This window comes from Flavobacterium undicola, from assembly GCF_009909155.2.
Taxonomy (GTDB): domain Bacteria; phylum Bacteroidota; class Bacteroidia; order Flavobacteriales; family Flavobacteriaceae; genus Flavobacterium; species Flavobacterium undicola.
Genome location: NZ_JAAAPM020000006.1, coordinates 57,672 through 159,277, shown reverse-complemented (window position 1 = coordinate 159,277; position 101,606 = coordinate 57,672). Strand labels below are relative to the sequence as shown.

Below are 101,606 nucleotides of genomic sequence, written 5' to 3'. Positions count from 1 at the left end.
AGCTTTGCAAGCTTCATCATTTGGCAATTCTTTTATAAAGTTTAGTATGCTTTGTCCTTCAAATACTTCCATAACGACTGTTTTTAAAGACATAAAAATACAGAAACTAAATGACTAACTCAATAAATTTATTTCGATAATAGTCTATTTCATCACTGCTATATAATTCAGCAGTTATAATTTGTAATTCATCTTCGTTACATTGTAATTCTTTAAATATAGTTTCAAAATCTACTGCTTGAGTATTGTTTGATGATTTTCTTAAATTAAAATTATTAAGTTGTGTAGAAAGCAATTCTAATAACTTATGTCTTTTTTTATTTATATTCATCTTTCTGTTTTTTTGGTGTTTCGTCCTCTTTAGGTAAACTGTTCGCCAACTTGTATATAGGTCTGACAAAATCAGACTTATTACCCTTAAATTGGGTGGCTTTGTCTGATAAATGCCAGTGCTTTTTTTCAAATATATAAATAAATCTTACAAACCCAGCTATGGCTTTATTGTTTTTGTATAATTTCTCTTAAGGTTTCGAGCTGGATTTCCAGTTTCTGGATATAGTCGTTTTTTTTAGCCAGTTCTTTTTTTAGGGCTTTTTCCTGTATGGTTTCAAAACGGTACAGCAGGTATTCGCCCAGTTGCGCCAAAAAAATATGTTTAAGTACCAGGCTTAGTTTCCACAAAACGGCAAACTGTAGTGTGTCTTTCTTAAAATAAGCCCTTAATCCTTTAGGGGCTATGCCCATTGCTTTGGCAATTTCGCTTTTGGTCTGGGTTATGAATTATTTGTCTCAAAATTCGTTGGAATAAATACTTTATTGTCATCGTTGGGTGAAATTTGTTCTTGATTATAACTATTCGTTTGTCCTTAGCTTCCGCAGTCGAGCGTCAAATGTTTGAAGAATACGTAAAAAGAAAATCTGTTTGAGCGTAGCGAGTTATTTTCTTTTAGTATTCGAAAACTAATTTGACCGATGAGGAAGCGCAAGACTTGATTTTTTTGTTTCTTTTTTGATCAAGCAAAAAAGAAAATTGTAAATCTAATTTTTCACTTTTGATAAAAACCTCATTGGTAGTGATCCCGCTTTTGGGCGGGATTGTATCGAGAACAAGAAAAATTTTATTAAAAACGGTTCTCGATACATTTTTTGTTCCGTTTCACTACACAAAAAACACTACCATTGACGTTTTTGTCTAAAAAATTGATTTTCAATTATTTAGACAAAACAATATATAAAAATAATACGTCATTTTATATTGCATTTTTTTGTAAAAAAATTATACCTCGAACTGACGTTTTTGATAATTTCATTCTACTGCTTATTAAAAACAAAAAATGCTTCTCAATCGAGAAGCATTTTTTGTTTAATTTGTTTAGCTATAATAGGTTTTTCAAAATAATTCATTGTTTTTTTTATCATTCCTGTAAAAATAATCCATGTATTAGCACAAATTATCCATATTCAGATTTCGTTTAGATTCTATTTTTGTATAGATACGTTTTAAGTAGTATCTATTAATCAAAAATAAACCAACCCAACCCAATTATGAATGTATTACAACCCGCAGATTATATTGTTTTTCTGATTTACTTTGTTATTGTTACGGCCTACGGAATGTACATTTACAGAAGTAAGAAAAATGCAGTTACCAGTTCTAACGATTATTTTTTGGCTGAAGGTTCGCTAACCTGGTGGGCTATTGGAGCGTCATTGATTGCTTCTAATATTTCGGCAGAGCATTTTATAGGTATGAGTGGTTCGGGCTTTGCACTTGGTCTGGCTATTTCTTCTTACGAATGGATGTCGGCAGCGACATTAATTATCGTTGCTGTGTTTATTTTGCCGGTATATCTTAAAAACAAAATATTTACGATGCCACAATTTTTGGCAAAACGATATAATGATACTGTAAGTGCAATTATGGCTGTGATTTGGCTTTTGATTTATGTGTTTGTAAATCTTACTTCTATTATCTATTTAGGCGCTTTGGCCATTTCATCGATTGCTCCGGTTAGCTTTGAATTTTGCGTTATCGGATTGAGTTTGTTCTCTGTTATAGTTACTTTAGGAGGAATGAAAGTAATTGGTTATACCGATATGTTTCAGGTAATCGTATTGATATTGGGAGGTTTGGTTACCACTTATTTGGCACTAACCTTACTTTCAGAGCAGTTTGGATTTGGAAAAGATATTTTTAAAGGATTATCAATTATAGCCGACAAAGCACCCGGTCATTTACAAATGATATTTGATAAATCGAATCCGCATTATAAAGAATTACCCGGAATGTCTGTAATCATAGGAGGGATGCTAATCAATAATCTGGCTTATTGGGGTTGCAATCAGTACATCGTTCAAAGAGCTTTGGGTGCCGATTTAAAAACCGCCCGAAAAGGAATTTTGTTTGCAGCCTTTTTAAAATTATTAGTTCCGGTTATTGCCGTTTTGCCGGGTATTGCCATGTATGTAATGCATGAAAACGGAATGTTTCAAAAAGAAATGGTTGATGCTGCAGGAGTTTTAAAACCAGATCATGCGTATCCAACATTGATGAATTTATTGCCTGCCGGTTTAAAAGGAATTGCTTTAGCTGCTTTAACGGCTGCAATTGTGGCTTCTTTAGCAGGAAAAGCCAACAGTATTTCGACGATTTTTTCATTAGATATTTATAGAAAATATTTTAATAAAAATGCCTCTGAAAGAAAATTGGTGCGTGTAGGAAGATTGACTGTCGTAGTGGCTATGATTATCGGTGCTATTGTTGCCCCTTCGTTAAAAACCTTAGATCAGGCCTATCAGTTCATTCAGGAATATGTAGGTTTCTTTTCACCAGGAGTACTTGCAATATTTATGTTGGGAATGTTTTGGAAGAAGACTACCGCTTCAGCCGGACTTGCCGGTGCATTGCTGACAGTGCCTATTGCTACGGTATTAAAGTTCCTGCCTGTATGGACAAACGGGGCTTTCCCTGATTTCCCGTTTTTAGACAGAATGACGATTGCTTTCTTTTTGATAGTATTTATAATGGTAGGAGTTAGCCTTTTAAAACCTGAACCAGTCGTGTTACATGAAAAACACAAGATAGAAGTGGATACATCCATGTTTAAAGTGTCTTCAGGGTTTATTGTTGGGTCATTTATTATCTGCAGTGTATTAGTAGCATTATATACTGTCTTTTGGTAATTTTTAAGTTTTAAAAAAAAGATAAAAAGAAAAGATTGCTTAGATTATAGTTTAGTTTTTTAATTGAAAAAGGGTTTCACTTTAAACAGTGAAATCCTTTTTTTTTGGTTTTTATTCGAAATTATTTATTCTGAATCTGCGGCGGGTATTCGAGTGTGAGTTTATATTGATGGGCTCTTTTTTCCATGATTTCATTGTTGTTTTATATTGTTTTCTATAAAATTAAAACATACTGATGAATTAATAAAGTTAAATCGGCTGAATTAGGGATTATGTCTATTAAAACGTTACTAGAATCGATTGGGTGTAATTAGTTTTTCGTCAGTTCTAGCCAATGACTTTTTATTAAATGTGAAATTATGGTCTACTAATTTTCTTTTTTGCTTGATCAAAAAAGAAACAAAAAAATCAAGTCTTGCGCTTCCTCGTCGGTCAAATTAGTTTTCGAATACTAAAAGAAAATAACTCGCTACGCTCAAACAGATTTTCTTTTTACGTATTCTTCAAACATTTGACACTCGACTGTGGAAGCTAAGGACAGTGGAGTTAGTAAAATTGAAGTTTACTTTTACAAATATGCTTTTTTGAAAAATGAAACCCTTGTTCACTTTTAATTTTCACGAGTTCGAAAAAATAGAAAAAACAGAAAATAGTATTATCTTTAAACAGGATTTTACCAATTATTTAAAGCCAATTTTTAAAATTTTATAGAATTATGATTTCGATTACAGCTATTATAAAAAGCAAAAAAGAAACTATTGAAGTAGTTAAGGAGATGGTTCACAATCTGGTTACCAACACCAGAAAAGAAGCTGCCTGTATTCGTTATGACTTACATTACTCCGAAAATGTTTTTATAATTTGGGAAGAATGGAAAGATCAGGCAGGGCTTGATATACACAATAGTCAACAGTACTTAATCGATTTTATAGCCGAAAGCGAAACCTTATTGGCTTCTCCTATTCAGGTTTATAAAACGACTCAGGTTTTGTAATTCATAAGTTCATTGTTTAGTCCTAGTTTTTATATTTTTTACGATATTCACGAGGCGAAATTTCCATTTCTTTACTAAATGATTTTGAAAAATGATAAGGGTCATAATAACCCAGATAGTAGGCAATTTCATTTATTTTCATGTTACTAAATTGCAATAATGAACAAGATTTTTGAATTTTTAATTTGTTTAAATATTCAATTGGTGTAAAGGATGTTTTTTCTAAAAACAAATTACGAAAATAAGAATCGGAATAACCTACATGTTTTGCGATTTGACTTAGAGTTAATTTGTTAGTCAGGTTATCTCTCATGAAAATAATACTCATAGGAATTGTATCTAAATCCGATGTGTTAATTGATTTTGTTCTTATAAATTGATCAATGTATTTTATGCTGGATAAAAAATGTTTTAAGCAAATGCTAGAATATTCTAAGTTATCGGCATAGAATCCCATTTCTAAATTTTGGTACATTTCCTCAAACAAATCTAAGCGATTTGATATTCTCATATCATTTAAACTTATAATTTTCTCAGTAGGAGGCGAATATACCGAAGATTTAGTACCTCTAAAATGAATCCAATAAATACTCCAGGGGTCTGAAATTTCAGACTCATAAGAATGAGGCTTGTTTGCAGGAATGATTAAAATTTGATTTTCTGTAAGCTTAAATTGTTCGTTTTCTATTGTTATCGTTCCTTTCCCTTTTTCGCAATAAATTAAAATATCTTCTAGTGCTCCTTTTGAACGTTTACGAAAATGATTCTTCGCATTTGGATAATAACCAATATGGGTAATATAAAGTGATTTAGTTAGTTCATTATTTGTTTGGAAATTCCGAATACTATAGGGTAATACAATTGCTCTTTCTCCTTTAAAACCATCAGCAATATGTTCCATTTGTCTAAAATTTAAATTTGTAATAAATAAGTTAAAAAATACAGGTTTTAAAAGTTTGACTATATATCTGTAGTAATTCTTTTAATCTGTTTTTTGTTTTAAATTCTGTTTTTTAAAATTATTTGTCTTCAAAATTAGTTATTTATGGGTAAATTAAGTTAAAAAAAACACTATAAAAATTTTTATTAAAAATAATGCAGTACTGTGTTTTAATTTAGGGCAAACGATTACATTAGATATAATAGTTGTTTTATACATCTTTTTATTTGTTTTTTGCATTTTTTGACTACTGTTATACCTCTAAATTTGTCTTAATAATATAAATTTTAAAATCATGAGTAAAAATAATTCTTCTTATTTGCTTTTCATCGCTTTAGTTTCTGCTTTGGGTGGATTGTTATTTGGGTATGACTGGGTAGTTATTGGAGGTGCTAAGCCTTTTTATGAAGTTTTTTTCAATATAACTGATGCTCCTTCAATGCAGGGCTGGGTAATGGGAAGTGCTATTTTAGGTTGTTTATTAGGAGTGATGGTTTCAGGAAGTATGTCTGATAAATATGGGAGAAAACCATTGATGATTGTGGCTTCGATTTTATTCACATTAGCAGCTGTTGGGACGGGATGTGTGAATAGCATAAATATGTTTATTGTTTGGAGAGTAATAGGAGGAATTGGTATCGGGATTGCATCTAACCTTTCTCCAATGTATATAGCCGAAATAGCACCAAGTGAATCAAGAGGGAAGTTTGTATCCATTAATCAATTAACAATCGTTTTTGGTATTCTGGCTGCACAAATCGTAAATATGTTTATCGCAAAGCCTATCGTTGATGGCAGTATTTTGTTAGATTCATGGAATGTACAATGGGGTTGGAGATACATGTTTTGGGCAGGAGCGATACCTTCTGTGTCTTTCTTTGCCTTAATATTAATTATTCCGGAAAGTCCGAGATGGCTGGCTAGTCAATACAAATACGAAAAAGCGCAAGCTATTTTTACCAAAATTGGTGGTGTTCAATTTGCTTTAAACCAAATCGAACAATTGAAATCTACAGTTAGTGCTACAAAAGAAGCAGTTAGTTATAAAATGCTGTTTGAGGGAAAAATGCCTAAGATTCTTTTACTAGGAATTGTCATAGCAGCTTTTCAACAATGGTGTGGAATTAACGTTGTTTTTAATTATGCCCAGGAAATATTTTCAGCAGCGGGTTATGGTGTCTCTGATATTTTATTTAACATCGTTATTACAGGTTTGACGAACCTTATATTTACTTATGTAGGTATGCTTCTGGTTGATAAATTAGGAAGAAGAGCCTTGATGCTTTTTGGTTCTATAGGATTGGCATGTATTTATGCTCTTTTAGGTGTCTGTTATTATTTTGCTGTGACAGGTGCTTCAGTTTTAATTCTTGTAATTCTTGCCATCGCTTGTTATGCCATGACACTTGCTCCGGTAACCTGGGTAGTTTTATCTGAGATATTTCCAGTAAAAATTAGAGCTATGGCAATGGCTATAAGTACCTTTTCATTATGGACTGCCTGTTTTGTACTTACCTATACATTCCCCTTATTAAATAATAGTTTAGGAGCTTACGGAACATTTTGGCTTTACGGAATAATTTGTTTGTTGGGTTATCTTTTTTTACGAGTTTTTTTAACAGAAACAAAAGGGAAATCATTAGAACAAATTGAAATAGAATTAACAAATGAGAAATCATTGGAACAAATAGAAATAGAATTAACAAAATAAATAATTGCATAATAATAAGATGGAAAAATTAACTTCAATTCGACCAAATAAAATAGAAGAAAGCGAATTACTTTCAAATTCTCAGCCTGTCACTATAGAAATACAAGACGAAGAAATTACTGCTTATCTGATTCAGTCCACTGTTCATGAGGATGGTGTTGTTCGTTCATGGGCAGAGGATATTATGCTGCCTACTTATGAAATTGGCGAAGAAGAAAAAAATCCAATTTTTCTGGAGAAAAGAGTTTATCAAGGAAGTTCAGGTGCTGTTTATCCCTATCCGGTAGTTGAAAAAATATCGGATGTAAAGAAGGATAAGTTATACCATGCCTTATTTGTAGAAAACAAATACATTAAAATAATGATTTTACCGGAGCTTGGAGGTCGTATCCACATGGCTTATGATAAGGTAAAGCAACGTCATTTTGTATATTACAATCAGGTGATTAAGCCTGCTTTAGTGGGGCTTACCGGACCCTGGATTTCAGGAGGAATTGAGTTCAACTGGCCACAGCATCATCGTCCAAGCACTTTTTTACCTACGGATTATAGTATTGAAGAGAACGCTGACGGAAGTAAAACCGTTTGGTGTAATGAAGTGGAAAGAATGTTTAGAACCAAAGGAATGCAGGGATTCACATTGCATCCTGATAAGGCTTACATAGAAATAAAAGTCAAAATTTATAACAGAACTGCTTTTCCTCAAACTTTTCTTTGGTGGGCAAATCCTGCCGTTGTGGTTAATGATGAATATAAATCTGTTTTTCCACCAGATGTAAATTTTGTATTTGACCATGGAAAACGCGATGTGTCAAATTTTCCAATAGCAACCGGAGAATATTACAAACAGGATTACTCAGCAGGTGTGGATATTTCGAAGTATAAAAATATACCTGTACCTACATCTTATATGGCTGTTCATTCTAAATATAATTTTGTTGGAGGTTATGAAGATGGTGTACAGGCAGGTTTGTTACACGTTGCCAATCATCATGTATCACCGGGTAAAAAACAATGGACGTGGGGTAACGGAGATTTTGGACTTGCCTGGGACAGAAATCTGACTGATAAAGATGGACCTTATATTGAATTAATGACAGGGGTTTTTACTGACAATCAACCTGATTTTTCGTGGCTGCAGGCTTATGAAGAAAAGTCCTGGGTTCAATATTTCATGCCTTATGCCGAAGTGGGTTATGTAAAAAATGCTACTAAAGACGCCATAATCAATATTGAAGTAGATGGAAATAAAGCAGATTTAATTTTGTTTACAACCAGTCTTTTTACCAATTTAAAATTAGAATTAAAAGATGTTCAGGAAAATGTATTGCATCAGGAAGTAATTACTATTTCTCCATATAATCCATATAAAAAGAGTGTATTAATTGGTGATACTTTATCAGAAAATTTAATTTTTACCATCTATACCGAAGAAGGTAAAGTTCTTGTTGAATATCAAGAGGAAAAACCGGAAATTAAACCTGCACCAGATCCGGCAAAAGCTGCTCTGGATCCTAAAGAAATAGCATCGATTGAGCAATTATTTTTAACAGGTTTGCATCTTGAACAATACCGTCATGCTACCTATAATCCGTTAGATTATTACGAAGAAGCATTAAGCAGAGATCCTAAGGACGTACGTTGTAATAATGCTGTTGGTTTATTAATGCTAAGACGTGGACAATTTAAAAAGGCAGAGGGCTATTTTAGAACTGCTGTAGAAGTACTAACAGAACGCAGTCCAAATCCTTATGATGGAGAACCACATTACAATTTAGGATTCTGTTTAAAAATTCAGGGAAAATTAGATGAGGCTTATATCGCTCTTTTTAAATCTACCTGGAATGCTGCCTGGCAAGATGCCGCATTTTTTGCTTTGGCACAAATAGACTGTATCAGAGGAGAATGGAAAGAAGCCTTAGAACGTATTGATTCTTGTTTGATACGCAATTGGCACAATCACAAAGCACGTCAATTAAAAACGTCCATATTAAGAAAATTAGGAAAAACGGAAGAAGCTCTTGTTTTAGCTGAAGAATCAATCAAGATTGATCGTTTCAATATGGGATGCCGTTTTGAGAAGTACCTGCTGACAAGCAACGAAACGGAACTTGATGAAATGAATAGGATCATGCGTAAATGGTCGCATGGGTATATCGAATATGCGCTTGATTTTGCAGGAGCAGGATTATATGATGAAGCCATTCAGTTTTTACAGGAATGTACTCAGGAAGTTGATGCTGTTTATCCAATGGTTTTTTACACAATAGGTTATTTTGAATCTATGAAAGGAAATAAAAACGAGGCTGTTAAATGGTATAAAAAAGCTTCGGTATTGTCCCCAGAAAAATGTTTTCCTAATCGAATTGAAGAAGTTAATATTCTACAAGACGCCATTTTATTGAATCCTGATGATGCAAAAGCTCCTTTTTATTTAGGGAATTTTTGGTATGCATTTCGTCAATATGACAATGCAATACAATGTTGGGAAAGTTCAGTAGAAATTGATAATCAATTCCCAACCGTTTTAAGAAACCTGGCTCTTGCTTATTATAATAAATTAGAAAATAAAGTTCGTGCCCAAGAAGTATTAGAGCAAGCATTTGAACTCGATACAACTGATTCCAGAATATTTATGGAATTAGACCAATTGTATAAAAAAGTAGGCAAATCTCCTTTGGAAAGATTAGCATTTTTTGAGCAACATAATGGTCTGGTAGAAGAAAGAGATGATTTATGTATTGAGCGTATAGGTTTGTATTGTCAGATTGGTAAATATCAAATAGCAAAAGAGCGTATTGCTACAAGAAAATTTCATCCTTGGGAAGGTGGCGAAGGTAAGGTGACAGGCTTATATACTTTGTGCAGAGTTGAATTAGCTAAAATAGCAATAACAGAAAAACGTTTTTCAGAGGCCATTCAATTGCTTAAAGAAACAGAAGTGTATCCTCATAATTTAGGTGAAGGAAAATTAAAAAATGCCGAAGAAAATGAAGTGTATTATTACAAAGGGTTAGCTTACAAAGGACTGGGTGATAATGAAAATGCTACAGCAAATTTTATGCAGGCTACACTTGGATCACCGGAACCTGTTCAGGCGTTTTTCTATAATGATCAACAGCCGGATAAGATATTTTATCAGGGATTAGCTTGGCGTGAACTTGGAGATGAAGATAAGGCTCGCAGTCGTTTTAATAAGTTAGTCGCTCATGGCGAAAAGTATTTATTTGAAAAATGTCGTATCGATTATTTTGCCGTATCGCTTCCGGATCTTGCTATTTGGGAAGATGATTTAAACATTCGTAACCAAGTACATTGCAATTATGTAATGGCTTTAGGGCATAGCGGTTTAGGGAATGAAGAACTTTCAGAAAGCTTCTATCAAAAAGTTAAGCAATTAGACATAAACAAATACACATTTAGAAAATAATTCGAACAAACCAGTGAATTACTGCTGGGGCAATTTAAATTTTAATTATCAAAATATTCAAAATGAAAAATATTTTATTGTTAGTCTTTATGTCATTTTTGCTTTGTTCATGGAGTGCCATAGACAAAAAAGTGATAGATATTTCCGGTCAATGGACAGTACAATTAGACAGTACTGATATTGGATTGCAACGCGGTTGGCAAAATATGATTTTTAAACAAATTGTAAATCTACCGGGAACTACTGATGATGCTGGACTTGGAATTCCGAACAAACTGAAACCAGGTCTCTCGAAACCTCAATTAAGCCATTTAACTCGAAAAAACAGTTATATAGGAGCAGCATGGTATACTCGTGAAATAGCAATTCCTAACAATTGGAAAGGAAAGGAATTGATATTGAAATTGGAACGTGTGCTTTGGAAAACGAATGTTTGGGTGGATGGAAAAGAGGTTAAATCAGGACAAAATAGTTTGGTTTCTCCTCATTATTTTGACTTGTCTAATTATTTAATTCCGGGGAAAAAACAAAGAATTACAGTACGTGTTGACAATAGAAGGCAGTTTGATATCAGCTTAGACAATATGGCGCATGCTTATACCAATGAGACTCAAATTATTTGGAATGGGATTATTGGCAAAATGAATATTGAAGCTGTAGATTCTATTCATATTTCTAATGTACAAGTAAATCCAGATATTGATTTAGATAAAATTAAAGTAGCTGTTACTTTAAATAATGGTTCGAAAAGCACTCAAAAAGGAGTATTAAATATTGTTGCTATAAATAAAAAAAGTAAAAAATCTATAACGGCTCTTAAACAAACAGTTCAAATAACAACTGGACAATCTGTTGTAAATTTTGACTATAATATGGGCAAGGATGTAAAGCTTTGGAGTGAATTTTCTCCAGAGTTGTATGAATTAAAAGTCCAATTGAAAGCAATTAAATCCAAATCGGAAAAAGTAGTTGATTTTGGAATGCGAAAGTTTTCGAAAAATGGAACTGTTTTAACAATAAATAATAAAGCTGTTTTTTTAAGAGGAACCTTAGAGTGTAATATTTTCCCGCTTACCGGACATCCTCCAATGGACAAACAAGGATGGCAAAAAGTATTTAAAACGGCTAAGGAATGGGGTTTGAACCACCTTCGTTTTCATTCCTGGTGTCCTCCGGAAGCTGCTTTTGAAGTGGCAGACGAAATGGGTTTTTACTTGCAGGCAGAACTTCCGGTTTGGGTTTTAAATATTGGAAAAGATAAAAAAGTGACTGATTTTTTATATGCTGAAGCCCAACACATGATTGATGAGTACGGCAATCACCCTTCTTTTTGTATGTGGTCCATGGGTAATGAATTACAAGGAGATATGGCGCTTTTAACTGAAATGGTTAAAAACATTAAAGCCTTAGATTCAAGGCATTTGTACACCAGTACTTCTTTTACTTTTGAAAAAGGACACGGTACTTTAGCTGAACCGCAAGATGATTTTTTTATTACACAATGGACCAACAAAGGCTGGGTGCGTGGGCAAGGGGTTTTTAACAGTGAGTTTCCAACGTTCAATAAAGATTACAAGGTTGCTCTGCAAGATGTTACTATACCTTTAATTACGCATGAAATAGGGCAGTATGCAGTTTACCCTAAAATTGATGAGATTTCTAAATACACAGGAGTTTTGGAACCATTAAATTTCATGGCGGTAAAAGAAGATTTAGAACGCAAAGGATTAATCAATAAAGCTGCTGATTATACCAAAGCTTCCGGAAAGCTGGCTGCCATACTTTATAAAGAAGAAATCGAAAGAGCATTGAAAACAGCCGGAATCAGCGGATTTCAGTTATTGGACTTACATGATTTTCCGGGTCAGGGAACGGCGTTGGTAGGATTGTTAGATGCTTTTTGGGATAGTAAAAATTTAATTTCGGCAGAAGAATTCAGACAGTTTTCTTCTCCGGTTGTTCCCTTGCTGCGCTTTTCAAAAGCAACATATACCAACAGTGAATCTTTTACAGCCAGCCTCGATGTAAGCAATTTTTCGGGTGATGCCTTAAATGATAAAGTGATAGAATGGAGTATTATGGATAATAATGTATTGATAGCATCCGGATCGGCAACAAGAACTATTATTTCAGGCTATAATCATGAGTTGTTTACTATTAGTGAGAGCTTTCAAAAAATTAAAAAGGCAACTAAGCTTACTTTCAAAGTAAGTATAAAAGATACCGATTATAAAAATCAATGGAATGTTTGGGTTTATCCTGAGCAGCAAAGCATCAATTATGGAGGTGTAGTTTATACAAGAAGTCTGGAAGAAGCTTACAAATCATTAAAGGAAGGACGTAAAGTATTATTAAATCCTGATTGGAAGAAAATAAAAGGAATAGAAGGGAAGTTTGTACCTGTTTTTTGGAGTCCTGTTCATTTTCCAAAACAAGCAGGAACTATGGGAGTACTTTGTAATCCGACACATAAAGTTTTTACCGATTTCCCTACGGATATGAATACGGATTGGCAATGGTGGGATTTGAATGTTAACTCTACAACTCTTATTGTTGACAGCATCTATGGTGGTAGTCCTTTAGTCGAAATGGTAGATAATTTTGCAAATAATCGAAAACTGGCATCGCTTTTTGAAGGAAGTATAGGTTCGGGAAAACTGGTGATAGCTTCTTTTGATTTATCAAAAGATATAGAAAAACGTCCGGTTGCTAAACAAATGTTGATTTCGATCCTTAATTATATGAATAGTGATTTGTTTAAACCTACAACTATAACAAATCCTGATTCTTTGAAATTGATTTTATCTGAAGAAAAAGATAAAACTACTGAAACACCAACCAGTATTTATTAGAAAAACACAATCGTATATAGAATAAAATCCAAGCCATAAATTTAGTTCAGTAGCAAGTCGTTACTAGCAATCATTACGCTATTACTACCGTTAATCTATCACAAGATTAGTCAGCTGGTATATAAGCGCAGGGTACTTATTTACTAATCTTAAAATAAAAATTTCAAAATGAAAAAAGCATTTCGTTTCATTCTGTTATCAATTTGTATGTTCTTTTTGGCTTCTTTTTACAAAGCTGATAAAGAAACAGTACGAAAAACAATTTCTTTAAATGGGAATTGGAATTTTTCTGTTGATTACTTGTCATTAGGAGAATCGAATCATTGGGAGACAATTGGATTGCCTAAAAATACATCCAGAATTGTTAGCGTGCCTCATGTTTGGAATGTAGAAAAAGGATTAGAAAAATATTGGGAAAACTGTTGGTATGAGCGTGAATTTGAAGTTTCTGAAAGCGATTTACAAAAAACAGTCCGTATTCAGTTTGATGCCGTTTATCATGATGCTGTTATTTATATCAATGGCAAAAAAGCGGGTGAGCATATTGGTTCTGGTTACAATCGTTTTTTTGTAAACATTTCGCCTTTTGTTAAAAAAGGAAAAAATACGCTTAGAGTTCGTGTAAATAATGATTTCTCACGCAATAATATTCCGTTTTTAAAGAGTTACGATTGGGCTAATGATGGAGGGATTTATAGAAATGTGTCTTTGGTCATTACGGAACCTCAGGCTGTAAAAAATATAAAAGTAGTTGGAACACCCAATGGTAGCAAAGGGACAGCTGATATTAACGTTAGTTTTATTGATAACAGTAAAATAGATTTTTCGAAGCTGAAATTAATGGCTAGAATAACCGAGGAAAATCAAACTACAAATAAAGTTGTTTTCAATTCTGAGCTTAAGGGTAAATTAGAAAAGGATGATTTTAAAACGTCATTAAACTTTGATAAAATCAATCCTTGGCATTTTGATGCACCCAATTTGTACAAACTAACTTTACAGTTATTTGTTGATGGAGATTTAAAAGATGAATACACGACAGTATTTGGTTTCAGAAGTATTAAAGTTGAGAAAAACCGATATGTTTTAAACGGAGAACCTATTCGTTTGATGGGAGTAGAATGGATGCCGGGTTCTAATATGGAGCGTGGAATGGCTGAAACAACTGCTGATTTTGAAAGAAACCTCAAGTTGATGAAGAATGCCAACTGTATTTTTACCCGTTTTCATTGGCAGCAAGATGAAGCTGTTTTTGATTGGTGTGATAGAAACGGAATTTTGGTTCAGGAAGAAATACCGTTTTGGGGTGGTGCCACAATGATTAATGATACCTTACTCGCATTAGGAAAAAAACATTTAGATGAAATGACTGAGAATCATTACAACCACCCTTCTATAATAAGTTGGGGAATAGGTAATGAATTAGAAAGCCATAATCCTGAGAATGTAAATAAGCTAAAAACACTCTATAATGAAGCAAAAACAATAGACGCTTCAAGGCTGGTTAATTTTGTTTCCAATAAATTACACAAGGGAAAACCAATTCAAAAAGACTATGTTCCTGATGCTTCGGGTGAATTTGATATGTTGATGTTTAACGAATATTACAGCACTTGGTTTGGTAAAAGTCTGGATGTGATAGGAAGTGAATTAGATCGTATTTCGGCTGAATATAATAACAAACCCATGACTATTTCAGAGTGGGGATTGTGCGAACCTGCTCACAAAGGAGGAGATTCACGTCGAATAAAAGAAATGGCGGAACAATTAAAAATCTACGGCTCAAAAGACTATGTTGCTGGTGCTATTTATTTTTGTCTCAATGATTACCGCACTCACATGGGCGAAGATTTTACCTATGCTTATCCTTTAAGAGTACATGGTGTTTGTGATATTTTTTCAAATCCAAAACCTTCTTATTACGCCTTAAAAAAAGAAAGTTCTCCTGTAATTATTAAGTCAGTTGAGGTAAAAAATGGGACTGCAACTATTACGCTATCAGGGAAAACTACAATCCCAAGTTATACTTTAAGGAATTATGTAATTGTTTGTGGAAACCAAAAAATCATTATAGACAAATTAGAACCAGCTCAGGAAAAAACTTTCAAAATTAAGTCTGCTGCAAATCATTTTTCAATTCTTAGACCTACCGGATTTGAAGTGATTAATTATCAATTTTAGATAAAACATTAAATAAATCATACTGGAACTCTGAAGTTTTAATATGAAATACAACTATAACTATTACTCACTTTATTTTAACTAAAACCAATTAATTATGAAAAAACTAAAATTATTATTATTACCAATTTTATTTTCCGCCTTTGTAGGTTGTGAAAATAATGATCCGGCTTTTCCGGCCTCAAAAAATCCGGATATTGTAGTTGCATCAAATGAAATATACGGAGGGCCAAATAGAAAATTTGAAATAAAAGCTTCGCTAACTGATGATATAGGGCTAAAAACGATTGAAATTAGAATTCCAGAATTAGATTTGATTAAGACGATTACATTCACTAAAGATCCATTAGTTACAGAATTTGATCTTAATTATAAATTTTTAGTACCAAGCGATAAAGCTATAACCGAAAAGTTTCAAATAGAATTGATACTTACAGATGTTTCTGAAAATGTAGTTACAAAAAATATTAGTCTAAGACTTGATGGTGATTTTGTAGCTCCAAAATTAACCAACATAAAACCTGTAAATAATAGCGTGGTTTTTAAAACAAGCAATACTAAGGTTCCGGTTAGTTTTCATGCAGAAGATTATACGGGTATTGATAATATTGTTGTTAGTTGTCCTGAATTAGGAATTAACGATGTTGTTGCAGTAGGTGGTTTAAAATCATACGACTATAATAAAACATTCTCGATTCCTTCAGTTCTTAAATCTTATGATATATCAATAACGGTTAAAGATAATTTCTTGTCTCCAAATCAGGAAACAACAAAAGTTAGTTTTACGGTTGCCGATGGATTAACCTCTATGTTTTTAGCTGATGTACCAGTAGGTTCAAGTTTAACTAATGATGCTTTTGGGGTTCCAATGCTGTTTCATAAGAAAGTTGGAAATGTATTTACTTTTAAATATTATGCCGATTCTAATAATAAGAAAATCTTTTTCCTTGGTCAGGATGTTTCTTTTGAACCACATACATTTGGACTATCTTCAACAGGTTCATTACAAAATAGCACCACTTCTAATCCTATCATTTTGCCTACAAAAGGTTATTATGAAATTACAGTTAATCCAATTGATTTAGTTTATACGGTAACACCTTATACACCAACTTCAACTCCTATTAATTTGAGTACAACACCTATAACTATATGCGGTAATGGTATTGTAAATGGCGGTTGGGATCCTAATTCTACTGCACTTGCTGTTTCTGCTGATCCGTCAAATCCATATCGATTGACAAGAGAGATTACATTAAATGGAACAACTGTGGCTATGACTATTACCGGTAATGGCTGGTATCCTTTCTGGAGGTTAGACAATTTTGCTGTAGCACCTTATTTAGGCGGAGGTAATGCTAACTATAGCGGTGTGGCTGCAGGTACTTATATTTTCACACTGGATACAGAATTAGAGCGAACTACATTGGTAAAAAAATAATTAAAAAATAGATTAAGATGAAATTAAAAACGATATGGTTTTTCACAATGCTTTTGTTTAGTGTTATGTCTATTGGACAAAACACAATTAAAGGTACTGTGTCTGACTCAAAGAAAGAACCTCTTATAGGCGTAAATGTTATTGTAAAAGGCACAAAGATTGGAACAGTCTCAGATGGTAATGGTAATTATTCTATTAATGTATCTAATAAGCAATCAGAAATTGAATTTTCTTATTTAGGCTTTACTACTAAATTAGTTAAAGTAGGGGAAAATACGACGATTAATGTGGTACTTGAAAGTTCTGATAACAAATTAGATGAGATTGTGGTTGTAGGTTTTGCCGCTATCAAGAAAAGTGATTTAACCAGTTCTATAGCTACCGTCAAAGGTAAGGAGTTAAAGACGATGACTGTAGGTAATGCATCTGAGTCTTTACAAGGAAAAGCAGCAGGTATACAGGTCGTGAATAGTGGAGGACCAGGTTCAGTACCTAAAGTTTTTATTCGAGGAATATCAACTATTAATTTAAGTACTGATCCACTTTATGTTGTTGATGGTATACCAATGGGAACCAATATTAACTTTCTAAATACAAATGAAATAGAAAGTATGGAAATCCTTAAAGACGCATCAGCAAGTGCAATTTATGGTAGTAGGGCTTCTAATGGTGTTGTTTTAATTACAACTAAAAGAGGTAAATCGGGAGCAATTAAATTTAATCTGGATACAAGTTATGGAGTTCAATTGATGAAAAATCCATACAATATGGCAAATGCCGAAGAGTATGCCACTATATTTAACACTGCAGCCATTCAATCGGGATTTCCGGCTGAGTTTGGAGATCCTGCTAGTTACAGAGGAAAATCAACTGACTGGTGGAATGCAGGGATTAAAGAAAGAGCGGCAGTTAGCAATGTAAGCTTTGGATTGCAGGGAGGAACAGACACTCACACTTTTGCTGTAAGTCTAAATTTTTATAAACAGGATTCTTTTTATGAAAAAGGAGGATGGGAAAAATTTACTTCACGTATCTCATCTGATTATAAATTTTCTAAAAAAGTATCAGCAGGATTTTCATTGAATCCAAGATATGAATCATGGGGAAATCCTGGAAATTGGGCTGATTTTGACAGAATCGATCCTATTACACCTATTTACAAACCAGCAGATCAATTGACAGGAACGGAGAATGAATATAGCATTTATGCCAGATCGCCTACTTATGTTTGGAATCCTATTGCAGCTGTAAAACGATTCAATTCAGAGAACAAACAATACTCGCTTGCTTCCAATGGATATATTCAATTAAGCCCTGTAAAAGGTTTGATTATACGTTCACAAGGTTCTTATGAGATAAATTCAACTATTTCAGATAATTTTAATCCTGATTTTATAATTGACGTAGCCCATGAAAGTTTATTGATTAATAACATTTCCCGTAGTACCAATTTGACACGTTCATGGAGTTTACAAAATACTGCAACTTATAGCAATACTTTTGCCGATAAGCATAATGTAAGCCTTATGATTGGTAATACAGCTGAGGAGTATAATGGAGCAAATTTAAGCGGAACAAGATCAAAACTACCGAATAACAGTGAAGAATTGCAAGAGTTAAATGCAGGTACTTTAAATCCTCAAACTTCAGGTACTTCATATACTAATTCAATTGTGTCTTATTTAAGTCGTTTGACTTATAATTTTGATAGCAAATATTACTTAACAGCAACTTACAGACGTGATGGTTCTTCTAAATTTTTAGCTAATAATAAATGGGCTTCTTTCCCTTCTGCTTCTTTTGCATGGAAAGCTTCTAACGAGAGTTTCATGTCTAAATATTCAGATGTTTTGAGTGATCTTAAATTCAGAATAGGTTGGGGTAAAGTTGGGAATCAAAATTTACCGGCAAGTGTTTATTTGTCCAAGTTGGGACAAAATTTTTTCACTTTTGGAGATGTAGTGGTGAATACAACTTATCCAAGTGCTGTTCCTAATAAAGACATTAAATGGGAAACGGTTGAGGATTTAAATGCAGGTATTGATTTTGGTTTTTTCCAAAACAAACTTTCAGGTACTGTAGAGTTTTACACTAAAACAACTGAGAATATGTTGTTTCAAAAATCATATCCTAATTATAGCGGTTATCCTAATGATGCCCGAATCTGGTCTAATGTAGGTTCTATGAGGGCACAAGGTTTAGAATTTAGTTTGTCTTATAAAAACAAAGTAGGAGATTTTAATTATGGTGCTAATTTGAATTTTACAAAATCTAATGTAAAAATGACCAAGTTAAGTGTTGATAATGAGCAGTTATTTGGAAATGGAGAAAAAACCTTGACAGTTGAAAACGATGAACCGGGTTTTTTCTATGGCTATAAAGCGGATGGTTTGTTTCAAAATAATGTGGAGTTAAATGCTCATACAAATAATAATGGCGATTTATTGCAACCTTATGCAAAAGCAGGTGATGTACGTTTTGTTGATGTAAATGGAGATGGAGTTCTGAATGCTGACGATAGAACTAAAATTGGTTCTCCTTGGGCAAAATATACTGTAGGTTTGAATTTAAATGCTTCTTATAAAAATTTTGATTTCATAGCCAACATCTATTCTAGTATTGGTAATGATATCGTAAATCAGAATAAAGATGAACTTTATAATGCTTTATCCCGAACAAATAAAATTAGTGGTTTGTCAGATCAAGCATGGCATGGCGAGGGAACTTCTAATTCAGTTCCTCGTTTGTCACAAACTGATAACAATCAAAATTTCTCGAAATTTTCATCCTACTATGTTGAAGATGGATCGTTTGCCCGTTTAAAGAATATTCAACTTGGATATACAATTGAAAACAAATTAGGGTTTGATAAAATTAGATGTTCAGTTTCAGGTCAAAACTTGTTGACTATAACAAAATATTCAGGAGTAGAACCTGAGGTTGGTGGAGACGTACTTGGTTTTGGATTTGGAGGATGGAATTATCCGGTTCAAAAAACGGTTTTATTTGGAATAAATGTAGCATTTTAATTAAAAAAATCATGAAAAAAATATTTTTATCAATCATAACCTTATGTATTATTTCAAGCTCTTGTAGTAATGATTTTATAGTACATGATGAGAGAGGAACACAAACTCTCGACAATTATTTTTCAACCTCTGAAGAATGCCAGACTTTTGTAAATGATTTATATAAGCGCGCATTTTTACACTACGACTGGTATCAACTGATTCCTGGTAGACTGGCAAATGAAACCGCTACAGATGATGCCTGGATGGGGAATACCGGACAAGATGCTTCAGGTTTTATTCCGGCAGCTCAATATTTAATGACTCCAAATAGAATGGGGTATCTGTCAGACTTGTTTAAGACCCGTTATGAAAATATTGGAGCATGTAATGTTGCCATAGAAGGGATTCAGAAAGCGCCAATAAGTGAAGCTCAAAAAAATCAATATTTAGGAGAATCATTGTTTCTGCGTGCTTATAATTACTATGATTTAGTAAATAATTTTGGAGGAGTTCCTTTAGTCTTAAATCCTTTGGGAACGGGTGATTTGAAATTAGAAAGAGCGACTAAGGAAGCCGTTTATGCAAGTATCGAAGCCGATCTTTTGAAAGCTGCCGATTTATTAAAACCATCTTATTCAGGAGCAGATAAAGGTAGAGTAACGAAATGGGCAAGCTATGCATTACTGGCAAGAGTGTCTTTGTTTCAGGAGAAATGGGATAATGCTAAAACCTATGCAAACAAGGTAATTACTGAAGGAGGATTTACTTTAGAAGGTAATTTTTTAAACATTTGGAATGTAAAAAATCATAATGGAGTAGAGACTATTTTAGAATCTCAAACCAGCAGTGATTCCAGTAAACAATTAGGAAACATCATGTCTACATTCACTGGAGCCAGGGGAGAATCTAAAGATAATTTTCCAAGTCAAAGTGCCTCTGATGTAATGGATGGATGGGGATGGTGTGTACCCACAAGCGATTTAGAAAAGTGTTATTTGTCTGAAAATGATATCATTCGTCGTCGCAGTACAATTACAGTAAGCGGTGATGCTGCTTATGGTGATGAAATAAATAATCCTACTCATATATGGGATTTAAAACAAAGTAAGTCGGGTCGTATTATTCGCAAATATTATATTCCTATAGCAACCCGTCGTACACTGGTAAGTACTTATGGTAATGCGCCACTTAATCTTCCGGTACTACGTTTGGCCGAAATGTATTTGACCCGTGCTGAGGCAAATTTTCATTTGGGTAGTCTGGCATTGGCAATGGATGATGTAGATGTTATTCGTGCCCGGGTAAATCTTACACCAAAGAAAGGTTTGGTTTCGGGGAATAATATACTTAAAGCCATTTGGAAAGAACGTCGTATGGAATTAGCTTTTGAAGGTCTTCGACTGTTTGATATTCGACGTGAAATTGACCCTGATACTAATAAGCCTGTAATTGCTAGTCTTTTGGGACCTTCAGGAAGCTTTGTACTTTATAATACTACTTTGTCAACCGATAAAAATGAAACTTCTAATTTAAAAGAACTTCAAGACAAAGGAGTGCATTTTGATATAAACAAAAATCTTGTTTGGCCTATACCTCAATCTGAAATAGATAGAAGTGGGGGAGTAATCAAGCAGAATCCAAATTATTAAAATTATGAAAAAATTAAAAATAACTTTATCAAGCCTATTCTTTTTAGGCTTGTTAGTTTTATCCTGTTCATCTGAAGTAAATTTAGATCCACCACCAAAGGCTTCTGATGCCAGAGAAATAAAAATTGATTTAAGCCAGGAGTTGCAAACGATGGATGGTTTTGGAGCATCCGATGCTTGGCGAACTCAGATGGTAGGAAAGAATTGGCCCATTGACAAAAGAAATGCAATAGCCGACTTACTTTTTAGTAAAGAATTTGATGCTTCCGGTAACCCAAAGGGGATTGGACTTTCCATTTGGAGATTCTATTTAGGTGCCGGTAGTATGGAACAAGGCTCCAATAGTAATATTACAGATGAATGGAGAAGAGCCGAATGTTTTCAAAAACCAGATGGAAGTTATGATTGGACAAAACAAGCAGGGCAAAGATGGTTTTTACAAGCCGCAAAAAGTCGTGGGGTAGAGAAATTCCTGGCTTTTACGGTTAGTCCACCAGTGCAAATGACAATAAATGGAAAAGCTTTTTCACCACAGAAAAACAATATGAATATTAAACCGGGCTTACTCACTAATTATGCCGATTTTCTGGTGGATTGTATTGATAATTTACAACGTAATGAAGGGGTGAATTTTGATTATTTAAGTCCAATAAATGAGCCGCAATGGGATTGGATGGTAGGAAATAATGGACAGGCCAGTCAGGAAGGAACACCTGCGACTAATCAAGAGATGTTTGATTTTAGTAAGTTATTATCAGATAAAATGAAAGCTAAATCACTAAATACAGAAATTGTTCTTGGTGAAGCTGCCCAGGTTAATTATTTATATGAAAATGTTAATGGGGAAAATAGAGATGATCAGATAAATGCTTTTTTTGGTAGTACTTCAACAAATATAGCACAACTCCCTAATGTTAAAAAAGTAATTTCGGGGCATAGTTATTTTACTTCCTGGCCCGTAAATGATATGATAAGCCATCGTGAAAAATTGAATTCCAGAGTGAAACAAATGGGGAATTTAAAGTATTGGCAAACAGAATATTCTATATTAGAGAATCCTGGTGCTGCTGAAATTCCGGGAGGATCAGGCAATCAACGCGATCTTGGGATGAAGACCGCATTATTTGTGGCGCGAACAATTCATAATGACATTGCAGTAGCTAATGCTTCATCATGGCAATGGTGGACTGCCCTAAGCCGATATGATTATAAGGATGGATTGATTTATTTAGATAATGGTGCTAATAATGGTCTCAGTACCAGTGTTGCTGCTGATGCCAATTATTGTAAAACGGATGGTTTTTATCATGATTCCAAATTGCTGTGGGCTTTAGGGAATTATTCTCTTTTTGTTCGTCCTGGAATGATCCGACTTCAAATAGCGAACCAAAATGCTACATCGGCGGCTACTGATGTAATGTTGACTGCTTATAAAGATGTTTCTAAAAAGAAACTGGTAATTGTAGCTGTTAATTACAGTGATTTATCGAGATCGTATAAACTTAATTTGAATGGAACTACGGTAAAGAATAATGAATTAACTCCGTATGTTACTTCTGAAAATTCAAATTTAAAAAAAGCAACAAATGTTACTGTAGATAAGTTTGAAATTCCGGCTCGATCCATCGTTACTTATACAGCGACTTATAATTAATTTGTTATTTGAAACGATACAAGAAAGTAAACTAAAAAACTAGGGCTTTGATTTTATAATCAAAGCCCTAGTTTTTAATACAATCCCAAATACAAAACCAACTTCCCATTAAGCCGATTGCCCAAATCTGTTGTAGCTGTTAGCGACTATTGTCCAGTTTTTTTAACGTAAAGGATTTGTCTTCATCAATATTAATCAACATCAACATTGAGTCTTTTTCGTCAAATTTCACCCTGAATTTACTTTTACAAAACCTCGGGAAATTATTTTTTTGAGTACAACCAAAAGTTAGTACCTCATTTTTTAGCTCCCAACTTAAAATTATTTTTTTTCCATCATCATTTATCACTACGGTTTGATTTGGTGAAAAATTTACTTTTGCATCATTCTCAAATGTGTCGTTAACATCAACGGCAGTGTTTAAATAAATTTCCCATTTGCCGAGTAATTTCTCTTTCTGAGAAAATGACGAAATGCTTAGAAAAAAAAATAATATTGAAAAGGCTTTTTTCATAGTTCTAATTTAGATATAGTTTCTAGCAATAGTCGCTAAAGTTCTGTTATTACAGTGGGTTTTGGACTTAATTAAGCTCATTATTCGGATTTACCCAGTCATCCCAAATACAAAATTATATTATTTCCATTAAGCCAATTGTCCAAATCCTTTATAGTTGTTATAGTTCGTTTATTTTCTGATAGATGCTTTATGGAAATTTTATATCTCCTTCTTCATTTACAAATTTCCACTCATTTTTGTCAATCTTTGCTGTGTCAACTTCTGTTGGTAAAACCCAAAATTTTAAAATAGGTTTCAATTTTACAATTCGATGTCTGCCATAACCTAACGCACCAATATCATAACGCTGTTCTTTAATAACTAAGTCTTCTGTTTTATGTCTGTAAATAGTGGAAAAAGTTGTCCAAGAACCGAAGCCAATGTTAAAAACTAAACTTACCATTAAAGCAAATGATAAAATAGAAGTCAAAATTGTCATACTTATAAAAATCCAATTTTTTGTTTTTGTATTTCCTTTTTTAATAGTGCCAAAAAGTGTCAATAATATTGCAATTGGAAATCCTTGCATTATAGAGTCATAATAATTTTGCGATAGTTTGGAGTTAGCAAATTCATAAGGCACAATTTGTCCAATAGTTAAGCTATAAACAGTCAGTACAATAAATACTGTTGCAGTCCAAAAGAAAATGTTTTTTGTTGTTTTGGTCACTTTTTCAATGTTGGTTTAAATGATTTATAACGTTATGGTACAGTGTGTTTTGGATTAAATTAAGCCATATTTTCTGATTTTCCAAATCATCCCAAATACAAAACCATTTTTCCATTAAGCCAATTGCCCAAATGCGTTGTAGTAGCTCTTAGTGGTATTTTATATTTTCTGAGCATTAGTTATCTTAACTGATACAGAATCAATATCACTAATGAATTTTCTTAATTCAGGATCAATCCAATCAAAAATCTCTAAAATTGTATTATAGACATCAATAGCATTGCTAAAGTCAATATTATTGTTGTGAAAACAAATAGGCTCACTATGGCTTATTCGATTTCTAAAACTTCTAATTTTGTCTAAGCGATTCATCACATCAATTCTATTAGTATTTGGGGGTAAATTTGTAAATATCTGTATTGGTCTTCCACTTAAAATTCTATAAAATGTCAATTCAAACAATTCTGTCCAGAAACCAAAGTTTTGGTCAGATATAATTTTTCCACTGCTTAAAGGTAAACCATGTCTATGTAATTTGTTTTCAGATTTTTCAACAGATTTTTTTAAGAAATGATTATGTATGATTCTATTAGTCAATGGATGACGATACGTTAATGAAGGATGTGACATAAAGCCATTTTTTTGATTTATAATCCAATCAGAATCAGTGAAGTAAGAGGTTAGAATTGTGTTTGTTTTATTTCTTATTACAACTTCTAGGATACTTAATATTGGTAAAAATGATTGACTTACTTTTAAGTTATGCTTATATAATTTTATAGCTTTACTATTATTATTTCCAGTTGCAATTAAATATCTGTTTATTCTTGCTGATGAAAGATGACCTCTAACTTTATTGATTCTCATTAAAAAATGGTTTAACTTACTTTGTAAACTTAAATAAATTATTGTAAATTTGCAATGTAATACTTAATCAAGCCTCTTGCTTAGCAACGTAATTAAGTTAAAAGAAAATTCAGGACTGTCTTCGGCAGTCCTTTTTTTTGGGATTAAATTACCGCTAACTCCTGTATAGATAGGCACTACATAGCATATTTCTTCAAATGTAGTATTTTTACTCAATTAATTCTTATGAATTGAAAATAAAAAAACAAACCCGACAGCTTTTTAAAAGCTGTCGGGTTTGAATTAAATTAAATTAAATAATCAGAATATAAAATTATAAAACCAATTCGCTTAAAGCTTCTTTGCTAAATCCTACTAGTTCCTCTGTTTTTCCAGCTTTTATTTTGGCAACCCAATTTGGGTCAGACAATAAAGGTCTTCCAACGGCAACCAAATCAAAATCACCTCTGTCGAAACGTCTTGTTAGTTCATCCAAAGACGCTGGTTGCGAACTTTCGCCTGCAAAAGCACCAAAGAAATCACCAGAAAGTCCAACAGAACCCACAGTAATGGTTGGAGCTCCAGTTAATTTTTTAGCCCAACCTGCAAAATTCAAATCAGAATTTTCAAATTCCGATTCCCAGAAACGACGTTGTGAACAATGCAAAATATCCACTCCGGCATCAACAAGTGGTGTAAGCCAGGAGTCTAATTGTTGAGGGGTTTTCGCTAATTTATAATTGTAATCAGAAGGTTTGAATTGAGAGAAACGCATAATCACAGCAAAATCATTTCCTACCTGTCTTCTAATTTCTTTCACCACTTCAATGGCAAAGGTATTGCGTTCTTTTATTGTTTTTCCACCATAAATATCAGTACGTAAATTGGTTTCAGGATTAAAGAATTGGTCAATCAAGTAACCGTGTGCACCGTGAATTTCGATAGTATCAAAACCCAATCTTTTAGCATCAGCAGCTGCTTTTCCAAAAGCAAGAATGGTATTTTCAATATCTTTTTCAGTCATCGTAGTTCCATTATTGAAACCGGGACGGTTTAATCCGGACGGACCTTCAAAAGGAACTGGCGGAACCCAGCCCGAATGATGATTGTCCATAATGCCCATGTGCCAGATTTGCGGTCCCATTTGACCTCCAGCGGTTGAACTTCATTAATTACTTTTTTCCATCCGTTTAATGCCTGATTGCCATAAAAATGAGGAACATTTCCATCATTTGAGGATGAAGGTCTGTCGATAACCGTTCCTTCGGATAATATTAAACCCACTTCTCCTTCGGCTCTTTTTTGATAGTAAGTAGCGACTTCATCAGTTGGAATTCCGTTTGGAGAAAAGGAACGCGTCATAGGTGCCATTACAATTCTGTTTTTAAGATTTAGTGTCTTAAAATTAAAGGGTGTAAATAAATTAGTTGTACTCATGCTATTTTATAATTTAAATTTTATTAAACTGTTTGTATTCGACTATATATCAAATGTTGTTGTTTTCAGATTATCCCGTCCTTAGCTTCCGCAGTCGAGTGTCAAATGTTTGAAGAATGCGTAAAAAGAAAATCTGTTTGAGCGTAGCGAGTTATTTTCTTTTAGCATTCGAAAACTAATTTGACCGACGAGGAAGTGTAAGACTTGATTTTTTTGTTTCTTTTTTGATCAAGCAAAAAAGAAAATTAGTAAACCATAATTTCACATTTAATGAAAACGTCATTAGTAGTGTTTTTTGTTCCGTCCGACTCTTCGGGCAATGTCATTAAGTTAAGGAATAGCAAATAAACCACCCCGCCTTTGCTTCGCCAGTTCGCTGTCGCTTGTGTCAGGCACCCTCCAAAGGAGGGGAAGTCGCGTAATTTCCCCTCCTTTGGAGGGGTGCCCAGAGGGCGGGGTGGCTGTTCGTTTTTTAAGAATAAACGCTGTTATCTCCAACCACCACCTAAAGCACGATACAACTCAGTATTAGCAGAAAGTTGTTCTCTTTTTATATTCGCTAATTCCAGTTCGCTTTGCAATAAATTCGCCTGTGCTGATAAAACTTCAAGGTATTCCGCCATTCCGTTTTGGAATAACAAATTGGCATTTTTTATCGCTTGTTGCAAGGTTTTTACACGTTGTTGCAAAAACGATTCTTGTTGTTGCAATTTCTCCACTTTTACCAAGGCATCTGAAACTTCACTAACAGCCACCAAAACAGCTTGTCTGAAACTCAAAACCGCTTTTTCTCTTTCTACTTTCGCAATATTGTATTGTGTTCGTACTTTTTTAGAGTTCAATAAGGGCTGGGTTAAACCTCCTGCCACCGTTCCAAATAAGGAAGCCGGAATGTTGAACCAATTGCTGGTTTCGAATGAATTCACTCCACCTTGCGCCGTAATTCTAAGCGCAGGATATAAGTCGGCTTTTGTAATTCCTACATTGGCGTTAGCCACTTTTAAGGCTAATTCGGCACTTTTTACATCCGGTCTTCGGCTTACTAAGGATGACGGAATTCCGGTCAACGTATTGTTTTTTACTTCAACTGAAGCCAAACGAATCGTTCTTTCTTTCGAATTGGGGAATGAACCTGTCAACACACTCAAAGCATTTTCCTGAATCGCAATATTTTGTTCCAATAACGGAATCAATTGTGCCGCGTTTAATTTTTGCGCTTCTGATTGTTGAATAGCCAATGAAGTTACCTGTCCCGCATCGTATTTTAATTTGATGATTTTGGTTGTACTATCGTTTAATTGTACATTTTTCTTTGCAATATCTAATTGTGCGTCCAGCATCAACAGATTGTAATATCCTTTAGAAACATTGGCTACAATAGTCGTTTGCAATGCTTTTTTCACTTCTTCGGATTGCAGGTAATTAGCAAAAGCTCCTTTTTTCTGATTGCGGATTTTACCCCAAATATCAGCTTCCCACGAAAGTGAAACTCCGGCCGAATAATCGTCAATGTGTTTTTGACCCAAAGCCTGATTCAGATTCATTCCCGTAAAACTATTGTCAGAAGGATTGCTGGTACTGGCATTCACAAACAAATTGGCCTGAGGAACATTTCCCCATTTGGATTGTGTGAAACGATATTGCGCGATTTCGATGTTCTTGGTAGCGATTTGTAAATCGTTGTTTCGGGTTACGGCGCTATCGATTAACTGAATAATATCTTTTTCGGTAAAGAAGTTTTTCCACTCTAAATTGGCGATGCTTGTGGTATCTTTTGAAACCGATGCATTCCTGAAATTCTCAGGAAATGCATCTTTTGGAGTTTCAATATCCTTCGAAACGCTACAGGATATCAAGGTGATGAAGACAAAAAGAATCATCACTATTTTTGTTATATACTTTTTCATTTTTATACGTGGTCTTTATTTTTCTGAATAGAAATCATCTTTTGTTTCAAGATCTTTCGATATTTTATAGGACAGGTACGTTATGCTGATGATGATTGTCACCAGAATTATTGTGATATAATTTTCCATTTTTATTTTCTTCGTTATGAATTACGGCTACTGGTTTTCCAGAAACCTTTTCTTGTAAATGTTGGAATATGATGAATAAAACCGGGATGATAAATAACCCTAGAATTACTCCTGAAATCATTCCACCCGCAGCTCCAATACTTATCGAGTGATTCCCTTGTGCTGATGGTCCTTTGGCACTCATCATCGGAATTAATCCCACCACAAAGGCTAATGAGGTCATGATAATTGGTCGCAAACGCAGTTTGGCGGCATCAATTGAAGCTTTGACCAAATTCTGTCCTGATTTTCTTTTTTGCAATGCAAATTCGACAATCAGGATGGCGTTTTTGGCGAGTAGTCCAATAAGCATTACCAAGGCAACTTGTACGTAAATGTTGTTTTCAATTCCGGTTAAACCAATGGCTGCAAATACTCCAAAGATTCCCGCAGGTATGGAGAAGATTACTGCCAAAGGCAAAATGTAACTTTCGTATTGCGCTGCCAATAAGAAATAAATGAATATTAAACACAGCAAGAATATCGTTGCCGATTGACCTCCAGACGAAATTTCTTCTCTCGTTTGTCCTGAGAATTCATAGCTATAACCGGCAGGCAATTGTTGCGCAGCGACTTCTTCAATCGCTTTGATGGCATCTCCTGAACTAAATCCAGGTTTCGGAATCGCATTAATCGAAATAGAGTTAAACAAATTGTATCTCGATGCCGTTTCTGAACCATAAATACGAGTCAGTTTTACCAAGGTGTTGATGGGAACCATTTCGCCATTTTTGTTTTTCACAAATACACGATCGATTGAAGATGGATCCGCTCTGTCGTCAATATCAGCCTGAACAATAACACGGTAATATTTTCCAAATCGATTAAAATCAGAAGCTTGTGCACTACCAAAATAAGCTTGCATGGTTTGCAGAATGTCTTTGACTTTTACACCCAATTGATCTGCTTTTTCATCATTAATATCCAATTGCAATTGAGGATAATCGGCTTTGAAAGAGGTAAAGGCTACTGCAATCTCTGGGCGTTTCATTAATTCGCCAATGAACGTTTGTGAAATTCCACTGAACTTATCCAGTTTTCCTCCGGTTTTATCCTGAAGGACCATATCTAAAGCTTCCACATTACTAAATCCGGGAACAGTTGGAAAACTAAATACAAAGAAACTTCCTCCTGAAATTGCGCCTAATTTGCCGCGAACTTGATTCATGATTTCGTCGATATTTTTAACTTCTCCTCGTTCTTCATTTGGTTTCAATAAAACAAAAACTACTGCCGATGATGGACTGGTCGAATTCGTCAGTAAGTTGAAACCTGAAATAGCGGTAACATCTCTGGAAGCATCTAATTTGCTTAAAATATTTTCGGCTTCGGTCATTACTTTTTGAGTTCCATCTAAAGATGTTCCGGAAGGAGTATTTACCGCAATGGCAATAAATCCCTGATCTTCTGTTGGAATAAATCCGGATGGAGTTGTTTTTACCATTATAATCGTAGCAACAGTTATTAAGGCCAATCCGCCTAAACTCAACCATTTTCTGCGAATTAAAAATTGTAATCCACCCACATAACGATTCGTTAACGAATTAAAACTGTTGTTGAATCCGTCAAAGAATTTTTCTTTAAATCCTCTTTTTACATAAGGTGTATTTCCATCATGTGCGACGTGATTGTCTTTTAGGAACAAAGCGGCTAGGGCAGGGCTTAAAGTCAAAGCATTTACAGCTGAAATTACAATTGCAATAGCCATTGTAAAAGCAAACTGACGGTAGAAAACTCCTGTAGAACCTTCCATGAAACCAACAGGCAAGAATACCGCTGCCATCACCAAAGTAATCGAAATAATTGCACCGGTAATTTCGTGCATCGCTTCGTGTGTGGCTACTTTTGGAGACAGATGTTTGTGTTCCATTTTAGCATGCACGGCTTCGACAACTACAATCGCATCATCGACAACAATACCAATCGCTAAGATTAAAGCAAATAAGGTCAATAAGTTAATCGAAAATCCGAATAACTGCATGAAGAAGAACGTACCCAAAATCGCTACTGGAACCGCAATTGCAGGAATTAAAGTAGATCTAAAATCTTGCAAGAAGAGAAACACCACAATAAATACCAATATAAAAGCTTCTAATAAAGTATGTTTCACCTGATCTATCGATTGGTCTAACGATACTTTTGTGCTGTAAAAAATATTGTGTTTGATGCCTGGAGGGAAATCTTTAGAGGCTTTAACGATCAATTTATTAATGGCAACCTGAATGTCATTCGAGTTAGAACCGGCCAACTGAATTACTCCAATTACAATTCCTTTTTTACCATTCAAACGCGTTAAACTGTTGTATGAATAAGCGCCAAGTTCCACTCTGGCAACGTCTTTTACACGAAGTACAGAACCATCAGCATTCGAACGAATGGCAATATTTTGATAATCTTCGGGTTTGCTTAGTTTTCCTTTGTATTTGATTACGTATTCGAAAACTTCTTTACTTCTTTCTCCAAATTTACCCGGAGCAGCTTCTAAGCTTTTGTCCTGAATGGCTGCCATAACCTCATTTGGCGTCACATTGTAAGCTGACATTTGGGTTGGATTCAACCAAACACGCATGGAGTAATCTTTTACACCACCAAAAATACTGGCAGCACCCACACCCGGAATACGTTTGATTTCAGGGATAATATTAATTTGAGCATAATTGGCAACAAAAGTCTGATCGTATTTGGATTCGTCATCGGTGTACATTCCGATGGCCATAATAAAACTATTTTGTTGTTTTGCGGTAATAACACCTTGTTGAACTACTTCGGCAGGCAACTGACTTGTAGCTTGTGCTACTCTGTTTTGAACGTTTACAGCAGCTCGGTCAGCATCAGTACCCAGTTTAAAGAAAACGGTAATAGCTAAAGTCCCGTCATTACTGGCTGTTGAGCTCATATAAGTCATATTCTCCACACCATTTATCGATTCCTCCAATGATGGTGCAACCGAACGTAAAACGGTTTCGGCATTCGCTCCCGGATAAACTGCTGTAACCAAAACCGATGGTGGTGCGATATCAGGAAACTGTTGTAAAGGCAATTTCGTAAGACCAAGTATACCTAATATCACCAGCAAAATGGAGATAACGGTTGCCAGTACAGGTCTTTGTATAAATATTTTGAACATAAAAATTATTTTTAATTAATGATTTGAGCAATTGCTGCTTTTGGTTTCTCAGGTTGAATCAGTTGTCCTTCCTGAAGTTTGTCGATACCGCTTAATACAATTTGGTCACCTGATTTTACACCGTCTTTGATTAAGTAATTGGTACCGCTTTTTCCGCTGATGGTAATGGGCATTTTGTTGACTTTGTTTTCTTTATTTACAGTGAAAACAAAAACTTTATCCTGCATTTCAATTGTAGCCGATTGTGGAATTAAAATAGCATCGTCATGTTGCACTCCTAATCGAATTTTCCCTGTGTTTCCGGAGCGTAATGTTCCGTTTTTGTTAGGGAAAGTAGCTCTAACAGTAATAGCTCCCGTGTTTTTATCAAACTGACCATCGACCATATCGATTTTTCCTAATTGTGGATAATCAGAATTATCGGCAAGGATTAAAGTTACAGGAGGTAATTTTTTGATTTTGTCGCCAAGGGTATTTCCAGCGTAAGCCGATTTGAATTTGATGAAATCAGTTTCGCCTAAGGAGAAATAAGCGTACACTTCATGCACATCGGATAAGTTGGTTAACGGCTCAATATCCGTTGCTGATACTAAACTTCCTTGTTTTTTAGGCAATCTTCCAATGTAACCACTAACCGGAGCGGTAATATTAGTATATCCTAAATTGATTCTGGCCGAACCTACCATTGCTTTTGCCTGTTCAATGTTAGCAACTGCAATTTTTTGTGAAGCTTTGGCGGTTTTTAATTGGTAGTCTGAAACTACTTTGTTTTGAACCAAAGGAGTTAATTTATCCACTTCTAACTGAGCGTTTAAGTAAGCCGCTTCTGCCGCGTGAAGATTAGCCAAAGCATTGTTTAATTGCTCACGAAAAGGACGTTCGTTTATTTTAAAAAGTGTTTGACCTTTAGTTACATAAGCACCTTCATCTACATAAATTCTTTCCAGGTTTCCACTTACTTGCGGACGGATTTCTACATCTACAGCACCTTGTAATGCCGCTGGATATTCAGCATCTGTTACAGCATCCGAGCTTTTAATGGATAAAACCGGTAGGAGTGGAGCTGCTGCCACTGGAGGAGTTGCATTTTTATCGTTACAACTAATAACGAATACTGCTAGTATACTTAATAGGGTAATCTTTTTCATAATTGGAATTGTATTTAAAATGGTCTTGGATTCTATTGTTTTTGGAATAATCGTTTCAGAATTCATGCTGTTTTTCATTTAAAGGTTATTGTTTTGTGTAGCGATAATTCTGGAATAATCGTTTCAGAATCAATGCTGTAGTTTAAAAAAGGCTATGCGTAATAAATAGTATATCTGAAATAAACGTTCCAGAATTTAGGTTAAAAAAAAGCGGTTATTTGAATATATTTTTAATCAGGAATTCTGACATTTTTTTGATTTTGATTGGATTTCCATGAAGGATGTACGATTGCTTCCATCCTGTAAAAGAAGTGGCAATGTATTCAGCCATTAATGCTGCATCTTCAGAATCGTCCATTTCACCGTCATCCATCGCTTTTTGAACTACTGTAGCCATAAATTCGATGAAAATGTCATTGTTTTTACTCATCTGATTTCGAACAGTGCAATCATCCGGAGCAATTTCGAAAATCGTTTTCATTCCCAGACATCCTTTCTCACAGTCTACAATCCAACTTGCTTTATCAGTAATAATCTTAATTAGTGCTGCTTTAGCAGATGTTTCCTTAGCCACTTTTTCTTTCACTTCCTGCATCGCATTATCGAAATAATTGCCAATGCATTTCATAAATAATTGATGCTTGTCGCCAATGGTATTATACAAACTGCTTCGGTTGATCTGCATAGCATCCACAAGGTCTTGCATTGAAGTAGCATTATATCCTTTTTCCCAAAAGACATTCATTGCTTTTTCAATTTTTTCAACCTCGTTAAATTCTACACAGCGAGCCATAAGATTTAATTTGAAGGGCAAAGATATAGTTATTTTAATTCTGAAACAAGCATTTCAGAATTATTTTTTGTTTTTTTAATTTGGCTGTATTGTTTTTTAAGTAACATCGACTATTGCTAATAAGTATTTTGTATTCTCATTATGTTGCTCTTAAAATGAAAATTTAATCTAAATAAATAGTATAGGTGTGTATATTTATATTATTGATATGTAATTGATTAAGCGTTAGTATTAAAGTATTTGTTTAGTTGTGTAAATGAAAAAAAAGAATAAGCTAATTAGTTATTCGTGTTACCGAAAGTGTCGTTAAAAAAAGATAATCCTAATTAAGGATCCCTAATTTAAACTTCTATATTCATTAGGAGTATAACCTGTATTCTTTTTAAACATTCGATTAAAATGCTGTGGATATTTAAATCCTAATTCAAAGGCAATTTGGCTAACCGATTTTTCCGTGTCAAAAATGCGTTCTTTGGCCAAATCGATTAATTTCAATTGAATGTGTTCCTGAGCGGTTTTTCCGGTTTCTTTTTTGATTAAATCACCAAAATAATTAGGAGAAAGATGCAAACAATCCGCAAAATAACCAACGGATGGAAGTCCTATATCCTGTGGGTTTTCAGACAGGAAATAGTCATTCAATAAGTTTTCAAATTTTGATAAAATATCAGTATTGATGTTTTCACGGGTTACAAACTGCCTGTCATAAAATCGAACGCAGTAATTTAATAGCAGCTCGATGTTATTCGTTATAATGCTTTTGCTGTGTTTGTCAATAGACTGACTTAGTTCATATTCTAATTTGCTAAATAAATCTTTTATAATTTGTTGTTCTTTCAAAGACAAATGAAGCGCCTCATGCGAATCATAAGAAAAGAAGGAGTACTGACTCATTTGCTTCCCTAATGTGGTTCCTTTTATTAAATCAGGATGAAAAAGCAGTGCCAATCCGGTAGGTTTGTAATTATCAGTATTGTTAACTTCCAAAACTTGTCCCGGTGCAACAAAAACCAAAGTTCCTTCATCATAATCGTAGTTGTTACGACCATATCTCAACTCTCCACAGTGTCCGGCTTTTAAGAATATGGCATATAAACCAAAGTGTATACGGCTATTATTAGGTAGGTTTTCGGTATCTGTATTATCAAAAACACTGATTAAAGGATGTAGCGTTTCAATACCTTTCAGTTTATTGTATTGATCAATTTTTTCGAGTTTTATAATAGTATCCATCTTCGCATTCTTTAAATTTATAATACAAATATAGCACTCAGATTGTTAAGAAGTTAGCTCGCTTATCTAAATCAGTAATAATGGTATTAACATCCGTAATATGTATACCAAACAACAACGGTTCTAGCAGGAACTTTGTACCATTCTAAAGAAAACAAGGAGCAAGATAGAATAAAGCACTTTTATGTTTATCGGAATAATAACCAAAGAGTTACTATTATTAATCGAAACATTTATCTAACAAAAATATAATTATGAATCGTAGAAACCTATTAAAAATAGCAGGTTTAGCAATGGCCGGAAGTGCAATATTGCCTTTCTCTTCTGTCGCTCAATCTATAAATTCAGAATCTAATCTTTTCGAAAACAATAATGCTAGAAAACCGCTTTCAGGTAGACGAAAATTAGGTAATGATCTTGAAGTTTCCACTATGGGTATTGGTGTTCAGAACATGAGCCGTACCTATCAAACGACAATTCCCTCCCGACCAGAAATGCACAATATCATCAGGACTGCTTTCGATAAAGGAGTTACTTTTTTCGACGCAGCCAAGGCTTATGGTCCTCATGAGGTGGAACGAATTCTAGGAGAAGGTATCGCTCCTTTCCGTGATAAAGTAGTTGTAGCAACAAAGTTCGGCTGGAATATCGATCAGGAAACCGGAAAGCGATTAGCGGGATTAAACAGCCAACCTGAACATATTAAAAAAGTAGTGGATGGAATGTTGAAACGCCTTCGTACTGATAGAATTGATTTGTTGTACCAACATCGTGTTGACCCAAATGTTCCTATTGAAGATGTTGTGGGAACTATAAAGGATTTGATTGCAGCAGGGAAAGTACTTCATTATGGACTTTCAGAACCGGGTGTACAAACCGTAAGAAGAGCACATGCAATTCATCCTATTGCAGCTATTCAAAATGAATATTCTTTGCTATGGCGCGGGCCGGAAAAGGAAATTATTCCACTTTGTGAAGAATTGGGGATTGGTTTTGTTCCGTGGAGTCCGCTTGGTGTCGGTTTTCTAACCGGAGCCATTGATGCCAATACACGATTCGCTCCCGGCGACATTCGCGGCGTAGAGTCCCGATTTTCACTGGAAAATTTACCCCAAAACTTGGCATTGGTAGAATTGTTGAAAAAATGGAGCGCACAAAAGCAAGCCACTCCTGCCCAAATTTCATTGGCTTGGTTACTGTCGCAAAAACCATGGATCGTGCCCATTCCCGGTACGACACAAATGGCTCACATGCTGGAAAATATTGGAGCCGAAAAGGTGAAATTTAACTCAGCTGAATTATTGGAATTCAACAAACAATTAGATGCTATTCCGATTATAGGGGAACGATTGCCTCCCGGAGTATTGGCTTTTTCAGGAGTAGAAGCACCAATGAAGAAGTAGTAAAATTAAAAATTACAATCACAATTTAACTTTAAATTATTTCCAAATGAAAACATTAATTATGAGTCTCATAGCTGTAGCAAGTTTCCAATATTCCTTTGCTCAAGAAAATAAAACTAATCCGGCTGCTACGAGTTACACAGCTGCTGAGCAAGAAGTTATTCAATTATCTAAAGATAAATGGCAGTGGATGGCCGATAAAAATGTAGACAAACTGAAGCTTCTCTTTGATAACAAATCAAAATTTGTTCACATGAGTGGTACTTGGAAAAAAGACGAGGAACTCGATATTATAAAAACAGGAAGAATTTGGTACAAGAATGCTAAAGTACATGATGTAGCAGTAGAACTTTTTGGAAAAACAGCCATTTTATGGAACCGAATTACACTAGAGGCTATAGTTCGAGGAAGTGAAGTAGTGACTGAATTTACTGTAACAGAAACGTATCAAAAACAAGGAAAAGAATGGAAATTATTAGCTTTAACATTCAGCAGTGTTCGAGATACTCATCAGATTCAGAAATAAGAAAAACAAAATATACTCAATTATTACTACTATGAAAATGGATAATATAGAGGATGATAAATCACAAGTATTGGAGGTAACTCGCCAACTGACTCAGTTGATGATTGACAAGAACACGACAGCAATGAACAAGATTTTAGATACACATTTCATGCTCACGCATATTACGGGCTATGTACAGTCAAAAGCCGAATGGTTCGATGAGATTGAAAGCGAGCGAATGAAATACTATTCATATAAAGAAGTAAAAACATCCCTGAAAATAGAGGAAGATAAAGCCACATTTGTTGGTCAAAATCTTCTTGATGCCAGAATTTGGGGAACACGAAACAACTGGCGTTTGCAACAAACAATGCAGCTTGAAAAACGCAATGGCGAATGGATTATCCTGAAATCGGTTGCCACCACATTTTAAAAAATAAAAATTATGGAAAAGAGAATATTAGGAAACAGCGGACTGGAAGTTTCCGCTTTAGGAATGGGGTGTATGGGATTGAGTTTTGGTTACGGTCCTGCAACTGACAAACAAAAAGCGATACAATTAATCAGGGAAGCTTACGAACAAGGAATCACTTTTTTTGATACAGCAGAAGCTTACGGCATTGTCAATGAAGAATTAGTCGGCGAAGCCTTGGCGCCGTTTAGAAAAGAAGTAGTTATTGCGACCAAATTTGGATTCAAAGAAGGAGATTCCAGCAAAGGACAAGACAGCAATCCAAAACGGATTAGAGCGGTTGCCGAAGAATCTTTAAGAAGATTAAAAACCGACGTGATTGATTTGTTCTACCAACATCGTGTTGACCAAAATGTACCAATGGAAGACGTTGCCGGAACGGTCAAAGACTTGATTGCAGAAGGAAAAGTGAAGCACTTTGGACTTTCAGAAGCGGGCGTTGAATCCATTCGGAAAGCGCATGCTATTCAGCCCGTAACGGCTTTGCAAAGTGAATATTCCATTTGGTGGAGAGAACCCGAATTAGAGATTCTTCCAACATTGGAAGAACTGGGAATTGGTTTTGTTCCTTTTAGCCCATTGGGGAAAGGTTTTTTGACGGGTGCTATCAATGAAAACACCCAATTTGATGCTTCTGATTTCCGAAATATAGTACCACGTTTTTCTGAAGAAAACCGAAAAGCCAATCAAAAATTGGTTGAGCTGTTGGGTGCAATTGCCACGCAAAAAGAAGCCACACCAGCACAAATTGCTTTGGGATGGTTGTTGGCACAAAAACCGTGGATTGTTCCTATTCCAGGAACTACAAAGTCACATCGATTGACCGAAAATATTGGAGGTGCTTCTATTGTTTTATCGACTGGAGACATTCAGGAAATTGATGAAGTGTTTGCTAAAACTACTATTCAAGGAGACCGTTATCCAGCGCATTTGCAAAAAAGAGTTGGTAAATAAATATTGAAAATATGAAAAAAGTACTCATCATCGGAGCTAGTGGAGGTCTTGCAAAATATGTGATTGAAGCACTACAGCAACTAACAAATATTGAACTCACTTTATTTTTAAGAAACAAAACCCGATTATCAAAAAGTACATCCGAAGGTTGTATCATCGTCGAAAGTGATGTAATGAATTATGATGAGGTTGAAAATGCTGTCAAAGGACAAGACTTCGTATATGTAAACCTTGCCGGAAATTTGGAAGCTATGACCAAAAACATTGTAAAGGCAATGCAGGAAACTGGCGTGAAAAGAATTATTGCCATCAGTTCCATCGGTATTTATGAAACGCCCTTAAAACCCGTTTTAGTGCCTTACCGAAAATTAGCGGATGTCATAGAAAGTTCGGGACTAGATTATACCATTTTACGTCCCGACTGGTTTACCAATGGCAACGAAATTGATTATACCATCACCCAAAAAGGTACACCTGAAACAGGTTCAGCCATTTCCAGAAAAAGTATCGCTGCTTTTGTGGCAACTCTTGTTGAGAATTCAGAATTACATAAAAACGAAAATTTAGGAATTAGTAAACCTTAAAAAGTGGAATATGGAAAAAAATAGAATTGAAGCGTTCACCGATGGAGTTTATGCCATTATCATTACCATAATGGTATTAGAACTTAAAGTTCCACATAATCCTACTTTAGATAGTTTTGTAGCAATGTGGCCTGTATTCATAAGCTATGGCGTTAGTTTTCTTTTCGTGGGATTAAATTGGGCCAGCCACCATCATTTGTTTCAAACCGTTTCCAAAGTGGACAATAAAGTACTTTGGATCAATATGCTCAACCTGTTTATTCTCTCCCTTGTTCCTTTTGCAACGGCAACAATGGGTGAAAATGATTTTAAAGCGATTACGGTTACCATTTATGCAAGCCTGCTCACTGTAAGTATAATTGTTTATCTACTTTTAGTGAATCAACTTTGCCAATTACACGGTAAAGATTCCTCTTTTTCCAACACCTTCAAAGGTCATAAAAAATCGTATTTCAGCCTTGGTTTGAATTGTGTAGCCATCTTTTTATCGCTGATCGATTTTCCGAAAACAGCTTTTATAATTCTAATACTGACGTCCTTGTCTTGGTTTGTTCCCAATCACCTATTTAAACAAAATGAAAATTAAACAACAGCTAAAGTTTTAAAAAAAAATACTAAGTTTAGATTAAAGCGCAACAAAACAATACGACTTCTATTTCTCAAACAAAAAAATACCGATTATGCCAAACCATTTAGTGAAATGTAAAATTTATATCTTTATCAAATGAAAATATTCAATGACTTCGCTTCATATAACGAATACATAGGCTTGACAAAGCCTTTGGACAATGATATCGATGTGGGTTATTATGACCCGCCTAATATGCTTTTGAAGTCTGAAGCTGTTGCGGTAGATTTTTACAGAATTTCTATAAAAGCAGGGTATAGAGATAAATTTGTCTCAAATGCAAAACCAGTAAACGCCGTATTTTTCAATAGTCCAGAAATACCTGTTGGATGGGATGTTGACCCAAATTACACTGGAATGTATCTGCAACTTTCTAAAAAAATTATTGAAGAAAACAGATTCTTGTTCAAAACTTATCTGGATTATGGTCAACACGAAGCCTTGTATTTAACAGAGGATGAAGTGGAAGAAGTGAGTATTGTTTTTAAATTGATGATGAAATATTATGAAAGTGAAAAACAAAATTTTAATGTGCTTTTGTCTTATGTAAATGTGTTGGTTTCGTTGGTGGAAGCATTTTATAAAAGACAGTTTTTAACTGACCCCAAAGAGTACAATCGAATTGTATCGGATTTTCAACAAAGTCTAATTGATTATTACAAACAGCCTGTTTCCCAACTTCCCAATGTGCAGTATTTTGCTGATAAACTGGGATTGACAGCCAATTATTTGGGCGATATTGTAAAACATTTTACACAAAAATCGGCTCTTGAAAACATTCACGATTTTGTAATTAAAAAAGCAAAAGAACTATTGGTAGAAAATAAAACCTTAAACACTACCGAAGTGGCTTATGAACTGGGTTTTGAATACCCGAATTACTTTTCGAAATTCTTTAAGAAGCAGGTGAATCTCACTCCAAAAGAATACCGATTGCAAGCAATCCATAAAAATTAAACTCAATGAAACGCCTTTAACAAGGCGTTTTTTATTATCAGTAATTTGTTTCTTTTTTATTGGTATTCTGTTTCTTTCTGTCTTTTCTTTAGACTATATCTTTGTTTGATAATTAATAATCATACAATGAAAAAAACAAAAAAAGTATTGCTTATCAATACCCATTTAACTTATCCAAATTGGACCGAAGGAACACTAAATAATTCCTTTATTCAAAAAGCAAAAGATTTTTTCGAAGCAAAAGACTTTGAAATTTTAGAAACAAAAATTGAAGAAGGGTATAATGCTGACGAAGAAGTAGATAAACACCTCGAAGCAGATATTGTGATGTTACAAACTCCTGTAAACTGGTTTGGTGCACCCTGGATTTATAAAAAATATGTGGACGAAGTTTTCAACAGCGGTTTGTTAAGCAAAAAGTTTCTTTCGGACGACGGAAGAACAAGAGAAGATATGACCAAACAATATGGAACAGGTGGTCATTTACAAGGCAAAAAGTTTATGATTTCTGCCACTTGGAATGCTCCGGCTGAAGCTTTTGATAATCCTGCACAACAATTGATGCAAGGGAAAAGTACATCAGATTTATTTTTAAACATTAGCAGTAATTACCGTTTTTGCGGTGTTGAAATTTTACCTGATTATAATTGTTTCGATATTTTTAAAAATGAAGACATTGCTAAAGACCTTGAAAATTATCCGAAACATTTAGAAAAAGTTTTCGGATTGTAAATAAAACGTATGCTATTTTATACGAGATGAGCTTCTGAGCAAAGAAAAATGAGCTTCAAAATAAAGTTTAGCTAAAAGTTAATCGTTAATTTTGTTAGATTATAATCTCCATCAGAACAGTAAAATATGACAGCCGAACAAACAGATAAGTTGAAAACCATAAGTTATTCAGGCATATTTTTGTCTTGCTACTCCGATTATAGCGAAAAGTGTATTCACGCTACGCCAGAACACGTTTTGGTCTATCTGTATTCGGGAGAGCAAGTGATTGAAGACCGGAACGAAAAAATAGTTCTTCAGGCAGGCGAATGTGCTTTTATCAAACGAGATCATCGTTTAAAAATGTACAAAAACAGCAAAGGCGAAGATTTGTACAAAGGCATTTCATTAACTTTTAAACGAAATGTTTTGCGCGAGTTCTACAGCAAAATGGATAAGGCTGAAATTCCGAAGAATATTGTTCTTACGGATGAAAATGTTTTTAAACTAAAGCAAACGCCAGCAATAGAAAGTCTGTTTCAATCGCTGAACCCTTATTTTGACAGCAATGTAAAACCGACTGAAGGAGTAACGCATCTGAAATTACTAGAAGGAATTTATACTTTATTAAATAGTAATGAATTATTATATCCAATACTGTTCGATTTTGCTGAACCCTGGAAAGTCGATATTCTGGAATTCCTAAATGAAAATTATCAGGATGAACTAACAATGGAACAAATTGCATCTTTCACAGGAAGAAGTTTAGCAACCTTTAAAAGAGATTTCAAGAAAATAAGTAACCTGACTCCTCAAAAATGGTTAATTAAAAAACGTCTTGAAGTGGCCTATTTTAAACTGAAAGAAGAAGGTAAAAAAGTACAGGATGTGTATGTGGAAGTGGGGTTTAAAAACCCGTCGCATTTTTCTACAGCCTTTAAAAAACAATATGGAATTTCGCCTACGGAAGTTTAAAATTTCGTAGGCAATTCTATTTTTTAGATGACGACTCCAAAGAGCTTTCATCTCTAATCTTCTGGCGGTGTTGCATTCCCCATTTTGTCATAGCTCCCACAACTTCTTCCAGAGTTTGACTATACGGTAGCAATTCATATTCAATACTTACGGGATAACCAACAGCCACTTTTTTGATGATGAATCCGTTTAGTTCCAATTCTTTCAATTCGCTCGAAAGTACCCTTGCCGAAATGCCATTTACTTGTCGTTGAATTTCAGTAAAACGTTTGTTTCCTCTCGCCATAGCAATGATAATCATCAATTTCCATTTGCCACCAATGGCGTATAATGCGTCTGAAACTGCCATTAAAACTGCGTTGCATTCTTCTGTAAATGCTTTGTTATCTGTTTGATTTTCTTTTACTACTGCCATTAGTTGGATTTTTGTTAGTCACTAACCTTTAGGTAACGACTAATAAATTGTTATCAAATATACTATAGTTTTGTTGAATAATAATAACAAAAATATTTTTCAGTATTAATTAAAAAAGTAAAATAATGACACTAGAAATTTTAAAAACAAAAGAAGAACTTAGAAACTTAATTGACAATTATGCTTATTTAAGTGATGACAAAAAAATAGCAGAGGTGATGGATCTATTTACGCCAGATGTTGCTTATAAAGTGTACATGGGTGGCGCTTTAGTAGCTGATGTTTTCGGAAGAGAAAATATGGAAAAAGACTTCAATGGTCATGCTTCTCAGGTAAAAACCTATTTTACCCTAAACGGACAGCATACCGTAAAAATTGATGCCGATACGGCTACTGGTATTTCCTTCACTCAAATTAAAATGATTAGAGAAGTGGAAGGAAAAGATGTTTTAACCGATTATAGTGTGAAATATGATGACACCTATGTCCTTCAAAATGGTAAATGGCTGATAAAAGAGCGTATCGGATATTTTCTAATCATTGAATCGAGACCTATTTCGTCATAAATTATTGAGCTTCTCAGAAAGAATGTTTGAGCCTTGCAACAACGTCGTTGCGAGGCTTTGTTTTTAAATTTGCTTCATACAATTTAGCTAAAATGCAGTATGATAAATTTAGAAACAGATATATTAGAAAGACTAAAATCAGGAGAACCAATTCGTTTAAATGACCCCGAATATTATAAAATAAATGAGATCGTTAGCAGAACCATTAAACTTTCTCAACAATTAAATGTTTCGGATAATATTGATGCTGTTCGGGAATTGTTGAGTGAAATTATAGGAACAAAAATAGAGGAAAGCACAACAGTTTTTCCTCCATTTTACACCAATTTCGGAAAGTTCATTGCCATTGGAAAAAACGTATTTATCAATCACGCCTGTTCATTCCTTGATATGGGTGGAATTACGATAGAAGATGAGGTGTTAATTGGCCCGAAAGCCAATCTCATTACCGAAAATCATCCAATAGATCCCAACGACAGAAGAGCTTTAATTACAAAACCCATCCTAATCAAAAGAAGAGCCTGGATAGGGGCAGGAGCTACTATTTTACCAGGAGTTACTGTTGGTGAAAATTCGATAATTGCAGCTGGAGCAGTAGTTTCTAAAGATGTTCCTGATAATGTAATTATGGGTGGAATTCCGGCTAAAATCATTAAATCAATTGATTAAAACAGCAATGTAAATAATAATAAATTCAGATAAAATGAAGAAAATCACCTTAATAATCGCTGCAATAGTATTGTCTTTAGGACAATTATCGGCACAGACAAAACAGAAATTATCAGATAAAAATTTAAAGAAAATGATAACAACAGAACAAAAAGAGCAATACACATTCAAATTAAGCGATAAAGTAACCCGTCAAAAAGTGACTTTTAAAAACCGTTATGGAATTACATTATCGGGCGATTTGTATCTTCCTAAAGATCGTGGAAGCGAAAAATTAGCTTCACTTGCCATCAGCGGACCTTTTGGAGCAGTGAAACAACAATCATCCGGATTGTATGCCAACCAAATGGCAGAACGTGGTTTTGCCGCATTGGCATTCGATCCATCTTACACAGGTGAAAGTAGTGGTGAACCAAGAAACTTAGCTTCACCAGAAATCAATACCGAAGATTTTAGCGCTGCGGTTGATTTTTTAGGTCTTCAAAAAAATGTAGATAGAAATAAAATTGGAATCATTGGGATTTGTGGTTTTGGTGGATTTGCTTTGAATGCCACTGCGGTTGATAAACGAGTGAAAGCCGTTGCAACGACAAGTTTGTATGATATGACAAGAGTAATGTCGAAAGGATATAATGATTCGGTGACATTAGAACAACGAACCAAAACTTTGGAAGGATTGAGTGAACAACGTTGGAAAGATTTCGAAAACGGAAAACCAGCCGATGGTCCACGCAACTTACCGGAAAGTTTGAAAGGCGACGAACCTCAATTTGTAAAAGAATATTTTGATTATTACAGAACGCCTCGTGGTTTTCATCCGAATTCTGTGAACTCAAATGGAGCTTGGTTGATTACCAATGCGATTTCGTTTATGAATATGCCATTGTTGACTTATGTAAAAGAGATTTCGCCAAGACCCATGCTTTTGATTGCTGGCGAAAAGGCACATTCAAGATATTTCAGCGAAGACATTTATAAAGTTGCATTGGAGCCAAAAGAATTGATGATTATACCCAATGCAGTTCACGTTGATTTGTATGATAAAGTTGATGTAATTCCTTTTGATAAACTCAAGCAGTTTTTCAAGGAGAATTTGAAATAAATTAAAACAAAATAAGGTTTATCTGCAAGCAATTTTCAGACAAACTTTTTTTATTGGTGACAGATTTTAAACAATCCGTAAAAATGGTAAGTAACACCGTAATCTGTATACTGATGCATTTGTGAATTCATCAGACCTTTGTTAAAGATATAAATGGGCTAAACATAAAATGAAAATCATCAAATATTTTACAGCAATCATTCTTTTAGTCCTGTTTAATCAGTTAGCATCGGCACAGCAAAAGATAAAATCAAACAGTATGACATCATTTACAGAAAAAGGAATAGCAGCACCCGCAGCTTATTTTACAGGAACCGTATGGGTAAATATGAATGTAAAACCTGATGAGGGGTATAACATCAATATGGGAACCGTAACTTTTGAACCCAAAGCAAGAACCAATTGGCACACTCACAGTAGCGGACAAATATTATTTGTAATTGAGGGAATTGGCTATTATCAGGAAAAAGGCAAATCCATTCAATTGATTCAAAAAGGAGATGTGATTAAAATTCCAAAAGATGTAAAACATTGGCATGGAGCTTCGCACGGCAGCATGATGCGCCATATTGCTCTTGTACCCGAATTTGATAAGGATAAAACGGAATGGTTAGAGCCTGTAAGCGAGGTGGAATACAATAGTTTTAAAGCTCCAGTGTATGAAGTAGAGAACAGTTTAACAGCGGCAGCGATAATGAATCACGAAGAATTGTGGCCTAATGCTATTTCGAAAATTAAAGAAACCGATCCGGAATTGATAGAAGTGTTTGACAACTTTGCTTTTGATGTGGTGATTAGTCACGATAAAATGGATGTTAAAACAAGAACGCTTTTGATTCTGGCTTCGACTATTGGTAGTCAGGCTTTAACCGAATATAAGATGTTTGTTAATGCGTCATTAAATGTTGGAGTTTCACCAACAGCAATCAAAGAAGTCCTTTACCAAGCGGTACCTTATGTGGGGATTTCTAAAGTGATTGATTTTATAAACGCAACCAACGAGATATTTATCGAACGAAATATTTCATTACCTCTCGAAAATCAATCTACGACCACAGCTGAAACCAGAAAGGAAAAAGGTTTGGCAAAACAAAAAGAAATCATTGGTAATAGAGTAGAGGATCTGTATAAAAATGCACCTAAAGATTTATTGCACATTCAAGAATATTTATCTGCCAATTGTTTTGGGGATTACATTACAAGAAACGGATTGGATGTAAAGACAAGAGAAATGGTTACACTTTCTTTCCTTATTGCAATGGGCGGAACCGAAAGTCAAATTAAAGGACATATTCAAGACAATGCTAATGTTGGTAACGACAGACAAACGCTTATTAATCTGATGACACAGCTCATTCCTTATGTGGGTTATCCCCGAACATTGAATGCCATTGCGTGTTTGAATGAAGTATTGCCAATGAAATAATTGTTTACTGAAAGTATGCTTATAAGATACTGGTTTCTATATTCCGAATGTTTTAAGATATTTTTCATTTGTGTATGATTTATAGTGTAAATTTAAAGTATCTGATTTAAGTGTTTTATATTATAAAAACCGTAAAGTATAAAGATTTTATAAAGATTTCAATAAAGAACACCTTAATGTGCTTGTAAATTAGGATTTAAAAGTTAAGAGTTGTAAATTAGAACCTATTAAAAATGTATTGGAAATCAATATTCTACATCAATAACTAATAACGAGATAACGCTGAAAGTACATAAAAAATTAAAAAATGAAAATCAAATTAAACTTAAAAGTTGGTCTACTTTTTCTAATGATAATCATCCTTTCATTGGTGAGTGCGTACAGTAATTTTTCGATTGAAAATGATACTGAAAATATTTTGAAAGCCAATTATAACACGCTCGAGTATTCTAGAAATATGCTTCTTTCGTTAGATGAAATTAACTCGAATAAGGAAAAAGCAATAGTAGTATTCGAAACCAATCTTACCAAACAAATGGGGAATATTACAGAAGTTGGTGAAGATAAAGTGACCTATAATCTGCAGAGTAGTTTTAATGCTTTGAAAAAAAACCAGGCTGATGAAAGCTTGAAAAGCCAAATTCGTCAAAATATTTTTGAGATTTTGAAGTTGAATATGGTTGCCATCAAAAAGAAAAGTGTTTTTGTTAAACACACAGCGGAAACCGCCAATTTTTGGATTGCTATTTCAGGAGTACTTTGTTTTTTGCTTGCTTTTAATATTATGGTTAATTTGACCAAATAGGATTAATTTAAAAGGACTTTACCGCGAGTATCAAAGGAATAGTTAAAAATTATTATGAGGGCTGCCTTTTTCTATTTGATAAAGTAGTCCTAATAATATCAGCTCTTTCTGCTACTTGAATAGTAGTTAGCTTTCTTCTTTTCCTAGCTAGCTTTATGTTTTTCTCCCATCTGTTCTAATATCATTTGGTGCTTAGGGAAAATGTTTTGTTTTTTTCTATTCATCTTACTAAATGTTTGTTACTATGAACAAAAACAGTGTTTTTGTTCATAGTAACAAACATTTTATGTGTTTTTATTCTTTAGTAGATACTGTTGTATCATCTTTATAATTATTAATTGCAATTACTATTTTTAAGTATTATTGTTTTACAATCTCGGGTAAATTCTCTTTCTATTTATGATATATTATACAATGTGTAGTTTACTTAATCAATTTCAAAGTAATAACATCATGAGAAGTTATTTCAGAACGGAAAGCTTTTTTAGTGGTGCCTATAGTTACATTTTTCCAAAGGTCTTTTATCTTATAAACAGTTGTATTAAGATTAGCTTCCAAATTGAAATCGATATCTTTTATCGTGTGTTTTTTCCATTCGAAATTGATTTTTTTAGGAGCGTCTGTTCTATTCAAAAATGTGATTGCCCAATTCCCGTCGGATAGCGGTTTTACCCAAACTTCCAATCCGTCTTCGGCAGAAAGTTTGAATCCTTGAATTCCTAATTTATCCTGATTTACAGCAATCAGTTCTTTGTTGGTTAAAATAGCCAAGGTTTCCTTTGACATTTTTCTGAAATCATTTCCGGCAATTAAAGGGGAAGCCATCATACACCACATGGCAAAATGAGTTTTATCTTCAGTATTGGTCATTCCGTCACCCACTTCCATCATGTCAAAATCATTCCAATGATCAGGACCTGAAAATTTACGGATGTCTTTGCGCATTTCAGCAATTTTCATAAATCCCCATGACGACCAATTTCCTTCTTCGTGGTGGAATTCACAATCAAAACAGGGGTAAATATCTCCCGAAATTCTCCAAAGATTCCCAATAGGTTTTCCCCAATCCCAAGGTTTATTATCGCCCCATTCGCAAAGACTGAAAACGATAGGTCTTCCAGCTGTTTTTAGCGCGTTGCTCATTGTTGCATAGGCTTCCGGAGCATTGATTCCAGCGGTGTTGCACCAATCGTATTTTAAGAAATCAATTCCTAAATTGGCATAAAAACGGGCATCTTGGTATTCATAACCCCTTGTACCTGGATAACCTGCACAAGTGTGTGTTCCTGCACAATTGTACAAACCAAACTTTAGTCCTTTGGAATGAACGTATTCAATTAAAGCTTTCATTCCGCTTGGAAATTTTATTGGATCCGGAACTAAATTTCCATCTTTATCTCTTTCTTTGGTCATCCAGCCATCGTCGAGTACAATATAATTGTAGCCTGCTGCCACCATTCCGGTAGAAACCATAATATCGGCGGTTTCTTTTACGAGTTTTTCGTCGATGTTGGTTTCAAAAGTGTTCCAAGAGTTCCAGCCCATTGGCGGTGTCATAGCCAAACCTTCAAATTTTCCTGTTTCTTGCTTGTAAACATTTCCTTGTGAGAATCCTTGAAATGTCATACCGCCTAAAAGTAGGCTGAGAAGTAATTTTTTCATTTTTTTATTTTTTTTAAAAGTCATACGAAGCTGTCGAAATAATACCTAACAGGTCTTGGAGACCTGTTAGGATTGTACGTTTCCTAACAGGCTTCTTTCAACCTGTTAGGCATAATTAATTCACTATTTTTCATTTTAGTGTTTTCTATTTTTAACACAAATTTCTTGTTTTGCAGGATTTGCGTGAGGGATGGCAATGGAGCTCTCCCGATTTTTCATCGGGAAGCGGGAACGTACAGCCCGATTCGCCACGGCGAACACGCCCAACTAACTTTTATTATTTTACTGCATTAATTATTATTTCAGCTTTTTTGAGTCCGTTACTGGTGGCGGTCAGCGTAATTTCGCCCGTTTCGCCAGTGGTTTGAATGATAACCTGAGCCAAACCGTTAAATAATTTGCGCTTGTAATTTTTGGCTTTGGTAATAATCTGAATCGTTCCCGGGTTTTGATTGACCACATCCCATTTGTATTTTTTTAATAAGGGCTGGGCGATAATTGCAATGGTGTTTTTCCCTGAATGCAGTATTTTTTTGTCCAATACAAAGGTGTCTCCTTTTTTGTTTTCGGGTATTTCATTGCTAATTTTATGTCCGTTAATAAAAATGGATTGTTTTTTACCAAGACTGTTATAGAACAAACTGATTGCTGTTTCGTTGTAATTCGCCGGCAGTTCGAACTCGGTTCTATAAACGACTGCTTTTACTTTTTTACCAAAAATGGTGTCTCTGTCGTCTATAAAGGCTTTTTGCCAAGACTCGGTTGCTACATTTCCCTGTGTTTCTTCTGAAACATTGATATCGGCTACTATTTTTTCTTTTAGATTTTCAATATTCAAAACAGTGTTGGTTTCTAAATATTGATCGGCTTCAAGTGAGGTTGGGTTTCCGTTTCCAACACCGATAATTTTTCCTGGACCAGTGATTGAAAAGACAACTTCATTATCCGCGATTGGTACAGAAAGTCCCGATTTGTCCTTGGCACTGACTGTAATCATTGCAATATCATTTTTGGCAGCCTCAATACTATTTTTATCGGATGCTAAATTTAAAACGGTGGCTACACCAGTAGTTTTCACGACATCGGTTATAATTTTCTTTCCGTTTTTGTACCCGATTGCTTCAAGCGTTCCGGGAGTATAATTGACATTCCATTCGAGATGCCCGTCTTTTTCCATTGTTTTTTTGCCTAAACTTTTCTTATTTAAAAAAAGCTCTACTTCGTCACAATTGCTGTACGCCCAAACTTCAATACTTTGATTTTCCTTTCCAGTCCAATTCCAGTGAGGCAAAAGATGCAGCACTGGTTCGTCCTGCCACCATGACTTTAGATACCAAGCATCGTCTTTATAAAATCCGCATTGATCCACCATTCCGAAATAAGAACCTGTAGAAGGATATTCGAAAGGGGTTGGCTCACCACGATAATCAAATCCTGTCCAAATGAACATTCCTGACAGATACGGACGGGAATTATAATGTTTCCAGCCTTTTTCTATACTAATAAAACTGGGGCTTGGCGCTTTATCATAAGCCGGCATGATGTGTTTTTGATTGTCGCGATAATATTCGCCTCGAGTAGCATTGGTACTTCCTTCCTCGGTTCCCCAAATGGATTGATTTGGAAATAATTTATGCTGTTCGTCAGTGCTTTTATTCACGATATAATTAATTCCCAACAGATCCATAACCGTTGTGATCCCGTTACTGCCAATCCCACCGCTAAAAGCAGCAGTCGCAGGCCTGGTGGCATCTATAGATTTCACATAAGACTGCATGGAACTCGCAATTCTAGCGCCTACAATGTCATTTTCAATTCCCCATTCTTCGTTTCCGATGCTCCAGCTTATAACGGAAGGATGGTTTCTGTCTCGTTCAATCATTTTTTTTACATCGTCTAATTGAGTTTGTGTACTTCCCATTAAACGGTTTTCGTCAATTACCAGCATTCCTAAACGGTCACAAGCATCCAATAACTCGGGTGTAGGCGGGTTATGAGAACAGCGATAGGCATTGCTCCCGAAGGATTTTAAGGTTTTTATTCTGAAATCCTGTAAAGCATCTGGCATGACTGTTCCTACTCCAGCATGATCCTGATGATTGTTTGTTCCTTTTATTTTAACATGTTTTCCGTTAAGAAAAAAACCTTCATTGGCATCAAAACGGATCGTTCGGATTCCGAAAGTAGTTTGAAAAATATCAACTAATTTCTCCTCTTCATAAACAGAAGTAATTATTTTGTACAAATAAGGATTTTCAAGCGACCAAAGTGTAGCATTCTGCACTGTTAAATCTGCAGAAAAATCTTTGGTTTCTCTTGGATTTAAAGTACAGGAATTTATTGTTTTTTCGGAAACAGTTTTACCAGTGGCATCCAAAATAGTTTGGTTTATTTTGAACGATTTTGACCCTTTACCGTCGTTTGTAAGTGTGACTAGTGCGCTAATTTCGGTTGTATTGTCTTTTGTTTTTGTTTTCACAAAAGTGCCGTTATCCGGTACATGAAGTTCATTGGTTTTATTAAGCCAAACATGACGATAAATTCCTGCTCCTTCATAAAACCAGCCTTCTTCCATAGTCGCATCTGCCCGAACGGCAATTGTATTTTCGCCTCCATAATTAATATAATCAGTGATATCATATTCAAAACCCAAATAACCGCTGTCATGATTTCCTAAATAATGACCGTTTACCCAAACAATGGAATTACGAAAAACACCATCGAATGCGATATGAATCCGTCTTCCCAAATCACTTGCAGGTATAGTTATTTTTTTGCGGTACCAACCGATGCTTTTGTCTGGGAAATTTTGGCCAATTGCTTTGAATCCGTGACTAAAACTAGCTTCACTGCTAAAACCTTGTTCTACTGCCCAATCATGGGGAAGATCTAATTTTCGCCAAGAACGGTCATCAAAAGAAGCATTGGAAGCGCCGTCACCAAAACCCGCTTTTGCCAAATAAGAAAAATAAGCCGTTCTTGTATTAAAATCCTTCTTGGTATCTGATGGATGACCAAAAGCAAATTTCCAATCTTTGTCTAACGAAATATGTTCTCTAGAAGAATTATTCGAAGCTGATTGCGAAAAAACAGAAAAACTAAAAGAAATCAGGAATAAAAAAAGGAATGTTTTGAAATTTTTCATTAACATTTATAAAAAGGTTTGTCAAAAGTTTTACTCTCAAAAATAATGAATAGAAGTCAAGTATATTGATACTTTTTTTTTCATAATCCACTTAAAAAAAACGGCACAATAGAGAATTTGAGCATTTCAAATTTAAGCTGACAAAAACTGCCGTAAAAAAAATATTCCCTAATTTTTAAACTAGGGAATATTTTAAACTAACTCAAAATAATAATTTTATTTCAATACAAATCCCATCTCATCCATTAATATGGTATTACCGCCAAAATTACCGGATTCTTGAAATGTCAATTGATCAAAAGTAGTAGGATTTCCAATCGCTGAAAATGGAATTTCAATAGTAGTCCATGATGTATTTATTGATTTTTGTACTGTATAAGCCCATCCTCCAAAAACAAAAGTTAACTTAGCATCAGGATTTGCAGAGACACTTTTAATCTTAACTCTAAATGCTTTATATTTTGAAACATTTCTAGAATTAAACTTCATGTCGGCACCGCTCCAGCCTCCAAAAACTAATTTAATTGCTGCATTACCTTGCGCTTTATCTACAGCATAATCTGTAATAAAAGGGCTGCCATCCCATGTCCAATGTCCTGCATCACCTTGTACCACATCGTCATATAATGCTGCGCCAACCGCCAAACTAGAAGCAGCAGTACCTGTAATGTTTGAAACAGTCACCAATTTATCAGCAGAATTGGCAGGCATCTTAAATTTAATCTCTGTCAATGTAGAAGAAACTACAGTAGCTTGCTGAGTTCCAACTGTTACAATAGGATTTAAAAAATACTTTCCATCGATTGTAACTATATCTCCTGTTGCAGCATTTATTGAATTGAACCAATTAAAAGTTGGAGGTGGCGGCGCAGTGACAAAGTCATAAAGAACAGTGCCATAACTGGTAACTACCTTCAATTTATTAGAAGAGTTTGAATAAGGCGTATTTTCATCAATCAATATAACTATATCAGTATCAGTTATAAAAGTTGGTCTAAAATAAGTGTCATAATCATTAAAGTAGACTTTCTCTGTTGTGAGCAATCCTTTTCCATGAATAATGTAATAACTTTTAGGATCTCCCTTAGTAACTGGAGTTAATGGCAAAACACTGCCATCTTTAGTATAACCTGATGGCATTACCGATTCTATAACTGGAGGTCCAGCACTATCTGAAGTATTAGCATCATCGGAGCATGAACTAAAAAGCATTAAAGATAACATCAATGCAATACATGCTGTTAACGTAACAATTTTTATATTTTTCATATTTTTCATTTTAAAAATTATTTAAAAGTATACGGAGCTACTTCTGTCAATTTTGGATTTTTAATCAAATCATCCGAAGGATAAGGCAATAAAAGACTTGTAGCAGTGATTACAATATGTTTTGGAGTGTCTTTATCTCCTCTATCTTGTGCTTCTAATATTGCTTTAGCTTTAGCAAAAGGCAAACGTCCCAGATCAAAATAGTAATCTCCTTCACAAGCTAATTCCGCACGTCTTTCTCTAAATACATCATCAAAAGTAATTGATGTCTTTGTTGCCAAACCAGCTCTTTTACGAACTGCATTATACGATTTAAGAGCCAATGCATCAGTAGTACTACCTGTTTGTGAACCTATAACAGCCTCTGCATGAATTAATAATAACTCTGCATAACGCATTTGATAAGTATTCATACTGCTTTCCCCATTAAAAGGTTTGTTAAACTTCCCTGTAACAGGTAAATTTTCTTTTCCTATTACGTATTTTTTTAATCCTGCTCCAGAATTTTGAACTCCATTTGGCACATCAGTTAAATTAAATGTGTATCCTAATAGATAAGGTGAATCTACAGCAAGTGTTGCCGCATAAGTTAAATTTGGATAATAATCCCCAGGAAGCATAAACGTCTCTTTTCTTCTTCTGTCTCCATTTTCAAAAGCGTTCTTAATTAAATCCTGAGATGGTGCAATCTGAGCAGAATAACTAGTTTCTACTAATCTATTTTCTGGAGCGAATGTTGTATTAGAGAAGTTACCATCAAAATAAGTCCCCGTCCCTGTCCATTGCCATGCAAAGATTGACTCTTCATTATTATTGTTCATCTGCAAAAATAAATCAGCAAAAGATTTTGAAGGCAATTCATCTCCACCTAATAACTTAAACTCTCCGCTATTAATTACTTCCAAAGCCATAGCTTTAGCAAGGTCATATTTTTTCTCATATAAATATACTTTTGCTAAAAAAGCCTTAGCAGATCCGCTTGATACATGCGCATTAGCAGCATAATTAGAACCTCTAACTTTAGTCCTTAAATTAGCAGCCGCAAATTTTAAATCATTCTCTATAAATTTATAAACATCTTCAACAGGATTACTAGGAATAACAAAATTCGCAGAATAATCAGCAGTGTTTTCAATAATAGGCACATTACCCCACAATCTTACCAAGAAGAAATAAGAAAAAGCTCTGATAAAATGTGCTTCTCCTAATGCATTATTTAATGCTTCCTTACTAACATTTGGTCCAACACCAGTAGGCAAACCATTAATAAAAGCATTAGAATTTGCAATAGCACCATAACATGATCTCCATGAATCAGAGATATATGATGCAGTATTGGTAAAACTCAAATCGGTGAATTTACCAAAATCATTATACGGAGCGGCATACATATTACCAGAAATCACATCAGTAATACCATAATAACCAGCTTTGTTCATATTAAACCACACCAGACCATATAATCCATTAGCTGCATTATCTAATTTCAAATCTGAGTCATAATAGTTCGTTAAAGTAGGTGTTCCCTGTGCTGGCACATCTATAAAATCCTGAGAACAAGAAGATGAAACCAACAACATTAATGTCATAGCAACAACACTGCTTCTTTTTATTATATTTTTCATATTAATATGTATTAAAATTCAACATTAAAACCAAAAGTTATCTGTCTAGGTGTAGGATAACGACCATTATCAATACCTGATAATAATGCATCTTGGTTATAAGAACCTACTTCAGGATCATAACCTTTGTATTTGGTAAAAGTATATAGGTTTTGCGCAGAGGCATAAAATCTCAATCTTGATAATTTAATTTTAGAAATAATATTAGACGGCAAAGAATACCCTAAAGTTACATTTTGAATTCTTAAATAAGATCCATCCTCAATAAAACGAGACGATACTGCATTATTTATATCATCATAAGCTGAAGGTCTTGGGAGAGCAGCATCTAAATTGCCAGCTGAATAAAAATCTGCCGCTTCAGTTAAATAATTTGTTCCAACACCATTGTTCATTGTACCAGATGCACGGGTTAAATTCATTAATTTATTCCCGGCAGTTCCTTGAAGGAAAATTGACAAATCAACATTTTTATATTTAAAATTATTGGTAAATCCGTAAGTTAATTTTGGATTTGGATTTCCAATCGGAACTAAATCTTTCGAATCGATAATACCATCATTATTTACATCTTTGTAAATTACATCTCCTTTTTTAAAATTTGGTAATAATGAATTGGTTCCATTTTTCAAAGGCACTTTAGTACTGCCATTATCATGTCCATAAGTCAATAAATCATCATCTGTTCTATAAATGCCTTCAGCTTGATAACCAACAAATGACCCTATTGGCAAACCTTCCATTGTTCTGGAAACAGTAACTGTACTATAAGCAAGTGTATTCATTGTTTTAACAATGTTTAATCCTGCCATATCAGTTACCTCATTTACATACTTAGATAAATTCAAACTAGCATTCCATGAAAAGTTTTCAGTAAAGTTATGAGAATAACCAAGTGCAACCTCGATTCCTCTGTTTTGCATGCTTCCAAGATTAAAATATGGAGGATTTACACCCCCTTCATAATCTCCACCACCAGAAAGAAAGTTTGGCAAAGGAACTTGATACAAGAAGTTTTTAGAAACTTTATTATAAACATCTACAGAAGCAGTTAGTTTAGAATCAAACATTGTAAAATCTAAACCTAAATTAGTTTGCTCCTGAGTTTCCCATTTTAAATTTGCGTTATTTGTGTTTGATGGTAAATAAGAATTCCCCATTGAACTATTAACCAAATGTAAGTTAGAATCATATAAATTATTAGGAATTTGATTGTTACCCGTTTGTCCCCAACCAAATCTAAATTTTATATCATCAACATACTTTTTAGTACTTTCCATGAAAGTCTCATTAGAAAGTTTCCAAGAAGCCCCAAATGAACCAAAAACACCCCATTTTTTACCTATGTCAAACTTTGAAGATCCATCTGTTCTAACTGCTCCAGAAATCCCATATTTATTTCCATAATCATAAACAACCCTTCCTAAATAAGAAGATAATGTTTGCTCTCCTTCGTATGGACTGCTTAAGATTGATTTAGACAAATCAGAATACGCAAGTTCATGATGACTATTGTCTTTAAAACCAGTTGCATTAATAGAATGCCCTTCCCAATGTGCTCTATTAGATTCTTGTACTGCCAAAACTGTAAAATTGTGTTTTCCAATAGTATTTCTATAAGTAAGCATGTTTTTTAAGTTCCATGAGTTACCTGAAGATGGATTGTAATATAAATTAGCATAGCTTTTTACAGCATTCCCTAAAGAATACATTGGGTCATATTGCTGTCCTAAATTGTCATAGATATATCCACCCACCTCAAAACGATAATCCAATCCTTTGAACAAATCAATTTGCGTATAAAAATTTCCTGAATAATTTTTTCTAACCAATGTATTAGACCCTAATAAAGAAGTTGCTACAGGGTTGACGAATGAAGTTGCTCCTCCTACTGGTGGGCCTGCAAAAGATCCTGACAATTCTCTAACTGCAACATCCGGAGTCGATAATAAAGAAGTAGCAACTACTCCATTAAACTGACCGTTTAAAGTTAATTTTTCATCTGTGATTGCACCACTTACATTGGCACCAACTTTTATAAATTTATTTACTTTGGCATCTATGTTAGATCTAAAATTATATCTTTTGAATCCTGATTCAATTACAATACCTTCTTGATTCAACACTCCTCCAGAGATATAATAATTCACACCATCTTTCCCGCCTGAAAAAGACAATTGATTCGATTTCATAATCCCTGTTTGATAAATTTCTTTCTGCCAATCTGTACCAGCTCCTAAAAACTCTGGATGAGCAAATTCAGGTCTAAGACCAATACCATATACAGTTGCTAAAGCATTTTGATGACTTGCATATTGCTGCAAATTCATTGAAGGTAATTGTTTAGGTAAATTACTGATAGAATAAGAATTCTCGAAAGATAATTTTCCAGTTCCTTTTTTACCTGTTTTTGTAGTTACAATAACAACTCCGTTAGCACCGCGTGAACCATAAATAGCAGTAGCAGAAGCATCCTTAAGAATATCAATTGATTCTATATCACTAGGATTTATTAGAGATAAAGGGCTATATGTAATATTTCCTGCATTAGAAAAATTAGAATTTCCAGATGCATTTCTTCCAGATGTAGATGAATTTCTAGCATCTCCGGAAACTGGCACTCCATCAATTACATATAAAGGCTCATTTGTACCTGTCAAAGAAGAAGCACCTCTAATTTTTACAGAAACATTTCCTCCTGGCTCACCTGAATTATTATTTACAACAACACCAGCGGCCTTGCCTTGCATCATTTGATCAAAAGAAGCGACTTTTATATTTTCGATATCTTTTGAGCTAATACTAGAAATAGAACTGTTTACGTCTTTTCTTTTTACAGTTCCGTAACCAATTACTACTACATCTTTTAAATCTTCAGCACTAGATTTTAAGATTACGTTTATAGTTGTTCTCCCATCAACAGCAATTTTTTGCGTATAAAATCCGACAAAAGAGAACGATAATGTCGCATTTGAAGGAGCATCGATAGTGAATTTTCCATCAAAGTCAGTTGAAACTGATTTTCCCGAACCTGCAACAGTGATATTTGCACCAGGAATAGTAAGTCCTTTATCATCTTTTACAACTCCCTGCACTTTCGTTTGTGCTGCAATGTAATTGCAGGATAATAATAAAAACAAAATCAAAGGAATCGATCTGTGGTTGACTTTCCAATGAATTAAATTTGACAATAGTTTTTTCATAATAAATGTTTAGTTAGTTAATATTGCCAATTTCTGATATAAAAAAATCAGAAACTAAATAGGCATTAATTATTCTGAATTATAATTAACAAATTTAGAATAGAACTAAACATCAAATTAATAGTATTATATCATTTAATGATCATATTTTTACTTTTTCACGAACAACTATCATAAATACATAAATTAAACTGCTTATATTTATGTTATATCTATTTTAATCCTTAATAAATTACGATAAGAATAATTGCAAAGTCAGTGAAAACAAGTGATTCAAACGATTTCGCATTTGTTTAGATAAAAAAGATGGTACATAAATAATGCTACAATATTCGTTTCAATCCTGAGAAATCTTCTCTATATTGACTGGGAGTACATTTTTTTATAGTCTTGAAACTTCGATTAAAATTAGCGATGTTATTGAAGCCGGATTTGAATGCAATTTCTGAAATGCTTAAATCTTTTTCCACCAGCCATCTGGCGGCATAACCAATTCGTATATCATTGATATAATTGACAAAAGTTTTTCCTGTACGCTTTTTGATAAACCTATTAAAGGAAATACTGGTCATGCTGGCCACACTGGAAACCTCTTCCAAAGTTATTTTCTCGGCAAAGTTTTTTTGTACATACTCATAAACCAATTTCATTTTGTCATAATCTTCAAACGTATCATTATCGACTGTAAAAGTGGACAAAAGTCTTTGGTTCCTGGAATTAGCAAGATCATATAATATAGAGACAATCTCTAAAAAATAATCCATTCCATCCAATTTTGAAATTTTAATCAGTCTTGACGAAAGCTCTTCTGCCGTTTTTTTTGAAAATAAAATACCATGTATCGACCGGTTAAACATGTCTTTAATAGGGCTCATTATTCTTCTCGTTAATAAAGATTCGTGAAATAAATCGTTATGAAATTGAATGGTTATCTCATGAATTTGTTTATTAGAGCATTTATTTAGCTCCCAACCATGATATAAATTAGGTCCAATTAATACCAACTCAACATTGTCTATTTCTTCTATATTATCCCCTACAACTCGTTTTACCCCTTTGCCGTTTATAATAAAATTGATCTCAAATTCAGGATGATAGTGTACTGGAAAATCAAAACTGTCTTTTAGCCTGTCCATAACTAAAAAACTGTCCCCCGAAGAAAGTGGAGGTATTTCTCTGTAAAATTTTTTTAAATTACCCATATCGTTTTTTTATTTGCAAAAATATGATATAATATTGATAAAATAATATTAATTAACAGTGAGTGATCCAATTACCTTTGAAAAATAGATTTATTAATTTTTTTAAAACAATATCAATAATAAAGAAGAATCATTTTTATTACTTACTATTTTTAAAGTTTTGATAATTACATTCACAAAATAGTTTCTTTTTAAGAATCCTGATAATTAAACTTTTTTAACCCAAATTTTGAGCACAGTACTCTTTTAATAATTATACAATTAACCATTATTAACATGAAAAAGACTATTTCCGCACTTCTAACCCTTTTTTGCATTGGAGTGTCCTGTTCTTCAAAAGTCCCATCAAATGATACTAAATTGTCTGTTTCTGATAAAAAAGCAACTAAAGAAACAATAATTTTATACAAAAAAATGACACAATTGGCTCAGAAAGGAATACTTTTTGGACATCAGGATGATCTGGCTTACGGAGTAAACTGGAAATATGAAGCTGGAAGAAGCGATGTAAAAGATGTTACCGGAGATTATCCTGCCGTTTATGGATGGGATTTAGCAGGACTGGAAAAAAAATCAGCTAACAATATTGATGGCATTCCTTTTGACAAAATGAGACAATTTATTAAAGAAGCTCATGCAAGAGGAGGTATTATAACACTAAGCTCGCATTTTGATAATCCTTTGACTGGAAAAAATGCTTGGGACACCACTCCAAAATCGTTGGCTTCGGCTTTACCAGGAGGAGAAAGTCATGAAAAATTTAAATCTTGGTTAGATGAAGCAGCAAAATATATTTTAACTTTAAAAGATGAAAACGGAAAACCAATTCCGATGCTGTATCGCCCCTTTCATGAACTTACAGGAAACTGGTTTTGGTGGTGCAAAAACAATGGAAGCCCTGAGGAATTTAAGATTTTATGGAAATTCACCATTGATTATTTGCAAAAAAAGGGTGTTCATAATTTAATATACGTGTACAATACCGCAGATTTCAAAACGAAAGAAGAATTTTTGGAATACTATCCTGGTCCAAATTATGCAGATATTTTGAGTTTTGACAAGTATCAACACAGCGATCCTACAAAAGACAATTCCTTTATTGAAAATTGCCAAAGACAATTCAAAATAATGGATGAAGTTGCCAAAGAGCAAAGTAAGATTATGGCTTTTGCCGAAACAGGGTATGAGGCAATTCCTTATGATAAATGGTGGACAGACACGCTTATGAAAGCCATCGGGGATTATAAAATTTCCTATATATTAGTTTGGAGAAACCATGGATGGCAGGAAAAAGAACAAAAAATGCATTATTATGCCCCTTACAAAGGACAGTTGAGTGAAAAAGACTTTGTAGATTTTTATAATCTTGACAAAATTTTATTCGAAAAAGAAGCTGCGAAAGAAAACCTATATAAAAAATAACGAATTAGTCTTTAGATTTTTAAACAACAAAAAAATGCACAATAAAATAAGTATAAAAGAGAAAGTTGGTTACGGTCTGGGAGATGCTGCTTCATCCATGTTCTGGAAGATTTTTAGTATGTACCTCCTGTTTTTCTATACCGATGTTTTCGGTTTGGCACCTGCCGTTGTAGGAACTATGTTCCTGATCACAAGAATCTGGGATTCCTGTTTTGATCCCTTGGTAGGAATTATTGCAGACCGTACAAAAACACGTTGGGGGAAATTCAGACCTTATTTATTATGGGTAGCTGTTCCTTTTGCCGTAATTGGAGTATTGACTTTTTATACACCGGATTTTGATGAAAAAGGAAAAATAATATATGCCTATGTTACCTATTCCTCAATGATGATGATTTATTCACTAATCAATGTACCGTATGCATCACTTTTGGGTGTAATGTCGTCTGACAGAAAAGAAAGAACAACACTTTCTTCATACAGAATGGTTTTTGCTTTTGGAGGAAGCCTTTTGGCTCTTTGGTTAATTGAGCCTTTAGTGAATTATTTCGGAGGAAGCCTTAGCTCAAAAACAGGCTGGCTGGCAACTATTTCAGTATTCGGAGTTATAACTACAGCTTTTTTCTGGGGTTGTTTTTTCTTCACAAAAGAAAGAGTAAAACCAATTTCTGATGAGCAAACTAATTTAAAAGAAGACCTTAAAGATCTATTAAAAAATAAACCATGGTGGATTTTACTTGGAGCAGGAATTGGTGCTTTAGTATTCAATTCGATTCGTGATGGAGCAGCAGTCTATTACTTTAAATACTATGTAAGCGATACCGTAAACTATAGTTTTAACCTCTTTGGAGAAACTTTTAATATGACCCATACCTCTCTTTACTTGATTTTGGGTCAAGCCGCCAACATAATTGGAGTGATTGCAGCGACACCTATAGCCAACAAAATTGGCAAAAAAAACACCTTTTTTGGATCAATGCTATTGGCGGCCATTTTAAGTGTGATTTTTTATTTCTTCGGAAAAGAAGATGTATTGCTGATTATGGTTTTCCAGGTATTGATCAGTATTTGTGCTGGCTGTATCTTTCCGTTAATATGGTCGATGTATGCTGATAGTGCTGATTATTCTGAATGGAAACAGGGAAGACGGGCTACCGGTTTAGTGTTTTCTGCTTCTTCAATGTCCCAAAAATTTGGATGGACAATAGGTGGTGCTACCACCGGATGGCTTCTGGGTTTTTATGGTTTTCAGGCAAACATAGAGCAAACTGAAGTGACTCAAAATGGAATCCAATTGATGTTAAGTATTCTTCCTGCCATAGCAGCAGTAATTTCAGTCCTGTTTATCCTATTCTATCCGCTTACGGAAAAAAAATTACAAACGATAGAACAAGATCTCAATAATAAAAGAAATATAGCTAATTAATATCCGATTTATATTTAATCAATTATGAACACAAAAGTAATACTTACAGATTTTGAAAAAAGAAATATTGAAATTGAAAAAGAATTTCAAGAATTGATTGTGAGAAAAAATGATACTCAATCTGTTGTTGGAAATGGTATATTTAGTCGATACAAATATCCTGTTTTGACTAGAAATCATACTCCTGTTGAATGGCGTTACGACTTAAACGAAGCTACCAATCCCTTTTTAATGGAGCGAATTGGTATAAATGCAGTATTCAATGCAGGCGCAATGAAATGGAAAGACAGCTATATCCTTGTTGCTCGAATTGAAGGAATAGATAGAAAATCTTTTTTTGCTATAGCTGAAAGTCCAAATGGGATTGACAATTTTAGATTTTGGGATAAACCTTGTGTCATTCCCCAAACTGAAGAAACAGATACCAATGTCTATGATATGCGTTTAACAAATCACGAAGATGGTTGGATATACGGTATTTTTTGTACGGAAAGAAAAGATCCCAAAGCAGCTTCAGGAGATACCAGTTCGGCTATAGCTAATGCAGGAATCGTTCGCACCAAAGATTTACTAACTTGGGAACGTTTACCTGATTTAATTTCAAAAACAGGACAACAGCGTAATGTAGTGATGCACCCTGAATTTGTTAATGGAAAATATGCGCTATATACACGTCCGCAAGATGGATTCATTGATGTTGGGAACGGTGGTGGAATCGGTCTTGGTTTTGTAGATGATATGACAAACCCTGTGGTTCAAGATGAGAAAATCATTTATGGAAAACAATACCATACTATTTATGAATTGAAAAACGGATTAGGCCCCGCTCCAATCAAAACAGAAAAAGGATGGTTGCATTTGGCCCACGGTGTTAGAAATACCGCTGCAGGATTGCGATATACTTTATATATGTTTATGACGGACTTGAATGATATTTCAAAAGTTACGCACATACCTGCAGGACATTTTATGGCTCCAGAAGGAATCGAAAGAGTAGGTGATGTCTCGAATGTATTATTTTCAAATGGTTGGATTGAAGACAAAGATGGAACAGTTTACATCTATTATGCTTCTTCGGATACCAGAATGCACGTGGCTGTTTCTTCTGTTGAAAAACTGATTGACTATGTAATAAATTCTCCAAAAGACACTTTTACTTCAGCTGGTTCTGTGAATACAATTATCGAACAGGTAAACAAAAACAAAACAATTTCATAAGGTGTCAAAACAATTAAAGCAGCTGCAATCAGAACTGACAACGGAACTCAATAACATCCTTGATTATTGGTCGAAGTTTACTATTGACACCAAAAAAGAGGGATTTATTGGTCAAATAGATTCTAATGACCATATAAATTACCAAGCTGAAAAAGGTTCAGTTTTAAATGCGCGAATCCTTTGGACATTTTCTGCAGCCTATCAGCTAACCAAAAAGGAAGAACATAAATGCATTGCAAAAAGAGCGTTTGACTATATTGTAAACCACTTTTATGATACTGAATTTGGTGGTGTTTTTTGGAGTGTCCATTACGATGGAACTCCAAAAGACACTAAAAACCAAATCTACGCTATTGCTTTTGTGATTTATGGCATGACCGAATATTATGCTATTTCCAAAGAGGAAAAAGCATTGGAAATAGCCATTAATTTATATCAAAAAATACAAGAATACTGTTACGATCCTGTTAATAAAGGCTATTTGGAAGCTTTTACACGTGAATGGAAAAACATTGATGATTTACGTCTGAGTGACAAAGATGCTAATGAAAAAAAGACAATGAACACGCATTTGCATATTGTTGAAGGTTATGCCAATTTGTATAAAGTTTGGAAAAATGAAAACTTACGAAACGTAATTGTTGAATTGTTAGAAGTTATAGAAACCCATTTTATAAATGAAGCAACAGGGCATTTAAAACTGTTCTTTGACGAAAACTGGACAGAGAAACCAGATGTAATTTCATACGGACATGATATTGAAGCCTCATGGTTACTATTGCAATGCGCTGAAATTGTCGGCAATCAAAAATTGATAGATAATTATACAAAATATGCCATCCAGATAACAGATGCTACTTTTGAAGGTATTGATAATGATGGCGGACTTTGGTATGAATATGACCTTAAAACCTCTGAACTAGTTACTGAAAAACACTGGTGGCCACAAGCAGAATTGATAATTGGTTTTTATAATTCATACCAATTGACGGCTAAAGAAATTTATTTGGATGTTGTATTGAAAAACTGGGCGTTTGTAAAGAAATATATTCTTGATACCAAAAACGGCGAATGGTATTGGGGCTTAAATGCTGATTATTCTTTGATGCCAAAAGACAAAGCCGGTTTTTGGAAATGTCCGTATCACAATGGTAGAGCATGTATTGAATTGATTTCCAGAATAGGAAATATTCAATAACAGGATGTTAAAATTTTTGAAAGCGATAATTAGCTGATGCTTTCAAATTTTAATACATAAAAACAAAATTCAAAAAAAAACATAAAAAGTAGTAACTAACCACAGAGGAATTAAAAAAAATACATCTTATGAAATCAATACTTTTATTTTCCGTCTTTCTTATTAGCTCTATTATGTTTTCTCAAAAAAACCTTGTGCTTAATGGTGGTTTTGATCAAAATACTGATAATTGGTGGGCTGATAATCTAACTCAAAATGGTTTTATAAAAAAAATAGGCTCTGGCTCTTGTATGATTGTGCAATATGTCGGTAAAGAATGGAAAGGAGGGGATCAAAAAATAAATATCCCTAAAGGTACTTATGCCATTACTTTTAGTGCCTATATAAAAGCTGACGCAATTCAAGGTGGGGAAAGTTATGGTGCTGGAATATTAAATGCGGAATTTCTAAATGGTGCTAATAAGCAAATCATTTCGGAAAATATTGCACAAGTCAAAGAAACTGTCGATTGGAAATTATATACAAAAACAGTTCTTGTACCTGAAGGATCTAAAACAGTTAAAATATTGATTGCTTTGCAAAGTACACCGGGTACTGTTTTTTTTGATGATATTAAAGCCATTACTGTAACCGAAGAGGAGTATCTAAAAATAATGCAAACGGAAGTAATGGCAAAAAAAGCGGAAGCAATAACGAAAGAAGGAATGCCAAAAATATTTGAAAATGCAAATTTTGAATCAGGCTTAAAAAATTGGAATGGTTCAGGACTTGTTTCTACAACAGATAAAAAAGAAGGTAATTCAGCAGCATCCATAACATCAACAGTTAACGAATGGACAGCAATAGACCAAACGGCTGATATATTAAACGGAGCAAAAACAATTGAAGTTTCGGGTTGGCTCAAAGCCAAAGACATCAAACAAGGAAAAGATCCTTGGAACAATGGTTTGTTTATTATCGAATTAACTCGTGATGGAAAAATAAAAACGATAGACGATCAATTAATAGGGACAGTTACTGCCACTACAGATTGGACGTATTTTAAGAAAAGTATTCAAATTCCTTCTGACACCCAAAAATATAGGATTATCTTGGCTTTGAGTGCTTGTACCGGAACACTATTGGCAGATGATTTACAAATTGTAATGGTAAACGAATAGCCCCGATGACATCCGATTAAAAATAAAAAAATGAAAAATGTACTGTTCATGGCAATTATTCTAGTGTTTCAAATTGGTTTTTGTCAAGCAGAAAAGCAAGAACTAAACACTAAAAATATTTCCGATTTTGTAGTCGCTAAAAAAAAGGCAACCACAGAGACGCTTGCCCTTTTTTATAATTTAAAAAAGCTATCTCAAACAGCTTTTGCAATAGGGCAACAAAATGCATTCAACAGTTTCTTTTATAATATAAAAGGGAAATCAGATGTCAAGAAAACAACCGGTTACGATCCTGCAATTATTGGTTTGGACTTTTCGGATATAACTGATGATAAAAACACGGAAAAGGCTGATAATTGGTATTTTCAACAAGAACAAAAAATAATTTCCGATGCCAAAAAAGCATATGACCAAGGGATGATCGTTACGTTCTCCTGGCATTTTAGAGACCCATACAAAGGGGGAGATTTTTATACTGATAAGTTAGCAGACAAGGAAAAAAACAGGGTGAAAAGTATTTTGGCAGCTGGGGAAAATCACGAATATTATAAAAGAAAATTAGATAGAATAGCTGAGGTTGCTAAAAAAATGAAAGGAAGTGATGGAAAATTAATCCCTATTATTTTTAGACCATTTCATGAGTTTGACGGGAATTGGTTTTGGTGGGGAGCGAACTATTGTTCAGCCGAAGAATACAAAGAGCTCTATACTTTTACGGTAGATTACTTGAGGGATACTAAAGAAATTACAAATTTTCTTTATGCATTTTCTCCAGACAATCAATTCAATACTGAAGCAGAATATTTACAAAGATATCCTGGTGATTCCCATGTAGATATTTTAGGAATGGACAATTACGGAGATTTTGACAACAAAGGGGAGGAGGGATCCAAGACAGCCAATTCAAAACTAAAGATACTTTCTGATTTAGCAAAAGAAAGAAATAAAATAGCGGCAATGACCGAGACAGGATACCAAATCACGTTTACTAAAAATCCTATCGAAGGCTTTTTTTCTAAACATATTTATAATGCTTTAACAACAAATGATGTATCCATTTCCTATGTTATGTTTTGGGAAAATAACGAAGAAGCTTATTTTATTCCGCAACCCAACATGCCTGATACTGCAGATTTTATAGAATTTACCAAAAAACAAAAATCAGCATTGTTGTACAGCTTGCCAAAAATATACCAATTACCAAAAGAATAATTATGAAAAAATTAATCCTCATTACAGTTAGTATTCTTTTATTACAATTTTCTTCTTGCTCAAAACAAGATGACAATTCTCCTGAACCAACACCAACACCGGAAGACCCTGTAATAAAACCACAAACAGATCCTTTGGTATCAAATACAATTGGTTTTTTTCTGGATAATTGGACATCTAAAAGCTTAACCTCTCCAACCAGTTATACTGATGCTGCTGTTTCTGAGGTAACAACTTCTACTGTTACTATTGATTATGCCAATGTAATTACTAAGATTCCCAGCTCCATTTACGGAAACAATGCCAATTTATGGTCCGGAAAAATGATTACCAATACAACTCTGGTAAATGACATAACCAATCTGAAGCCTAATATCATCAGATTTCCCGGCGGAAGCATTAGTGATGTTTATTTTTGGAATGCACTAAATGCTCCTTCAACTGCTCCTTCAAAATTAATAAAAGCCGATGGTACTGAAGTAGAATCCGGCTTTTGGTTTGGGAAAAATGACGGTGACTGGACAATTTCATTAGATAATTATTATCAACTTTTGCAATCGACCAATAGTAAAGGAATTATTACTGTAAATTATGGTTATGCCAGATATGGAACTGGTGCAAATCCTGTTCAAGATGCTGCAAAACTAGCTGCAGACTGGGTAACTTATGATAATGGAAGAACACAATATTGGGAAATTGGCAATGAAGTTTATGCTGATTGGGAAGCAAGTTACAGAATCAATACCGCAAACAATAAAGATGGTCAGCCAGAACTTTTAAACGGAAAATTATATGCCGAACATTTTAAAATAATAGCAGCCGCCATGCGTACAGCTGCAGTAGCAGTTGGAAACACAAACATCAAAATTGGAGCTGTAATGGTCGAAAATACTCCTGCCAGCTATGTCCCTGATTGTTATAAAACATGGAATAATAAATTGCTTAGCAATATCAATGGTAATGCGGATTATTATGTGATTCATAATTATTACACCAACTATAATACAAATGCACCTGCAGCTGAAATTTTAGAAACCCCTAAAAAAGTAACTGCCGAAATGATGACTTTTTGTAAAAGTGAATTAACTGCAACAAGCAATGAAATCAAACCTTTTGCATTAGATGAATGGAATATCTTCTCGACCGGAAGCAAACAGCAGGTTTCGCATATAAACGGAATGCACGCAGTATTGATTTTGGGAGAAGTTTTAAAAAACAAAATTGGTCTTGCAGCACGTTGGGATTTAGCAAATGGATGGTCAAACGGAGATGATCACGGAACATTTAGCAACGGGGACGAACCAAATATTCCTAAAGGCACACCCCGACCGGCATTCTATCATATGTATTATTTTCAAAAATATATGGGAGATCGTTTGATCGAAGCCAATAAAGATGCTAACGGAAATTACGAAGTATATGCCTCTTCCTTTTCTGATGGAAAAGTAGGTCTGGCCTTTGTAAACAAAGCAACAACTGCAATTAACATAAAAGTAAAACTTAATAATTTCCTTACCGGAAAACGAATGTTTTGGTACACTTTAGTTGGTGATACTGATAACGGTGAATTTTCAAGAAAAGTAATCATAAACGGAACAGGTCCGAGTTTAGTAGCTGGAGGACCAACTAATTATGCCTCTTTAAAACCATTTTCAGCTGAAACGACAAAAGGGACAAATATAACATTGCCAGCTCGTTCTTCTGTTTTTGTTGTTATTGAAAAAAAATAAATCATCAATTTATAAAACCATGAAAAATTCTATTTCAAAATTAATTGTGTTTGTCTTTTGCTTAGCGAATTTAAATAGCCAGGCACAACAAGAGCTTCCAAAAATTACCGTAAAAGGAACGCAATTTTATAAAGGTGATAAACCATATTCCTACATTGGAACAAATTATTGGTATGGGAGTTTACTGGCTTCAAAAAAAATTGGAGATCGCAAAAGATTACTTCGCGAACTTGATTTAATGAAAAAAAACAAGATTGACAACTTACGAATTTTGGTTGGTGCCGATGGTGGAAAATATGATTTCACGGTGCGACCTGCTTTGCAATACGAACAGGGAAAATATGATGAAGATTTACTTGATGGTCTGGATTTCCTGATTAATGAAATGAACAAGCGCAAAATGTACGCAGTTTTGTATTTGACGAATAACTGGGAATGGTCAGGCGGAATGTCGCAATATTTGGAATGGAATGGTAAAGGACCAATTCCTGTACCGGCAATCGCACCAAATACATGGCCTCAATTTATGTCATACACAGAGCAATTTCACAGCTGTGAGCCTTGTATGAAAGGTTTAGAAAATCATGTGAAGTTTATTATGGGAAGAACAAACTCATATACTAAAAAGAAATATACCGAAGATAACACGATTATGGCGTGGCAGGTTGGTAATGAGCCTAGACTTTTTACGGTAGAAAACGAAGAAAAATTCACTATTTGGCTAAATAACATTGTAAATTTAATGGACAGTTTAGATAAAAATCACTTGATTTCTACCGGTTCTGAAGGCTTAAACAGCTCAAATGACAGCATGGAAATTTTTGAGAGAACACATCAAAATCCGAATATCGATTATTTAACAATGCACATCTGGCCAAAAAACTGGAATTGGTTTAAAGCAGATAATGCCGAAAAAACTTTACCTACGACTTTAGAAAATGCCGGGATTTATATCGACAAACATGTAAAGGTGGCAAATGATTTAAAACGTCCAATTATCATTGAAGAATTTGGTTTACCAAGAGAAAATGAAAGTTTACTAAATAGTTCATCTGTTGCAAACAGAGATGTTTTTTACAATTATATTTTTAGCAGGGTTGCTGAAAGTGTAGCTAATAAAGGTCCGTTGCAGGCAGCGAATTTTTGGGGATTTGGCGGTGAAGGAAAACCGGTAAACGACACAGGAAAATGGAATCCGGGTGATCCTTTAACAACCGACCCTCCACAGGAACCACAAGGGTTAAATTCGGTTTTTTCTAGTGATAAATCGACTTTAAAAATTGTGAAAAAATACAATTGTAAACTGAAATAAACTAAAAAAGGGAGCGAATTTAGATTTGCTCCTTTTTGTAGTTTAATGATTTATTCTAATTAAATTTTTCATAGTTATTGTTCCAGTACTTTTCAATAAAATTCCATTTGTCGCCAAATTTGGGAATATTTTTTATATAAGGAAGTTTTTTAATCAGCATTTTATTTTCTTCACTGTTTGCCAAAACTTTGTATATAGCAATTACTTGGGGATTTTCTTTTACTTCAAAGTCACAACCTTGTCCATAAATATGCCCAACTTGAATTGTTTTAAAATTGTCAATGTAGAATAAATCACTTACCCAATCCATATCAGCACACCCTGCTCTGTGATAAGAATAATAATAATTTGGATTAGTCTTAAGTTGAATTGCTTCTGGAAATCTATCAAAACCTTCTAAATCTTTAAACTCATTGATACTGTTATCGAATAAATAAAGGTCATAAGATGAATTATTACCTAAATAAGTAATAAGAATGTCAAGATTTCCGTCTTTATTAAAGTCCGTAAACTCAAAGCCTCCTAGTCCGACTGACTGCAATGTATCTGTTTTTATCTTTTTTGAATTTCTAATAAATGTCATTGTAACTTCATCCTCAATATCATTAATTACAAATTTGAATGTTTGTTTGTTAACAACAAAAGTTGTGTCAAAATGATGTCTTTGTTGGTTTATAATCTCGTTACTTGGTAAAGCTTTAGTGTCAACTGCAATTTTTTCTAAAGATTTATTATTATCTAGGCCTTGCCCGCAAGAAGTAATTACGTTCAAAGTCAATATTATTAATAATGTCCTAATTGGTTTCATTAGTTGTCTTTTTAAACTGACACACAACATCCAGATTTTCACAGTTGCTAAAATAGTTTCAATCTTGTCCAATTCCGCTTAAGAGAACTCTATATTCCCCAACGCATCAATATTATTAAGCAATTTCACTAATTTTCACCAATTAATTAGTACAAAATCGTGAAATTCGTGTTTCTTTTTTTATTCCAACTCAAATTCACTTTCCAATCCTTTGTCAGAGCTACCGCCTACCATGATTTTAAAAGTTCCGGCTTCTACCAAATAATTCCCTTCATTATCATAAAAACCAAGTTCTTTTTCCGTTAAAATCAAAGTAACCGTTTTCGTTTCTCCTTTTTTCAAATGAACTAATTCAAATCCTTTCAATTCTTTTACTGGTCTGGCCAAACTCGCTGCATGATCATGAATGTACAACTGAACAACCTCTTTTCCATCATAATTCCCAGAATTGGTCACATCAACAGAAACCAAAACCGACTCCCCTTTTGCGAAAGCGGTTTTATTTAGGTGCAAATTTTTATAATCGAAAGTTGTATAACTCAAGCCGTATCCGAAAGGATATAGAGGCGTTTTTTCTACATCAGTATAATGGGACCAAAATACATTTTTTTCACTGTTAGAAGGTCTTCCTGTGCTGTAATTATTATAATAAATTGGACATTGACCTACATTTCTCGGGAAGGACATTGGTAATTTTCCGCTTGGGTTGTAGTCACCATACAAGACTTGTGCTACGGCATTTCCAGTTTGCGTTCCCAAATGCCAAGCTTCAACAATTGAAGGGATATGTTCTGCCGCCCAAGGCAAAGCCAATGGTCTTCCGTTATTTAAAACCAAAACAATATTTGGATTCACCTTATAGATTTCTTCCAATAACTCCTGTTGAACACCAGGTAAATCAAGATGCGTTCTGCTGCGTCCTTCTCCCGACTGGAAACCGTGTTCTCCTAAAACCATCACCACGACATCGGCACTCGCAGCTACTTTTTTGGCAGCATCAAATCCGCTTTTATCTGTGGTATTGAAAACCAATTCATCTACAAAAGTCGTTTTTCCTATCGTTAAATCGGCTCCTCTTTCAAAAGTCAATTGATTGCCTTTGTACTGTTGCATTCCTTCCAGAACTGAAACGGCCGTGTTGTCATCGGCTGCAATTCTCCAGCTTCCCAATGGGCTATTTTTGTCGTTTGCCAAAGCCCCAATCAAAGCAATTTTTTGTCCTGATTTTTGTAGCGGAAGTAACCCCTCCCCAGCCCTCCCCAAAGGAGAGGGAGCGTTTTTCAACAACACGATCGATTTTTTTGCCATATCCAAAACCCCGTCATTATTGGCTTTGTTTCCAATTGTTGCTTTTTCACGTTTTTCGTCACAATATCTATAAGGATTATCAAATAATCCCAACTCAAATTTCACTCTCAACACTCGGCGAACTGCATCATCAATCAGGGCTTCACTTACTTTTCCTTCCTTGACTAATTTTGCCAATTCATTCACATACAAATACGACTCCATGTCCATATCTGAACCTGCCGTTACAGCTTTTTGTGTTGCTTCCGCTCCATCTTTTGCGTAACCGTGTGCAATCATTTCACGAACCGAAGCCCAGTCAGATACCACAAATCCATCAAACTGCCATTTCCCTTTCAAAATGTCTCTTTGCAGAAAACTGTTTCCCGTTGCCGGAATACCATTCAGAATATTGAACGAGTTCATAAACGTACGAACTCCAGCATTTGCAGCCGCTTCAAAAGGAGGTAAAACGGTGTTATATAATTTAGAATTGCTAATGTCTACCGTGTTATAATCCCTGCCGGATTCAGCAAAACCGTATGCAGCAAAATGTTTAGCACAAGCCGCAATTGTGTTTACTTTAGCTAAATCAGCTTTCGTATCGCCTTGAAACCCTTTTACTCTGGCTATTGCCACCTTGCTGCCCAAATAAGGATCTTCTCCTGCACCTTCCATCACACGACCCCAACGCGCATCATTCGAAATATCTACATTGGGCCCAAAGGTCCAGTTAATTCCCACTGCCGAAGCCTCATCTGCCGCCACTTGAGCCGATTTCTTTATGGCTTCCATATCCCAACTTGCCGCTTCCGCCAACGGAATCGGACTCAAGGTTTTATATCCGTGAATCACATCAAATCCTATTATTAACGGAATTCCCAAGCGGGTTTCCTCCACTGCAATTTTTTGGACAGCTCGAACTTCTTTTACACCACGAACAGAAAGCATAGAACCCACCCATCCATTTCTTAAATGTTCATATTTCAAAGCAGCATTACCTCCTTTTGGTGTTGGGCCTGTTACTTCCCAAAAACCGTTATATTGGTTCATTTGGCCAACCTTTTCCTCTAAGGTCATTTGTTTTATCAATAAATCTATTCGTTCCTCAATTGATTTTGTTTTGTCTAAATATAGTTTTTTTTGTGCATTCATAGTTCCAATGGTTATCAGTATATAAATTCCTGTTGTGATATTTTTTTTTATGTTCATATTTAAAATTCTTTTTAACCGTTACTCTGATAAAAATGAAGATGCAGGCAAATTCGCTTTATTAAACAAGTCTGATTGAGCCGTGTTTTTCCATGCAAAACGGACTTTCTTAGGATGTGGCACTTTAGTTGATTTTAAAATTATTGCATTGTTTTTGATTATGGCATCTGCTATATAAAACACATTGTCGTTACCGGAAATTTCAAATTGATTTGATTTATTGGTTGCAAAATGCAAGCCTATAGCGTAATCAAAAGAAACCACTATTTTGTTTTTATCGATTGTTATGCCTTTATAAAGAGGGCCGTTTACCAATGCTGTATTGGTTTTGTAGGTATTCACTAACGCCAAATTTGCCAAACGTATTCCAACCGATTTTTTGTCTTTTGGGTGGATGTCATCAATGGGTGAAATATCGCTCGTAATAATCATTCCGCTATTAGTAATTTTATCTAAAACTTTTCGCTGCGCATTTCTAATTTCGACACCTCCAAAATGATTGTCCCCATATTGATAAGGCGCAATCTGGACATAATAAAACGGAAACTCATGTTCCCATAATTTTCTCCAGGAAGTGATTAAAGCTGAAAGAGTTTTATCATAAACCGAGGAACCTACATTACTTTCACCTTGATACCAAATCACACCCGCAATTTTAAATCCTACAAATGGAGCAATCATGGCATTAAAAGCACGTCCCGGTTGGTTTGGCCCATACGATTCTTCTTTTCTTGTTTTGGCGGATTCCAATAAAACGGCATCTTCCCTAATGACTTCTTCTGGTATCCAAATCTCGGCCGGTGTTCCTCCCCAATTGGAACCAATCAAACCGATAGGCACATTTTTCAATTCTTCCTGCAAACGCGTGGCAAAAAAATAACCAACGGCGCTAAAATATTTCATTGTCTCCGGTGTGCATGCTGTCCAGTTTCCTGACAAATTATTTTGTGGTGTGGTGGCGGTTAATTTTGGAACCGAAAAAAAACGAATATTTGGATTTGCTGCTTTTTTTACTGCTTCGTCACCATTCTCAATGCCCCAACTAGCAGACATTTCCATATTAGATTGTCCGGAGCAAATCCAGACTTCGCCAATCAAAATGTTTTTCAACACAATTTCATTGTATCCTTTTATTGCAATGGTATAAGGACCTCCTTCTTTTGGAGTAGGTATATTAATTTCCCACTTGGCCTGATTGCTGGCTTTGATTGAATACGCTTGATTATTCCAACTCGGAGTAATCGTTACTTCTTCCTGTGGATTTGCCCAGCCCCAGATTGTAATTATACTATTGCGTTGTAAAACCATATTATCCGAAAAGATATTAGGTAGCGTAACATTTGCAATAGCGGTATTAGAAAGTGTCAAAAATAAAACAAACGCAATTATATTATTTTTCATCTAGTAATTTTTTAAAGAAAGGGGTCAATTGATTGGCCATGTTTTGATCATCGGCAATGTCTGGATGGTACCCACATCCCTTTGGATTCATCGGTTGGAATTCAAACAAGGCAATTGGCTTGTGAGCTGTATCGTTTTCAAAAGCTTGAATCACTTTTTTTAAGCATTTTACAAAAGTTATATTTCGGTCTCCCGAAACCATCGGACTGTTCAACAAAACAATTCTGGTATTGGGAGCGTGTTTGTAGACAGTTTTGATAAAATGGATGTAGTTGGACACGTATTTTTCCTCATTAAAGGCTAGTCGTTCTTTTTTGCCGTCTCCTTCGGAAAAGTCATTGGTTCCTAAACAAATGCTTACCAAATCCGGTTGAAAAGTAAAATCATACGGTTTTTTATTGGCAGTGTTATTCAAATAAAGATTTTCATACACATCAGGCATGATGGCTTCGTCTTTATGTTCGTCATTCCAGTTACGGTACATCCCGATTCCCGAAACAGAGCTCAATATAAAATCAGCATTCAAAGCACGTGAAACTACTGGACCATATGCCAGATATGCATTGTGTTGGTCGAACCATTCACCAATCCCGCAAGGGGTTATAGTCGCATCATTTCCCATCCCACAGGTAATGGAGTCTCCTATGAATTCGATTTTCTTTTTCTTTTTAGTAGTGGTTTTACATAGTTTTGCCGTGGTTCCTGCAAACAACACCAGTCCGTTCGAAGCTTCTGTAGCTTTGTAAATTGTAAGGGTGTGTATGTTTTTATTTTTAGAAACGACAATTGGGAAAAATTGTAAAGGGCCTTTTTCTATTTTCAGGCGACCTATATATTCACCGTCAAGTTCAAGGGAGACATAGTTGTGGTGTTCCCAGGAATCGATACTTTGTAAAGAAATAACACAGGAATTTCCTTTAAAATTAAATGAAACGGACGAAGCTGAACCTGCCAAATAGACTTTGTCACCGCTTAGCTTTTCGACTCTTCCTGAATAATGGAAAGCATTTTTTGTTTCACATTTTTGGGCATGACAAAATACGTTAAGAAAAAAAAATAAAAATAAGAGCCGTTTTTTTAAAAGCATGATATGAGTATTACTTAGAATAATGTAAAAATATATTTTTTTCATTTTTAGGATTGATACTAAATCATCAATTTGCAATCTTATAATTACTTTAATAATTTGGAAAATGTAATTAATTCAAGTTGCTAATTAATAGCTTTATTTAATTGTAGTCCAAAGACAAACAAAGTGAGTTTAATTAGAAAACCTTCCAATGTAACTGGATATATTGGTCTTGGAAATATTTCAGAACAAAAATCTTTAAAATAAGAACTTACAATCTCAAACAATTCATAGAGAAGCTTAGCTATTTTATGCAAACACCTGTTAAATATACTCTTATCAAGCATATTGGGAATAAATCCAAATTGCTTCATAAATTTTATAGCAAACAATGATTACCATAAAAACTAATCGATGAAACAATAGCTGTTAGGATAATTTCACTATCGCTTGGCAACTTGAATTATTTAGCTAAAAAGTAAAGGACTTGCTTTACTAAAAGTGGTTTCGGGGTTATGCTAAAAAATCATTTGTACTGCAGCAAAAGATTTGTACCTAAGTATAAAGATGAAAATGGTCACTTTGTAAGGGGACAACATGAGGCTATAATTTCTGAAGAACTTTATTATGAAGTACAAGATGTTTTAGATGGTAGAGCACGGGTATATCGTCCTAAAATAGAAACTATAGATGAATATCCTTTAAGAGGCTTTTTTCTTTGTCCGAAATACTCTAAAAAAACTTACTGCCAGTAAGTGTAAAGGAAGAAGTAAATACTATTACTATTACTATTATCATTGTGAGAGCAGTTGTAAGTATAGAATTAATTCAGAGGAGGCAAACGAAAAATTTATATCGAATTTAAATGTGTTCGCTCCAGTTCAGGCTGTGAAAAAATTGTATATGTCACTGATTTTAGAATCATATAATAGTAATACAAGTGTTGCTAAAGAAGAAAAAAGCGAATTGTTAACTCAAATAACAAATTATGAAAAGAGATTGTCAAATGCTAGAGAGCTTCTTGTTACTCAACAAATAGATTCGGATGATTATCAAAAAATGAAAAGTGAGTATGGCCAAATTATAAATCGACTGGAGATTAAGCTTAATAATATTTCGGATGATAAGCAAAGTGTTGAGGGGCTACTAAATATGGGGATTGACAGGCTAATTCAGCTTAATTTTGCTTATGCAAACGCAAACTTATCAGAAGCTAGAGATCTAATTGGTTTAATTTACCCCGAAAACTTTACGTTTCGAAATAATCAATTCCAAACCGCCCGAGTCAATGAAGTTGCAGGCCGTATCTATTTAATTAACAGTGAGTTAGGTGATGAAAAAAACGGGACAAAAGAAGCTTTTTCTTCTTTGTCCCGTGAAGTGACCTTGACTGGATTCAAACCAGTAACCTCTTGAGCCGTAATCAAGTGCGCTATTCAGTTGCGCCACAAGGCCATTTTGCAGTCGTTTTGTAAACGTGATTGCGGGTGCAAATATAGGGATAAATGTGTAACTTGCAAGCATAAATTTCAATAAATACTAAAAAAAATGAAGTTAGAAAATTATATCCGTGATATTCAGGGTTTTCCAAAAGAAGGAATTTTGTTTAAAGATATAACTCCGCTATTAAATGATGCTAAGGCAACTCATGAATGTCTTAAAATTTTAGTAGAATCATTAAAAGGGCAAAAAATAAATAAGGTTGTTGGCGCTGAAAGTAGAGGTTTTTTGTTCGGAATGTTATTGGCACAAGAATTAAATGCTGGTTTTGTACCTGTGCGTAAACCTAACAAATTGCCGTATGAAACTATTTCGGCATCTTACGCCTTAGAATACGGAACAGATACTTTAGAAATTCATAAAGATGCTATCCAAAAAGGAGATAAAGTCCTTATTCACGATGATGTACTGGCTACAGGAGGAACGGCTAAGGCGGTTTGTGAATTAGTAGAAAAATTAGGTGGCGAAATTGTACAGTTGAATTTCCTGATGGAGCTGACTTTCCTTAAAGGAAGAGAAAAAATAAAAGAATACGATATTTTTGCAGCGGTGACCTATTAGTCTAATGCTCTCGAAGTAACATAATAGCGGTACCCAATAATAGCCAATTGCCATTTCTTGGCTTTAGCCAAATCCAGTCCTTGTTTAGTGAAACTAGGCAAAATGAGTTTGTTGATTTTGGCAAGAATTTTAAACATTAGTGCTTTTTTCAAAGATACAAAAAAGACGGTCTTGATAAGGAACCGTCTTTTATTACTTTAGTTGTTTATTTGATATTTTTTGTATGAATCTCAACGACACCATTAATTGCATTCTCTCCATATTTTTGGATGACTGCTTCTTTCTCTTTTTGTGATGCATCTGTTATTTTTCGAACACTTATCGAAGCAATTTCATTAGGATTTAATTTGTTTAAAACCTTTGAAGTACTAACTTTTCCATCGATAATGACAACCGCTTTGTTATAGTCTGTATTTTTATCTTCAATAATGAATTCCTTCAGATTAGTTGTTACGGGGATTGCTTCAACTTTCCATTCATTAACTTTCTGGTCTTGTTTTAATATTTGAAATCCTTTGACAGTTTTGTGAGGAAGAGATTTTAATACGTTTTCATCATTCTTATTATAAGTATAAGCTTCTAAAACTCCGTTTCGAGCTTTTTCCCCATATTTTGCGAGAATGTTTTTTTTCATTTCTTCTGATGCACTCTCAAAAGGACCAACATTTACTATTTTAATTTTTTCGGACTTTATTTGTAGAAAAGTTTCATAATTGCTTTCTTTTCCGTCAATTAGAATTAGGGCTTTCTTGTAATCAAAAGCTGGAGTTGTATAGCCTGTGGTATTTTCTTCAACAACTTTATTTTTACCATTTTCTTTATTTTCATTAGTTGATTTGAATTCCTTTGTTTTTTTAGTTGCTATTCTAACACTATTTTCGAAGGTATTAACATCTATTTTGTCAATGCTATTTTTATCTAATTTTGAAAATTCATCATTAGTTGATTTTACACCATCAATGTATATAGTTTTTTCGGTGATATTAACTGGTTTGATTAGGTTTTTAGGAGTAATCAGAATGGCTTCTTTATTATTAATTTTAGCAATATCTATAGATTCAATTTCTTTAGGGTCTAACTTCGCTAAATCGTCTTTGGTTGATTTTTCCCCATTAATATAAATTTCTTTCCCTTTAGCTAAGGATTTTAAATCTTTTCTAATTTTAAATGATGTCAATTTAATAGATTCTGATTTTGTTTCATTTTCTTGTTTTGGAGCTACTTTTTCCTGTGCAACTACTTCAATTTGAAATAAAAATACAAAGGCAACAAGTGCAGGAAATACTGTAATATACTTCCAGGAATTCCATTTTTTTGATTGGTTTTTGTTTAGCATAACAATTCGTTTTTTGATTAATGATTGATAGAAATGATTGGTAAGAGCTACACAATTTTCCTGTGTAGTTATTTTTAATAAGGTCAATTGATAGGCTTTTTTATCAGTTATTTTTTTAGCCGCTTCGCTATCGGCAATGAATTCCAGATTTTGAGCAATCGCTTTTTTGTACAACCAAATCAGTGGATTGAACCAAAAAAAGACACAAAACAATCTTGAAATTAATACATCAAGGCTGTGTTTTTGCTGGCTGTGTACTTTTTCATGTTCTAAGATATTTTCTAATTCGACAACAGTATATAAAGACGAATTGTACACGATGTAATTGAAATAGGAGAAAGGAGCAATGTTTTCGGCAAGGTCAATTAATTTGAAGTTTCCTTGCTGTTGAATCGTTTTTCCTTTTAATAATTGGATTAGACTTTTAAAATCAAAAACTAATTTTAGTAACGAAATGGCAATTCCTATAAAATAAACATAGCCCAGAATTAAATACCAGTCGATTTCCGGTTCTGGAGTAGCTATTGAAGTTGTCACAGGAATATTGGACCAATCAAATGAATCTGTAGTTGGTTCTATCCAAATTATTTTTGTGATAAAAAATAAGGGTAAAACGCTTGAGGTGATTAATCCCAATAGTAAAAACCATCGATTTGCAGAAAAGAAGGTTTCTTTTCGCAATAACAAAAAGTAGGCAAAATAAAATAATGCAATTAAGCCACTTGCTTTGATGAGGTAAACGAATCCATTTTCCATACTATTATTTTTTTTCAATCATGGCTAAAATTTCTCGTAATTCTTCAGCAGATATTTTCTCTTCTTTGGCAAAAAAGCTAACCATATTTTTATAAGAACTATTAAAATAGGTGTCAATGGCTGTATTCATGAATTTTTTTCGATAGTCTTCCATTTTTACAATTGGGAAATATTGATGTGTTTTCCCAAAGGCATTATAAGAAACATATCCTTTTTCTTCCAGATTTCTAATAATGGTTGAAAGGGTGTTGTAATGCGGCTTTTCGTCCTTGATTTCGGCCATAACTTCTTTCACAAAAGCTTTTTCCAGCTTCCATAAAATTTGCATTATTTCTTCTTCTTTGTTGGTTAACTTTTCCATAGTTGTTTAATTTGAATACAATTATATAACTATATTTTTAGTTATGAAACTATTTTAATAGTTATTTAACTAATTTTTTAGTTTTAAAGATTTAGAGGTTAAAATAATATGAGCCTTAGTCTTTGTGGCTTTATAACTTTTACGCTATTTTTGCATAAAATTTTGAAGATGAGGTATATTCTATTAGTTGTTATTTTGATGCAAAGTGTTTTTGGCTTTAGCCAGGAAAAATTTGATTGGGCTGCGGCCAAGAAGTATCAGCAAGAATTGAATAAAGAATATGCTAATAGAGAAACGAGTCCTTTGCTGGCTGAAGATTTTAGCTCTTTTAAAAGCTTAGATTTCTATCCAATAAGTGAAAAATATTTTGTTATAGCTAAGTTGGTGAGAACTCCAAAAGAGAAACCATTCAAGATGAAAACCTCGACAGATAGACAACCAATGTTTGTTAAGTATGGAGAGGTTATTTTTGAAATTGATGGAAAAAAACAGCATTTGAATGTTTACCAAAGTGTTGAATTTTCTAAAATTCCAAAATACAAAGACGATTTGTTTTTGCCTTTTTTTGATGAAACTTCAGGCAAGGAAAGTTACATGGGTGGAAAATACATCGATTTAAAAATCCCAAAAGGAAATACAATTGCGATTGATTTTAATACATCATACAATCCGTATTGTGCTTACAGTCATCGTTATTCTTGCCCGAAAGTGCCTTTGAAAAACGATTTAAAAGTGGCTATTCGCGCAGGAGTTAAAAAATTTCACGACTAATGCAGTATTTTAATTTACATACGCATCAGTTTAAAAATCAGGAATCTATTCTGGAATTAGTCAATCAATATCCTTGGGAATTTGATTCGTCAATAACCAATTATTCGATAGGAATTCATCCTTGGCATATAGTTGAAGAGAGAATTGCTGCTGATTTAGCGGTTATAGAAAACAAATTGTCTTTGCAAAATTGTCTCGCTGTTGGTGAATGTGGTTTAGATAAACGCATCGAAATTCCGATGGATTTGCAAAAAACGGTTTTTGAAAAACAATTGCTTTTGGCCGAAAAATACAAGAAACCGGTAGTGATTCATTGTGTGGCTGCTTTTCAGGAATTGGTCGAAATCAAGAATCAATTGCAAATTACAGTTCCTATAGTGATTCATGGTTTTTCTAAAAATCAACAATTGGCTGCTCAATTATTGAATAACGGATTTTATCTTTCTTTTGGAAAATATCTACTGAGAAATCCCGAATTAGAATCGGTTTTTAATAGTGTTCCTGAGAATCGGTTTTTCTTGGAAACAGATACTTCAGAAGAAACTATTGAGGAAGTGTATGCTTTGGCAGCAAAATATAAAAAAATAACAGTAACGGAATTGCAACAAATTATTTCAAATAATTTCAATGCCGTTTTTAATAAATAAATTACCAAATTAACGAATACTTTATTATGGCTGAATGGACAGAAAGAGCGGAATTATTATTTAGAAAAGAAGGATTAGAAAAATTGCAAAATGCACACATTCTTGTAGTAGGATTAGGTGGTGTAGGATCTTTTGCAGCCGAATTTTTAGCTAGAGCAGGAGTGGGCAAAATGACTATTGTTGACGGTGATGTAGTTGATATTACTAATATTAACAGACAACTACCAGCCTTGCATTCTACTATTGGGCAAGCTAAAATTACTATTGTAGGCGATAGATTAATGGATATTAACCCTGCTTTACAATTAATTCGCGTGCAAGAATTTCTTTCTCCTGAACGTGCTTTTGAAATTGTAACTAAAGACTTTGATTATGTTTTAGATTGTATTGATAGCATCACTCCAAAATTAAACTTGATTGTAGGAGCTAAGAAAAAAGGCGTGAAAATTGTTTCAAATATGGGCGCTGGTGGAAAGATGATTGCTAGCAAAGTAGTTGTTAAAGATATTAGTAAAACAGAAGTGTGTCCTTTAGCAAAAGTGGTACGTAAGCGTTTGAAAAAAATGGGAGTGAATAAAGGAGTGAAAGCCGTATTTTCTTTAGAAAAACCAGATGAAGGGAGTTTGAAAATGACTGATGGATCTAATTTTAAAAAGTCTTTTTATGGAACGAATAGTTATATGCCTGGTTTGTTTGGTTTACATGCAGCCGAAACGGTAATTCGTTATATTCTTAAAAAAGAGTAAATAGAGATACTAAGAATCTAAGTTACTAAGTTCGTAACTGAAAAAAACTTAGAATCTCAGTTTCTTAGAAACTAAGCAACTTAAAAAAAAACAAAATGATAAAAACTGTAATTTTTGATATGGATGGTGTAATTGTAGACACTGAACCAGTTCACCGTTATGCTTATTACAAACAATTTGAAGAATTAAATATTGAAGTAAGTGAAGAATTATACACTTCTTTTACCGGGAATTCAACTCGAAATATTTTTCAAAAACTAAAAGATATTTTCCAATTAGAACAAGATGTTGAAGATCTAATCCAAAGAAAACGAAGCATTTTTAATGACGCTTTTGACACCAAAAAAGATTTGGAATTATTAGAAGGAGTTCGAAATTTAATTGAGGATTTACATCAAAATCAAGTTCAGTTAATTTTAGCTTCATCGGCTTCAAAGGTGACTATCGAGCGAATTTTTAATCGTTTTGAGTTGCATGATTATTTTACGCATAAAGTAAGTGGCGAAGATTTTCCAAAATCGAAACCACATCCGGCTATTTTTGAACATGCTGCTAGTTTATCAATAGCTCCAAAAGAGAATTGTATTGTGATTGAAGATAGTACCAATGGGATTATTGCAGCAAAAGCGGCAGGAATTTTGTGTATAGGATACAATAGTTTGCATTCTAAGAATCAGGATTTATCTGAAGCTGATAGTATTGTAAATCATTTTGACGAATTAAATTACGCTACAGTTAAAGATATGGATTCTAAATTATGCAATAATTAACAGTTGCAGGGAGTTAGAAGTTGTAAATTTGAAAACCAATAAAATACAGAATTTATGAAAATATTATTGATTGTTTTGTCCCTTATTATTTCTCATTTTACTGTTGAAGCTCAGATTAGAATTCCTGAAATGAGTCCGAAAGCTGTTATAAAACAAGTGGTAGGTTTAACAGATGTTGAAATTGTGTATTCACGTCCTTCAGCCAGAGGAAGATCAGTTTTGGGTAATTTAGTTCCTTTTGGTCAACTGTGGAGAACAGGGGCTAATGATAATTCAACAATATCTTTTAGTGATGATGTGGTTATTAATGGTAAAACTTTGAAAAAAGGAAAATATGCTTTGTATACTATTCCGAATATTCAAAGTTGGGAAGTATTGTTTTATACTGCAACAGATAATTGGGGAGCACCTAAAGAATTTGACGAAGCTAAGGTCGCTTTGAAAACTACAGTAAATGAAGAAGCTTTGGCTAAACCGGTTGAAACATTTACATTAGCAATAGGTAATTTAGATACCAGTTCGGCTACTTTAGATATTTCCTGGGAGAATTCGTTTGTTTCTTTAAAATTTGAAGTGCCTACGAAAAAAATAGCTATTGCCAGTATCGAAAAAACATTAGCAGGCCCTACACCAGAAGAATTTTATACAGCTTCTCAATATTATTATCAGTCTAATAGCGATATTGAAAAAGGAAAAATTTATATTGATAAAGCAATTGAGTTATCTAAGAATGTTCCGTTTTATTATTTGAGATTAAAATCCTTAATCCAAGCGAAGCAAGGAGATAAACAAGGAGCTATAGAAACCGCAAAATTGTCTAGTTTAGCAGCTGAAGCTGCCGGAAATAAAGAATATGTTGAAATGAATAAAGTAAGTATAGAAGAATGGAGTAAATAAGATATTTCATTTTTTTATAAAAATCCCATTCGAGCAAGAGATTGTGCGAATGGGATTTTTGTTTTAATCTAGTCACTGTATTTGTTATTATTCAATGAAATGTAGTTAAGTTAAGGATTCGTCGGTTCGAGGTATAATTTTTTTACAAAAAAATGCAATATAAAATGACGTATTATTTTTATATATTGTTTTGTCTAAATAATTGAAAATCAATTTTTTAGACAAAAACGTCAATGGTAGTGTTTTATACCATTTAGAATTATAAAACAGTTTTTTGTTTACCTCACCCCAACCCTCTCCAAAGGAGAGGGAGTTGGAAAATCGGATTATTTTATATTTCTAAATGGTATTAATTATGTAGATTCTTATTTGCAACGCGGTTAATACAAGAAAGCCACTTCAATGACGGAGTGGCTTTCTTGTTTTTATGGGGCTTGTTATATTTTTACTTTTTTAAAGATAGTTGCCTGTAGTAATGAGGAAAGAACTATCGTCATAATTGCCCCGATAAAATTGAGCCATAAATAACCTAGTTTTTCTTCGCCACTTGGGTATATGTAAATAGTGAAATAATAAATAATAAAAATGGTCAATTGGGTAATAAAAGCAGCATAAAAAATAGCTTTGGCTTTTACAAATTTGAAGTAAAAACCAACTAAGAAAATCCCTAATACGGTTCCGTAAAATATAGACCCAATGATATTTACTAATTGGATTAGATTTTCAAAAAGTGTTCCCACACAAGCAAAAAGAATGGCTACAATTCCCCAAAAGAAAGTGAAAAATTTAGTAGCATTCAAATAATGTTTTTCTGTTTTAGGTTCTTTCAAATTTCGTTTATAAATGTCTATGGCTGTTGTAGAAGCTAAGGCGGTGAGTCCCGAAGCTGTTGAAGACATGGCTGCCGAAATAATAACCGCAAGCAATAAGCCAATTAAACCTTTGGGTAAATAATGCAGAATAAAATGGAAGAAAACATAGTCTTTATCGTTTGTTTCGCTACTGCTATCGGCTTTTAAAATAATATCTTTCGCATGATCTCTTAAGTCTTTTTCTTTGGTTGAAATAGCAATCAATTCTTTTCTAAGAATAGGATTGTCATAATCCTGATTCAACTGATCGATATACAAAAGATTGATTACTTTTTTGTCTTCGGAGAGGAGTTCTAATTTTTTTTCTAAGGCATGGTATTCGTCTTTATATTGAGATTTTTCAATCATGGCCTTGTTGTTTGGATTGAAATTTAAAGGAACAGGATTGAATTGGAAAAAGACAAAAACCATAACACCTGTCAATAATATAAAGAACTGCATTGGCACTTTTAAGAAGCCATTCATGATTAATCCCATCTGACTTTCACGTACTGATTTCCCGGATAGATAACGGCCAACCTGAGATTGATCGGTTCCAAAATAAGCCAAAGCCAGGAAAAAACCACCTGTTATTCCGCTCCAAAAGGTGTATTTTTCTTCAGGATCAGTAGAAAAATCAACAATGTCCATCTTGCCATTGGCACCAGCAATATGTAGCGCATTTGTGAAAGTCATATCATTAGGTAAGAAGTGGAGTATGAGAAAAAAAGTAATAAACATTCCGGACATAATCACAAACATCTGTTGTTTTTGGGTTACGTTTACCGCTTTAGTTCCTCCTGAAACTGTGTAAATGATAACTAAAATACCAATTACAATATTCATATAAGTTAGATTCCAACCCAATAATGCCGATAAAATAATGGCGGGAGCATAAATGGTTAATCCTGTACCGAGACCTCTTTGAACTAAGAAAAGTATAGCTGCCAGAGAGCGGGTTCTTAAATCAAATCGTTTTTCGAGATATTCATAAGCTGTGAAAACTTTGTATTTATGATAAATAGGAATAAAAGTTACACAGATAACAATCATAGCAATTGGGAGTCCAAAATAAAATTGCACAAAGCCCATTCCGTCATGATAGGCTTGTCCTGGTGTAGAAAGAAAGGTAATGGCACTGGCTTGTGTAGCCATTACCGAAAGACCAACGGTGTGCCAGGGAGTTTCGTTGCTTCCCAAAATAAAATCTTCTACGTTTTTACTTCCTTTGGTTTTCCAAGAGCCATAAAATACAATAAAGAGCAAGGTGATAATAAGTACAATCCAATCAAATAATTGCATGGCTTAAGAGTATAATTTCATTATTAAATAAAAAATCATGATGTATATCGCATTTGCAATTAGTACCCAAGTATAATTTATTTTCCAGTTTTTGTCTTTTTTTAGTCCCATTTTATGTTTTTTATTATTCAGGATTAACAGATTCAGTAGTTTTTAACGCAATCATGTTTGCCATTAATCGATAGGCTCCCGAGACTCCCATAGGCAATTCTCTAAATAAACTTAAACCGGTATAAATATATTGTCCCTTTCCATAAGTAGCTATTAATAAAGCTCCTTTTTTTGGAGTTTCTCCTTTGTCATGTGAAGAGAAAATAGGAGTGAAAGCTGCGTCGAATTCATTTGGGTAATATAAACCCTGTTCCTGTGTCCATCCTTTAAAATCTTTTGGAGTAATTTGATTTGGATAATTTAAAACAGCATGATTTGGTACAAGGAATTCCACTGCTGCATTTTCATCAGTTACTCTGTCTTGAGAGATAGTCAAAGGGTAGGGAGCAATATTATTAGGGATGTTTCCATCTGGAGTATTGTATTGCACAATCAATGTTTTTCCTTTTTTTACAAATTCAAGCAATAAATGTTGTCTGTTCTTTAAGCCAGGCAAGGTGTTATAGGCGCGGATTCCAGTTATAATTACATCAAAATTGGTTAAACTTCTAGCGTTAATTTCTTCAGGAGTCAGTAAGCTAACAGTATAGCCCATTTGGCTCAGACATTCAGGAACTTCATCGCCCGCTCCCATAATGTAGCCAATTCTTTCATTGGTGATTTTTAAATCCAGTTTTTTAAATTTGGCTTCGGCAGGCATCAAAACTTGTTGTTTTGAAATATGTTCGTAATTGATAATAAATTGTTCTTTTTCGAGCTTTTTGTTGTTGATAATTACGTTGCTTTTGGCTGTTATTTCTGATGGGTTTTCAGGAGGAGTAACGTCAAAATATACCGTTTTTTCACTTTCTTTTTTATCTAGGTTAAAAGCAATTGTTGCGGGAGATACTTGCCAATTATCGCCTAATTCTAATTGTACACTTCCATCAATATTGTCTTTTCCTGCTTTGACCTGAACGGCCATTTTTTTTGTCTTCCCATCATTAAAAAAGGAAATTTGATCTAGAATTCGAGTGCTTACCTCAGGTATAATATCAAGGTAATTGTACATTTCTCCTTTTACTTTGTCATTGTATTTATAGACTACATTGCGCTCAAAAGGAATGTTTACATCGTTTATTTTAATATTAAATTGTATTTTGACGTCTCTTATAATATCAGGAATTCCAATGTTTTCTTGCTCTGAAACCAGATACATTCCTATTGTTCCTTTGTCTTTTAGCCAATACGGTTGGCTGTATTCTAAATTTTCGGGTAATTCTAAATCGATAGAATTTTTTTCTGCAATATTGTTGTTTAATGGTTTGTTTAAAACGCTGTTTTTTTGATTCGGAAAAATGTTTATGCTGCTTAATTCCATCGGAACAGCACTTCGGTTAATGGCTTCTAATCTTAATTTGATAGTACTTCCCGGTGTTGCTTGTTGTACGTTAGAAACCGCTTCAAGATACAATCCCGTACAGCTGGCAATAATGGTTTTAAGTTCTTCTAATTTTATTGGTTTCCAATGATTTTCGTCTAAAGATACAATCATCTGATACAGCTTGATTAAATCAGGAATAGAAGCCGATGGATTAGAAAAATTGTATTGTGATTCTATTTGGCTAAGTAATTCTCCAATAGCTTTTCCGCCTTTTACGCGATTCCAGCTTGTGTCAATGCCATCAAAAAGATTTGAATTGTTGTTTAATTTTTCTCCGTTGATGAGTTCTAAATATTCGGTCTCTTTGCCACGACTTCCAGTACTTCCAAAACCTTGTGATTTGTGATTACTTCTACTTAAAGCGGCAATTTCCTGATTGGATTTTCCTAATTCAGGATAATAGACACCCGTTTCGAGGCTAATTAATTTAGATTTATCAGCCTGGTCAAATTTTTCCTGACTTCCGTAAAAATTTACAGAAGTATTAAAGAATAAGCGTTTAGGTTGCCACGGACTAAGCCATTTTAATTGCTCTGGAAAACGTTTTGGATTGTTGGATAACTTAAAACTTTCGTTACTTAAAATTGCCGAAGCAGTATGATGTCCATGTGTTGTTCCTGAGGTACGATGGTCAAAACGATTGATGATTACATCAGGTTGGAATTTTCTAATTGTCCAAACTACATCAGCTAATACTTTTTCGCGATCCCAAATTTCGAAAGTCTCATCTGGGTTTTTAGAAAAGCCAAAATCATTGGCACGTGAAAAAAACTGTTCTCCACCATCTATTTTTCTGGCTTCTATAAGTTCCTGAGTGCGAATTACACCTAATAACTCTCTTAATTCGGGTCCTATTAAATTCTGTCCTCCATCGCCACGTGTCAATGATAAATAAGCAGTTCTTGCCTTTTTTTCATTTGATAAATAGGAAATTAATCGCGTGTTTTCGTCATCGGGATGCGCTGCAATATAAAGTACACTTCCTAAAAAATTCAATTTCTGAATTTGGTTGTAAATTTCAACAGCATTCAATTTTTGAGGTTTTTGAGCTGATGTAAACTGAAAGAACAACTGGAATATGAAAATTAATAGAATTTTATTTTTAAGTGTTTTTTGCATAATTTATCACAATAAGCTCAAATGTAGTAATTAATTTTTTTGGAATAAAATCATTCGTATTTTCTTTGTAGTAATGTATCCTAAAAGTAGAAAGGCGAATTCCAAATTGAAATTCGCCTTTTTATTTTATAGTTGTTTATTAATGGTTTTTGTGACCGTTATGATTTCCTCTATCGTGTTTGTCATCTCTATCGTATCGATCATTTCTGTCATATCTATCATTTCTGTCGTATCTGTCATTAGATCTACGGTTGTCGGCATAACGATTGTTGTTTGAATAACGACGACCTTCTACATATCGAGTATTATAATTTCTATTATCATATCTAACGTTATGATTGTTGTAGTAAGTATAAGGTCTGCTTCCGTGGTATCCTCTTAACTCAATTCTATTAGCATGATTTAAATCGTAATTTCTGTATCGTACTGGAACGTATCGTGTACGACACCAGTTACCGTTATCTAAATAAACGTATAATGAAGCGTTTACATCATAATAAGATTCAATTTCAGGGATGTAATAAAAATCTACATCTACGTGGTTTTGAGGTACCCAAGTAGGTCTAACTATAACTGCTGGTGCTCCTAAGTTTACATTGATTGAAACTTGTGCTTGTGAAGTACTAGCTGCAAATAAAATGATTCCTGTTGCGATTAATTTTAAAGTTTTCATAATTTCTATATTTTAAAGTTATTTTGGGGTTTTAAATTGTTTTTATAATTATGTTAGGTTGATTTCAACTACTGTGCCAAAAATATTTTGTTAACTTATTTTTAACTTTTTTAATGAAAAAATAAAATTGAATAGCTATTTTATTTTTTGTTAGGAGCGTTAAAATTAATGTTTTTTGCATCCTTTTTTATGTTTTTGATTTCCCTTGTTTTTTTTATCGTCGTAATGGAAATCTTGTTTTTTACCTATTTATTTTTGTGGTTTTCCTTTGTAACCTTTATAATATTTTGCTTTGTTATTTTTATAATATACATAAAGAGTTCTTCCATGATAATTTTTTAACACTACTTTATAACCATTATATAAATCCTAGTTTGTCTAGTGTTTTAGTAGTTTTTTGAACGAATCCATCTTCCATCGTCAAAATAAATAAATTGAGACAGACGAATATCATAATGGAATTATATACCTGAGATGTGATAAAAATCAACATTTGTGTATCCTACAGAACCCCAAGCAGGAGGGTTTCCTATGTTGATATTTACGAATGCTTGTGCATGCGTATTGCTGCTTAAGAATAGAATAATTCCTGTTGCTATTAATTTTAAAGTTTTTCCTGCTACCTGTTTTTTAATTTATTATAATTTTAAAATTTAATTCCAATTAATATGCCAATGTTATTTTGTTAACTTTTTTTTAACATTTGCAAAAGGGCTAAAAAAAAGAAACGCAATTAGCGTTTCTTTAGTATTGAGAGATTAAAATTTAATGTTTTTTATTTCCTTTTCCATTTCCGCGATCGTGGTCATTATTTCCGGAATTGTGTTTGTTATAATCGTTTCCTCTATTATTATAGTTACCATGCTTATCGTCACGTCTATTATCATTTCTATAACCTATGCTTTTTTGTGGTTTTCCTTTGTACCCTTTATAATATTTTGCCTTGTGGTTTTTATAGTATACATAAGGTGTTCTTCCGTGATAATCATGTAAAACTACTTTATAACCATGGTACAAGTCGTAATCTCTATATTGTCTAGGTAAATATCTTGAACGTACCCATCTTCCATTACCGAAATAAATAAATTGTGAATAACGGATGTCATAATAGACTTGGATGTCTGGGATGTAGTAAAAATCTATATTAGAATATCCAACTGGTCCCCAGGCTGGAGGAGCTCCGATATTTACATTTACTGAAACTTGAGCTTGAGTTGTTGCATTCGTAACTAATAATATAATTCCTGCTGCGATTAATTTTAATGTTTTCATAATTCTATGTTTTTAAAGTTATTTAAAATGTATTGATATAAGCTAAAAGCCAATTATTGTGCCAAAAAAACAATTCAATGTTTAATTTTGAGTTAAACAAAACAGCTCATCCTTTTGGAATGAGCTGTTTGTTTAATGCATTTTGTTGATTTTTAAACTAATAAGATTAATAAAAGAACAATAATAATAATAGCTCCAACAGATAAATAAACACCTTGATTAGATGATCTTAAATTCTTTTTAATGGTTTTAACTTCGGTTCTTAATTCTTTTTTTTCAGAAGAGGACAATTCAGACTTGTCCATTTTTTTAATTTCATTTAATCGGTTCATCATTGTTTGAACTTCTGCAGGAATTTCTTTTGGAGTATCAGAAGAGTTTTTTTCTGCTGCATAAGTGCTTGTAGGTAGTACACATATTGATAGTATCATAACCATCAAATAAAAGTTTAGTTTTCTCATACTTATAAGTTTTAAATTAAAAATTAGGATTCTTTTGTATAAATATACTGATTAATTGTTTATTAATCAATTTAATAAGGGTTAATTTTATTTAAAAGGTACTATTTTAGGTTTGGCTAATTCAAAATTTTGAAATCCAAAATCAGTAGTTTCAAAAGCGTTAGTTTTGAAAATATGATCCCCTTGAAACGGAATATTAGGATAATAGGCTAATGATAATTGGAAGGAACTAAATACTAAATAATCATTGTTAATAAGGACTCCAATTCCTATTTTTGAATAGGTTTTGTTCGTGTGGATTTGGTTATTCTTATTGCCTAGTACTGCAATGGAATAATTAAAATAAGGATTGAAACGAAATCCCCAAATTGCTTTTGGTGAATACGATTGTGTCTGTAAGGTCAAGATCATTTTTTGAGTACCATAAATAGCACTGTTGAAGCCTTGAATACCATTGTTTTCGTTGATCGTTAATAAATCGCCTAAGCTTTTTTCTCTGTTAATACCAATAATTATTTGGGGTTTGATGAATTGTCTGAATTTCCAATTTCCAATTTCGATGAGATTGGTAAAATAATTTGCTTGAAAACTGATGGCGCTTTGTTCTGTTTTTGATTGTCTAAAAAAACTGCCTATCTCAAAATTGGTGCTTAAAAATCCCCATTGGTGGTAATTACCAAAAGAAATTTGAGCTCCTATATAAGGACGCCATTTGGAGTTTTTGTATTGATAGCCTCCCGTTATTCCGTAGATTCTACCTATAGGAACGTCTTCGGTTTGTCCGTTTTTAAAAATGTAACGGTCTTCAACAAATTGTCTGGTGGTGATTCCTATTCCGGTTAATAGTAATTTTTCAGTATCATAAAAATGTATGGGATCTAATGTTTCTGAAGGTTTAATTAGATAATTCATATTTAAGAAGCGTGCAGAAACAATCAAATTGGTTGTTCGCTCCGTAATGCTATCTGCTTTGATAATGCGAAAAGCTCTTCCTGCCCAAAAATCATGAGTGCTGTATTTGAAATTTTGCGAAATATAGGTTTCGTCTACATCCTGAATACTGTCTTTTAAATAATTTTGATTAAGTGCAATTCCAGCTGCCCATTTAGACAATGGAGAATAAAAAGGCCGCTCGATAGTGATGCCTTTAGAATAATAACGATCAAAATCGACACTGTATTTTAATTCGGTTCTAATGAATGAATTTTTGATATTGGGAATCAGGTAACTCATATTATTAGCGTCTTTTCCATCACTTTTTCGGTTGGAGTAGTAATAATCCAATTGATGTCCTAATCCGAAAAAATTGCGCTCTTTGAGTCCGAGGCCTGTTTTTGAGTTAGAAATATTGAATTTAGGAATTGAGCTCCAGGAGTCCAAAACCCGTACAAAAACATCTACTGAATCTGATTTTGGAGCCGCTAATTTTTCAGTAATACTTACTCTATTGATAAAGTTTTGACTTCTTAAAATACGTTCAGATTCTTTTATTTCCAGTAAGCTGTAAGGCTTGTTTTTGGAAAAAAGCAACATATTTTTGATTGCTATTCTTTTTGATTTTAAATGTGCCCAGTTTCCTGTTTTTTCTGACCATTGCGTAGGGATTTTAGTAGTATCACTTTCAGAATACCCAAAAGGATCGAGTGTAGTAATAATAATATTTCTAATAATTTTACCTTCTACCTTTAAATGCTTTGGTACAATAATCTTTTTATTGACTTTTTTAGACTTTGTAGGTTTGAATATTAACTTATGGAAAAACTTAGCCGTTTTGTTTTTTGGCGTAGTTACTATGCTAGTAAGTACAGCGCTACTGTCTTTCGGTGTTGTTTTATCTTGTGAAAAAGAAAGTTGACAACACAGAAGAATTATGACAAAAACAATTATTTTATTACTAAATAGCATGATATAATTGTTTAAAAGGTTTTGTGAAGAATAGCCTATTCTATAAAGTTACTATAAAATAATAAATGAACCATTCTTTTTATAGGAATTAATCCACGAATTCTTTTTCGTCATAATGGTTAGGTAATATAGAAATCCCTTTTTGAAAAAATAGATTGTTAGGGTAAATAATCGTTTCGCCTTCTTTGTTTTTTAAGGTTACATGAAAAGCTCCAATATCTTCAATTTCGCCAATAATAGGAAAGTCTTTGTCTAGAATTTGGATCACATCGCCTATTTTAAAGGGAAAGGAAAAGAATAAAAGAACCCCTGAGGTAATATTACTCAAAATAGACCATTGGGCAATCATGACAACACCGGCTACACCTATCACAGTAGCGACCGAAGCAATGCCTGAAATAATTTCTTTTGGGCGTACTCCCCAAATAATAATCAAAGCAATAATTACTAGAATATTTATCAGTAGGTGAAAGTATTTAATAACTAAATTGGTTCTGTTTTCAATGATATGAGTGCTTTTTGCAAATTTGCGTACTAATTTCGTAGACATAATTCGTGAAATAATCAGAATTAATACTACTATACCGGTCGCAATTGATTCGTTTGTAAAATTATTAAAGAAATCCATGTGTTTTGTTTTAAGCTAAATTACTCAAATATTGGTATACTTTGTCTACTGGAAGCCCGATAACATTGGCATAAGAACCTTCAATTTTTCTAACTCCTATAAAACCAATCCATTCCTGAATTCCATAAGCACCAGCTTTGTCAAAAGGTTTGTAATTTTCGATATAATAAGCAATCGCTTCGTCACTTAATTCGTTGAAAGTAACTTTGGTTATTTCGTATATTACTTCTGTTTTAGTGTTCGTTTTAAAGCAAACCGAGGTAATTACTTCGTGAGTAGCATTCGATAATGATTTTAAAATTTCAAAAGCATCCTGGCTGTCTTTTGGTTTTCCCAAAGCTTTTTGGTTGTGCCAAACCAAGGTATCGCTGGTAACGAGAATTTCGTTATTGTTTAATTCTCCATCGAAAGCTGCGGCTTTTAGTTCGGCTAAATAATTAGTGATTTCCTCTCTTTTTAATTCTGGAGGGAAAATTTCTTCAATTTCTTTTAATCGAATTTCAAAATCGATATCCAAATCTTTGAAAAACTGCTGTCTTCTGGGTGAACCCGAAGCTAGGATGATTTGGTATGGTTTTAATTTATTTCGAAGCATGGTATTTTATATTTAAGGTAATAAATAGAATAGATAAAATTCCGAAAAATAAGATCCATTTCAGGACTTTACTTAAAATTTGAAAGTCGGTTTTTGATTGTGCAGTCCAAATTTTAATGCTAAAATAAAGCATTGGCCCTAAAATAAAAACAAAACTATAAATAGTGGCAGCTATCAAATTATGGGCAACCAAATAATTGTTGATATAAATAAGCAATGCAATTATGGGAACGAAACTCAAAACGAAAACTAACTTTGCCGTTTTTTGAACGCCTAAAACAATCGCTAATGTGCTCATTCCTTGCTTGAAATCGCCGTCGAAATCTTCTAAATCTTTAACAATTTCGCGTAGCAAATTAATCATAAAAGCAAAAATAGCATAGTCTAAAAGTATTGAAAACAGGGTTGCCATTACTTCCTGATTAGTAGCGTTGGTTGCCGGAAACAGGTCGAAAATTCCAATGATAACAACACTTAATGACAATAATAAAGCCACAACGATATTGCCCAAAAGCAGCATTTGTTTTAAACTCGTAGCATAAATGTATAAGGTTGCAGCTGTCAAAACAAAGATGGCTGCAAAATTAGGTCTCATAATCACATTGGATAAATAAAATCCAATCGCAACTCCGCTAACATTTAACAAGGCATAAATAGTATAAGCTTTGTTTTCAGAAATCAATTTGCCTACAATTACTTTATCGGGTTTGTTTTCGTTGTCGGTTTCCTGATCAAAAATATCATTGATTACATAACCCGCCGCCGCAATTAAAACCGTACTTAATACCAATAAACCATATTGCCAATCGGCCAGAGCCAAATCAATATTTTGTAATTTCAAAAAACCATATCTGAAAATGATTTGCATTAAAGCAAGTATCAATAGGTTTTTATATCGAATGAGATTTAACATTTGAAGTTGGAAGTTAGGAGTTGGAAGTTAGAAGCTGGGAGCTGGAAGTTGGGAGTTAGAAGTTAGAGGTTAGGAGTTGGAAGTTAGAAGATGGAAGTTTCTAAAATTTATGTATAATGAACATTCTATATTCTGAAATCTGTCTTCCAACTCCCAACTTCCAGCTTCCCGCTTCTAGTCGTATTTTGCGTCAAAACTTTCCATCCATTTACCTTGTACTTTCATGACTTGTTCAATCACATCACGAACGGCACCTTGTCCGCCATTTTTATGTGAAATGTATTTAGAAATCCCTTTAATTTCAGGGCAGGCATCCTGAGGGCAGGTAGGTAATGCGACTAATTTCATCACATGATAATCGGGAATATCATCACCCATGTATAAAATATGTTCTTGTTTTATTTGATAAAGATCGATGTATTCGTCAAAGGTTTCTACCTTGTCCGGTGTGCCTAAATGGATATCGGTAATTCCCAGATTACGCAAACGCACACGCACGCCTTCGTTGCTTCCGCCCGAAATAATGCAAACATTGTAGCCACTGTCTACCGCTGCTTTCAACGCATAACCATCGCGAATATTCATGGTTCTCAACATTTCGCCATCAGGGTTTACAAATACGGAACCATCAGTAAGTACGCCATCAACATCAAAAATAAAAGTAGTGATGTCGTTCATTATTTCTTTATAACTTTTTGCCATTATCTTGTATGGATTGGGTTAGGATTTTATATATGTTTAATTGATTTCCATTGGTTAAAAACGCTTCGTGAGCTGCAATTGTTTTCTGGTCATTGCGAATTGCCGGTCCTGTTTGTGCCTCATCTGGAGAAAGGGTCATTATTTTTTCTACCGTTTCCTGTATCATCGGTTTTAAAATATCAAACGGAATTCGGTTTTTCTGGCAAATCTCATTTCCAATCGAATAGAGGTGATTGGTAAAATTATTGACAAAAACGGCTGCTACATGCAAGGCTTTTCGTTGTTCTGAATTGATTGCGTGAACTTTTTCCGAAATGCTTTTGGCCACCTTATCCAATACTTGATAATCGGTTGGATTTTCAGCTTCTAAGCAAATAGGAATCGTCTCGAAATTGACTGGCTTTCCTTTAGTGAAAGTTTGTAAAGGATAAAAAACGCCTTTTCGATTATCATCATGCAAAGTCGTTAAAGGCACGCTACCAGAAGTATGCACTACCAAACGATTTTTAAACGGGAGTTGGCTAGCAACACTTTCGATAGCATCATCAGAAACTGCAATGATATACAAATCAGCTTCTTGTAAATCAGTATATTCTGTGATAATTTGTTCCGGGCTAAGCAAATGTGTTAGCGCTTCCTGTTTTCTGGAAAACGCCTGTACTAACTCAATTTCACTGCTCGATTTTTCAAGGTTTTGAAATGTAGTGATAAGATGCTGTGCTACATTTCCAGAGCCAATAATACTTAGTTTAATCATTTGGTAAAATTAGCAAAAAAACTCGTTTTTCAAATCAATAAAAGTTAAGGAACACGGATAACACAGATTAAACGGATTAACACAGATTATTTTTAAATTTTTTTGCGCTTTGTAATCTCTACTTGTCAGCAGACAGTTTTGTGTTTAAATTTTTTACCGCAGATTGCTTCGCCTATTCGCTATCGCTCGGGTCGCAAATTATTTTTGTGCTTTGTGAACTTTGTGTTTAAACTTTTTTAGCCACGAACCTGTCTGCCGACAGGCAGGTTCACGAATTAATTTTTAAAAATCTTTACGGTTAAAATAATTACAATCCATTTTGTACCATTTCTCTAATTTTGACTGCTTTTTCAAAATGATCCAGTTGATGTTTCATAATCCACCACTCGGCCACTTCCATTAAAAGTTTGGGATTGTCGTTTTTATTAGCAAAAAAAGCATAAAATGAAAGTCCTACGTTTTCTCCTTTCTTTTCAATTTTTTCGTTACAAATGGCTATTATTTTTTGGCTTATTGAGGCGTTCATTTTTACAGGAGTTTTGTTTTAGTCATCTGCGTTGCAAAGGCGACGATTTATCGTGTGTTGGGGGGACGTGCTTAATCCAGATCAATAATTATCGATATATTTTCTTTTACTTTTTCTATTAAATCAGTTGGTAATTTTCCAACTTTTTTAATTAGTCTCTTATTGTCAATTGCCCGAATTTGATCGATCATTATATCACAATTCTCCTGTAAATTCGCCATTCCTTTTTTAAGATGAACTCTTAAAATATCAGAATCATTTTGGACATTTGTAGTTATTGGACAAACGATTGTAGATGGATGTGAGATTTTATTCAATAAGTCTGTTTGAACAATCAGCACTGGCCTTGTTTTACCTGCTTCAGTTCCTATTTGTGGATTCAAGTCGGCAATCCAAATTTCATATTGATTAATCTGCATAGTCAATTTTTTCAAAGTCTTTTAAAATGTTCATTGACTCTTTTTTTACTAATTCAGATTCGGCTTTAAGTCGTTTTTCTAAAATTTGTCTTTTCTGAACTTTGTTATAATATTCAATTGCTTCGTTTATATACCTATTTCTAGGAATATTGATTCTTGAAAGAATTTTTTCAGTTTCTCCGAATATTGAATCATCTATTTTAAGGGATACTGTTTTCATATACTTTAATTTGATATCACAAAGGTATATCTTTTTTTGATATAAATTTATTGTGATTTTTTTTAGCATGTCACCTAACGTTTCTGCGTCTCTAGTCATTTGTGAATTATGAAAACGGCAATCCTGCTAAATCCGCAAATTGATTTAAAAGTGTGTTGGTATTAGTTTTTTTATTAATATATGAAAGTTGTCTTTGGCATTTTAGTTTCAAAGGCCAAAATTATTTTTTTATCAATTTTGTTACCATCTAGTGTAATTGATTTTAGTCGTTTCATTTTAAGTAAATTATTCGGAAGATTAGTTAATTCGTTTTCGTATAAGTTTAACTCTTCTAAATTATCAAGTAATGAAATTTCACTTGGAAGTTCTTTAATATGATTGACACTTAAATGAATAGTTTTGAGTTTTTTACATTTAGAAAGTTCTAAAATAATATTTTTAGCATCAATTTTATCTTGCCTAATATATCCAAATGTTTCTAAATTAGATAGTTTGTTAAATTCTATATTTAAATTCTTAATTTGATTATTGCCTAGATTTAGTTGTCTAAGATTTTTAAATCGATGAATTTTTGATAAGTTGTTTGTAAAATCAAATTCAAACATACTAGTTAAGTCAAGTTCTTCAATGTTTACGTTGTTTTCATAAAATGCATCTGGAAAAGTTTTAATGTCATTCCACCAAATATCTAATGTTTTAAGTTTTTTAAGTTTAGTGATTTCATTTGGGAATATTTTAAAATCATTCATTCCAATATTTAATATTTGAAGATTTTTCAATTCTTCTAAATGATTAAGTTGAGTTAAGTAGTTTTGAGAAACATTTAACTCTTGGAGATTCCGTAGTTTGAATATTATTTCGGGGATTGTTTTTAAATTATTTTCTGACAAATCAACACGGTATACCAATTCTAATTTTTTTGGTAAACTATCTAACTCTTTATAAACTTTTTGATTTTGTAATTCACTTAAAGACATTGTTTTTTCTTCTTGCTTTTTGCTACAAGAAGTAAGGATAATTAGAAATAAAAATATTGTTGTTATTTGATTTTTCATAAAATTACTGACAATTTGCTTGTATTCTCTACAAAGTAGATACAATCGGGGGTGTTGTCGTTATTAACTAGCACATTTTGCTCAAATATAGAAATAATATTTTTATTACAAATTATTGAACAAAACTTTCCTTTGAGTGGGGTTTGCGTGAGGGGGAGAAGCGGCATCTTTTTTATTTTGTCTTTCGGCAAGCTTAGTTAGGACAAAATAAAAAAATAGAGCGTATCACCCGACCTTGTTGCTGAAAAATAGAGCAGTTTTCCAGAAATAGTTCCGCAACAAGGGCACGCCCAAAAAAAGAAAATTAAAAGCGATTTTGAGGGGTTAATTTTGGATTTAATTAACAATTGCACGGCGGTAGAAGTCAACATTTTTAAGTACTTTTGTGGCGCTTTTATAAAATGTAATCCCTTACAAATGGATAAAAAAATCTACGCTTTTTTATTTTCTACCCGCTTAATGGCTTTTCTTTTTCTGGCTTTTGCAGTAGCAATGGCAACCGGAACTTTCATCGAAAGTAAATACAATACTGATACGGCTCGAATTTGGGTTTATAATACCTGGTGGTTTGAGGGAATTATGGTGTTTTTCATGATTAACTTTATTGGGAATATCAAACGTTATCATTTGTTGAAAAAGGAAAAATGGGCTACTTTATTGCTGCATTTGGCTTTTATTTTGATTCTTTTAGGTGCTTTTATTACCCGTTATATCAGTTATGAGGGTGTGATGCCTATTCGCGAAGGCGCTGCCGAAAATCAGTTTTATTCGGATAAAACCTTTCTGACTGTTTTTGTGGATGGAGAATATAAGGGCGAAATGAAACGCAGGACTTTTGAACAAAAAGTATTGTTGTCGCCTGTAACCGATAATGATTTTTCAGTTTCTGGAGAATTTGACAAAACGCCTTTTGAGGTGAAGTATAAAAACTTCATTATGGGAGCCAAAGAATATGTGAAACCCGATGCCAACGGAACTTTGTACATGAAATTAGTGGAAGCTGGTGATGGTGGACGTGAGGAACATTTCCTGAAAGAAGGGGAGGTGCAGAATATTCACAATGTGCTTTTTGCGTTGAATAAACACACTGATGGTGCTATCAACATTACGTTTGATGGTAAAGATTATACTATTGAAACGCCGTTTGAAGGAAACTTTATGCGCATGGCGGATAAGTTGCAGGGAGCAGTTGCTAAGGATAAAGTACAGCCGTTGATGAGACGTTCGTTGTACAGCATTGGCGATATCCGAATTGTTTTTCCTGATCCTGCCGTAAAAGGAGTGATTGATTATGAGTCGAATAATGATTTTAAAGCTAAGGAGCATGAAGATGCTTTGGTCTTGACTGTTAAGGCTGAAGGACAGGAAAAAGAAGTGACTATTTTAGGTTCGAAAGGAAAACAAGGAGAGCCTAAAACAGTGAAAATAGGGAATGTTGAGTATTCTTTATTCTATGGAAGTAAAGCTTACATTTTGCCTTTTAAAATTAAGTTGAACGATTTTATTGCACAAAAATATCCGGGAACGGAGAAGAGTTATTCTTCGTTTGAAAGTAAGGTGACGGTTCAGGATTCGGCTGCTAAACCATTTGACGCCCGAATTTATATGAATCACGTTTTAGACCATGAAGGTTATCGTTTTTTCCAATCTTCTTTTGATCCAGACGAAAAAGGGACGGTACTTTCAGTAAATCACGATTTCTGGGGAACTAATATTACTTATGCGGGTTACTTTTTATTATTCTTTTCGTTGATGTCGATTATGTTTACCAAACATTCCCGTTTTGCTGATTTGAAAAGAAAATTAGAAGTGGTTAAGGATAAAAAAGAAAAACTGATTCCGATTTTAATTTTGTTGTTGAGTTTTAATGGTTTTGCCCAAATGCATGACCATGAACACGATCATAATCATAATCACACTGAAGAAAGCCAGTCAGGGAAGACTGCGCATGTAAGAGTGGCGCCAACAGAAAAACAGCTTGATTCCTTAATTACAAAGTACAAGGTTTCTGAAAAGCACGCTGCTGATTTTGGTAGATTGATTATTCAGGATGCAGGCGGAAGGATGAAACCTATTAATACTTTTTCATCTGAATTGTTGCGAAAAGTAAGTCATGCTAACGAATACAAAGGCATGAATTCGGATCAGGTATTTTTGTCGATGTCGCAATATGCTAAATTGTGGATTGAAGTTCCGTTAATTTATATCAAAAGCGGGAATGACAGCATCAGAAAAATTATTGGTATTGATGATAAAGCAAAATATGCTCCTTTTATCGCCTTTTTTGACGAACAGGGAAATTATAAATTATCACCTTATTTAGAAGCGGCTTATAAGGCAGCTAATCCGAATCAGTTTGAAAAGGATTTCGTAGAAACGGATAAGAAAGTCAACCTAATGGAATCGGCATTGAGCGGAACTATTATGAAGATTTTCCCAATTCCGCATGATGATAACAACAAATGGATTTCTTTTAACGAACTGGAAACTGCCGGATTGAAAGGCATGGATTCTACTTATACTAAAAGTGTTTTGCCATTGTATTTTGGTTCGTTGACTAATGCTTCTGTTTCCGGAGATTATAAAAATGCCGATGAATTATTAGAAAGTTTACATGGTTTCCAAAAGAGATTTGGTGCCAAAGTATTGCCTTCTGAGGATA

80 protein-coding genes, 1 tRNA gene and 3 pseudogenes (1 of these 84 only partly in view) are annotated in these 101,606 nt (G+C 33.9%); 41 read left to right on the top strand and 43 right to left on the bottom strand.

Annotated features, from left to right (window positions below):
- Positions 1-106 precede the first annotated feature (106 nt).
- A complete protein-coding gene (locus GTZ96_RS05610; RefSeq protein ID WP_161641722.1) occupies positions 107-331 on the bottom strand; it encodes a hypothetical protein in 225 nt (74 codons plus the stop codon).
- 167 nt (positions 332-498) lie between these two features.
- Positions 499-744 (bottom strand): hypothetical protein, encoded by a 246-nt coding sequence (locus GTZ96_RS05605; protein ID WP_161641720.1) that lies wholly within the window; start codon positions 742-744, stop codon positions 499-501.
- 801 nt (positions 745-1,545) lie between these two features.
- Between GTZ96_RS05605 and GTZ96_RS05600 the strand changes: the two genes are divergently transcribed.
- A complete protein-coding gene (locus GTZ96_RS05600) occupies positions 1,546-3,183 on the top strand; it encodes a sodium:solute symporter family transporter (protein WP_161641719.1) in 1,638 nt (545 codons plus the stop codon).
- Positions 3,184-3,898: 715 nt separating this feature from the next.
- The gene (locus GTZ96_RS05595; RefSeq protein WP_161641717.1) at positions 3,899-4,177 is read left to right on the top strand and encodes a putative quinol monooxygenase; all 279 of its coding nucleotides are present in this window, start codon (positions 3,899-3,901) and stop codon (positions 4,175-4,177) included.
- Between the two features lie 22 nt (positions 4,178-4,199).
- On the opposite strand, the gene GTZ96_RS05590 is transcribed toward GTZ96_RS05595, so the two are convergent.
- Entirely contained in the window at positions 4,200-5,078 is an 879-nt protein-coding gene (locus GTZ96_RS05590) for an AraC family transcriptional regulator (RefSeq protein ID WP_161641715.1), read from the bottom strand.
- Between the two features lie 334 nt (positions 5,079-5,412).
- Between GTZ96_RS05590 and GTZ96_RS05585 the strand changes: the two genes are divergently transcribed.
- From GTZ96_RS05585 to GTZ96_RS05550, 8 genes are all read left to right on the top strand, one after another.
- Positions 5,413-6,828: a sugar porter family MFS transporter gene (locus GTZ96_RS05585; protein WP_161641713.1), complete on the top strand. Its 1,416-nt coding sequence runs from the start codon at positions 5,413-5,415 to the stop codon at positions 6,826-6,828.
- Between the two features lie 19 nt (positions 6,829-6,847).
- Complete coding sequence (locus GTZ96_RS05580; RefSeq protein WP_207720146.1) at positions 6,848-10,258, top strand: DUF5107 domain-containing protein; 3,411 nt, start codon at positions 6,848-6,850, stop codon at positions 10,256-10,258.
- Between the two features lie 62 nt (positions 10,259-10,320).
- Entirely contained in the window at positions 10,321-13,110 is a 2,790-nt protein-coding gene (locus tag GTZ96_RS05575) for a glycoside hydrolase family 2 protein (RefSeq protein WP_161641711.1), read from the top strand.
- A gap of 168 nt (positions 13,111-13,278) precedes the next feature.
- Positions 13,279-15,291 carry a glycoside hydrolase family 2 protein gene (locus GTZ96_RS05570; protein ID WP_161641709.1) on the top strand — a complete coding sequence of 671 codons (2,013 nt, stop codon included), beginning with the start codon at positions 13,279-13,281 and terminating at the stop codon, positions 15,289-15,291.
- Positions 15,292-15,388: 97 nt separating this feature from the next.
- Positions 15,389-16,732, top strand: coding sequence for a hypothetical protein (locus GTZ96_RS05565; protein ID WP_161641707.1), 1,344 nt, complete (start codon positions 15,389-15,391; stop codon positions 16,730-16,732).
- Positions 16,733-16,749: 17 nt separating this feature from the next.
- Complete coding sequence (locus tag GTZ96_RS05560; RefSeq protein WP_161641705.1) at positions 16,750-19,761, top strand: SusC/RagA family TonB-linked outer membrane protein; 3,012 nt, start codon at positions 16,750-16,752, stop codon at positions 19,759-19,761.
- A gap of 11 nt (positions 19,762-19,772) precedes the next feature.
- Positions 19,773-21,392: a RagB/SusD family nutrient uptake outer membrane protein gene (locus GTZ96_RS05555; RefSeq protein WP_161641703.1), complete on the top strand. Its 1,620-nt coding sequence runs from the start codon at positions 19,773-19,775 to the stop codon at positions 21,390-21,392.
- A gap of 4 nt (positions 21,393-21,396) precedes the next feature.
- Positions 21,397-23,046 (top strand): glycoside hydrolase, encoded by a 1,650-nt coding sequence (locus GTZ96_RS05550; RefSeq protein ID WP_161641701.1) that lies wholly within the window; start codon positions 21,397-21,399, stop codon positions 23,044-23,046.
- 139 nt (positions 23,047-23,185) lie between these two features.
- On the opposite strand, the gene GTZ96_RS05545 is transcribed toward GTZ96_RS05550, so the two are convergent.
- From GTZ96_RS05545 to GTZ96_RS05505, 9 genes and pseudogenes are all read right to left on the bottom strand, one after another.
- Complete coding sequence (locus GTZ96_RS05545) at positions 23,186-23,560, bottom strand: hypothetical protein (protein WP_161641699.1); 375 nt, start codon at positions 23,558-23,560, stop codon at positions 23,186-23,188.
- A 190-nt stretch (positions 23,561-23,750) separates the two neighbouring features.
- Positions 23,751-24,272: a lysozyme gene (locus tag GTZ96_RS05540; protein ID WP_161641697.1), complete on the bottom strand. Its 522-nt coding sequence runs from the start codon at positions 24,270-24,272 to the stop codon at positions 23,751-23,753.
- A 159-nt stretch (positions 24,273-24,431) separates the two neighbouring features.
- Complete coding sequence (locus GTZ96_RS05535) at positions 24,432-25,139, bottom strand: Abi family protein (protein ID WP_161641695.1); 708 nt, start codon at positions 25,137-25,139, stop codon at positions 24,432-24,434.
- A 313-nt stretch (positions 25,140-25,452) separates the two neighbouring features.
- Positions 25,453-26,555 (bottom strand): annotated as a pseudogene (locus tag GTZ96_RS05530) (NADH:flavin oxidoreductase).
- A gap of 488 nt (positions 26,556-27,043) precedes the next feature.
- Complete coding sequence (locus GTZ96_RS05525) at positions 27,044-28,462, bottom strand: TolC family protein (protein ID WP_161641693.1); 1,419 nt, start codon at positions 28,460-28,462, stop codon at positions 27,044-27,046.
- A gap of 64 nt (positions 28,463-28,526) precedes the next feature.
- A complete protein-coding gene (locus tag GTZ96_RS05520; protein WP_235972866.1) occupies positions 28,527-31,757 on the bottom strand; it encodes an efflux RND transporter permease subunit in 3,231 nt (1,076 codons plus the stop codon).
- 11 nt (positions 31,758-31,768) lie between these two features.
- Positions 31,769-32,971: an efflux RND transporter periplasmic adaptor subunit gene (locus GTZ96_RS05515; RefSeq protein ID WP_394368011.1), complete on the bottom strand. Its 1,203-nt coding sequence runs from the start codon at positions 32,969-32,971 to the stop codon at positions 31,769-31,771.
- A 148-nt stretch (positions 32,972-33,119) separates the two neighbouring features.
- Positions 33,120-33,698, bottom strand: coding sequence for a TetR/AcrR family transcriptional regulator (locus GTZ96_RS05510; protein WP_161641691.1), 579 nt, complete (start codon positions 33,696-33,698; stop codon positions 33,120-33,122).
- A gap of 336 nt (positions 33,699-34,034) precedes the next feature.
- A complete protein-coding gene (locus GTZ96_RS05505; protein ID WP_161641689.1) occupies positions 34,035-34,931 on the bottom strand; it encodes a helix-turn-helix domain-containing protein in 897 nt (298 codons plus the stop codon).
- A 254-nt stretch (positions 34,932-35,185) separates the two neighbouring features.
- Here GTZ96_RS05505 and GTZ96_RS05500 point away from each other — a divergent pair, with 254 nt between their 5' ends.
- The 9 genes from GTZ96_RS05500 to GTZ96_RS05460 all read left to right on the top strand — a co-directional run bounded on the left by GTZ96_RS05500 (position 35,186) and on the right by GTZ96_RS05460 (position 42,123).
- A complete protein-coding gene (locus tag GTZ96_RS05500; protein ID WP_161641687.1) occupies positions 35,186-36,334 on the top strand; it encodes an aldo/keto reductase in 1,149 nt (382 codons plus the stop codon).
- A 46-nt stretch (positions 36,335-36,380) separates the two neighbouring features.
- Complete coding sequence (locus tag GTZ96_RS05495) at positions 36,381-36,860, top strand: nuclear transport factor 2 family protein (RefSeq protein WP_161641685.1); 480 nt, start codon at positions 36,381-36,383, stop codon at positions 36,858-36,860.
- The gene (locus tag GTZ96_RS05490) at positions 36,829-37,275 is read left to right on the top strand and encodes a nuclear transport factor 2 family protein (protein WP_317168878.1); all 447 of its coding nucleotides are present in this window, start codon (positions 36,829-36,831) and stop codon (positions 37,273-37,275) included. Before GTZ96_RS05495 ends, GTZ96_RS05490 begins: the two co-directional genes overlap by 32 nt.
- A gap of 12 nt (positions 37,276-37,287) precedes the next feature.
- Positions 37,288-38,268, top strand: coding sequence for an aldo/keto reductase (locus tag GTZ96_RS05485; protein ID WP_161641681.1), 981 nt, complete (start codon positions 37,288-37,290; stop codon positions 38,266-38,268).
- Positions 38,269-38,279: 11 nt separating this feature from the next.
- The gene (locus tag GTZ96_RS05480) at positions 38,280-38,852 is read left to right on the top strand and encodes an NAD(P)H-binding protein (protein WP_161641679.1); all 573 of its coding nucleotides are present in this window, start codon (positions 38,280-38,282) and stop codon (positions 38,850-38,852) included.
- A 10-nt stretch (positions 38,853-38,862) separates the two neighbouring features.
- Entirely contained in the window at positions 38,863-39,438 is a 576-nt protein-coding gene (locus GTZ96_RS05475) for a TMEM175 family protein (RefSeq protein ID WP_161641677.1), read from the top strand.
- Between the two features lie 138 nt (positions 39,439-39,576).
- Positions 39,577-40,437 (top strand): helix-turn-helix domain-containing protein, encoded by an 861-nt coding sequence (locus GTZ96_RS05470; protein ID WP_161641675.1) that lies wholly within the window; start codon positions 39,577-39,579, stop codon positions 40,435-40,437.
- A gap of 126 nt (positions 40,438-40,563) precedes the next feature.
- Positions 40,564-41,169, top strand: a complete 606-nt coding sequence (locus GTZ96_RS05465; RefSeq protein WP_161641673.1) for an NAD(P)H-dependent oxidoreductase — start codon at positions 40,564-40,566, stop codon at positions 41,167-41,169.
- A 126-nt stretch (positions 41,170-41,295) separates the two neighbouring features.
- Complete coding sequence (locus tag GTZ96_RS05460) at positions 41,296-42,123, top strand: helix-turn-helix domain-containing protein (protein ID WP_161641671.1); 828 nt, start codon at positions 41,296-41,298, stop codon at positions 42,121-42,123.
- 16 nt (positions 42,124-42,139) lie between these two features.
- On the opposite strand, the gene GTZ96_RS05455 is transcribed toward GTZ96_RS05460, so the two are convergent.
- Positions 42,140-42,538, bottom strand: coding sequence for a winged helix-turn-helix transcriptional regulator (locus GTZ96_RS05455; protein WP_161641669.1), 399 nt, complete (start codon positions 42,536-42,538; stop codon positions 42,140-42,142).
- A 125-nt stretch (positions 42,539-42,663) separates the two neighbouring features.
- Here GTZ96_RS05455 and GTZ96_RS05450 point away from each other — a divergent pair, with 125 nt between their 5' ends.
- The 5 genes from GTZ96_RS05450 to GTZ96_RS05430 all read left to right on the top strand — a co-directional run bounded on the left by GTZ96_RS05450 (position 42,664) and on the right by GTZ96_RS05430 (position 47,106).
- Positions 42,664-43,104 carry a nuclear transport factor 2 family protein gene (locus GTZ96_RS05450; RefSeq protein ID WP_161641667.1) on the top strand — a complete coding sequence of 147 codons (441 nt, stop codon included), beginning with the start codon at positions 42,664-42,666 and terminating at the stop codon, positions 43,102-43,104.
- Positions 43,105-43,203: 99 nt separating this feature from the next.
- Entirely contained in the window at positions 43,204-43,773 is a 570-nt protein-coding gene (locus tag GTZ96_RS05445) for a sugar O-acetyltransferase (protein ID WP_161641665.1), read from the top strand.
- A gap of 34 nt (positions 43,774-43,807) precedes the next feature.
- Entirely contained in the window at positions 43,808-44,875 is a 1,068-nt protein-coding gene (locus GTZ96_RS05440) for an alpha/beta hydrolase (RefSeq protein ID WP_161641663.1), read from the top strand.
- A gap of 169 nt (positions 44,876-45,044) precedes the next feature.
- Positions 45,045-46,301, top strand: a complete 1,257-nt coding sequence (locus tag GTZ96_RS05435) for a (R)-mandelonitrile lyase (protein ID WP_207720145.1) — start codon at positions 45,045-45,047, stop codon at positions 46,299-46,301.
- 307 nt (positions 46,302-46,608) lie between these two features.
- Entirely contained in the window at positions 46,609-47,106 is a 498-nt protein-coding gene (locus GTZ96_RS05430; RefSeq protein WP_161641661.1) for a hypothetical protein, read from the top strand.
- A gap of 423 nt (positions 47,107-47,529) precedes the next feature.
- Here the strand turns inward: GTZ96_RS05430 and GTZ96_RS05425 are convergent, their stop codons facing one another.
- The 6 genes from GTZ96_RS05425 to GTZ96_RS05400 form a co-directional block, all read right to left on the bottom strand.
- The gene (locus GTZ96_RS05425; protein WP_161641659.1) at positions 47,530-48,768 is read right to left on the bottom strand and encodes a glycoside hydrolase family 27 protein; all 1,239 of its coding nucleotides are present in this window, start codon (positions 48,766-48,768) and stop codon (positions 47,530-47,532) included.
- A 277-nt stretch (positions 48,769-49,045) separates the two neighbouring features.
- Complete coding sequence (gene galA / locus GTZ96_RS05420) at positions 49,046-51,913, bottom strand: beta-galactosidase GalA (protein ID WP_161641657.1); 2,868 nt, start codon at positions 51,911-51,913, stop codon at positions 49,046-49,048.
- A 216-nt stretch (positions 51,914-52,129) separates the two neighbouring features.
- Positions 52,130-53,182, bottom strand: coding sequence for an IPT/TIG domain-containing protein (locus GTZ96_RS05415; protein ID WP_161641655.1), 1,053 nt, complete (start codon positions 53,180-53,182; stop codon positions 52,130-52,132).
- Positions 53,183-53,199: 17 nt separating this feature from the next.
- Positions 53,200-54,807, bottom strand: a complete 1,608-nt coding sequence (locus GTZ96_RS05410) for a RagB/SusD family nutrient uptake outer membrane protein (protein WP_207720143.1) — start codon at positions 54,805-54,807, stop codon at positions 53,200-53,202.
- Between the two features lie 11 nt (positions 54,808-54,818).
- Positions 54,819-58,010, bottom strand: coding sequence for a SusC/RagA family TonB-linked outer membrane protein (locus GTZ96_RS05405; protein WP_161641653.1), 3,192 nt, complete (start codon positions 58,008-58,010; stop codon positions 54,819-54,821).
- A 323-nt stretch (positions 58,011-58,333) separates the two neighbouring features.
- Positions 58,334-59,212, bottom strand: coding sequence for an AraC family transcriptional regulator (locus GTZ96_RS05400; protein WP_161641651.1), 879 nt, complete (start codon positions 59,210-59,212; stop codon positions 58,334-58,336).
- Positions 59,213-59,488: 276 nt separating this feature from the next.
- Here GTZ96_RS05400 and GTZ96_RS05395 point away from each other — a divergent pair, with 276 nt between their 5' ends.
- The 8 genes from GTZ96_RS05395 (at position 59,489) to GTZ96_RS05360 (ending at position 69,890) form a co-directional block, all read left to right on the top strand.
- Positions 59,489-60,634 carry a glycoside hydrolase family 26 protein gene (locus GTZ96_RS05395; protein WP_161641649.1) on the top strand — a complete coding sequence of 382 codons (1,146 nt, stop codon included), beginning with the start codon at positions 59,489-59,491 and terminating at the stop codon, positions 60,632-60,634.
- A gap of 34 nt (positions 60,635-60,668) precedes the next feature.
- Positions 60,669-62,060: an MFS transporter gene (locus GTZ96_RS05390; protein WP_161641647.1), complete on the top strand. Its 1,392-nt coding sequence runs from the start codon at positions 60,669-60,671 to the stop codon at positions 62,058-62,060.
- Between the two features lie 24 nt (positions 62,061-62,084).
- Positions 62,085-63,278, top strand: a complete 1,194-nt coding sequence (locus GTZ96_RS05385; RefSeq protein WP_161641645.1) for a glycoside hydrolase family 130 protein — start codon at positions 62,085-62,087, stop codon at positions 63,276-63,278.
- A 1-nt stretch (position 63,279) separates the two neighbouring features.
- On the top strand, positions 63,280-64,476 hold the full coding sequence (locus GTZ96_RS05380; protein ID WP_161641643.1) for an AGE family epimerase/isomerase: 1,197 nt from the start codon (positions 63,280-63,282) through the stop codon (positions 64,474-64,476).
- A gap of 128 nt (positions 64,477-64,604) precedes the next feature.
- A complete protein-coding gene (locus GTZ96_RS05375) occupies positions 64,605-65,636 on the top strand; it encodes a carbohydrate binding domain-containing protein (protein ID WP_161641641.1) in 1,032 nt (343 codons plus the stop codon).
- 30 nt (positions 65,637-65,666) lie between these two features.
- On the top strand, positions 65,667-66,848 hold the full coding sequence (locus tag GTZ96_RS05370; protein ID WP_161641639.1) for a glycoside hydrolase family 26 protein: 1,182 nt from the start codon (positions 65,667-65,669) through the stop codon (positions 66,846-66,848).
- Positions 66,849-66,850: 2 nt separating this feature from the next.
- Positions 66,851-68,578 carry an alpha-L-arabinofuranosidase gene (locus tag GTZ96_RS05365; protein ID WP_161641637.1) on the top strand — a complete coding sequence of 576 codons (1,728 nt, stop codon included), beginning with the start codon at positions 66,851-66,853 and terminating at the stop codon, positions 68,576-68,578.
- A 19-nt stretch (positions 68,579-68,597) separates the two neighbouring features.
- Complete coding sequence (locus GTZ96_RS05360) at positions 68,598-69,890, top strand: glycoside hydrolase 5 family protein (protein WP_161641635.1); 1,293 nt, start codon at positions 68,598-68,600, stop codon at positions 69,888-69,890.
- A gap of 55 nt (positions 69,891-69,945) precedes the next feature.
- Here the strand turns inward: GTZ96_RS05360 and GTZ96_RS05355 are convergent, their stop codons facing one another.
- The 5 genes and pseudogenes from GTZ96_RS05355 to GTZ96_RS18510 form a co-directional block, all read right to left on the bottom strand.
- Complete coding sequence (locus GTZ96_RS05355; RefSeq protein ID WP_161641633.1) at positions 69,946-70,698, bottom strand: hypothetical protein; 753 nt, start codon at positions 70,696-70,698, stop codon at positions 69,946-69,948.
- Between the two features lie 180 nt (positions 70,699-70,878).
- Positions 70,879-73,197 (bottom strand): beta-glucosidase BglX, encoded by a 2,319-nt coding sequence (bglX, locus tag GTZ96_RS05350; RefSeq protein ID WP_161641631.1) that lies wholly within the window; start codon positions 73,195-73,197, stop codon positions 70,879-70,881.
- A gap of 21 nt (positions 73,198-73,218) precedes the next feature.
- On the bottom strand, positions 73,219-74,598 hold the full coding sequence (locus GTZ96_RS05345; protein ID WP_161641629.1) for a sialate O-acetylesterase: 1,380 nt from the start codon (positions 74,596-74,598) through the stop codon (positions 73,219-73,221).
- Entirely contained in the window at positions 74,588-75,730 is a 1,143-nt protein-coding gene (locus GTZ96_RS05340; RefSeq protein ID WP_235972864.1) for an SGNH/GDSL hydrolase family protein, read from the bottom strand. Before GTZ96_RS05340 ends, GTZ96_RS05345 begins: the two co-directional genes overlap by 11 nt.
- A gap of 176 nt (positions 75,731-75,906) precedes the next feature.
- A pseudogene (locus tag GTZ96_RS18510) lies at positions 75,907-76,118 on the bottom strand (IS982 family transposase); the annotation flags it as partial.
- A 55-nt stretch (positions 76,119-76,173) separates the two neighbouring features.
- On the opposite strand from GTZ96_RS18510, the pseudogene GTZ96_RS05335 reads away from it, so the two are divergent.
- A pseudogene (locus tag GTZ96_RS05335) lies at positions 76,174-76,422 on the top strand (recombinase family protein); the annotation flags it as partial.
- A gap of 148 nt (positions 76,423-76,570) precedes the next feature.
- Positions 76,571-77,083, top strand: a complete 513-nt coding sequence (locus GTZ96_RS05330; RefSeq protein WP_161641622.1) for a hypothetical protein — start codon at positions 76,571-76,573, stop codon at positions 77,081-77,083.
- Here the strand turns inward: GTZ96_RS05330 and GTZ96_RS05325 are convergent.
- Positions 77,049-77,122 (bottom strand) — tRNA-Arg (locus tag GTZ96_RS05325). The genes GTZ96_RS05330 and GTZ96_RS05325 overlap by 35 nt on opposite strands.
- A gap of 93 nt (positions 77,123-77,215) precedes the next feature.
- Here GTZ96_RS05325 and GTZ96_RS05320 point away from each other — a divergent pair.
- Complete coding sequence (locus GTZ96_RS05320) at positions 77,216-77,728, top strand: adenine phosphoribosyltransferase (protein WP_161641614.1); 513 nt, start codon at positions 77,216-77,218, stop codon at positions 77,726-77,728.
- Here the strand turns inward: GTZ96_RS05320 and GTZ96_RS05315 are convergent.
- The 3 genes from GTZ96_RS05315 to GTZ96_RS05305 all read right to left on the bottom strand — a co-directional run bounded on the left by GTZ96_RS05315 (position 77,725) and on the right by GTZ96_RS05305 (position 80,181).
- Positions 77,725-77,865 carry an SsrA-binding protein gene (locus tag GTZ96_RS05315; protein ID WP_161641612.1) on the bottom strand — a complete coding sequence of 47 codons (141 nt, stop codon included), beginning with the start codon at positions 77,863-77,865 and terminating at the stop codon, positions 77,725-77,727. The genes GTZ96_RS05320 and GTZ96_RS05315 overlap by 4 nt on opposite strands.
- Positions 77,866-77,933: 68 nt before the next feature.
- On the bottom strand, positions 77,934-79,820 hold the full coding sequence (locus GTZ96_RS05310; protein WP_161641610.1) for a M56 family metallopeptidase: 1,887 nt from the start codon (positions 79,818-79,820) through the stop codon (positions 77,934-77,936).
- Between the two features lie 4 nt (positions 79,821-79,824).
- Positions 79,825-80,181, bottom strand: a complete 357-nt coding sequence (locus GTZ96_RS05305) for a BlaI/MecI/CopY family transcriptional regulator (protein ID WP_161641608.1) — start codon at positions 80,179-80,181, stop codon at positions 79,825-79,827.
- A 168-nt stretch (positions 80,182-80,349) separates the two neighbouring features.
- Here GTZ96_RS05305 and GTZ96_RS05300 point away from each other — a divergent pair, with 168 nt between their 5' ends.
- The 5 genes from GTZ96_RS05300 (at position 80,350) to GTZ96_RS05280 (ending at position 84,012) form a co-directional block, all read left to right on the top strand.
- Positions 80,350-80,952 carry a DUF1684 domain-containing protein gene (locus GTZ96_RS05300; RefSeq protein WP_161641730.1) on the top strand — a complete coding sequence of 201 codons (603 nt, stop codon included), beginning with the start codon at positions 80,350-80,352 and terminating at the stop codon, positions 80,950-80,952.
- Positions 80,952-81,599 carry a TatD family hydrolase gene (locus GTZ96_RS05295; protein ID WP_161641605.1) on the top strand — a complete coding sequence of 216 codons (648 nt, stop codon included), beginning with the start codon at positions 80,952-80,954 and terminating at the stop codon, positions 81,597-81,599. Before GTZ96_RS05300 ends, GTZ96_RS05295 begins: the two co-directional genes overlap by 1 nt.
- 26 nt (positions 81,600-81,625) lie before the next feature.
- Positions 81,626-82,345, top strand: coding sequence for a tRNA threonylcarbamoyladenosine dehydratase (locus GTZ96_RS05290; protein ID WP_161641603.1), 720 nt, complete (start codon positions 81,626-81,628; stop codon positions 82,343-82,345).
- A 95-nt stretch (positions 82,346-82,440) separates the two neighbouring features.
- On the top strand, positions 82,441-83,115 hold the full coding sequence (locus GTZ96_RS05285; protein WP_161641601.1) for an HAD family hydrolase: 675 nt from the start codon (positions 82,441-82,443) through the stop codon (positions 83,113-83,115).
- Positions 83,116-83,169: 54 nt separating this feature from the next.
- The gene (locus GTZ96_RS05280; RefSeq protein WP_161641599.1) at positions 83,170-84,012 is read left to right on the top strand and encodes a DUF2911 domain-containing protein; all 843 of its coding nucleotides are present in this window, start codon (positions 83,170-83,172) and stop codon (positions 84,010-84,012) included.
- Between the two features lie 437 nt (positions 84,013-84,449).
- On the opposite strand, the gene GTZ96_RS05275 is transcribed toward GTZ96_RS05280, so the two are convergent.
- The 15 genes from GTZ96_RS05275 to GTZ96_RS05205 all read right to left on the bottom strand — a co-directional run bounded on the left by GTZ96_RS05275 (position 84,450) and on the right by GTZ96_RS05205 (position 98,944).
- Positions 84,450-86,165 (bottom strand): sodium:solute symporter, encoded by a 1,716-nt coding sequence (locus GTZ96_RS05275; RefSeq protein ID WP_161641597.1) that lies wholly within the window; start codon positions 86,163-86,165, stop codon positions 84,450-84,452.
- Between the two features lie 124 nt (positions 86,166-86,289).
- Positions 86,290-88,818 carry a PIG-L family deacetylase gene (locus tag GTZ96_RS05270; protein WP_161641595.1) on the bottom strand — a complete coding sequence of 843 codons (2,529 nt, stop codon included), beginning with the start codon at positions 88,816-88,818 and terminating at the stop codon, positions 86,290-86,292.
- 139 nt (positions 88,819-88,957) lie between these two features.
- Positions 88,958-89,491 carry a hypothetical protein gene (locus GTZ96_RS05265; protein ID WP_181033147.1) on the bottom strand — a complete coding sequence of 178 codons (534 nt, stop codon included), beginning with the start codon at positions 89,489-89,491 and terminating at the stop codon, positions 88,958-88,960.
- A 765-nt stretch (positions 89,492-90,256) separates the two neighbouring features.
- A complete protein-coding gene (locus GTZ96_RS05260; RefSeq protein ID WP_161641593.1) occupies positions 90,257-90,763 on the bottom strand; it encodes a hypothetical protein in 507 nt (168 codons plus the stop codon).
- A 152-nt stretch (positions 90,764-90,915) separates the two neighbouring features.
- Positions 90,916-91,224 carry a hypothetical protein gene (locus GTZ96_RS05255; protein ID WP_161641591.1) on the bottom strand — a complete coding sequence of 103 codons (309 nt, stop codon included), beginning with the start codon at positions 91,222-91,224 and terminating at the stop codon, positions 90,916-90,918.
- An 87-nt stretch (positions 91,225-91,311) separates the two neighbouring features.
- Positions 91,312-93,129, bottom strand: a complete 1,818-nt coding sequence (locus GTZ96_RS05250; protein ID WP_161641589.1) for a BamA/TamA family outer membrane protein — start codon at positions 93,127-93,129, stop codon at positions 91,312-91,314.
- An 88-nt stretch (positions 93,130-93,217) separates the two neighbouring features.
- Entirely contained in the window at positions 93,218-93,757 is a 540-nt protein-coding gene (locus GTZ96_RS05245) for a mechanosensitive ion channel domain-containing protein (RefSeq protein WP_161641587.1), read from the bottom strand.
- A 10-nt stretch (positions 93,758-93,767) separates the two neighbouring features.
- Entirely contained in the window at positions 93,768-94,352 is a 585-nt protein-coding gene (locus GTZ96_RS05240; protein WP_161641586.1) for a Maf-like protein, read from the bottom strand.
- On the bottom strand, positions 94,339-95,265 hold the full coding sequence (locus GTZ96_RS05235) for a geranylgeranylglycerol-phosphate geranylgeranyltransferase (protein WP_161641584.1): 927 nt from the start codon (positions 95,263-95,265) through the stop codon (positions 94,339-94,341). The genes GTZ96_RS05240 and GTZ96_RS05235 overlap by 14 nt, the downstream gene beginning before the upstream one ends.
- Positions 95,266-95,439: 174 nt before the next feature.
- The gene (locus GTZ96_RS05230; protein WP_161641582.1) at positions 95,440-95,967 is read right to left on the bottom strand and encodes a KdsC family phosphatase; all 528 of its coding nucleotides are present in this window, start codon (positions 95,965-95,967) and stop codon (positions 95,440-95,442) included.
- Positions 95,951-96,724: a Rossmann-like and DUF2520 domain-containing protein gene (locus GTZ96_RS05225; protein ID WP_161641580.1), complete on the bottom strand. Its 774-nt coding sequence runs from the start codon at positions 96,722-96,724 to the stop codon at positions 95,951-95,953. Before GTZ96_RS05225 ends, GTZ96_RS05230 begins: the two co-directional genes overlap by 17 nt.
- A 307-nt stretch (positions 96,725-97,031) precedes the next feature.
- Complete coding sequence (locus GTZ96_RS05220) at positions 97,032-97,250, bottom strand: DUF6500 family protein (RefSeq protein WP_128195901.1); 219 nt, start codon at positions 97,248-97,250, stop codon at positions 97,032-97,034.
- Positions 97,251-97,321: 71 nt separating this feature from the next.
- A complete protein-coding gene (locus GTZ96_RS05215; RefSeq protein WP_161641578.1) occupies positions 97,322-97,669 on the bottom strand; it encodes a type II toxin-antitoxin system PemK/MazF family toxin in 348 nt (115 codons plus the stop codon).
- Positions 97,659-97,889 (bottom strand): hypothetical protein, encoded by a 231-nt coding sequence (locus GTZ96_RS05210; RefSeq protein ID WP_161641576.1) that lies wholly within the window; start codon positions 97,887-97,889, stop codon positions 97,659-97,661. The genes GTZ96_RS05215 and GTZ96_RS05210 overlap by 11 nt, the downstream gene beginning before the upstream one ends.
- A gap of 173 nt (positions 97,890-98,062) precedes the next feature.
- The gene (locus tag GTZ96_RS05205) at positions 98,063-98,944 is read right to left on the bottom strand and encodes a leucine-rich repeat domain-containing protein (RefSeq protein ID WP_161641574.1); all 882 of its coding nucleotides are present in this window, start codon (positions 98,942-98,944) and stop codon (positions 98,063-98,065) included.
- A 417-nt stretch (positions 98,945-99,361) separates the two neighbouring features.
- Between GTZ96_RS05205 and ccsA the strand changes: the two genes are divergently transcribed.
- Positions 99,362-101,606 carry the 5' portion of a cytochrome c biogenesis protein CcsA gene (gene ccsA / locus GTZ96_RS05200; protein WP_161641572.1) on the top strand. Its footprint extends 956 nt past the window's final position, so the window shows 2,245 of its 3,201 coding nt (coding positions 1-2,245); its start codon is at positions 99,362-99,364; its stop codon lies off the right edge, out of view.

Coding starts and splice junctions, on each gene's coding strand:
- GTZ96_RS05610 (WP_161641722.1), bottom strand. CDS start 331: ATGAATATAAATAAAAAAAGACATAAGTTATTAGAATTGCTTTCTACA.
- GTZ96_RS05605 (WP_161641720.1), bottom strand. CDS start 744: ATGGGCATAGCCCCTAAAGGATTAAGGGCTTATTTTAAGAAAGACACA.
- GTZ96_RS05600 (WP_161641719.1), top strand. CDS start 1,546: ATGAATGTATTACAACCCGCAGATTATATTGTTTTTCTGATTTACTTT.
- GTZ96_RS05595 (WP_161641717.1), top strand. CDS start 3,899: ATGATTTCGATTACAGCTATTATAAAAAGCAAAAAAGAAACTATTGAA.
- GTZ96_RS05590 (WP_161641715.1), bottom strand. CDS start 5,078: ATGGAACATATTGCTGATGGTTTTAAAGGAGAAAGAGCAATTGTATTA.
- GTZ96_RS05585 (WP_161641713.1), top strand. CDS start 5,413: ATGAGTAAAAATAATTCTTCTTATTTGCTTTTCATCGCTTTAGTTTCT.
- GTZ96_RS05580 (WP_207720146.1), top strand. CDS start 6,848: ATGGAAAAATTAACTTCAATTCGACCAAATAAAATAGAAGAAAGCGAA.
- GTZ96_RS05575 (WP_161641711.1), top strand. CDS start 10,321: ATGAAAAATATTTTATTGTTAGTCTTTATGTCATTTTTGCTTTGTTCA.
- GTZ96_RS05570 (WP_161641709.1), top strand. CDS start 13,279: ATGAAAAAAGCATTTCGTTTCATTCTGTTATCAATTTGTATGTTCTTT.
- GTZ96_RS05565 (WP_161641707.1), top strand. CDS start 15,389: ATGAAAAAACTAAAATTATTATTATTACCAATTTTATTTTCCGCCTTT.
- GTZ96_RS05560 (WP_161641705.1), top strand. CDS start 16,750: ATGAAATTAAAAACGATATGGTTTTTCACAATGCTTTTGTTTAGTGTT.
- GTZ96_RS05555 (WP_161641703.1), top strand. CDS start 19,773: ATGAAAAAAATATTTTTATCAATCATAACCTTATGTATTATTTCAAGC.
- GTZ96_RS05550 (WP_161641701.1), top strand. CDS start 21,397: ATGAAAAAATTAAAAATAACTTTATCAAGCCTATTCTTTTTAGGCTTG.
- GTZ96_RS05545 (WP_161641699.1), bottom strand. CDS start 23,560: ATGAAAAAAGCCTTTTCAATATTATTTTTTTTTCTAAGCATTTCGTCA.
- GTZ96_RS05535 (WP_161641695.1), bottom strand. CDS start 25,139: ATGAGAATCAATAAAGTTAGAGGTCATCTTTCATCAGCAAGAATAAAC.
- GTZ96_RS05525 (WP_161641693.1), bottom strand. CDS start 28,462: ATGAAAAAGTATATAACAAAAATAGTGATGATTCTTTTTGTCTTCATC.
- GTZ96_RS05520 (WP_235972866.1), bottom strand. CDS start 31,757: ATGTTCAAAATATTTATACAAAGACCTGTACTGGCAACCGTTATCTCC.
- GTZ96_RS05515 (WP_394368011.1), bottom strand. CDS start 32,971: ATGAATTCTGAAACGATTATTCCAAAAACAATAGAATCCAAGACCATT.
- GTZ96_RS05510 (WP_161641691.1), bottom strand. CDS start 33,698: ATGGCTCGCTGTGTAGAATTTAACGAGGTTGAAAAAATTGAAAAAGCA.
- GTZ96_RS05505 (WP_161641689.1), bottom strand. CDS start 34,931: ATGGATACTATTATAAAACTCGAAAAAATTGATCAATACAATAAACTG.
- GTZ96_RS05500 (WP_161641687.1), top strand. CDS start 35,186: ATGAATCGTAGAAACCTATTAAAAATAGCAGGTTTAGCAATGGCCGGA.
- GTZ96_RS05495 (WP_161641685.1), top strand. CDS start 36,381: ATGAAAACATTAATTATGAGTCTCATAGCTGTAGCAAGTTTCCAATAT.
- GTZ96_RS05485 (WP_161641681.1), top strand. CDS start 37,288: ATGGAAAAGAGAATATTAGGAAACAGCGGACTGGAAGTTTCCGCTTTA.
- GTZ96_RS05480 (WP_161641679.1), top strand. CDS start 38,280: ATGAAAAAAGTACTCATCATCGGAGCTAGTGGAGGTCTTGCAAAATAT.
- GTZ96_RS05475 (WP_161641677.1), top strand. CDS start 38,863: ATGGAAAAAAATAGAATTGAAGCGTTCACCGATGGAGTTTATGCCATT.
- GTZ96_RS05470 (WP_161641675.1), top strand. CDS start 39,577: ATGAAAATATTCAATGACTTCGCTTCATATAACGAATACATAGGCTTG.
- GTZ96_RS05465 (WP_161641673.1), top strand. CDS start 40,564: ATGAAAAAAACAAAAAAAGTATTGCTTATCAATACCCATTTAACTTAT.
- GTZ96_RS05460 (WP_161641671.1), top strand. CDS start 41,296: ATGACAGCCGAACAAACAGATAAGTTGAAAACCATAAGTTATTCAGGC.
- GTZ96_RS05455 (WP_161641669.1), bottom strand. CDS start 42,538: ATGGCAGTAGTAAAAGAAAATCAAACAGATAACAAAGCATTTACAGAA.
- GTZ96_RS05450 (WP_161641667.1), top strand. CDS start 42,664: ATGACACTAGAAATTTTAAAAACAAAAGAAGAACTTAGAAACTTAATT.
- GTZ96_RS05445 (WP_161641665.1), top strand. CDS start 43,204: ATGATAAATTTAGAAACAGATATATTAGAAAGACTAAAATCAGGAGAA.
- GTZ96_RS05440 (WP_161641663.1), top strand. CDS start 43,808: ATGAAGAAAATCACCTTAATAATCGCTGCAATAGTATTGTCTTTAGGA.
- GTZ96_RS05435 (WP_207720145.1), top strand. CDS start 45,045: ATGAAAATCATCAAATATTTTACAGCAATCATTCTTTTAGTCCTGTTT.
- GTZ96_RS05430 (WP_161641661.1), top strand. CDS start 46,609: ATGAAAATCAAATTAAACTTAAAAGTTGGTCTACTTTTTCTAATGATA.
- GTZ96_RS05425 (WP_161641659.1), bottom strand. CDS start 48,768: ATGAAAAAATTACTTCTCAGCCTACTTTTAGGCGGTATGACATTTCAA.
- galA (WP_161641657.1), bottom strand. CDS start 51,913: ATGAAAAATTTCAAAACATTCCTTTTTTTATTCCTGATTTCTTTTAGT.
- GTZ96_RS05415 (WP_161641655.1), bottom strand. CDS start 53,182: ATGAAAAATATAAAAATTGTTACGTTAACAGCATGTATTGCATTGATG.
- GTZ96_RS05410 (WP_207720143.1), bottom strand. CDS start 54,807: ATGAAAAATATAATAAAAAGAAGCAGTGTTGTTGCTATGACATTAATG.
- GTZ96_RS05405 (WP_161641653.1), bottom strand. CDS start 58,010: ATGAAAAAACTATTGTCAAATTTAATTCATTGGAAAGTCAACCACAGA.
- GTZ96_RS05400 (WP_161641651.1), bottom strand. CDS start 59,212: ATGGGTAATTTAAAAAAATTTTACAGAGAAATACCTCCACTTTCTTCG.
- GTZ96_RS05395 (WP_161641649.1), top strand. CDS start 59,489: ATGAAAAAGACTATTTCCGCACTTCTAACCCTTTTTTGCATTGGAGTG.
- GTZ96_RS05390 (WP_161641647.1), top strand. CDS start 60,669: ATGCACAATAAAATAAGTATAAAAGAGAAAGTTGGTTACGGTCTGGGA.
- GTZ96_RS05385 (WP_161641645.1), top strand. CDS start 62,085: ATGAACACAAAAGTAATACTTACAGATTTTGAAAAAAGAAATATTGAA.
- GTZ96_RS05375 (WP_161641641.1), top strand. CDS start 64,605: ATGAAATCAATACTTTTATTTTCCGTCTTTCTTATTAGCTCTATTATG.
- GTZ96_RS05370 (WP_161641639.1), top strand. CDS start 65,667: ATGAAAAATGTACTGTTCATGGCAATTATTCTAGTGTTTCAAATTGGT.
- GTZ96_RS05365 (WP_161641637.1), top strand. CDS start 66,851: ATGAAAAAATTAATCCTCATTACAGTTAGTATTCTTTTATTACAATTT.
- GTZ96_RS05360 (WP_161641635.1), top strand. CDS start 68,598: ATGAAAAATTCTATTTCAAAATTAATTGTGTTTGTCTTTTGCTTAGCG.
- GTZ96_RS05355 (WP_161641633.1), bottom strand. CDS start 70,698: ATGAAACCAATTAGGACATTATTAATAATATTGACTTTGAACGTAATT.
- bglX (WP_161641631.1), bottom strand. CDS start 73,197: ATGAACATAAAAAAAAATATCACAACAGGAATTTATATACTGATAACC.
- GTZ96_RS05345 (WP_161641629.1), bottom strand. CDS start 74,598: ATGAAAAATAATATAATTGCGTTTGTTTTATTTTTGACACTTTCTAAT.
- GTZ96_RS05340 (WP_235972864.1), bottom strand. CDS start 75,730: ATGAAAAAAATATATTTTTACATTATTCTAAGTAATACTCATATCATG.
- GTZ96_RS05330 (WP_161641622.1), top strand. CDS start 76,571: ATGTCACTGATTTTAGAATCATATAATAGTAATACAAGTGTTGCTAAA.
- GTZ96_RS05320 (WP_161641614.1), top strand. CDS start 77,216: ATGAAGTTAGAAAATTATATCCGTGATATTCAGGGTTTTCCAAAAGAA.
- GTZ96_RS05315 (WP_161641612.1), bottom strand. CDS start 77,865: ATGTTTAAAATTCTTGCCAAAATCAACAAACTCATTTTGCCTAGTTTC.
- GTZ96_RS05310 (WP_161641610.1), bottom strand. CDS start 79,820: ATGGAAAATGGATTCGTTTACCTCATCAAAGCAAGTGGCTTAATTGCA.
- GTZ96_RS05305 (WP_161641608.1), bottom strand. CDS start 80,181: ATGGAAAAGTTAACCAACAAAGAAGAAGAAATAATGCAAATTTTATGG.
- GTZ96_RS05300 (WP_161641730.1), top strand. CDS start 80,350: ATGAGGTATATTCTATTAGTTGTTATTTTGATGCAAAGTGTTTTTGGC.
- GTZ96_RS05295 (WP_161641605.1), top strand. CDS start 80,952: ATGCAGTATTTTAATTTACATACGCATCAGTTTAAAAATCAGGAATCT.
- GTZ96_RS05290 (WP_161641603.1), top strand. CDS start 81,626: ATGGCTGAATGGACAGAAAGAGCGGAATTATTATTTAGAAAAGAAGGA.
- GTZ96_RS05285 (WP_161641601.1), top strand. CDS start 82,441: ATGATAAAAACTGTAATTTTTGATATGGATGGTGTAATTGTAGACACT.
- GTZ96_RS05280 (WP_161641599.1), top strand. CDS start 83,170: ATGAAAATATTATTGATTGTTTTGTCCCTTATTATTTCTCATTTTACT.
- GTZ96_RS05275 (WP_161641597.1), bottom strand. CDS start 86,165: ATGCAATTATTTGATTGGATTGTACTTATTATCACCTTGCTCTTTATT.
- GTZ96_RS05270 (WP_161641595.1), bottom strand. CDS start 88,818: ATGCAAAAAACACTTAAAAATAAAATTCTATTAATTTTCATATTCCAG.
- GTZ96_RS05265 (WP_181033147.1), bottom strand. CDS start 89,491: ATGAAAACTTTAAAATTAATCGCAACAGGAATCATTTTATTTGCAGCT.
- GTZ96_RS05260 (WP_161641593.1), bottom strand. CDS start 90,763: ATGAAAACATTAAAATTAATCGCAGCAGGAATTATATTATTAGTTACG.
- GTZ96_RS05255 (WP_161641591.1), bottom strand. CDS start 91,224: ATGAGAAAACTAAACTTTTATTTGATGGTTATGATACTATCAATATGT.
- GTZ96_RS05250 (WP_161641589.1), bottom strand. CDS start 93,129: ATGCTATTTAGTAATAAAATAATTGTTTTTGTCATAATTCTTCTGTGT.
- GTZ96_RS05245 (WP_161641587.1), bottom strand. CDS start 93,757: ATGGATTTCTTTAATAATTTTACAAACGAATCAATTGCGACCGGTATA.
- GTZ96_RS05240 (WP_161641586.1), bottom strand. CDS start 94,352: ATGCTTCGAAATAAATTAAAACCATACCAAATCATCCTAGCTTCGGGT.
- GTZ96_RS05235 (WP_161641584.1), bottom strand. CDS start 95,265: ATGTTAAATCTCATTCGATATAAAAACCTATTGATACTTGCTTTAATG.
- GTZ96_RS05230 (WP_161641582.1), bottom strand. CDS start 95,967: ATGGCAAAAAGTTATAAAGAAATAATGAACGACATCACTACTTTTATT.
- GTZ96_RS05225 (WP_161641580.1), bottom strand. CDS start 96,724: ATGATTAAACTAAGTATTATTGGCTCTGGAAATGTAGCACAGCATCTT.
- GTZ96_RS05220 (WP_128195901.1), bottom strand. CDS start 97,250: ATGAACGCCTCAATAAGCCAAAAAATAATAGCCATTTGTAACGAAAAA.
- GTZ96_RS05215 (WP_161641578.1), bottom strand. CDS start 97,669: ATGCAGATTAATCAATATGAAATTTGGATTGCCGACTTGAATCCACAA.
- GTZ96_RS05210 (WP_161641576.1), bottom strand. CDS start 97,889: ATGAAAACAGTATCCCTTAAAATAGATGATTCAATATTCGGAGAAACT.
- GTZ96_RS05205 (WP_161641574.1), bottom strand. CDS start 98,944: ATGAAAAATCAAATAACAACAATATTTTTATTTCTAATTATCCTTACT.